Below are 109,255 nucleotides of genomic sequence, written 5' to 3'. Positions count from 1 at the left end.
GGCCAGCGCCTGCAGTTCGGGATTGGTCGATTCCGTGCCCTTGGCCTGTGGCGCGCCGCCGACGAAGCCGGCCAGGTCGTCGAAGTCCAGCCGCCTGGACAGCAGGTTCGCGCGCAGGAACGGACGCGCGCCGCCGGTGGCCACGCTGGCCGAGCCGGACAGATCGCTGTCGCCGACCTTGCCGGTGAAACCCTCGTACTTCCACAGCTTCTTCTCGTGGCGCAGCCGTCCGTCGAGCGCATAGGGCGGCGTGGGCGGAATGGCCACGCCGATCAGCGGATACAGATCGGCCAGGTTCTTGCCCGAGAGCGCGAAGCGCAGGTCGAAGCCCTCCAGCTGGAACGGGTTGATCAGCTTGCCGCGCGCCTGCGCGCGGGTGGCGCCGGCGGCCGCGTGCAGGTTGATCGAATAGGGCTGGTCGGTGTTCTGCAGTTCCAGCGGCGATTCGGCGCGACCGCTGAGGGTGAAGCGGTTGTTGCTCCACTTGCCGCCGCCCTCCACCGCGATGGGCGGGGCCGCCTGCTTCGCGGCAGCCGGATCGCGGCGCGGCTGGACGCTGGCGATCTTGATGTCGATGTCGGTCTTGCGCCCCGGATCGAGGTAGCGCAGCTGGCCGTCATCGATCCAGATGCGCTTGAGGCGCGGCGTCTGGCCGTCGCCGCTGCCGGGGAAGGTCCAGTTGTTCGCGCCCTTGGCGCCGGATTCGAGCACCACGCGCGGCCGCACCAGGCGGATCTCGGGGATGCGCACCTCGCGGCGGCTGATCAGCGGCCAGGGCTCGATGCGCAGCTCCAGCCGGTCGAGCGTGGCCATGTCCGGCTGCTTCGACCAGGGCACGTTGGCCAGGCGCAGGCGGTCGGCGCGGATGGTGGTGACGCGGCCCAGGTCCACGTCGAGATCGCCGCCGATGGCGAAGGCGCGCCCGGTGGCGGCCTGCACGCGCCGCTCGACCGGGCCCTTGAACCAGTTCCAGTCCCACAGCAGCAGCAACGCGGCGATGGCGCACAGCAGCAGGCCGAAGGCCGTCCACCACGGATGCCGGGCGATGACGTGGCGCTGCGGCGATGGTGATGGCGTGGACATGCGGCTCCCTGCAGTGTTCAGGGACACCATCCCCGGCGCCGGGTAAACCTGAGGTGAAGCGCGTTGCCGGCGGTTCAGTCGGACAGCACCTGCGCCATCACCGCGATGTAGTGGCAGACGCTGCCGGCGATGCAGAACAGGTGCCACACCGCGTGCGAGTAGGGCAGCGATTCGCGGTGGTAGAACACGGTGCCCAGCGTGTAGAACACGCCGCCGGCGAGCAGCCAGCCGAACGTCCAGGCATCGAGCGCGGCGATCACCGGCTTGATCGCCAGCAGCACCAGCCAGCCCATGGCCACGTAGATCAGCGTCGACAGCCGCTTGAAGCGGCCGGTGAAGAACAGCTTGAACACCACGCCGGCCAGTGCCAGGGCCCAGATCGCCGCGAACAGGCTCCAGCCGATCGTGCCGCGCAGGCCGATCAGGGTGAAGGGCGTGTAGGTGCCGGCGATCAGCAGGTAGATCGCGCAGTGGTCGAAGACCTTCAGCCGCGCTTTCGCGGTCGGGAAGGGCGTGGCGTGATAGAGGGTGGAGGCCACGTAGAGCAGCAGCAGCGACACGCTGAAGACGATCGCCGCCGAGAGCTGCCAGGCATTGCCCTCGCGCGCAGCCAGGGTGATCAGCACCGCGCCCGCGCCCAGGGCCAGGGTGGCGCCGACGCCGTGCGTCAGCGCGCTGGCGAATTCCTCGCGGGAGAATTCTCCGCGAGCGGGGGGCGAAGCCGCGGTGCGCATACCGGTACCATGCCGTGCCATTTTCGAGTAAATACTCGATTCCGGCGCGCGGCGACGCGAAAGCGGCGCTGCTCGCCTCAGTCGGCCACCGACTGCGCGTGCTCGCGGGTGGCGTTGAACTGCACGCCGGGCGCGCGCTCCTGCGCCAGCTGCAGGTTGACGCGGGTGGGCGCCAGGTAGACCAGCTCGCCGGCCGCGTCGATGGCCAGGTTCAGCGCGTTCTTGTCGCGGAACTCCTCCAGCTTCCTGGCGTCGTCGCAGCGGATCCAGCGCGCGGTGGCGACCGAGACCTGCTCGAAGCTGGCGTCCACGCCGTATTCGTCCTTGAGCCGGTAGGCGACGACGTCGAACTGCAGCACGCCCACCGCGCCCAGGATCAGGTCGTTGCTCATCAGCGGGCGGAAGAACTGGGTGGCGCCTTCCTCGGACAGCTGCGCCAGGCCCTTCTGCAGCTGCTTGAGCTTGAGCGGATCGCGCAGCCGTGCGCGGCGGAACAGCTCGGGCGCGAAGTTGGGAATGCCGGTGAAGGCCAGCGCCTCGCCCTCGGTGAAGGTGTCGCCGATGGAGATCGTGCCGTGGTTGTGGATGCCGATCACGTCGCCCGGCCAGGCCTCGGCGGCGATCTCGCGGTCGCTGGCCATGAAGGTGAGCGCATTGGCGAGCTTGGTCTCCTTGCCGCTGCGCACGTGGAAGGCCTTCATGCCGGCGCTGAAGCGGCCCGAGCACACGCGCATGAAGGCGACGCGGTCGCGGTGCTGCGGGTCCATGTTGGCCTGGATCTTGAAGACGAAGCCGGAGAGCTTGTCCTCGTCCGGGCGCACGTCGCGCGAGGTGGTCTCGCGCGGGCGCGGCGGCGGCGCGTGCCGCACGAAGAAATCCAGCAGCGGCTGCACGCCGAAGTTGTTCACCGCCGAGCCGAAGAACACCGGCGTCTGCATGCCGGCGAGGTAGGCCTCGGCGTCGAAGGGATGCGAGGCGCCCTGCACCAGTTCCAGCTCGTCGCGCAGGTCGCGCAGCATGTCGGCGCCGATGCGCGCCTCCAGCTGCGGATCGTCGATCGAGCCGAAGATGGTGGAGTCCTGGCGGGTGAAGTTGCGGCCCGGCTCGTACAGGTGCACCTCGCCGCTGACCAGGTGGACGACGCCCTTCAGGCGCTGGCCCATGCCGATCGGCCAGGTCACCGGGGCGCACTGGATGCCGAGCACGCGCTCCACTTCGTCGAGCAGCTCGATCGGCTCGCGGCCCTCGCGGTCGAGCTTGTTGATGAAGGTCATGATCGGCGTGTCGCGCATGCGGCACACCTCCATCAGCTTGATGGTGCGCTCCTCCACGCCCTTGGCGACGTCGATGACCATCAGTGCGGAATCGACCGCGGTGAGCACGCGGTAGGTGTCCTCGCCGAAGTCGGCGTGGCCGGGCGTATCGAGCAGGTTGACGATGCGGCCCTCGTAGGGGAACTGCATCACCGAGCTGGTCACCGAGATGCCGCGCTCCTTCTCCAGCGCCATCCAGTCGGAGGTGGCGTGGCGCGCGGCCTTGCGCCCCTTGACGCTGCCGGCCATCTGGATGGCGCCGCCGAACAGCAGCAGCTTCTCGGTCAGCGTGGTCTTGCCGGCGTCCGGGTGCGAGATGATCGCGAAGGTGCGGCGGCGCAGGGCCTCGAGGGAAACGTCAGACATGGCGAGGAGCGCCGTGCTGGCGCGATTCGATGGCGGGAAGGAGGCGGATTATACGCGCAGCGCGTCGGCTAACGGCCCACGGGGCGGGCCGGCGGCGCCGGCGCCCGGCCGGTCTCGGCGGAGGGCCGCGGCGGCGCCTCGCCGGGGCGCGCTTCCCCAAGACGTGCCTCGCCGGGACGCGCTTCGCCGGGACGTGCCTCGCTGGGACGTGCTTCGCTAAAGCGCAGGATGCCGCCCGGCCCGAACATGCGGAAGGGGATCGACTCCAGGCGCATGCCGCGGTTGACCTGGACCACGAAGTGCAGGTGCGGCCCGGTGCTGAAGCCGGTGTTGCCGGACAGGCCGATGGGCTGGCCGCGCCGCACGCGCTGGCCCAGGCGCACCAGCACGCCGTCGGTGGCCAGGTGCGCATAGACCGCCATCGTGCCGTCGTCGTGCAGGATGCGCACGAAGTTGGCGCGCCCGCCGAAGCGCTCGGCGTCGAGGCTGGCCTTGTCGAAGTCCGAGGCGATCTGCATCACCGTGCCTTCGCGCGCGGCCAGCACGGTGGTGCCGGTGTCGGCGGCCAGATCGACCGCGTAGTGGTTCTCCGCGCTCTGGTGGCTGAAGCCGCCGCCGTAGCCCTGGCCCACGCGCACCGAGGCGCTTTGCAGCGGGTAGGCGTATTCGTAGTCCTGCGGCCGCGCGTTGGGCGTGCCGGGCACGGCCGCCAGGCGCAAGCGGGCGTTGCCGCCGCGGCCGGTGGAGTGCAGCCGCGCCACGAGCGTGCCGGCGCGCGCGGGCACGCTGGCGCGCGCCGGCAGGGCGGGCTCGCCGACCACGGCGTCGCCGTCGGCATGCAGCATCACTTCGATCGGACCGGCCAGGGTGTTGTCGACGTAGGCGAGATAGACGCCGTCGCCCTGTTCGAGCCGCAGGCGGGCGATGGCCTCGGGCTCGGCGAGGAACGGCAGCGCGGTGACGTCCCCGTCCGCCGCCGCAGGGCGGTCGCCGTCGTAGTGCACGATGCCCTTGCTGTCGGTCCAGCGATACACCTGTCCGGCGACGGCCGGCAGGGCCAACGCGGCGGCCGCCAGGCTCGCGGCCGCGAGCCATGCCGCGCGCACGGCGCTCATTGCGTGCACGCCGGATCGAGCTGCAGCGCGCGCACGACGTCGCCCAGGTCGAAGGCCGCCACCGATCCGTCGCCATGCAGGGCGAACAGGGCGCCGAACGGGAACTGCGCGGTGCCCGGCGCATACACGGCGATGGCCCGGCTGCCGTCGACGGTCGCGCCGCGGAAGGCGCCGCGCGGCGCCAGAGCGCGGTCGAACACCTGGAAGCGCGTGGGCGCGGTGCCGGAGTCGATCGCCACCCAGTAGCCGGCATCGGTGCCGCAGGACCACCAGGCGATGCCGGTAGCGGTGTCGTGATAGCTGTCGGGCGGCAGGCCATCGCCGGTATCGGGTTCGCCCAGATGCTCGAAGGGCGTTTCCGCCTGCGCGCGCAGGCGGCCTTCCTCGTCGAATTCGACGCGGTAGCGGTAGCCGCCGGCCTTGCCGCGGGAGGCGTCGGCGACGTAGACCGCCAGCTCCTCGGGACCGCGTTCGCGGATCCACAAGCCGCCGGGCGCGCGCAGCTCGCCGGCGCCGAACGCGCCGAGGCGGGCGAAGTCCGGCAACGACAGCACTTCCACGCGATTGGCGCCGGCCTCGGCGACGAACAGGCGGTCGCCGAACACCGCGAGCGCGGTCGGCTCGAGCATCGGGCCGGGTGTCGCGGTGCGGCCGTCGATCTCGCGCACCTGCGCGCCGCTGTCGGCGTCGAACACCGTCAGCGCATGCCCGGCGGCCGATCCGGCGATCAGCCAGGCGCCGCCGCTTTCGGTCGGCCAGGTGGCGAGGGCGTTGAAGCGGATGCCGGCGGGGCCGGCGGCCAGGTAGCGCTCGGGGACCACGGGGCCGGAGGCGGCCGGCAGCAAGGGCGGCAGCGGCCGCGTCACCTCGACCGTGGTGCAGCCCGCGAGCGTGGCCGTGGCCAGCAGCCAGGCCAGGCGCCGCGCGCCGTTTCCCGGCCGCGGCGCGGCCGCAGCGCGGCGGAGTCCGGCGGCGGCGCGCCAGGCGGGGCGTGGGAGTCGAAGCGGCATGGCGCGGATTATGCGGGAGTCGTGGGGAATTCGCGTGTACGGGCCGGATCGCGGCGAGGCGATGCCGGATTGGCCGGAACCCATTGAAACTCAACGGATTGGCAGGCCGGTTCCCGACATCGCGGATGGCTGCCGGGCGGCGCCGGGCGGGTGGTTTCACGAGAAATCGTATCGCTTCATGCCGATGAAGCGATTGACAGTGCTCGAAAGCGCTGGCAACCTATGCGGCATCCATCGAGACCGGCTGAGGGACAGGCCCGAAGACGCCGGGGCAACCTGATGGGGAAGCAAGACGTTCGACTGCGCCGTTCGGGCCTGTCGACCGCCTGCCGCCCCGTCGCGGTGCCAAGTCCTGCGGGGACCTGAGCGTCCACCGGAAGATGGTTGCGCGACCGCCACGACAGGCGCGGTCGCCGCATCCGCCGACGCCCGCCGTCGGCTTCTTCCGGTATCCCCATGGGCATCGATGGCGTTGCGGATGTTTCCGCAAGGCCCGCACGCCTCACCGCGCCGACGGCGCGGTTCGATGCGCGGACTTTCCAACAAGCATCGGGAAAGAAGTCCATGAGTTTCGTCGACGTCGCCGCCTCCGCCGCCTCCGCCGCCTCCTTCGATTCGCCGTCGCTGCCGCTGCACGCGATCTCCTACGCCGCCGGCATCGGCGCGCAGGCCGTGCGCGGCCACGTCGAGGTGGAGCTGGCGATGCGTCACGCCGGCACGCGTCGCCTGCGGCTGTCCTACGAACTGGTCGGCGCCGCGGGCGCGCCGGTGGTGTTCGTCGCCGGCGGCATTTCCGCGCACAAGCACGTCTCGGCCAACGCGGTCTTCGCCGAGAAGGGCTGGGCCGAGGGCCTGGTGGGCGCGGAGCGCGCGCTCGATCCGTCGCGCACGCGCATCCTCGCCTTCGACTACGTCGGCGCCGACGGCCGCCTCGACGCGCCGATCGACTGCGCCGACCAGGCCGACGCGATCGCGGCGCTGCTCGACGCGCTCGGCATCGACACGCTGCGCGCCTTCGTCGGCTATTCGTACGGCGCGCTGGTCGGCCTGCAGCTGGCCGTGCGCCACGCCCGGCGGCTGCGCAAGCTGGTGGCGGTGAGCGGCGCGCACCGCGCCCATCCCTATGCGGCCGCCTGGCGCGCGCTGCAGCGCAAGGCGGTGGCGCTGGGCCAGCTGCAGTGCGCCGACTCGCAGGGGCTGTCGCTGGCGCGCCAGTTCGCGATGCTCAGCTACCGCACGCCCGAGGAATTCTCCGAGCGCTTCGACGCGCCGCCCGCCGTGGTCAACGGCCGCGTGCGCGTGGCCGCCGAGGACTACCTCGACGCGGCCGGCGCGCAGTACGTGGCGCGCACGCCGGTGACGGCGTGGCTGCGGCTGTCGGAGTCGATCGATCTGCACCGCGTCGATCCGGCGGCCGTGCGCGTGCCCACCACCGTGGTGGCCGTCGAGGGCGACCGTCTGGTCCCGCTGAGCGACTCCGTCGCCCTGGTCGAGGGCCTGGGCACCCGCGGGCAGCTGCGCGTGCTGCGCTCGCCCTACGGCCACGACGCCTTCCTCAAAGAAACCGACCGCATCGACGCCATCCTGGCCGCTGCGCTGCGCAACCAGAACCAAGGAGAAGCGGCATGACCCACCCCCACCACAGCGGCGCCGGCATCGACGGCTGTCCCGGCGACGGCTTCGCCTCCGCCACCCGTGCCGTGCGCGCCGGAATCGACCGCGACACCGCCTTCGGCGCGGTCACCCCGCCGCTGGTGCTGTCGTCCAACTTCAGCTTCACCGGCTTCAACCAGAAGCGCCAGTACGACTACACGCGCAGCGGCAATCCCACGCGCGACCTGCTGGGCGAGGCGCTGGCCGAACTGGAAGGCGGCGCCGGCGGCGTGGTCACCGCGACCGGCATGGGCGCGATCACGCTGGTGCTGCACGCGCTGCTCAAGCCGGGCGACCGCCTGGTGGTGCCGCACGACGCCTACGGCGGCAGCTGGCGGCTGTTCAACGCATTGGCGAAGAAGGGGCATTTCGAGCTGATTACCGCCGACCTCACCGATCCGCGCTCGCTGGCCGAGGCGCTGGCGCAGTCGCCGACGCTGGTGCTGATCGAGACGCCGTCCAACCCCCTGCTGCGCATCACCGACCTGCGCTTCGTGATCGACGCCGCGCACAAGGCCGGCGCGCAGGCCGTGGTCGACAACACCTTCCTGTCGCCGGCGCTGCAGCGGCCGATCGCCGATTTCGGCGCCGACGTGGTGGTGCACTCGACCACCAAGTACATCAACGGCCACAGCGACGTGGTCGGTGGCGCGGTGGTGGCGAAGGACCCGGCGGTGCACGAGCAGTTCGTGTGGTGGGCCAATGCGCTCGGCATCACCGGCTCGCCGTTCGACAGCTTCCTCACCCTGCGCGGGCTGCGCACGCTCGACGCCCGCCTGCGCGTGCACCAGGAGAACGCGGCCGCGATCGCCGCGCAGCTCGATGCGCATCCGGCGGTGGCCCGCGTCTATTTCCCCGGCCTGGCCGACCATCAGGGCCATGCGCTGGCCGCGCGCCAGCAGAAGGGCTTCGGCGCGATGCTGTCGGTGGAGCTGGACGGCGACGAGGCGACGGTATGCGCCTTCCTCGAAGGCCTGCAGTGCTTCACCCTGGCCGAATCGCTGGGCGGCGTGGAGAGCCTGATCGCGCATCCTGCGACCATGACGCATGCCGCGATGTCGCCGGAGGCGCGTGCGCAGGCGGGCATTTCCGACGGCCTGCTGCGCCTGTCGGTGGGCATCGAGGCGCTGGACGACCTGCAGGCGGACCTGGCTGCCGCGCTGGAGCGCGCGCAGGCGGTGATCGAGGCCAAGCAGCGCAAACGAGTGGACGCATGAGCACGCTCGGCGCGCGCAGCGAATCCGGCGCGGCCACCGCCGCGCCGCTGCCCAGCCTGACGCTGATCGGCACCGGCACGGTCGGCGCGGCCTTCGTCTCGCGCTGGCAGCGCCTGGCCGAACGCGGCCTGGCCTTGCCGCGGCTGGCGCTGCTGGCCAATTCGCGCGGTGCGTTCGCATGCAATGGGGATCCCGGCCATGCCCTGCGCCAGGCCGGCGACGCCGCCGAGGCCGGCCGCGATCCGCAGACCGTGCGCGATGCGCACCTGCTGCGCGGCGACGTGGTGGTCGACGCCACCGCCAGCGAGGCGGTCGCCGCCCGCCATGCCGAATGGGTCGCGCACGGCGTGCACGTGGTCACCGCCAACAAGCTCGGCAACGGCGCCGACCTGCTGCGCGCGCAGGCGATCGTGCGCGCGGCGCGCGCGGGCGCCGCCCGCTACGGCGATGCCGCCACCGTGGGCGCCGGGCTGCCGCTGCTGCGCTCGATCCGCGAACTGGTCGCCGGCGGCGACCGCATCCACGCCGTGGAAGGCGTACTGTCGGGTTCGCTGGCCTGGCTGTTCGACCGCTACGACGGCGATCGCCCGTTCTCGGCGCTGGTGCGCGAGGCGCGCGATGCCGGCTATACCGAACCCGATCCGCGCCAGGACCTGTCCGGCGAGGATGTGCGCCGCAAGCTGCTGATCCTGGCGCGCGCGGCCGGCTTCGCGCTGGAGGGGCACGAGGTGCGCGTGGATTCGCTGGTGCCGGCCTTGCTGGCGCAGGCCGCCGCGGATGGCGTGGACGCGAATCTGCAGGCGCTGGACGATCCGCTGCAGCGCCGCCTGCTCGAGGCGCGGCGCGCGGGCGCGAAGCTGCGCTTCGTCGGCCGCTTCGACGCGGACGGGGCCGAGGTCGGCCTGCAGGCATTGCCGGCCGATCATCCGCTGTGCGCCGGCAGCGGCACCGACAACCGCGTGGCGATCCGCAGCGACCGCTACCGGGAACAGCCGCTGGTGATCCAGGGGCCGGGCGCCGGCGCCGAGGTCACCGCGGCGGCGCTGATCGACGATGTGTTGCGGATTCTTTCCTGACCCCGCGCCCCGTCATTCCTGCTTTCGCAGGAATGATCGGTCGAAGGAACGCCGGCGACGGCGAATGAAATGAAGACGCCGGCGCGAGGCCGGCGTCCCTGGTGCGCAAGCGATCGCATCGATGCCTACTTCAGGCCGTTGCTCACCGCCGAGGTCAGGCTGCCCTGGGCGTCGTCGCCGCTGAACTCCCAGACGAAGGCGCCGCCCAGGCCCTGCGCCTTCACGTAGGCCATCTTCTCGGCGATCATCTCCGGCGTGTCGTAGCTCCAGAAGGTGCTGCCGTTGTACTTCCAGGTGGCCCGCGCATTGGCATCGGTGTAGATCGTGCCGGCCACGTTCTTGAGCACCTTGTAGTCCTCGATGCCCGCCTCGTAGGTGCCCGGCGCCGCGCTGCCGTTCTGGTACAGGCCGTTGTTGGCGCTGCTGACGTTGGCCCAGCCCCGTCCGTAGTAGCCGATGCCGAGGTTGAGCTTGGCCGCCGGCACGCCGCGCGCGATGAAGGCCTCGATGGCATCGTTGGAGTTGTACTGGCGCTGGTCGCCGGTGGAGGGGTCGCTCGGCGAATCGAACAGCGCCGAATGGTGGTTGGTCTGCGGATCCCAGGCGCCGTGGAAGTCGTAGGTCATCACGTTGATGTAGTCGAGCGAGGTCTGGTACGCCGCCGGATCGGTGACGCGGATCTTGTCGATGCCGGCGCCGACCGCCACGGTGAGCAGCAGGCCGGGCCGTACCGCGTCGAGCTGGCGGCGGAACTCGGCGAGCAGGGCGGTGTAGTTGGTGTTGTCCTCGGGCGTGCCGCAGCTCAGGCCGCAGGCGGCCGGATACTCCCAGTCGATGTCGATGCCGTCGAACACGCCGGCCGCCGCGCCCGTGCCGCCGGCGCCGTCGGTGACGGGCAGGTTGCCGCGGATGTAGGCGTCGACACAGGAGGCCACGAAGGCCTGGCGGTTCTCCGGGCGCGCCGCGCTGGAGAAGCCGCGCGACCAGGTCCAGCCGCCCAGCGAGATCAGCACCTTCAGGCCCGGGTACTTGGCCTTGAGCTGCTTGAGCTGGTTCCAGTTGCCGCGCAGCGGCTGGTCCCAGGTGTCGGCCGCGCCGCTGACGCTTTCGCCGGCCTGGAAGGCCTTGCTGTAGTCGGCGAAAGCGTCGCCGCCGGCGCCGGTATTGGGATCGGAGGGTTGCGTCACGCCGACCTCGCAGCGGTTGTTGCGCACGTTGCCGAAGGCGTAGTTGATGTGCGTGAGCTTCGCCGCAGAGCCGCTCGTGTCGATGTTCTTCACCCGGTAGTTGCGGCCGTAGATGCCCCACTGGGTGAAGTAGCCGATCACGCGCTTGCCGCCGCCACCGCCGCCGCTCTTCGTGCTGGCGCTGATCTGCGCGCTCTGCGCGGAGGCGTTGCCGGCGTTGTCGCGCGCACGCACGCGGTAGCTGTAGCTGGTGCTCGCGGCCAGTCCCGAGTCCGTGTAGCTGGTGGAGCCGGGCGAGCCGACCAGGCTGCCGTTGCGGTACACGTCGTAGCCGGCCATGCCGCTGCCGCCGGCGTTGTCGGCGGAAGCGCTCCAGCTCAGGCTGATGCTGCTGGTGGTCTGCGAGGGCGAGGCCAGGCCCGCGGGCACGCCGGGCGCGGTGGTGTCGTTGGACGGCGCGTTGACGGTGATGCTCACCGCGGCCGAGGTCGCGGTCGCGCCCTGGTTGTCGGTAGCCACGGCGGTCAAGCTGTGGCCGCCGGCGGCGGCGTTGTTCCAGGTGACGGCGTAGGGCGCGCTGGTGTCGACGCCGAGCGAAACGCCGTCGCGGAAGAATTCCACGCGGCTGATGCTGCCGTCGCTGTCGGCGGCATTGGCGCTGACGGCGATGTTGCTGCCGGAGGCATGCGTGGAGCCGTTGGCCGGCGCGGTCAGCGAGACGGTCGGCGGCTGGTTGCCGCCCGTGCCGCAGGCGCCGAGGTCCAGGTACCAGCCGCAGGTCGTGCAATAGGTCGGCGCGGCGTTCCAGATCTGGACCTTGGCCTCGTACAGGCGGTTCTCGTAGACCAGCCGGTCGCCCGGGTTGTAGACGGTCGAGGCGTTCCAGGCCGGCACGCCGCTGCAGGACGCGGCCTGCGCCTGCGCGATGGGGATGGCGGCGAGCAGGCCGAGGATGCCGATCCTGGACAACAGCGACGTGCGGCGAAATGCGTACTTCATGAGCTTTCCTCCCGTGCAAGTTCACGAACGCGTGGGTGTCGATCGGGGAGCGATGGCTTCGTCGGTGGCGAATGCATCCCCGCGAAGTGCGCGGCGGCATGCACGCTCGCGCGTGACAACGTTGTCAGATCATCTGCACGAGAATTGCGATAGTCCGCTCAAATTCGCGATGACAACGATACTTCACGATGAATGCGGACATGGCCGGCGCCGCGGCTCGAATGCGTGATGCCGGCGTGACGAAACGGCGTGGATGCGCCGTCCGTCATTCGCGGACGGCGATGGCTGTCGCGGTTTGCGCGACGCGAGGCGGTGTGTCCTCGCGGCTGTCCCTAGCGTTGTCCGTCGTTGTCCTGGCGCAGGCGCGCGACCGCCGCTTCCTCGACCGCCGCTTGTCCGCCGTAGCGCTGGCGCAGCCAGCTCGCGAGCACGGCGATGTCGGCATCGTCCAGTTCCGCGGAGAAGCCGGGCATGTCCTGCATCCGCTGCAGGCCGACGAAGCGATGCGCGGGCAGGCCATCGAGGATGGCGACGACCAGGTTGTGCGGGTCGCGATCGCGCAGGCCGCTGTTGCCGCGCATCGCCGGTGCGACGTGCGGCACGCCCTGGCCGTCGCCGCCGTGGCAGCCCGCGCACAGGTTCAGGTAGTGCCTGCGCCCGGGTTCCAGCGCGGCCGGCGTCGCGGCCGGAGAGGGCGGGGCGAGCGGCGCAGGCGGGTGATCGCCGAGCAGGTAGGTCGTCATCGCCGCCAGGTCCGCCTCGTTCAACCGGCTGGTGGAGAGCGTGACCACGCGCAGCATCTCGTCCGAGGCCACCGCGTGATCGGCGACGCCGGTGCGCAGGTAAGCGCGCAGTTGCGCCGAGTCCCAGCCCCGGGAGGCCAGGCCCTGCGGCGTGATGTCCGGGCTGGCGAAGCGGCCGAGCTTGTCGTTGCCGGCCAGCGGGCGCGCGACGTCCACTTGTCCCAGCCAGCCGCGCGGGCTGTGGCATTCGCCGCAGTGCCCGAGCGCCTCGCTCAGATAGCGTCCGCGCTGCCATGCCGACGAAGCGCCCTGTGAGGTGGCGGGCGCTTGGCGGTTGGCGAACAGCAGGTTCCAGGCATGGATGCCGGGACGGATGTTGAAGGGGAAGGCGAGGTCGTTGTCGCTGTTGGGCCGCGCCACCGGTGGCTGTTGCATCAGGTAGGCGTAGATGGCGTCGCTGTCGGCGCGCGCGATCTGGCGATAGGAGGCGTAGGGCATGGCCGGATACAGCTGATGGCCGTCGCGCGCCTCGCCTTCGGCCAGGGCACGATAGAAATCTTCGGCGGTGTAGCGGCCGATGCCGTGTTCGGGATCGGGCGTGATGTTGGTGGCGTAGATGGTGCCGAAGGGCGAGGCCAGCGGCAGGCCGCCGGCGAACGGCGCGCCGCCGGGCGCGGTATGGCAGGCGGCGCAGTCGGCGGCATCGGCCAGGTAGCGGCCGTGCGCGATCTGCGCCGGCGTCGCGCTCACCCGTTGCACCGGTCCGCGCGCGGCGAAGAAACGCATCGACGCCAGCACCAGCAGCCACAGCAGCACGATGAGCAGCAGCCAGGCCAGTCGTCTGCCCCAGCGCGGGCGTGCGCGGCGCGTCATGGCGCGTCCTCCTCGACCAGGCCCGGCGTCGCCAGCGCCAGGGCCTTGACCGCCTGGTAGTAGCGCACGTAGCCGGTGCAACGGCACAGGTGCGGATCGAGCGCGGCGGTGATCGTGTCCTCGAGCCTGGCACGCGCCACCGGCGCCTTCTTGAGTCGCTCCAGCAGGACCGTGGCCGCGTTGACGAAACCCGGCGTGCAGTAGCCGCACTGGAAGCTGAAGTGGTCGAGGAAGGCCTGCTGCACCGGCGAGAGCGCGACGATGGCGCCGGCGTCGTCGCGGCGGGCGTGCCCCTCGACGGTGCGGATGGGCTTGCCCTGGAAGTAGTGCGCGCCGGTGATGCAGCTGCGCATTTCGCGCGGGCCGCGCGCGTCGTCGACGATCACAGTGCAGGCGCGGCACTCGCCCTGGCCGCAGCCGAAGCGCGTGCCGGTCAGGCCGAGGTATTCGTGCAGCACGTCGATCAGCATCATCTCCTCGGGCACCTCGAGCGGCCCGTAGTCGCGGCCGTTGATGCGCAAGGTGAGCGGGCGGGACGCGCTCATGCCGCCTGCTCCTTGCCCGCCGCCTGCTGCAGCGCGGCGAGGACCTTGTCGGGCGTCAGCGGCAGCTCGCGCAGGCGCAGGCCGGTGGCGTGGGCGACGGCGTTGGCGATCGCGGGCACCACTGCGATCATCACCACCTCGGCCATGCCCTTGGGCGGATCGGTCTGCGACAGCGCCGGCAGCACTTGCGCGCTTTGCGTCCAGACCGCGACATCGCGCGCGCGCGGCAGCGTGTAGCGATTGAAGTTCCAGGTGCCGTCGCCCGGGCCGTCCTCGTACAGCGGCAGGTATTCGTGCAGCGCATGCCCGATGCCCATGGCCAGGCCGCCCTGCAGCTGTCCGGAGACCAGTTCCGGCACGATCTGGTTGCCGCATTCCAGCAGCGAATGGTGGTCGAGCAGCGCGACCTCGCCGGTGGCGGTATCCACCGCCACCTCGGCCAGCGTGCCGATGGCGCTGTAGTAGACCACGCCGGCGTTGTTGCGCTGGGTCGGCGGATAGTAGGCGCGGCTGCGCGCGATCATGCGATAGCCGTTGGCGGTGGCCGCGCCCGCGCCGGCATCGCCGCCGTCGCCCCAGCGCAGCGCGATGCCGTCGAGCGGCAGGCGCTCGCTGCCCGCGCGCAGCGGAAAATCGGCCTCGGCCCACTGCCAGCGGTTGAAGCTGTGCACGACCGCGCCGGTCGCAAGACGCAGCGCATAGGCTTTCTCGGCCAGCTGCTCCAGCGTCAATGGCGCCAGTCCGCCGGCGGTCAGCCTGCCTTCCACCCAGCGCGCGTCCTCGCGCCGCACCGCCAGCGGCGACAGCTGGCCGCCGCCGAAGCCCTGTCCCCACAACGCCAGCGCCGCCGGCCACAAGCCTTCGGTGAACAGCAGCCGCGCCGCCTCGCGCGTGGCGTGGCCGAAGAAATAGGCGGAATTGCTGGCGCTGGTGGGAATGGCCAGGTTCGGCGTCCAGCGCGGGTCGCCCTGCTGGCGGTCCTGCTCGGCCTGCTGCATCAGCCAGGGATCGCCGGTGGCGACCATCGGCAGCTCGGGCCAGTCGATCTGCGCGGTGCGCACCTCGTCGGCCGGCCGTCCCAGCCATTGCACGCACAGGGCCGCCTGGCTGGTGGCCATGCCCGTGCCGATCTCGACCGCGGTCTGCCGCAGCACGATGCGCCCCTGCGGCGAAAGCGAGACCTCGGCGAACGCGGCCTCCGCGCCGGTGCCGAAGTCCTTCTGCACGCAGCCGAAGCCGACGCCGTAGCGCTTGCTCGGATGGGTGGCCTCGTACTCGCGCTTGCGCCGCGCGCGTTCGCGCCAGAGCGGATGCGCGCGCGCCTCGGCGAGGATCTCCTCGGCGCGCTGCGCGCCGCCCGGGATGGCGCCTTGGGTGTTCTTCATGCCGCTGCGCAACACGTTGCGCTGCCGCAACTCGATCGCGTCCAGCCCCAGCTCCGCGGCGACCTCGTCGATCAGCATCTCGGTCGCGCCCATGCTCTGCAGCGTGCCGTAGCCGCGCGCGGAGCCGGCGTCGAGCGCGCGCGAGGCGGTCACGGTGCTGGCGATGTCGCTGCGCGGGAAGTAGTAGATCGACTGCGCCGCGGTCGCCGCGACCAGGCACACCGACGGCGAGAAGTTGCAGCGGCCGCCGCCGTCGCCGAGCAGCTCGCCCTGGAAGATCTCGAACTTGCCGCTGTCGCGATCCACCGCGATCCGGTATGTCATGCGGAAGCTGTGGCGCTTGAGCGAGGACTGGAACTGCTCGTAGCGGTCGTTGGCCAGCCGCACCGGCAGGCCGTCCCCGTACAGGCTGGCGGCCAGCGCGTAGTAGGGGAAGGGCGCGTGGTCCTTGGAGCCGTAGCCGACGGTGTAGCAGGGATGCAGCACCAGCCGCTTCACCCCCAGCGTGCTGGCGGCCAGCAGCCGGGCGCCGTCGCCGGCGATTTCCTGCGGCGATTGCGAGGCTACGACCAGATGCAGCGTCGCCTCGGCGGCGTCGTACCAGCCATTGCCGTTGTCGGGTTCGAGCGCGGCGGTGTCGATGGACTGCGAGAAGTAATCGCGTTCGAGCACCAGCTTGCCGCCGCCGCTGCCGCTTTCGCGGCTGCGCTCGAGCGCGGCGGCGATCGCCTCCGCATGCGCCATGCCCTGCGCGTCCAGCGCGCCGGTCGCGTTCGCCTGCGGCCACTGCGGCACCTGCTTGCGGTAGCCTGCGGGAAACAGCGGGGTGTCTTTCAGGCTGGAATAGACGTCGTCGTCGAACGGCGTGGCGCCGCCCACGCGCACGTAGCGGAAGCTGCCCCAGGGCGGCCGCTCGGGCGCGCCGCCGGCCGCGCCCCAGCGGATGACGTCGTCGCGGAATTTCAGCCGCGTCTTGGCGGCGCGAAAGCGCGCGAAGTCGTGCCAGATCAGGATGGCCACGGCCTGGCCGAGATAGGCCGGCGTGGCGCCCTCGGGCAGCAGCAGGTCGGCGCCGTAGAAGGGCGGAAAGGCGACGCCGTCGCGCTGCAGGTCGGCGGCGGTGACCACGCGGTCGGGCCGCAGCTCGGCGCCGAGCGCGGCGAGATCGAAGCCGGCATACGCGCGGTCGGCCCGGGTGACGCGCAGCAGCATGGCGTGCGCCTGCCGCTCGGGCCAACCCGGCAGGTCGCGGGCGCGCATGTCGAAGGCGAACACCTTTTCGCCGGTGACCTTGGCGGTGGCGTCGTTGCGATAGCGGATCCTGCCGCTGCGCGCGTCCCAGGGCAGCGGGCGCTGCCGTTCGCGCTCGAACAGGGCCGCCAGCGCGGCACTGCCCGGCTCGGCGACATAGACCGCGATGCCGGCGATGACGCTGCATTTGAGGAATGCGCGGCGATTGAGGCTGGCGGTCATGGCGACATGCTCCGGCTGGCTCGCCGGAATAGTACGCCGGTGTCCCGTGAACGCGGAATGCGGGCGCCGCCGCGCGGCTAGGGTGTCCCGCGCAGGCGTTCCAGCAAGGCCGCGTCGAAGCGCGCGGGCGCCTCGACCTGCGGCGAATGGCCGAGATCGTCGAATTCGACCAGCCGCGCGCCGGGAATCGCCGCGGCGGCGCGCTTGCCCAGCGCCGGATAGTCGCCGAGGCTGGCGCGCAGTTCCGGCGGCGCCAGATCCTTGCCGATCGCGGTGCGGTCGCGCTGTCCGATGAACAGCGTGGTCGGCACCGCCAGCTTGGGCAGTTCGTAGACGACCGGTTGGTTGAAGACCATGTCCGAGGTCAGCGCCTGGTTCCAGGCCACGCGTTCGCGGCCGGGACCGGCGTAGAGGCCGGCGAGCATGCGCACCCAGCGGTCGTAGTCCGTTTTCCAGCGGCCGCCGTAGTAGGTGTCGCGCTGATAGGCCCGGATGCTGTCGGCATCGGTCTTCAGCTCGCGCGCGTACCAGGCGTCGACGTCGCGCCAGGGCACGCCGAGCGTCTTCCAGTCTTCCAGGCCGATCGGGTTGACCAGCAGCAGCTGCTCCACCGCCTGCGGATAGAGCAGGGCATAGCGGATCGCCAGCATGCCGCCCATGGAATGGCCGAGCACGGCCGCGCGCTCGATGCCCAGCGAGGCCAGCAGCGCATGCGTGTTCTGCGCCAGCTGCGCCAGCGAGAACTGGTAGCGCTCGGGCTTGCTCGACTTGCAGAAGCCGACCTGGTCGGGCGCGATCACGCGGTAGCCGGCGCCGGCGAGCGCCTGGATGTTCGCCTCCCAGGTGGCGGCGCAGAAGTTCTTGCCGTGCAGCAGCACCACCACGCGCCCGTTGGGTTCGCGCGGTGCGACGTCCAGGTAGGCCATCGACAGCGGCTGGCGCTGCGACTGGAAGGCGTAGCGCTTCACCTGGTAGGGATAGTCGAAGCCTTCCAGCTGCGGGCCATAGCGTGGCGTGGTGTCGGCGGCGTTGGCGCCGCAGGACAGGGCGAGCAGCGCGGCGAGCGCAAGACGCGAAAGAGCGGCCATCGCGGGCTCCGTGCGGAAGGGAGCCTGATGTTAACCAAGAGCGATGTTAACCAAGAGCGAGGTCAACCAGGGCGAGCAATCCGGAGCGCGGTCAACCGGAGGCGCATTCGCCCTGTGCGAGCGTGTCGCATGCCTTGGCCGCCGCGCGGGTTTCGCGGCGTTCCAGGTACATCGACAGCAGCAGCGCCATCAATGCAAGCGCCGCGACCGCGGCGCCGAGCAGCGGCAGGCGCGTGAGCGAGACGCCGGCGCCGATCATCAGGCCGCCGAGCCAGGCGCCGGTGGCGTTGCCGAGGTTGAACGCGCCCTGGTTGATGGTCGAGGCCACGTTCGGCGCCTCGCGCGCGGTGTCGATCACCCGCGTCTGCGTGCCCGGCCCGACCGAGAAGGTCGCCACGCCCCAGACGAACAGCGTGATCAGCGTGGGGATGGCCATACGGCTGGTCCAGGCGAACAGGACCAGCACCACGATCACCGCGGCCAGCGAGAGGCCGATCGCCGGCAGCAGGCGCCAGTCGGCCAGGCGGCCGCCGAGCAGGCCGCCGACGGTGATGCCGACGCCGAAGATCAGCAGGATCCAGCTGTGGTCGCCGGTCGGCCAGCCGCTGACGTCGCGCAGGATGTAGGCGATGTAGGTGAAGACGCTGAACAGGCTCACCGAGCACAGCGTGCTGATCAGCAGCGCCAGCTGCACCTGCGGCCGCGCCAGGCTGCGGAACTCGCGCACCAGTCCGCCGGAGGCGGTCATCGGGATCGTGCGCGGCAGCCAGTGCCACAACGCGGTGAGCGCGGCCAGGCCGATCAGCACCACCGCCCAGAACGTCGCGCGCCAGCCCAGCCACTGCCCGAGCGCGGTGCCGAACGGCACGCCGAGCACGTTGGCCAGGGTCAGGCCGGTGAACATGATCGCCACCGCCTGCGCGCGCCGGTTGGGCGGCACCAGCTGCGCGGCGACCACCGCGCCGATGCCGAAGAAGGCGGCATGGCAGAAGGCGGTGATCACCCGCGCCACCATCAGTGTGTTGTAGCCCGGCGCCAGCGCGCAGAGGATGTTGCCGAGGGTGAACAGCGAGATCAGCGCCAGCAGCGCGGCGCGGCGCGGCCAGCGTGCGGTGAGGATGGCCAGGATCGGCGCGCCCACCGCCACGCCCAGGGCGTAGCCGGACACCAGCATGCCGGCCTGCTGCGCGCTCACGTGCAGGTCGGTGGCCACGTCCGGCAGCAGGCCCATGATCACGAACTCGGTCGTGCCGATGCCGAAGGCGGCGGCCGAGAGCGAGAGCAGGGGACGTTGCAGGAGCGGGTTTTGCTGCATTGCAACATGTTACCTGGAAAACGCTTCCATGCACGGCGAATACGTATGCGCCGGCGCGATGCAGATTTCCGTCGATGGCGGTGGTCCTTCACGGCGCCGGCACGCGCGGACGCGCTGCGGCCGGATGTCGCGGCCTTGTCGTGCGGCTGTCGTGGCCGCCGCCCTCGCATGGACTTAGGGTCGCAGCCTTCTTACCATCGAAGCGGAGCCATCACCTTGATCCAGGACATGAACGTCGATACCGCGCTGATCAAGCGCCTGCGCGAGGAACGCGCCTGGTCGCAGGAGCACCTGGCCATGGTCTCGGGACTGAGCGCGCGCACCATCCAGCGGCTGGAGGCCGAGGGCAAGGCCTCGCACGAATCGCGGCTGGCGCTGGCGGCCGCCTTCGGCATCGAGCCGGCGCGCCTGGTCGCGGAGGCGCGGGGCGAGGCTGCTTCGCCCCCGGCCGCGACCGCGACAGTCGCCGCCTTGCCCGCCGCGCAGCGGCCCGGCCTGGACAGCTCGAAGCTCCTGCTGGTGCTGTGCGTGCTCGCGGCGGTCTGCGTCACCTATGGTGCCGGGCACGAAATCGGCAAGCTGCTCTATTACCTGACGCATTGAGGAGCGGGCGCGGCGGCGAATCCCGCAGCAGCGCGCCGCTGTCGTCCATGTCCGGCAGGATCAGTGCGCGGATGGCCCGATCGGGGTTGCCGTTGGATGGCATGGAGTGCAGGCGATCGTGCAAGGCGTGCACGCCGCCTCAGCACTCGATGACGTTCACCGCCAGGCCGCCGCGGCTGGTTTCCTTGTACTTGTCCTGCATGTCGCGGCCGGTGTCGCGCATGGTCTTGATGACCTTGTCCAGGCTGACCTTGTGCTTGCCGTCGCCGCGCAGCGCCATGCGCGAGGCGTTGATCGCCTTCACCGCGCCCATCGCGTTGCGCTCGATGCAGGGGATCTGCACCAGGCCGCCGATCGGATCGCAGGTCAGGCCGAGGTTGTGTTCCATGCCGATCTCGGCGGCGTTCTCGATCTGGCTCGACGTGCCGCCCAGCGCGGCGGTGAGGCCGGCGGCGGCCATCGAGCAGGCCACGCCCACCTCGCCCTGGCAGCCGACCTCGGCGCCGCTGATCGAGGCGTTCTCCTTGTAGAGGATGCCCACCGCGGCGGCGGTGAGCAGGAAGTCGAACACGCCCTTCTCGCTGGCGCCCGGGCAGAAGCGGTCGTAGTAGTGCAGCACCGCGGGCAGGATGCCGGCCGCGCCGTTGGTGGGCGCGGTGACGACGCGGCCGCCGGCGGCGTTCTCCTCGTTCACCGCCAGGGCGTAGAGGTTGACCCAGTCGAGCACGGTGAGCGGATCGCGCATCGCCGCTTCCGGGCGCGCCGACAGCTCGGCGTGCAGCGTCGGGGCGCGCCGCGAGACGTGCAGGCCGCCGGGCAGGGTGCCGGTCTGGCGGGTGCCGCGCGCCACGCAGCTCTGCATCGCCGCCCACAGCTCGCGCAGGCCGGCCACGATCTCGGCTTCCGAGCGCCAGGACTTCTCGTTCTCGAACATCATTTGCGCGATGCCCAGACCGCTCTCGCGCGCCTGCCTGAGCAGTTCCTCGCCGGTGGAGAAGGGATGCGGCAGCGGCGTGGTGTCGGCGACGATGCGGTCCTCGGCCGCCTCGTCCTGGTTGACGACGAAGCCGCCGCCGACGGAGTAGTAGTCGCGCGTGGCGATCAGCTCGTCGTTGGCGTCGAAGGCGGAGAAGCGCATGCCGTTGGTGTGGTAGGGCAGCTTCTGGCGCTTGTTCATCACCAGGTCGCGCTTCTCGTCGAAGGCCACCGCATGCGTGCCGGCGAGCTGGATGCGCTTCTGGCCGCGGATGCGCTCGAGCGCGTCGGGGATGATGTCCGGGTCGATCTCGTTCGGCAGGTGGCCTTCCAGGCCCATCAGCACCGCCTTGTCGGTGCCGTGGCCGCGGCCGGTGAGGGCGAGCGAGCCGAAGACCTCGGCGCGCACGCGGGTGACGTCCTGCAGGCGGCCCGGCTCGGCCAGCCAGCGCTCGACGAAGCGCGCGGCGGCGCGCATCGGCCCGACGGTGTGCGAGGAACTCGGCCCGATGCCGATCTTGTAGAGGTCGAAGGTGCTGACGGCCATGGCATATTCTAATCCGACGCGTCCGGCGCGCGGCGTTCCATCGCGCCGAGCCGCATCTTTCCTCCGCCACCGAACATACGCATGCCCCTGGTCCTGTATCAGCGCGACGACTGCCACCTGTGCGACCTGGCGCTGGAGGTGCTGGCCGGCGCGCGGGCGCCGGAGTTCGAGAGCGTGTTCATCGACGGCGACGCCGGGCTGGAGGCGCGCTACGGGACGCGCGTGCCGGTGCTGCGGGAAACGGACGGCGACCGGGAGCTGGACTGGCCGTTCGACGCTGGCCGGCTGCGCGAGTTCCTCGCCGCCGCCGGCTGAGCGCGGACGGAGCGGCCGGCGCTCCGTCCCGCGCGCCGGTTCACTTGGCCGGCGTGAACAGCACCTTGGTGCTGATCGCCACCTCGTTGGGAATGGTGGCGGTATCGGCCCAGTCGCCGCCGCCCACGCCGAAGTCCAGGCGCTTGACCACGGCCTTGCCGCTGAGCGCGGGCTTGTCGCCGGGCGTCCAGGTGAAGGTGAGGGTGACCGGCTTGCTCACGCCGCGCAGGTTCAAGGTGCCGTCGGCGGCGTACTGGTTGCCGCCGAGGCTGCGGAACTTGCTGGCGCTGTAGCGGGCCTGCGCGAACTTGGCGACGTTGAAGAAGTCGGCGCCCTGCAGGGTGCTGTCGCGGTCGTTGTTGCCGGACTTGGCGCCGGCCAGGGGAATGGTCACGTCGAGCTTGGCCGCGGCCAGGTTGGCCGGGTCGAAGCTGAGCTTGGTGGCGAAGCCGGGGAAGGTGCCGCTGAACACCTCGCCGTCGTACTTGCTGGCGAAGGCGAGCGTGGAGCCGGGCGCCTGCACGTAGTCGGCCGCGCGCGCCGGCGCGGACATCATCGCGACCAGGGTGGTGGCCACGGCCAGGGGCGTCTGGAAGTTACGGGACATGATCGGGTTCCTGGGGAAGGGGTTGCGGGGAGGGCTTGAGCAGGCCGCGCGGCAGCATCCGCGCCAGGGTGTCGTCTCTCTGGAACAGGTGGTGGTAGAAGGCCGCGCCCGCGTGCAGGGCGACCAGCGCGACCAGCACCCAGAACAGCCAGGCGTGCGCATCGTGAGACAGCGCGCGCAGCGATTCGTTCGGCGGCGACAGCTTGGGCATGGTGACCAGCCCGAACAGCTTGAACGGCCGCAGTCCGCTGGAGGAGTCGTACAGCCAGCCGGAGATCGGCATGGCCAGGATCAGCGCGTACAGGACCCAGTGGGCGAGCGAGGCGACGCGCGCCTGCCACGGCGGCGTGCCGGCGACCGGCCGCGGCGCGCCGGCGTACAGACGCCAGGCCAGGCGCGCCAGCACCAGCGCCAGCACGGTGATGCCGAGCGACTTGTGCAGCGTGAACACCCAGAAGTACTTGGGCGTCTTCGGCAGGTCGCCCATGGTCAGGCCGACGACGGCCAGGGCGAGGATCAGCAGCACGATCAGCCAGTGCAGCGCCTGGCTGACCGGGCCCCAGCGGTCGGGAGGATTCTTGAGCGTCATGGTGTCGGTTCCGGCGGCGTGTCGCTGTCCTGCATCGGTGGCGGGTCGGTGCGTTCGGTGGGGGAGGCGCCGTCGGGCGCGCTGTCAGGCGCATCGTCGGCGGCGCCGGCGTCGTCGGTGGCATCGATCGCGCCCAGCCGCGCGCCGCGGCTGCGCGTAGCCTCGGCCTCGATCCGCAGCTCGACCGTGTCGCCGATCACGTTCGGCCAGGCGTCGATGCCGAACGCCTTGCGGCTGAGCGTCGCCGTCGCCGAGAAGCCGACGGTACGGCGGAACGGCGGCAGCGGGTGCCGCTTCAGGGCGTTGAGCTTCACGTCCAGACAGACCTCCCGGGTGACGCCGCGCAACTGCAGGTTGCCACAGACAGAGGCGGCATCGGCGGCTTTCGGTTCGATCCGGGTGGAGACGAACGTCGCCCGCGGATGCGCCCTGGCGTCCAGCAGGTTCGAGGCAAGGGCTGCACGGTTCCATTTTTCGTCGCCCAGATCGACCCGGTCCAATGGAACGCTGACTTCGAGTTTTGCGCCGCGCCAGTCGTCCGGGTCGAAGGCCAGGGTGCCGCTGCTGCCCGAGACGGTGCCGATCGCATTGGAGAAACCGGCATGGGAAATGGCGAACATGACGCGGGTATGCACGGGATCCAGGCGGTAATGCGGGGCCTGGGCCTCCGCCGCGCCGGCCGCGCGCAGGCCGCCGAGCGCCAGCAGGACGAGCAGGCAGTGCGTGCCGGGCAGGCGTCGGCGCATGGTGAATGCCTGATGAAGTGGACGAGCGTCCGAGTCTAGTGCGTGCGGCATGAACGCGCCGGCGCCGGTGGGCGCGGGTGGCGATGGACGGTTGCGCCGGCAGCGCCGTGTTGCGAGCATGTGGCGCGGATGGCCGTTTCGACAGGATGCCGGATCCGGGGATGCCGGATTCGGAACAGGGACGCCGCGCAGCGCGCAGGGCCGACGGCCGGACAGGCCTCCGTTCCGGATCCGGCATGATCCCGGCCAGGCGAGGGGAACGAATGAAGTTGCGCGTTGCGACCGGTGTGCTGCTGCTCGTCCTGGCGACGATCGGGCAGGTGTGGGCGGCGATGCCCGAGACGCCGCGCTTCCGCCGCTTCGGGCCCGAGCAGGGCCTGCCCTGGCCGACCTGGAGCATCGCCCTGGATCGCCAGGGCTATCTGTGGATCGCCACCGGCGACGGCCTGGCCCGCTACGACGGCGTCAACTTCAAGCTGTGGCGGCACCGCATCAGCCAGACCGGCTCGCTGCCGGAGAACGGCACGGTGACGGTGACGGTGGACGGTTTCGACCGGGTCTGGGTGGCGACCTGCAACAGCCTGAGCTGGCTGGGGCGCGACCGCGAGACCTTCATGCGCACCAGCCTGTCCTTCACCGACAGCGCCTGCGCCATCAAGGGCATGCCGATGGCCGCCACGCCCGACGGCGCGATGTGGATCGGCACCACCAACGGGGACCTGCAGCGCGTCGACGTGTCCGGCGCCGTGCAGCGCATCCGCACCGGACAGGGCGTGGGCGCGCGCCTGCCGGGAGGCGCGATCACCGCCTTGCTGGTGGACGGGAAGGGCCGCCTGCTGGTCGGCACCAGCAAGGGCCTGGCGCGCTACGAGAACGGCAGCTTCAGGCGCGTCGGCGCCGACCTGCTGGCGGGCGTGCGCGTGGGCGCGCTGTCGAAGGAAGCCAACGGCACGGTCTGGATCGGCAGCGATCGCGGCCTGTACCGGTTGGGCGGCGGCGACGAGGTGCGGCCGTCGCCGTGGACGCTGCCGCCTGGCGCGACCGATGCGCAGGTGCTGCGCGACCGCAACGGCGGCTACTGGATCGGCACCGACGAGGGCCTGTACCGCGTCGACGGCACGGGGCGCACGCAACTGCTGTCCGGCGATCTCGGCGACGGCATCTGGGACCGTGCCAGCAGCGTGCTGGAAATGCGCCAGGACATCGAGGGCGGCATCTGGTTCACCACCTCCTCGCAGGGGCTGATCTATTTGCCGCCGGGCTGGAACCGCTTCGCCTCGATCACCTTCGCCGGCGGCGTTCCGCTGGAGAAGCTCGACGTGCGCGACCTCGCCCCCGACGGCGAAGGCGGTTTCTGGGTGGCCTCGATCTACGACCTCTACCGCCTGGAACGCGGCAGCCGGGAGCTGCGCCACGTCGCCAGCCGGCGCGAGCTCGGCGTGGACGTCATCAACTCGATCTATCACCGCAAGGACGGCAAGCTGTGGGTCTGCCACACGCGCGGCCTGTCGGTGTACGACCCGGACAGGCGATCGGTCGCGTCCTGGCCCGCCGCCGGCCCGAGACCGGACGGCTCGCTGTGGTATCTGTTCCAGGAGGCGGACGGCACGCTCTGGCTGTCGTTCTCCGATGGCACCACCCGGCGCTATTCGCCCGACGGCAAGCCGATCCCCTCCGGGGAGCTGGAGCAGCGCATCGGCAGCCAGGGCGTGATCGAGACGAGCTTCGCCCAGACCTCGGACGGCGCGCTGTGGTTCGCCGATTCCAGCGGCATCTATCGCCGCGAGAACGGCCGTTTCGTGCCGGTGCAGGGCGGCAATCTGCCCGGCATCCGCGTGTTCCGCTTCGGCGCGCCCGACCGCATGTGGGTGGTGCGTACCGGCGCGGTGGAGAATTTCCGCGTACGCGAGGGCAAGCTCCAGCTCGAGCATCGCTTCAGCCATGCCGACGGACTGCCGGATGCGGAAGTCGGCGATCTGCTGGTCAGCGACAGGGGCACCGCCTGGCTGGCCAGCGCGCGAGGCCTGTGGCTGTATTCGCCCGAGCACGCCAGCATGCGCGCGTTCGGGACCGAGAGCGGCCTGTCGGATCCCAACCTGATGCTGACCATCATGCAGCCCGGCGCGGATTCGACCGCGGCCGTGCTCGCCAACAACGGCCTCGCGCTGTTCGACACCCGCATGCCGATGCCCAAGACCGACCCGCCGCGGCTGTCGCTGGAAAGCGTGAGCGTGCGCCGCGAGGAGGACGAGTGGCCGCTGGATCCGGCCTCCAGCCTGATCGAGCTGCTGCCCGACGACCGCGACCTGCGCATCGTGGCGCGCCTGCTGTCGTTCGTCGATCCGCGTTCCCACGTCTACCGCTTCAAGCTGGACGGCTACGATCCGGACTGGATCCTGCAGCCGGGCAACGGCGAGCGCGTGTTCTCGCACCTGGAGCCCGGGCAGTACCGCCTGCTGGTGCAGGCGGCGGGGGCGGACGGCATCTGGTCGCGCCCGCGCAGCTTCGCCCTCGACGTGCCCTATCCGTGGTGGCGCACCTCGTGGGCCTACCTGGCCTACGGCCTCGCGCTGCTGCTCGCGTTCTGGATCCTCGCGCGGCTGTACCAGCGGCGGCTGCGGCGCAGGAGCGACTGGCAGCTGCACCAGAAGAAGCGCGAGCTGGCCGAGCAGGCCTCCGAGGCCAAGACGCGCTTCCTGGCCACGCTCGGGCACGAGGTGCGCACGCCGATGACCGGCGTGCTCGGCATGAGCGAACTGCTGCTGGCCACCGACCTGGACGCGCGCCAGCGCGGCTATACCGAATCGATCCGCCGCGCCGGCGACCACCTCATGCGCCTGGTCAACGACGCGCTCGACCTGGCGCGCATCGAGGCCGGCAGGCTCGATCTGGATCCGCAGCCGGTCGAGCTGCGCGCGATGCTGGAGGACGTGATCGGGCTGATGGCGCCGATGGCGCGCCAGCGCGGACTCGCTTTCCACACCGCCATCGCGCCGGACGTGCCGGCCTGGGTGCGGGGCGACTCGGGCAGGCTGCGGCAGATCCTGCTCAACCTGCTCGGCAACGCGATCAAGTTCACCGAGCGCGGCGAGGTCGCCCTGCGCGCGGAAACCACCGCGCAGGGCGTGCGCTTCGTGGTCAGCGACACCGGGCCTGGCATGAGCGAGGAACAGCGCGGCCGCCTGTTCCGCCGCTTCGAGCAGGCCGAGGGCGTGCGCACCGCCTCGCGCTACGGCGGCAGCGGCCTGGGGCTGGCGATCTGCCAGGAACTCGCGGCGGCGATGGGCGGCGGGATCGAGGTGGAGAGCACGCTCGGGCAGGGCACGCGCTTCGCCGTCGAGCTGCCGCTGGCGGCGGTGGCCGCGCCGGCCGCGCCCAGCGGGCAGGCGCCGGCGGGCGAGGGCGAGCGCACCTGCGAGCGCTGCGACCTGCTGCTGGTGGAGGACGATCCGACCATCGCCCAGGTGATGGCCGAGCTGCTGCGCGCACAGGGGCACCGCGTGGTGCATGTCGCGCACGGCCTGGCGGCGCTGACCGAGGTCGCCAGCCGGCGTTTCGATCTGGCCCTGCTCGATCTGGACCTGCCGGGCATCGATGGCCTGGCGCTGGCGCAGCAACTGCGCGCGCAGGGCTTCGCGCAGCCGATGATCGCGGTGACCGCGCGCGCCGACGCCGACGCCGAGCCGGCGGCGCGCGCGGCCGGCTTCGACGATTTCCTGCGCAAGCCGGTGACCGGCGGCATGCTGGCCGAGGCGATCGACGCCGCGCTGTCGCGGCCGCGCGGCTGAGGCCCGATCACCTCGCGCGATCGCCCGCGCGCGCTCAACGCGCGCTGTAGGCGTGCACTTCCTCCACCAGCACGGCGACGTGCCCGGGATCCATGTCCGGCGACATGCCGTGGCCGAGATTGAAGACGTGTCCCTCGCGCGAGCCGCCGTTGCCCGCGGCGTAGCTGTCGAGCGCGGCGCGCGCCTGCGCGCGGATCGCCGCGGGCGTGCCGTAGAGCACGGCCGGATCGAGATTGCCCTGCAGCGCGACCTTGCCCTGCGTGCGGCGCGCGGCCTCGGAGAGTTCCACCAGCCAGTCCACGCCGATCGCGTCCGCGCCGCTGCCGGCGAGTTCCTCGAGGTAGGGCGCGTTGCCCTTGCCGAAGACGATCAGCGGCGTGCGCGCCTCGCCTTCGCCGCCTTGGCGAGGCGGCTCGATGCCGCGCGGCAGTTCGCGGGCGATGCGCGCGAGATAGGGCAGCGAGAATTCGCGGTACATCGCCGGACTCAGCGCGCCGCCCCAGGTGTCGAACACCTGCAGCGCCTGCGCGCCGGCCGCGCGCTGCGCGGCGAGATAGGCGATCACCGCGTCGGTGTTCACCGCCAGCAGCGCGTGCAGCGCCGCCGGATCGTTCAAGGCCATCGCCTTGATGCGCGCGAAGTTGTCGCTGCCGCCGCCCTCGACCATGTAGCAGGCCAGGGTCCACGGGCTGCCGGAGAAGCCGATCAGCGGGACGCCGCGACCGTCGGGCATGTTGTCGAGCTCGCGGCGGATCAGGCGCACCGCGTCCATCACGTAGCGCAGCTCGGTCTCCATGTCCGGCACCGACAGCCGCGCGATGGCGGCGGCATCGCGCACCGGCGAGCGGAACTTCGGCCCCTCGCCCTCGACGAAATACAGGCCCAGGCCCATGGCGTCGGGCACGGTGAGGATGTCGGAGAACAGGATCGCCGCGTCGAGGTCGAAGCGGGCCAGCGGCTGCAGCGTGACCTCGCAGGCGATCTCCGGATTCTTGGCCATCGCCAGGAAGCTGCCGGCGCGCTGGCGGGTGGCGCGGTACTCGGGCAGGTAGCGCCCGGCCTGCCGCATCAGCCAGACCGGCGTGCGGTCGACGGGCTCGCGCCGCAGCGCGCGCAGGAAACGATCGTTCTTCAAGGTCATGGATGTTCCGGAGAAAAGCCGACAATGCCGGGAAGGAGCGAGGTCGCCATCCATGGCGGGAAGCCATCGGCTTCGGATTGTCCGGCCCGGCCATCCCTGGCCGGGCGCTCGGCGGCGCATGAGTTGCCGATAGGGCAACTCATGGGCGCGCCGCTTCGCCCTTGGCGAACATCAGCTGGAAGCCGCGTTTGATCAGCTGGTCGCGGGCCTGCTCGAGCGCGGCGACCGCGGCGGCCTGGTCGAGATGCTGTTCGCGGCGGACCTGGCTGCGGCCGCCGATCTGGCCGGACTCGCGCAGCAGCGTCCATCCGCCCAGCAGGTCGGGCTGCAGCATCAGTTGCACGAAGCGAGGCGCTTCGCGGCCGTCGGGCCGTTGTTGCAGGAGCAGGCGCATGGCGGCGATTTTACGCGAGCCGGCGCGCGGTTCGCCGGGGGCGGGCCGTCCCGTGGCCCGCCCCGGGCGATCGTTGCTAGGCTTGGCGGCATCCCATCCCGCGGCCGCCGATGCGCAATCTCGATTTCAGTTCCTGGAACGGCCTGCTCACCACGCTGCTGGGGCTGGTGGCGGTCTCGCTGGTGGCGGTGGGCATCCGCCTGGTCTTCATGCAGACCCTGCAGCGTCGGCGCGAGCGCGAGAACCGCCAGATCAACGAGCGCCTGAAGACGCTGATCGCGGCCTACAAGGTGCTGGGCGGCTCGTTCACCGGCGAACTGGCGGTGGATCCCGCGCACCTGCGCGATCTGCGCCGCGCCGTGCCGCCGCCCGCGGCGGACCCGGATGCCGCGAGCGCGGAGGACGCCGCCGGCGGCAGCGACCGCCGGCGGCGGATCCGCGACGCCGTGGAGGCCGCCCTGTCCGACGTGATCCTGCTCGGCACCGAGGAGCAGGTGCGCCTGGCAGCCCAGGCCGCCGCCGACATGGCCGAAGGCCGCGCGATCCGCACCGCCGCGCTGGTGGTCTCGCTGCGCACCTTCATCCGCCAGGCCCTGGACCTGGAGCCGGTCCCCGCCGGTCTGGCGATTCCCGACCAGGGGCCGCTGCGCACCGGCGGCGGCGCGGGAGGCGGCAAGCGCGCCGGCAACGAAGGCGGCGGCGGACGCGGGGGTGGAGGCGGCGGAGGTGGTGGTGCCGGCGGTCTCGGCGCCGGCCTCGGTGGCGGCGTGGCCGTCGGCGCCGGCGCGCACCTCGGCGGCGAGGAATCGCACGACGCCCAGTCCGTCGGTGGCAACGCGCCCTAGTCCGGCGTCGTCACGCGCCGGCCGGCATGGCGATCGGCGCGCGGATCAGCCCGCGCGGAATTCGCGCCGATAGACCGACGGCGAGGTCTTCAGCGCCGCGGCGAAGCGCTGGCGCAAGGTCGCCGCCGAGCCGAAGCCGGCCTGGGCGGCGATCTCCTCCAGCGGCAGCCGCGAGGTTTCCAGCAGGCGCTGCGCGCGCGTCAGCCGCTGCCCCGACAGCCATTGCCCGACCGTGGTGCCGGTGGCCTGGCGGAAGCGGCGGGTGAAGGTGCGCCGGCTCATCAGCGCGCGCGCGGCCAGGCTGTCGAGATCGTGCGGCTGATCCAGGTGCGCCAGCGCCCAGGCCAGCGTCGCGTCGAGGCGTTCGTCGCCGGGCGAGGCCGGCAGCGGCTGGTCGATGTACTGCGCCTGGTTGCCGCGCCGGTGCGGCGCGACCACCAGGCTGCGCGCGATGCGGTTGGCGACGTCGGCGCCGTGGTCGCGGCGCATCAGGTGCAGGCAGCAGTCGAGCGCGGCGGCGGTGCCGGCCGAGGTGACCACCTCGCCGTCGTCGACGTAGAGCACGTCGCGCTGCAGGCGGACGCGCGGATAGCGCGCGGCGAAATGCGCGCTCCAGTACCAGTGCGTGGTGGCGGGACGCTCGTCGAGCAGGCCAGCCTCGGCCAGCACGTAGCTGCCCAGGCACAGGCCGACGATGCGCGCGCCGCGCTGATGCGCGCGGCGCAGCGCACGCAGCAGCGGCTCAGGCGGCCGCTCGTCGGCATCGCGCCAGGACGGCACGATGATCGTGTCGGCCGTGCGCAGCCCGGCCAGGCCGTGACGGGCCTGGATGCTGAAGCCGGCCTCGGTGCGCTGCGGTCCCGGCTCGGCCGCGCACACGCGCAGGTCGAAGCGCGGCAGGTCCGCGCCGCCCCGGTTCTCGAACACCAGGCAGGGCACGGACAGGTGGAAGGGACTGATGCGGTCGAAGGCGACCACGGCGATGCGCGGAGCGGCGCGCGATGCGGCGGGAGGGCGGATGCGGTCGGGGGCGAGGGCAGGCATGGCCCGATTCTAGCGAGTATTGGCATCCGGGCCACTGTCGGGGCGGGCGGCGACGGCCAACAATGGCGCCACCCCACACTTCCAGGAGCAGGACATGGCCCGCAAGCGCGCCCTCGTCGTCATCGATGTGCAGAACGAATACTTCGGCGGCGGCCTGCCGATCGAATACCCGCCGGTGGAGCAGACCCTGCCCAACATCGCCCGCGCCATGGACGCGGCGCGCGCGGCCGGAGTGCCGGTGGTGGTGGTGCAGCACACCGCGCCGCCGCAGGCGCCGATCTTCCTGCGCGACACGCCGAACTGGGCGCTGCACCCGGAGATCGCCTCGCGGCCGCGCGACCACTACATCGAGAAGCATATGGCCAGCGTCTTCGCCGGCACCGACTTCGCCGACTGGATCGCGCGCAACGGCATCGACACGCTCGCCATCGCCGGCTACATGACCCACAACTGCGACGCCTCCACGGTCTATCACGCCGCCCACGCCGGCCTGCATGTCGAGTTCCTCGGCGATGCCACCGGCGCGCTGCCGTACGAGAACGCCGCCGGCGCCGCCAGCGCCGAGGAGATCCACCGCGTCTTCAGCGTGGTGTTCCACAGCGCGTTCGCGGTGGTGATGGGCACGGACGAATGGATCGATGCGCTCGCCTCCGGCGCCGAGTCCGGTCCGGAGGGACCGTACGCTTCCAACCAGCGCGCGCTGGCTCGGCGCCGTCAGGCCGCCTGAGGCCGCGATGAGGATCGTCCGCGGCCGCGAGTTCGTCGCCGACCGCGCCTGGGGCGCGCTGCCGATCGCGCGCATGCGCGGCATCACCACGCGGCTGCACTGGACCGACCGGCCCTACCGCTGGCACGTCAACGACGGCGAGGAAGTGTTCGTGGTCCTCGACGGGGTGGTGGAGATGCGCTACCGCGAGGACGGCCGCGAGCACGCTGCCGTCCTGCATGCCGGCGACATCTTCCACGCCGGCGTCGGCACCGAGCATGCCGCGCATCCGCGCGGCGCGGCGCGGGTGCTGGTGATCGAGACCGAGGGCAGCGTCTAGCGCCGGGCCGGCGTCAGGCCGCGCGCAGCGCCGCCAGCACCGCGTCCTCGGCCACGTCCGCGACCACGCGCGCGCGGCCGATGCCGTCCCAGAGCACGAAGCGCAGGCCGCTGGCCTGCGCCTTCTTGTCCAGGCGCATGTGCGCGAGCAGGGCCTGCGCGTCGAGCGACGGCGGCAGCGAGACCGGCAGGCCGAAGCGCTGCAGCAGCGCGCGCAGGATTTCCACGTCGGTGTCCGAGGCCAGGCCGAGCGCCTTCGACAGGCGCGCGGCCAGCACCATGCCGATCGCGACCGCCTCGCCATGGTTGAAGCTGTCGTTGTCGGGCGCGCTGTAGCCGCCGCTGTTGGCGGCCTGCTCCGTTTCGATGGCGTGGCCGAAGGTATGGCCGAGGTTGAGCAGGGCGCGATCGCCGTGCTCGTAGGGGTCGCGCTCCACGATCGACGCCTTGTGCGCGCAGCTGCGCGCGATCGCCTCGGACAGCGCGGCGTCGTCGCCGGACAGCAGGGCGTCGGCGTTGGCGTCCAGCCAGTCCAGGAACGGCGCGTCGGCGATCGCGCCGTACTTGATCACCTCGGCGAAACCGGCGCGCAGCTCGCGCGCCGGCAACGTGCGCAGGGCAGTCGTGTCGGCGAGCACCGCGCGCGGCGGGTGGAAGGCGCCGACCAGGTTCTTGCCCTGCGGCAGGTCGACCGCGGTCTTGCCGCCGACGGAGGAGTCCACCATCGCCAGCAGCGTCGTGGGCAACTGCACGCAATCGATGCCGCGCATCCAGCAGGCGGCGGCGAATCCGGCCAGGTCGCCGACCACGCCGCCGCCGAGCGCGTACACGCAGGCGTCGCGCGTGGCGCCGAGCGCGGCGAGGGCATCGACGGCGCCGGCGAAGTGCGCCAGCGTTTTCGCCGCCTCGCCCGGCGGGATGACGTGCAGGGCCACGCACGCCTCCGGGCGGGCGCGCCGCAGCGCGTCCTGCACGCGCTGCGCGTACAGCGGCGCGACGTGGCCGTCGCTGACCAGCAGCGCGTGCCGTCCGCGCAGCGGCGCGGCGACGGCGTCGCTGGACAACAGGTCCGGCGCGATCGAGATCGCATAGGGCTGCGCGCCGCCGACTGCCACGGTGCGCAGATCGGTGGAGGAAGCGTCGGTGGAGGAAGCGTTGGTCATGCCGGTGTCTCGTGCGGCGCCGGGCCCTGGCCGGGAGCCTGGCGCCAGCGGATGTCCAGAAGGGATCCGAGCCTGGCGGCGGCCTCGGCGGTGGTCAGCGCGTCGGTGTCGAAGCGCAGGTGCGAGGCCTCCACGTACAGCGGTTCGCGCGCGACCGCCAGGCGCCGCAGCACGGCCTCGCGGTCCGGGCCGGCCAGCAGCGGTCGGGTGCGGTCGCGCGCCAGCCGCGCCAGCTGCTGCTCGACGCTCACGTGCAGGTGCACGACGAACCCGCGCGCGTGCAGCAGCGCGCGCGTGGCGGCATCGAGCACGGCGCCGCCGCCGGTGGCGATCACGGTGGTGCGGCCGCCGTCGAACAGCTCGGCCAGGGTGGCGCGCTCGCGCGCGCGAAAGCCGGCCTCGCCCTCGCACTCGAAGATGGTGTTGATGCTGGCGCCGGTGCGCGCCTCGATCTCGCGGTCGACGTCGACGAAGGCCAGGCCGAAGCGGTCGGCCAGGCGTCGGCCGATCGAGGTCTTGCCCGATCCCATCGGACCGACCAGCACCAGATTGGGCGAGGTCGCGCGCCCGGCGGCTGCCGGGTGGGCGGCCTCGCGCTCGAAGTCGAGGTCGGGATCGGTCTCGGGGCACATGCCCCGCATGCTACTAGCAGCCCACAGCGGCGGCGAGCGTTCTTTTAACGCATGCCGGCTTAGGGTAGGCGTCCCCGGCATCGTGCCGTCCAGACAGGAGACTCCCCATGTCCGTCGCCAAGGTCATCGAACTCAACGCATCCTCCGCCACCAGCATCGAAGACGCGGTCAGGCACGGCCTGAAGAAGGCATCGGAAACCGTCAAGGGCATCAAGGGCGTGTGGGTGAACGAGATCAAGGCGGTCACCGACGATGTCGGCAACATCACCGAATGGCGCGTCAACCTGCGCATCACCTTCATCGTGCAGTGATCGACCGTGCGGTGAGCGAACCGCGTGCCGTGGGCGCCTGCGCGCTCACGGCACGATCCGGCGCCCGCCGTCGAGGCGCAGCACCCGGTCCGCGATCTCCGGCAGCGCGCGCAGCGCCTGGCGGCTGGTGCGCTCGAAGAACTGCACGAACCGTTCCACCTGCGCGCGCGACATCGCCGCGCGCTCGGGCCGCGCGGCCTGCAGTGCCTGTTCCTGCTGCCAGCGCCACTCCGGCACCACCTCGAACCCCGGCCCCTGCAGGAACAGCAGGCGGTCGATGCGCGCCCACAGCGGCGGATAGTCGCGGCCGAGGACCCGGTTGCAGTACCGCCGCCAGCGTCCGTCGCGGTCCTCCTCGCGTTCGAGGGCGTTGAGCGGAGCCGCCAGTTCGGCCTCGGCCTGCGGCGGCGTCTTCAGGAACCAGCCTTCGAAGAGGACCAGGTCCGCGCCTTCGGCGCGCGGCCATTGCGAAGCCGGCAGGCGGCGGTCGGCGAGCTTGTCGAACTGCGGCAGCGGCGCGGGCCGGCCCGCGCGCAGGGCGTCCAGGGTGTCCAGGGCCAGGGCGAGATCGTGCGTGCCAGGCGGGCCGCGCGTGGCCAGCAACGGGTGGACCTCGCGCCCCAGCCGCTCGCGCGCGTCGCGGTCGAGGTAGACATCGTCCACCGACAGCACGGCCGCGCGCCGGCCGCGGGCGCGGGCCAGGGCCGCGACCTGCGCGGCCAGCGTCGACTTGCCGCTGCCCTGCAGGCCGACGATGCCGTAAACGGCGCCGGGCGGAAGCGTCAAGATGTCGTCAAGAACGCCGGAAACGACGTGTTCCGGATAGCCGTCGGGATGCACGGGGGCCTGCATCGGGCCACAATAGCGCAATGACAGACCCCGATCTCCACGCCGAAGCCCTGGCCACGTTCGACCGTCTGTTCGACGAGGCGCAGGCCGCCGGCGAACCCGACCGCACCGCCATGTCGCTGGCCACCGCCACCCTGGGCGGCGTGCCGTCGCTGCGCACGGTGCTGCTCAAGGCGCACGACGAGCGCGGCTTCGTGTTCTACACGCACCTGGACGGCCGCAAGGGCTGCGAGCTGCAGGCCAATCCCTTCGCCGCGCTGCTGTTCCACTGGCCGCGCGTGCGCGGCGGCGTGCAGGTGCGCATCGAGGGCCGCGTGCATACCGTGCCCGACGAGGAAGCCGACGCCTACTTCGCCACGCGCGCCCGCGAGAGCCAGCTCGGCGCATGGGCGTCGCGGCAGTCCGAGACGCTGGAGAGCCGCGGGCTGTTCGAGCAGCGCATCGAGCAGGCGCGGCGCGAATTCGAGGGGCGCGACGTGCCGCGCCCGGTGGGCTGGACCGGCTTCCGCGTGCGCCCGCGCCGGATCGAGTTCTGGTACGCGGCGGCCCACCGCCTGCACGAGCGCTGGCTGTACGAGCGCGACCAGGCCGGCGCCTGGCGCAAGCGGATGCTGTATCCGTGAGCCGCGCGAGGGCGCGCGGCCGCCGCGCGGCGGCGTGAGGCGATGGGGCCGCGCCGCATCGTCTGCCTGACCGAGGAACCGACCGAGACGCTCTACGCGCTCGGCGAGCAGGACCGCATCGTCGGCATCAGCGGCTTCACCGTGCGGCCGGCGGTGGCGCGCAAGGACAAGCCCAAGGTCAGCGCCTTCACCAGCGCCAAGATCGAGGAGATCCTCAAGCTGCGCCCGGATTTCGCGATCGGCTTCTCCGACATCCAGGCCGACATCGCCGCCGAGCTGGTTCGGCGCGGCGTCGAGGTGTGGATCAGCAACCATCGCAGCGTCGAGGGCATCCTCGACTACATCCGCCGCCTCGGCGCCCTGGTCGGCGCGTCGGAGCGTGCCGGCGCCTATGCCGACGAGTTGCGCCGCGGGCTCGACGCGATCGCCGCCGAGGCGGCGACGCTCGCGCGCCGTCCGCGCGTGTACTTCGAGGAATGGGACGACCCGCTCATCACCGGCATCGAATGGGTGGCCGAGCTGGTGCGCATCGCCGGCGGCGACGACGTCTTCCCCGAGCGCGCCGCCGAGCCGCTGGCCAGGCAGCGCATCCTCGCCGACGCGGGCGAGGTGATCGCGCGCGCGCCGGACATCATCCTCGGCTCCTGGTGCGGCAAGAAGTTCCGCCCGGAAAAAGTCGCCGCCCGCGAAGGCTGGGAAGCGATCCCGGCCGTGCGCGAGGGCGAGCTGCACGAGATCAAGTCGCCCGTGATCCTGCAGCCCGGCCCGGCCGCGCTGACGGACGGGGTGCGGGAGATCGCCGCCGTCATCCGGGCGTGGGCCGGCCGACGCGGCGGATAGGGAAGCGCTGCGCCAAGCCGCGGTCCGGCCCCGCTGTCCCGGCGCTGGCGGAACGACGGGGCGCACGCATGGCGCCCGGAGGCCGCCGCCGGGGCTACCTGCCGGCGCCGGAGGTCCGTCCTTCCGAGAACGCGGGCCAGGGCGTCTTGTTGTCGAGCCAGGACTTGTTCTGCACGCCCATCGCCAGGCACTCGTCCGACGCCCCCCACAGCCGCTCGAAGGTCAGGTAGGAATCCTCGCGCAACGATTTGGCGAGCGCCACGTAGTCCGGTTTTGTGGTGGTGCAGCTCAGGGTCTGCCCGTTGGCGTCCGACGCCTCGCAGATCGCCGAGGTGGCCGAGCCCGGCCTGGCGATGATCGTGCAGCCGATGTACGGCTTTCGGTCGGCGCTGTTGCTGGCGGTGCCGAGCGAGCCGGAGGCGTTGGCGATTTGCTGCGCGCCGCCGATGTAGACGCTGACCGGGACGGGGCTGCGCAGGCCCGCCGATGCCGGCGATGCGGCCACGGTCAGGGCGCAGACGGCGACGAATTGTCCGATGGGTGATGTCATGTCGTTCTCCTGGATGGGGGCGGTGGGTCAGCTGTCCGGCAGCTCGCTGGCCGGCAGGGTTTCCTGCGGCGGCAGCGTGCGCTTGGGTTCGGTATTGGAGGACTTGCGCACCAGCAGCCGCGAGCAGTTGCGGTTGGCGTCCCACTCGAACTGGACGAAGGACCCGGCGTCGATGTGCATGGCCAGGTCGAAGATCTGCGGGTCGCCCCAGCCGTTGCAGAACGCGAAGTTGCCGCTGGCGTCGTAGGCGGTGCAGAGCACCAGCTTGTTCTCGTCGCCGTCGCCCAGGATCTCGGCGTTGCAGCCGATGCTTTCGTAGCGGCTGCTGCTGTTGTGCGCGGTGCCGAGCGAGCCGGATGCCGTCATCGACTTGTTGTCGACGACGACGGTGCGCGAGGTGCGCAGGCCGGCCTGCGCCGTCGCCGCGCACAGGGCCGCGCAGAGCAGGGCGGTGCGTGGAATCCAGGGGGTCATGGGAATCGTCTCCGGTGCGCCGGACTCGGGATGAGTGCCGATACGGACCTGGAACACGCAATCCGTGTCCGGACCGGCTCACGGCGCCCGCGGGGCTGCCGGAGGGCCGGCGCTGCCCCCGGTCGCGCATATCTGCGATCATGCCTCCTACCTTTTCCCGAGCCCGCGCATGAACGCCTCAGCCCAACAGGACATCGGCAAATTCCTCCTGCGCGTCGCCCTGGGTGCGCTGATCCTGCTGCACGGCATCGCCAAGCTCAGGTACGGCCTGGACCCCATTGAGGGCATGCTGCGCGCGCACGGCCTGCCGCACTTCCTGGCCTACGGCGCGCTGGTCGGCGAGGTGGTGGCGCCGGTGCTGCTGTTGCTGGGCTGGTACGCGCGCATCGGCGGCGTGCTGGTGGCGGTCAACATGCTGTTCGCCCTGGCGCTGGCCCATACCGGGCAGCTCGGCCAGCTCAACGAGCAGGGCGGCTGGGCGCTGGAACTGCAGGGCATGTTCCTGTTCACGGCGCTCGCCGTGGCCTTGCTCGGGCCGGGCGGCTACGCGCTCAACCAGCGCTGAGCCGATCGGCGCCGGGCGCGCTCAGCGCGGAAAGAAGTCGCGGTTGAACTGCAGCCGCGCGCGGCGCCCGTCGCCCGCGTCCACGGCGATGTCGAAGCGCAGGGTGTCGGGCGCGATGACGGTGGCGACGCCGACGTAGTCGAGATAGGTGGAGCCCCCGTCGCTCTGACGGGGCGACTCGCTGCCGGTGCGCGTCTCGCGCAGGCCGCTGCGCACCTCGCGCAGGGCGATCTCCTGGCGCTTGCCGAGCAGGTCGCTGGCGCTGGCCGTCACCCGCGCCGGCAGCGCGGTCTCCTGGTCGCCGGCGACGCGGCGCACGACCACCAGCAGCATCACCGCATTGTCCGCGCGGGCGATGCCGTACTCCCTGGCCACCGCCTCGCCCAGCAGGCTCGTGGGGATGGCGTTGGCACGCACCAGGACGTCGCCGGCGCGGACCACGGCTTCCTCGCGCGCCTGCGCATCGGCCTGCTCGCGTGCCTGCTCGGGCCGCTGGCCGCCGCCGCAGGCGCCGAGCAGCGCGCAGAACAGCGGCAGGACGCGGGCAAACCGCGGGATCGCGCCGCGCCAGGCCGGATCAGGCGTCGGCATCGTTGGCGGCCGACAGTTGCCCGCCGCGTTCGGCGGCGTTGCGGATCGCGCGCGCCACCAGGGCGCGCAGGCCGCCGGCCTCGAAGGTCTCCACCGCGGCCTGGGTGGTGCCGCCGGGCGAGGTGACGCGGCGGCGCAGCGCCGCAGGCGCTTCCCCGGATTCGGTGAGCATGCGCGCGGCGCCGAGCACGGTCTGCAGCACCAGCGTGCGCGCCGCTTCGTCCGGCAGGCCTTCCTCGCGCGCCGCCGCCTCCATCGCCTCGGCCAGCAGGAACACGTAGGCCGGGCCGCTGCCCGACACGGCGGTGACCGCGTCCATGCGCGTCTCCTCGTCGATCCAGACGGTGGCGCCGGCGGCCGCGAGCAGGCCTTCGGCGTCGGCGCGCCCGGCCGCGTCGACCCCGGCGTTGGCGTACAGCCCGGTCACGCCGGCGCCGAGCAGGGCGGGGGTGTTGGGCATGCAGCGCACCACCGCGGCGTCGCCGCCGAGCCAGCGCGAGAGCTGCGCGGTGGTGATGCCGGCGGCGATGGACACCACCAGCGGGCGCGCGGTGCGCGCGGCGGCCGCCAGCGCCTCGCAGACCTGGCGCATCACCTGCGGCTTCACCGCCAGCACCCAGACCTGCGCGCCGTCCACGGCCTGCGCGTTGTCGGCGAACACCGACACGCCGAAATCCGCGGCCAGCGCCTCGCGGGCAGCGGCCACGGGCTCGGCGACGCGAATCGCCTCGGCGGGCGTGCCGCGCGCGATCAGCCCGCCGATCAGGCTGCGCGCCATGTTGCCGCCGCCGACGAAGGCGACGGTGGCGGTGTCGGAAGCGGGAGAGCGGGAATCGGAAGACACGGCGGGATTCGTCGAAAGGGGGACAGGCAAGATAGCAAAGGCGGCCGCGCGGCCGGAGGCGCAGGGCCGTGCCTCATCCGGCGCCGGGTTTCGCGCGGGCGCCGAACAGCGCCGTGCCCACGCGCACCACGGTGGCGCCCTCGGCCACGGCGAGCTCGATGTCGTCGCTCATGCCCATCGACAGGGTGTCGATGCCGGGATGCGCGGCGGCCAGCGCCTCGAACAGGCCGCGCATGCGCGCGAAGGCGTGGCGGCGCGCGGCCGCGTCGGGCGAGGGCGCCGGAATCGCCATCAGTCCGCGCAGGCGCAGGCGCGGCGCGGCGGCGACGGCGGCGGCCAGCGCCGGCACGTCCCGCGGCGCGCAGCCGTGCTTGCTGGCCTCCCCGTCGATGTTGACCTGGATCAGCACGTTGAGCGCCGGCCGCTCGGCGGGGCGGTGGCGGGCGAGGGCATCGACCAGCTTGGCGCGGTCCACGGTCTGCACCCAGTCGAAGGCGGCGGCGGCCTCGCGCGCCTTGTTCGATTGCAGGTGGCCGATCAGATGCCATTCCAGCGGCAGCGCGCGCAGTTCGGCCTGCTTGGCCAGGGCCTCCTGCACGTAGTTCTCGCCGAACGCGCGCTGGCCCGCGGCCGCGAGCTCGGCCACCGCGGCGGCCGGCTGCGTCTTGGAGACGGCGAGCAGGCGCGGCGCCGGCCGGCCGGCCGCGCGCGCGGCATCGGCGAGCCGTTGCGTGACGCTGTGCAGGGCTTGGGCAAGCAAAGCCGGCTATCCTCCATAAGATTGTGCGGCTGGATACCGCCCCTGGGACGGGGGCTATACTGCCGCCGGGGACCCATCCATTCCAGTGGGCTGTGCCAGGGGAGCACGCGTGGATATTGCCGAACTGTTGGCGTTTTCCGTCAAGAACAAGGCGTCCGACCTGCATTTGTCGGCCGGGCTGCCGCCGATGATCCGCGTCGACGGCGACGTGCGCCGGATCAATATTCCGGCGCTGGACCACAAGCAGGTGCACGCGCTGGTCTACGACATCATGTCGGACAAGCAGCGCCGCGACTACGAGGAGTTCCTCGAGGTCGACTTCTCCTTCGAGATCCCGGGCCTGGCGCGCTTCCGCGTCAACGCCTTCAACCAGAACCGCGGTGCCGGCGCGGTGTTCCGCACCGTGCCCTCGGAGGTGCTCTCGCTCGAGGACCTCGGCTGCCCGCCCATATTCCGCGACCTGATCGACCAGCCGCAGGGCCTGATCCTGGTCACCGGGCCGACCGGCTCGGGCAAGTCGACCACGCTGGCGGCGATGGTCGACCACATCAACAAGAACGAGTACGGGCACATCCTCACCATCGAGGACCCGATCGAGTTCGTGCACACCGCGCAGAAGTGCCTGGTCAACCAGCGCGAGGTGCACCGCGACACGCACGGCTTCAACGAGGCGCTGCGCTCGGCGCTGCGCGAGGACCCGGACTACATCCTGGTCGGCGAGTTGCGCGACCTGGAAACCATCCGCCTGGCGCTGACCGCGGCCGAGACCGGCCACCTGGTGTTCGGCACCCTGCACACCTCCAGCGCCGCCAAGACCATCGACCGCATCATCGACGTGTTCCCCGCCGGCGAGAAGCCGATGGTGCGCTCGATGCTGTCGGAGTCGCTGCGCGCGGTGATCTCGCAGGCGCTGCTGAAGAAGGTCGGCGGCGGACGCACCGCGGCCTGGGAAATCATGGTCGGCATCCCCGCCATCCGCAACCTGATCCGCGAGGACAAGGTCGCGCAGATGTACTCCTCGATCCAGACCGGCCAGCAGCACGGCATGATGACGCTCGACCAGCACCTGCAGGACCTGGTCAAGCGCGGTCTGGTGACACGCGCGCAGGCGAAGGAATACGCCAAGGACAAGCGCTTGTTCGAGTAAGCCGGAGAGGGGAGGCGCGGGGCACCGCCTGGTGCCGCGTCCGCCTCTTCCCGTCCCCCGTCTCCAGGAGTTTTCCCATGAGCAGCAGCATCGACTTCACCTCGTTCCTCAAGCTGATGGCCCACCAGAAGGCCTCGGACCTGTTCATCACCGCCGGCATGCCGCCGTCGATGAAGGTCAACGGCAAGATCGCGCCCATCTCGCAGACGCCGCTGACGCCGCAGCAGAGCCGCGACCTGGTGCTCAACGTGATGTCGCCGCCGCAGCGCGAGGAGTTCGAGCGCACCCACGAGTGCAACTTCGCCATCGGCGTGTCCGGCGTGGGCCGCTTTCGCGTCAGCTGCTTCTACCAGCGCAACCAGGTGGGCATGGTGCTGCGCCGGATCGAGACCCGCATCCCGACGGTGGAGGAGCTGAGCCTGCCGCCGATCGTCAAGACGCTGGCGATGACCAAGCGCGGCATCATCGTCTTCGTCGGCGCCACCGGCACCGGCAAGTCGACCTCGCTCGCGGCGATGATCGGCTACCGCAACCAGAACTCGACCGGCCACATCATCACCATCGAGGATCCGATCGAGTTCGTGCACAAGCACGAGGGCTGCATCATCACCCAGCGCGAGGTCGGCATCGACACCGACAGCTGGGAGGCGGCGCTGAAGAACACCCTGCGCCAGGCGCCGGACGTGATCATGATCGGCGAGGTGCGCACCCGCGAGGGCATGGACCACGCGATCGCCTTCGCCGAGACAGGCCACCTGGTGCTGTGCACCCTGCACGCCAACAACGCCAACCAGGCGATGGACCGCATCATCAACTTCTTCCCCGAGGACCGCCGCAAGCAGCTGCTGATGGACCTCTCGCTCAACCTCAAGGGCGTGGTCGCGCAGCAGCTGATCCCCACGCCCGACGGCAAGGGGCGGCGCGTGGCGATGGAGATCCTGCTCGGCACGCCGCTGGTGCAGGACTACATCCGCGAGGGCGAGGTGCACAAGCTCAAGGAAGTGATGAAGGAATCCACCAACCTGGGCATGAAGACCTTCGACCAGAGCCTGTTCGAGCTGTACCAGTCCGGCGACATCAGCTACGAGGACGCGCTGCGCTACGCCGACTCGGCCAACGAGGTACGCCTGTCGATCAAGCTCGCCCAGGGCGGCGACGCGCACACGCTGGCCAAGGGCCTGGACGGGGTGGAAGTGGCGGAAGTGCGCTGAGGGCGCATCCGGCTGGTCAGGCGGCGCGGCCGCTGGCATCGTGGCCGGCATGACCGCCCCCGCCTCCGGCGCCTACGCGCGCCGCCTCGGTCCCTGGGACGCCGCGATGATCGTCATCGGCGGCGTGATCGGGGCCGGCATCTTCCGCACGCCGGCGACCGTGGCCGAGCGCACCGACGCGGGCTGGCAGATCCTGCTGCTGTGGACGGTCGGCGGCCTGCTTACCCTGGCCGGCGCGCTCAGCTACGCCGAGCTCGGCGCCCGCCGCCCGCAGGCCGGCGGCACCTACATCTACCTGCGCGAGGCCTTCGGCCAGCTGCCGGCGTTCCTGTTCGGCTGGACGATGGCGCTGATCAACTATCCGGGCAGCATCGCGGCGGTGGCCACCACCTTCGCCGACTACCTGTGCACGGCGCTGGCGCTGCCGCCCTACTGGATCAAGCCGGTGGCGGCGGGCGCGATCGCCTTCCTGGTCGGCGTCAACCTGTTCGGCATCCGCGCCGGCGCCTGGGTGCAGAACCTGTTCACCCTGCTCAAGCTGGGCGTGGTGGTGATGCTGGTGGTGGTCGGGCTGGTGCTGGCGCGCGGCCATCTGGGCGGGATCCTGGAGACCGATGCCATGCATCCGGTCTCGGCGGGCACCTTCGTCAGCGCGATCGTGCCGGTGCTGTTCACCTATGGCGGCTTCCACTATCTCAACGACCTGGCCGGCGAGGTGCGCGACCCGCACCGCACCCTGCCGCGCGCGCTGGCGATGGGCATGGTCGGCGTGGTGCTGTGCTACGTGCTGGTCAACGTCGCCTATCTCGCCGGGCTCGGCCACGCCGGCCTGGCCGGCAGCCGGGCGCCCGCGGCCGACCTGATGAGCCGGCTGTTCGGCGCCGGCGGCGCGACGCTGGTGGCGGTCGGCATCGCCTGCTCGACGTTCGGCTACTGCAACATCGCCATCGCCGGCGGTGCCCGCGTGCTGCAGACCATGGGCGCGGACGGCATGTTCTTCCGCGCGGTGGGGCGCGTGGAGCCGCGCACGCGCGCGCCGCAGGTCGCGCTGCTGGCGCTGGGCGCGTGGGCGATCGCGCTGGCGCTGTCCGGCAGCTTCGGCCAGCTGCTCAACTACACCACGGTCGGCGAATGGCTCTCGCATGCCTTCGGCATCGCCACGCTGTTCTGGTATCGCCGCGTCCTGGCCGACGAGCCGCCGCCCTATCGCGTGCCGGGGTACCCGTGGGTGCCGCTGCTGTTCGTGCTCACCGTGCCGGGCGTGCTGCTGGCCACGGCGCTGGACAACCCGCACGACGTCGGCATGAGCCTGGTGGTGATCGCGCTCGGCGTGCCGGTGTACGCCGCCTGGCGGGCATGGCTGCGCCGCACGGAGCGATAGGCGCCGCGGATCGCGGCGATCGCCCCGGTCATGCGGCGGTCATGCGCGGCGAAAACGCCGGCGTAGGGGCTGCAACAGTCTGTTGTCGGCTCTCCGGGCTTGGGAAAAGCCCCCGCGATCCCCTTATCCTTATCGCGACCTTTACTTGACCTGGCGGACAATACCGCCTTTCCCGAACAGGAGAACGCACGTGGCCCACACCCTCCCCGAACTGCCGTACGCCTACGACGCGCTCGAGCCGAACATCGACGCGAAGACGATGGAGATCCACTACACCAAGCACCACCAGGCCTACATCAACAACCTCAACAAGGCGCTGGAAGGCAGCGACCTGGCCGACAAGCCGGTCGAGGCGCTGATCGTCGACCTGGAGGCGGTGCCGGAGAAGATCCGCGGTGCGGTGCGCAACAACGGCGGCGGCCACGCCAACCACAGCCTGTTCTGGACGGTGATGTCGCCCAAGGGCGGCGGCAAGCCGGTGGGCAAGGTGGCCGAGCGCATCGACGGCGACCTGGGCGGTTTCGACAAGTTCAAGGAAGCCTTCACCCAGGCGGCGGTAAGCCGGTTCGGCAGCGGCTGGGCCTGGCTGAGCACCGACAAGAGCGGCAAGCTGCTGGTGGAAAGCAGCGCCAACCAGGACAGCCCGCTGATGAAGGGCATCGGCTCCGGCAACACGCCGATCCTCGGCCTGGACGTGTGGGAGCACGCCTACTACCTGAAGTACCAGAACCGCCGTCCGGAATACATCGAGGCGTTCTACAACGTGGTCGACTGGAACGAGGTCGAGCGCCGCTACCAGGCCGCGATCGGCTAAGACCCGGTGCGTCTCGCGGGCCCTTCGCAACGAAGGGCCCGCTGCGGCAACGCGCGACACCTCGCTCCCGGCCCCCCGCAGCGGATTCCCGTCAGGAAGCCCGCATCCAGCTCGGCGGCGGCCGCAGCTTCTCGATCCTGCGCTGCACCGGGCAATCCGCGCGGTGCGCCCCGGGCAGGTAGCCCAGGCTCATCAGGAACTCGCCGGTGATCTCGCCGCCGGTGAACTTGAACGTCTGCTTGAACAGCTTGACCCATGCCGCCTTGTCGCGCGTCCGGCCCTGCGGCCGCGCATGGGCGTCGAGCCAAGCGGCGAAGCCGCCGTGGGAGGCGCGCAGGCCGCGCACGATTCCGGCATTGTGGATGGCGGCATCGACCTTGAGGCGATTGCGGATGATGCCCGGATCGGCCAGCAGCCGTTCGCGGTCGCGCTGCCCGTAATCGGCGATCGTGTCGACGTCGAAGCCGTCGTAGGCGCGGCGGAACGCCTCGCGCTTGCGCAGGACGGTTTCCCAGCTCAGGCCGGCCTGGTTGATCTCCAGCAGCAGACGCTCGAACAGCGCGGCTTCCTCGCGCTGCGGGAACCCGTACTCGCGCTCGTGGTAGGGGCCGTGCAGCGGATGGCCGGGCGCGATATCGCAATAGCTGGACATGCGCGCAGGATAGCGGATGCCGGCCGCGCCGGCGCCGCGCGCGGCCGCGCGGACCGGACCGCCAGGGTTGCGGGGGATGCGCGCTCGGGCGACCATGGGGGGACCGCCACCGGAAAGCGCCCCATGGAAATCGCCGATCATCGCGTCGCCACCGTCCATTTCACGCTCACCGACGAACAGGGCCAGCAGATCACCACCACGCGCGGACACGATCCGCTGGTGTATCTGCACGGCACGGGCAGGATCGTCCCCGCCCTGGAGGAGGCGCTGAACGGCAAGCAGCCGGGCGAGCGCTTCACGGTCACGGTCACGCCCGAGCAGGGCTTCGGGCCGCGCCACGAGGAACTGGTGCAGACGCTGCCGCTGAGCATGCTGGGCGAGAACGCCGCGGTGCCCAAGATCGGCGCCAAGCTGCGCGCGCAAACCGGTCGCGGGCCGCTGGACGTGGTCGTGACCGCGGTGGCGGGCGACCAGATCACCGTGGACGGCAACAATCCGCTCGCCGGGCGCACCTTCCAGGCGGATGTGGAAGTGCTCGACGTCCGCCTGGCCACGCCGCAGGAAATCCAGACGGGGCTCTGAATCCGCGGAGCGCGGCCGTCGCAGGAGCGCCGGAGCGGGCGCCGATGCGGTGTAGGCGTTGTTTTCGCGTGACGGCGGCCGCGCCGCCGCGCCATCGGCCGCTACCGCCCGCGCGCGGACGCGCGCTTCGTTTTAGAATGCGCGCATGTCCAGCATGTCGCTCCCGCTCGCCAATCAGCTGCTGATCGCGCTGCCCTCGCTCGAGGATCCGAATTTCTCGCGCTCGGTCGCCCTGATCTGCCAGCACGACGGCGATGGCGCCATGGGCGTGGTGGTCAACCGCGCCTCCGAATACACCCTGGGCGACGTGCTGCAGCAGATGGGCATCGCCAGCGACGACCTCGCGCTGCGCGGCCAGGCCGTGCTGGCCGGCGGGCCGGTGCATCCCGAGCGCGGCTTCGTGATCCACGACGGCGAGCGGGCCTGGGATTCCAGCCTGGCGATCGCCGAGGGGCTGTACGTGACCACCTCGCGCGACGTGCTGGAAGCCATCGCCCGCGGCGAGGGGCCCGAGCGCGTCGCGGTGGCGCTGGGCTGCGCCGGCTGGGGCGCCGGACAGCTGGAATACGAGCTCACCGAGAACAGCTGGCTGACCGCGCCGGCCGATGCCGAGCTGCTGTTCGCCACGCCGCTGGAGGCGCGCTGGCAGGCCGCCGCCGGGCGCATCGGCGTCGACATGACGCGCATGGCCGATTACGCCGGCCACGCCTGACCCCGCCCCGTGGATCCCCAGGCCGCCGACGCGATCAAGCCCGACGGCACCGTGCTCGGCTTCGACGTCGGCGCGCGCCGCATCGGCGTCGCCGTGGGCAGCGCCTTCGGCCACGGGGCGCGCGCGCTGGCGGTGATCGACGTGCACGGCGAGCACGTGGACTGGAACGCCATCGACCGCCTGCAGCGCGAGTGGCGGCCGGACGGCTTCGTGGTCGGCGATCCGATGACGCTCGACGGCGGCGACCAGCCGATCCGCCGGCGCGCGCACGATTTCGCCCGCGAGCTGCAGGCGCGCTACGCCAAGCCGGTGGTGCTGATGGACGAGCGCGCCAGCTCGATCGAGGCCGCGCAGCGCTTCGCCGTCGATCGCGCCGAGGGCCGCAGGCGGCGCCGCGACGCGGCGGCGCTGGACGCGGTCGCGGCGGCGGTGATCGTCGAGCGCTGGCTGGCCGCGCCGCAGGATGCGATCGCCTTGCCCTGACTTCGATCCTCCGATTCGCATAGTTCGATCCCCGCCTCGCTCCCGCGCGGAGACGGCGCCACCCAGTCCCGGATTCCTCCGCATGTCCCCACAATTCGATGAACGCGGCCGCCTGATCCACCTGCTCACCCTGGAAGGCCTGCCGCGCACGGCGCTGCTGGCGCTGCTCGATCGCGCCCAGGCCATCGCCGAAGGCAGCGCCGACCGCAAGGCGCTCGAGGGCGTGGGCGTGTGCACGCTGTTCTTCGAGCCGTCCACGCGCACGCGCCTGAGCTTCCAGCGCGCGGCGCAGCGGCTGGGCGCGGACGTGCTCAATTTCGACGCCGCCACCTCGTCCACCACCAAGGGCGAGACCGCGCTGGACACGCTGAAGAACATCGAGGCGATGGGCGTGCGCGGTTTCGTGGTGCGCCATTCCGGCGACGGCGCGGTGGCGGCGCTGGCCGGGGCCGCCGGCCCGGGCACGTCGTTGCTCAACGCCGGCGACGGCCGCAGCGCGCATCCCACCCAGGGCCTGCTCGACATGCTGACGCTGCGCCAGGCCAAGGGCGCGGATTTCGCCGGCCTGCGCGTGCTGATCGTCGGCGACGTCAAGCATTCGCGCGTGGCGCGCTCGGACCTGCACGCCCTGCGCACGCTCGGCGCCGGCGACATCCGCGTCTGCGCGCCGCGATCGCTGCTGCCCGAGGACGGTACGCTCGAAGGATGCACGGTGACGCAGGACTTCGATGCGGCGCTGGAGGGCGTCGATGCGGTGATGATGCTGCGCCTGCAGCGCGAGCGCATGGAGGAAGGACTGGTCGCCTCGCTCGAGGACTATCACCGCGACTACGGGCTCAGTGCCGCGCGCCTGGCGCGGGCCGACGCCGACGCCGTGGTGTTGCACCCGGGGCCGATGAACCGCGGCGTGGAGATCGACAGCGACGTCGCCGACGGGCCGCGCTCGCTGATCCTGCGCCAGGTCGCCAATGGCGTGGCGGTGCGGATGGCGGTATTGGAGGCGTTGCTGGGGTGAGGGCGCGCGTGCCTGGCGGACGCCCTCAAGGCGTCTGCTGCGTGCCCGAACGCCCGGCCATGGATGGCCGGGCAGGGGCGTCCGGAAGTTAAAGGTGTTGAGCCAGGGATGGCATCGATCGTGATTCGTCTGAAACGTTGTCGCCATTCATGGCGCGACATTGCCGACTTCGGATCGTCCGGCCTATCGCCGCGCTGACGGCGCGGCTCTAAATCCATGGCCGGGCCATCGCTGCGCTGCCCGCGCAGCTCGATGTCGCCACAGTCGATGCCGATAGGGCATCGACTAAGCGTGGCTCCTCACCCAAACACCACCATCGTTTGGCGGCTCAGGGCCACCGGCACGCCGCCCGGACCCCAGAGCGTCAGGCCCTGGTTGGTGTAGCCCTCGCGCGCGGCGATCAGTTCGGCGTCCACGCGCCAGCCGCTCGCGCCGAGATCGTCGTAGCGGTCGCGCAGCAGTTCGATCATCCAGGTCAGCGAGCTGCCGGCTACGGGCGCGGCCAGCATGTTCAGCGCGATCGGCGGGATGTAGTCGGCCAGTGCCAGCACATGCGTCTCGTCGAGCATGGCGCCGTCCTCGTCCAGCAGGTCGAGCTCCAGCACCTGGCGGGTCTCGGCGCTGCCCGACAGCGGCAGGCTGCCCTGCAGCCAGCGCGCGGCGAAGTGCTGGGTGAAGCTGGGCATCAGCCCGGGCACGTAGGGCAGGCCGAACGGGGCGGGCATGCTGCGCGGCATGTCCGGGGGCGTGATGCCGGGCAGGTGCGGCAGCGCGATCTGCGCGCCTTCGGCGACCGGCGGTTGCCGCGGCATCACCTCGACCTGCGAGGCGCGGGCGGCGCCGTACACGCCGATCGCCAGGCACAGCGTCTGTTCGCCGGAGACGATGCGCGCCTCCAGCTGCTGCACGTTCTTGCCGGTGCGCAGCACCTGGGCGCGCAGCTCGACCGGGCCGGCCGGCACCGGGGCCAGGAAGGCGGTCTGCAGGCTGCGCAGCGGCAAGCCGGGCGGGAGCAGGTCGCGCATCGCGCGCGCCGCGAGCGCGGCCTGCAGGCCGCCGAACAGGCTGCGGCCCTGCTGCCAGTCCTCGGAGACCTCCGCGCGCCAGAGTTCGCCCTGGCGGCGCATGCCGCGCATCAGTTCGGAAAAGCGCATCGCCGGGTCTCCTGCGGCCGGGGGTGGCCTGCGCGGAGCTTACCATACGGATAGGTATGGAGTTAGCGGCGCTGCGCGAACAGCCAGTCCCAGAGCGCCGGGGTCGCGTAGGCCGGGTCCCAGGCGTTGTGGCCCACGCCGGGCAGTTCGGTATGCCGCGCGTCGCGGGCCCGGGCGGCGCGAAAGGCGGCGATCAGCTTGCGGTCGTCCTCGGGCGGCACGACGTCGTCGGCGCCGCCGTGGAAGATCCAGACCGGGATCTGGCGCAGGCGTCCGGCGACGGTGGCGAACGGATCCGGGTCGTCGGCCACCTGGGTGACGAACAGGGCGCGGGCGTCGTGCACGCGCGTGATGCCGCCGCAGATCGGGACCAGCGCGGCGAAGCGTCCCGGCGCGCGCAGCGCGAGTTCCCAGGTGCCGTAGCCGCCCATCGACAGGCCGGTGAGGTAGGTGCGGTCGCGGTCGCCGCCGAATTCAACGCTCGCCGCGTCGAGCGCGGCCAGGGCGACGGCCGCGCTGCCGCCGTACCACTCCTCGTCCTCGGGCACCTGCGGGAACACCACGATCGCGGGGAAGGCGTCGGCATGCGCGCGCACGTAGGGGCCGAGGCCCGACTGCGTCTGCCTGAGCCCGTCGTCGCCGCGTTCGCCCGAGCCGTGCAGGAACAGGATGACCGGCGGCTGCGCGCCGCCGGCGCGCCGCGACGGCACGAACACCTGGTAGCGGCGGGTCGCGCCGTTCACGGTGACCTCGCGCACAAGGAATCGGCCTTCCGCGGCCTGGTCCCGGTCAGTCCGCATGGTGCCGTGACGGCAAGCGCCGAGCAGAAGGGCGAGCAGGACGAGTGACAGCAGGGACGCGATGGCGCGCGCACGGGCGCTTGGGAATTGCATGGCATGCCTCATCGGTGCGGCGGGGGAGGTCCATCAGGGGGTGATCCGCGAGATTCAGCGCAGCAGGATCAGCGTCGCCAGGCCCAGGAAGCTCAGGAAGCCCATCACGTCGGTGATGGTGGTGAGGATCACGCCGCCGGCCAGCGCCGGGTCGAAGCCCATGCGCTTGAGCGTGATCGGCACCAGCACGCCGCCCAGCGCGGCCGAGCACAGGTTGATGGTCAGCGCGCTGGCGATCACCAGCGACAGCGAGAAGTCGCGGTACCAGAGGAAGACGATGCTCCCCAGCAGCACGCCGAGGGTGATGCCGTTGATCAGGGCGACGCGGATCTCCTTCCAGAGCAGGGTGGTGGCGTTGGAGCGGCCGATCTGCCCGAGCGCGAGGCCGCGCACCATCAGCGCCAGCACCTGGGTGCCGGCGTTGCCGCCCATGCCGGCGACGATCGGCATCAGCACGGCCAGCGCCACGATCTTCTCGATGGTGTGCTCGAAGCGCCCGACCACGCTGGCGGCCAGGAACGCGGTGCCGAGATTCACGCCGAGCCAGATCAGGCGGCGGCGAAAGGCCCGGCGCACCGGGCTGAACATGTCCTCGTCCTCGTCCAGGCCGGCGGCGGAGAACGCCTGGTGCTCGGCCTGTTCGCGGATGATGTCGACCACGTCGTCGATGGTGATGCGGCCGAGCAGGATGTTGTTCTCGTCCACCACCGGGGCGCTGATCCAGTCGTGGTCGGAGAACTGCCGGGCCACTTCCTCGGCCGATTCGCCGACGTCGATGGCCGGCTGCTCGTCGTCGACCAGGGTGTTGATCGGCGTGTTGCTCTCGTGGGTGAGCAGCGACTGCAGCGCGATGCGCCCCAGGTACTGGTGGCGGCGGCTGACCACGTACAGGTGGTCGGTATGCTCGGGCAGCTCGCCGCGCAGGCGCAGGTAGCGCAGCACGACGTCCACGGTGGTGTCGGCGCGCACCGTCACCACGTCCGGGTTCATCAGGCGGCCGGCGGTGTCCTCCTCGTAGGACAGCACCTGTTCCAGGCGCTCGCGGTTCTCGCGGTCCATCGACTTGAGCACCTCGTCGATGACCGTGTCCGGCAGGTCCTCGACCAGGTCGGCGAGGTCGTCGATGTCCAGGTCCTCGACCGCGGCGACGATCTCGTCCGGGTCCATGTCCGCGATCAGGCTTTCGCGCACCTCGTCGCCGACGTGCACCAGCACCTCGCCGTCGTCCTCCGGATCGACCAGGCCCCAGACGATCTCGCGCTTGCCGGGGGGCAGGGATTCGAGGAGGTTGCCGATTTCCGCCGGGGCCAGGGTATTGACCAGCCGCCGCACCGGGCCGAGGCGGCCGCTGTCGAGCGCATCCGAGAGCAGGCGCAGCTGGCGCGCGGTTTTGTCGTGGCGGACGGCTTCGGCCATTCGATACTTCCGTGGCGGCGTCGCGGCACGCGGGCGCGACAGGTTCAGGCGTTCATGGCCGCATTATCGCCCGCGCGCCGCGCGATGCCTACCCTGGGCGCCGGCTCAGCGCGGCGGCGCGCCGCCGCCGCCGGTATTGGCCGCGCGCAGCCAGTCCTCGATCGCGTCCCGGTCGCGCGCCCGCAGCAGCGCCCGCGCGCCCGCGCGCAGGCCGGCGAGGTCGTAGGCGCGGATCGCGCGGCGCACTTCCAGCAGCGTGCCCGGGTGCAGGCTGAACTCCTCCAGCCCCAGCGCCAGCAGCAGCGGCGTGAACAGCGGATCGCCGGCCATTTCGCCGCACACGGCCACGGGCTTGCCGCGCCGCCTGGCGATGCGGATCACGTCGGAGAGCAGGCGCAGCACCGCCGGGTGCATGGGCGTGTGCAGTTCGGCCAGCGCCTCGTTGCCGCGGTCGGTGGCGAGCAGGTACTGCACCAGGTCGTTGGTGCCGATCGAGATGAAATCGACGGTGCCGATGAGCGAGGGCAGGGCGATCGCGGCCGCCGGCACCTCGATCATGGCGCCGAGCGGGACGCGTTCGGCGATCTCGTGGCCTTCCCGGCGCAGCTGCTCGCCCGCGCGCTGGATCAGCCGCTTCACCGCCAGCATCTCCTCGCGGGTGGTGACCATCGGCACCAGGATGCGCACCGCGCCGTAGCCGGAGGCGCGCAGGATCGCGCGCAGCTGGGTCTCGAACACGTCGCGCCGCGCCAGCGACAGGCGCACGCCGCGCACGCCGAGCGCGGGGTTGGGCTCGTTGGTCAGCGCCAGGCCGGTCCGGTCGGCCTTGTCGGCGCCGACATCGAGGGTGCGGATGGTGACGGCGCGCCCGGTCATGCCGATCGCGACGTCGCGGTAGGCGCGGAACTGCTCCTCCTCGTCCGGCAGCTCGCTGCGCTGCAGGAACAGGAACTCGGTGCGGTACAGGCCCACGCCGGCGGCGCCGAGCGCATGCGCCTCGGCCACGTCCTCGCGCGATTCGGCGTTGGCGTAGAGCTTGATGTCGGCGCCGTCCAGCGTGCGCGAGGGCTCGCGCCGCAGCCGGTACAGCTGCTTGCGCTCGCGCTTCTCCTCGCGCAGGCGCTGGCGGTGCGCGCGCAGGTCGTCGGCGCCGGGTTCGACCACCAGCTGGCCGCTGCCGCCGTCGACCACCAGCACGTCGCCGTCGTTGACCGTCTGCAGCGCCTGCGCCGCGCCCACCACCAGCGGCAGGTGCAGGCTGCGCGCCAGGATCGCGCTGTGCGAGAGCGTGCTGCCGGCGGCGGTAACGATCGCCAGCACGCCCTGGGCCTGCAACTGCACCAGTTCCGACGGCGCGACGTTGTCGGTGACCAGGATCTCGCCGGCGACGCCCTGCAAGTCGGCGTCGCGGCGATGCAGCGCGGCGTGCAGCCGGCCGATGACGTGGTCGATGTCGTCGATGCGGCTGCGCAGGTAGGCATCGTCCATGGCCTCGAACACGCTGGCCAGGCGGTCGCGCTGCAGGCGCAGGGCGTAGTCGGCGCTGTAGCGCCCCTGGCGGATCAGGGTGTCCAGGCCCTGCAGCAGCTCGGGGTCGTCGAGCAGCAGGGCGTGCATGTCGAGGAACTCGCCGACCTCGTGGGCGAGCGCGCCGTGCAGGCGCTGCCGGGTGGCCTGCATTTCCGCCTGCACCACCACGATGGCTTCGTGCAGCCGCTCGATCTCGGCCTCGACGGCATCGGCGGCGATGTGCTCCTCGGCCACCTCCAGCGCGTGCGGAAGCCGCACGCGCGCCCGGCCCAGGGCATTGCCTCGCGACGCGCCGTGGCCGAGGAGGACTTGCCGCATTCAGAGCCTGCCCATGGCGCTCGCATGGCCTGCGCCGCGGTCGTGCGCGTGCGGGACAAGGAAGAGTGAGGGAGTGGATGCCGATCCACGAGCGAGTGATGACGCAGCCCCGCGCGCGCACGGCCGCGGCCCATCGGGTTGTCCCGGAATGGCCGCCGTGCGGCGCCTCTGGGCCTGGCCTTGCGGGCAGCAGGACACTGCGCCGCGCGGCACGATCTGGCGGCCATTCCGGGACAACGCGGGCGATGCGAGCGCCATGGCAGGTTCTAACCCTCCTCGTCGAAACGCCTGTCGAACAGCGCCGCCACCGCGTCCACCGCGGCGGCCTCGTCCTCGCCCTCCACGCGCAGCACCACCGGCGTGCCGAAGCCGGCCGCCAGCAGCATCACGCCCATGATGCTCTTGGCGTTCACCTCGCGGCCCTTGGCCGTGAGCGTGGCGCTGCAGCGGTGGCCGGACAGCACCTGCACCAGCTTGGCGGTGGCGCGGGCGTGCAGGCCGAGCTTGTTGGACACGATCAGTTCGCGTTCGATCATCTCAGTGCCTGTCTCTCGTGTGGCGTGGCGTGGCGCGGCATCGTGTACGCATCCTTGTGCTAGGCATCGTCATGGACCACGCCGTTGCGGGCGCCGGCGGCGGCGACCGCGGGCAGTTCGTCGAGCGGAAGCTCGGGGTAGTTCAGCACGCGCAGCAGCATCGGCAGGTTCAACGCCGAGACCCGCCGCACCGGCGTGCCCAGGCGCGCCAGCTTCGCGGCCAGGTTGCTGGGCGTGGCGCCGTACAGGTCGGTCAGCACCAGCACCCCGTCGCCGCCGTCGGCGCGCCGCAGCGCGGCGCTGGCCTGGGGCAGCAGCGCGTCGGGATCCCCGTCGAAGGGCACCTCGAACGCCTCGACCTTCAGCGGCAGGTTGCGCAGCAGCGCCGTCGCCACCGCCAGCAGCGCGGTGCCGATGCCCTGATGGGTGACGAGGAGGATGCCGACGGCCATGGGATCAACTTAACAGACATGCATGGCAGGCCGGTAGCCGGTGCGCCGATCCGGCTCACGCGCCGTTTCGGGCGATGCGCCAGAGAACGCCGGACGGGTCGGTCAGCCTGAAATCCCGCATGCCCCACGGCCGTTGCTCGATCTCCGAGACGGCCACGCCGTACCTCGCCGGGATGTCCGCGTGCAGGATCCTGCCGTGCCATGCGTCGGCGTTTTCGACCAGCAGATGCATGACCAGGTTGCGGCGAAGGCTTCGCCGTAGAAGTCCTGCAGCAGGAAGCCGACTTCGCCGAGCCGGAAATGGACGAGATCGCCGGCATCGACTCCGGGGACGAAGCCGAGGTCGGCATAGAAGGCCTCCGACGCGGCGAAGTCCCTGGCCGGAACGAAGGCCTTGAGCGCCAGGGCGCGCAGGTTCTGCATGATGTCGGTCCCGGGCGGAACCGCGCGCTCACTCGAGTTCGCGGTGGTAGGTGGACACGTCGGCCCAGCCGGCCGCGCGCGCGTGCTCGGCCAGCTTCTCGGCCAGGTAGACCGAGCGGTGGCGACCGCCGGTGCAGCCGAAGGCGACGGTGACGTAGCTGCGGGTGCTGGAGTGCATGCGCGGCAGCCAGGTGTCGAGCAGGCCGGTGATCTGGGCGATGTACTCGTTGACCTCCGGCTGCGTCTCCAGGTACTCGCGCACGCCGGCGTCGCGCCCGGACAGCGGCCGCAGCCGCGCGTCCCAGTGCGGGTTGGGCAGCATGCGCGCGTCGAACAGGAAGTCCGCGTCCGGCGGCACGCCGCGGCGGTAGGCGAAGGACTCGAACAGCAGCGACAGCGGCAGATCGCGCTCCAGGTCGAGCTCGTAGCGCATGCGCCGGCGCAGCTGGTGCACGTTGAGGTCGCTGGTGTCGATGATGACGTCGGCCAGGGCGCGCAGCGGCTTGAGGATCTGCCGCTCCAGCGCGATCGCATCGCCCAGCGCCAGGCCGCGCTGGCTCAGCGGATGGCGGCGACGGGTGTCGGCGTAGCGCTTGAGCAGCACCTCGTCGCGGGTGTCGAAGAACACCAGCTTCGGGTCGAGGCCGAGCGCGCCCACCGCGGACAGCCACTGTGGAATGTTGTCCAGGTTGCTCTGGCGGTTGCGCACGTCGATGCCGACCGCCATGCGCTGCGGAGCGCCGTGGTCGCGCGCGACGCGCTCGATGAAATCCGGCAGCAGCTCCGGCGGCAGGTTGTCGGCGCAGTAGAAATCCAGGTCCTCGAGGGTGTGCAGCGCCACCGACTTGCCGCTGCCGGACATGCCGCTGACGATGAGGAGCACGGGAGGGGGCGAGATGTCCATGAAGCGGCTGGAGGCGCCGGTTGCGCGCCCGTTTTCCGGGGATGGCCTGGCGGGCCGTGCGTGCAAGGATGCCGCAATGCTTCCGCCGAGTTCAAGTCAGCCAGATGACCCGGGCCCGCATGGCGCGATGGCGCAGAACCCCGGCTCGCGGCGGACCTCGATGCGTTCGACGCAGGCGCGGCCGCCGCTGCCGGGAGCATGCGCCTGCGGCCGCGGCAGGAGCTTCACCAGCACGTCCTTGCGCGCGTAATAGGCGTATTGCGGCGGATAGCCGTTCTCGACGGCATAGGACGCCGGCATCCGCGCGAAGCCGCCGCGCCGCAAGCCGTCGACATAGGCGTCGAAATCCGGCTCGCAGACCGGCCCCATGTCGGCATGGGCGTCGCGGTTGTCGAATTCGTAGGCGACCGAGCGGTCGGCGGCCAGCGGATTGGGACTGCCGGGATCGTCGGAGAACTGGATCGAGTAGTACCAGCCCGAGTCCGGCAGCAGCATGACGAAGCTGCCGATGCCGGACGAGGAGGAGGCGAAGGGCGGCAGGCGCATCGCGGCGGCCACTCGCGATGACGACAGGTCGTTGAACCATTCCAGGCCGTCGATCAATTGCAGGAAGCGCCGGCCCATTTCCGCCGGCGCGAGTTCCGGGTAGCCGTCCGGGGTCGGGGTATGCGGCCGTCCGTCCTGGTCCGCGGGCGCGCGCGCGACGGGCGGGCCCGCGGCCGGCGTTCGCGCGGCGTCCAGGGATTGCGGGCAGGCCGACAGCAGCAGCGCGGCGGCAATCGCCGCCGCCAGCGCGCCGAACGCGTGCGGCGGCGCGATGCCGAATCCGGGGCGATCGGCGTCCCGCGGCGTCACGAGCCGTCGCGGTCGCCGCGCTCGAGGAAGTGCGAATGCCGCGCCATGAACGCCGCGGCCGGATCCACGCCCTTGGCGCGCAGGATGTGGGTGCGCGTGGCCGCCTCGGTCAGCACGGCGAGGTTGCGGCCGGGCATCACCGGCAGGGTGATCATGGGCACGTCGAGGTCGAGCACCTGGCGCACGCCGAGATCGCCGGTGAGCCGGTGCATGCCGTCGCTCTCGGTGCCGGGCTCGGTGTTGGGCCGGCTCAGGTGCACGATCAGGCGCAGGTACTTGTTCCGCTTCACGGCGGTGTCGCCGAACATCTGGCGGATGTTGAGCACGCCCAGCCCGCGCAGCTCCAGCAGGTCCTGCAGCAGCTCCGGGCAGGTGCCGTCGAGCACGTCGGGCGCGATCTGGGTGAATTCGGGCGCGTCGTCGGCGACCAGGCGATGCCCGCGCGTGACCAGTTCCAGCGCCAGCTCGCTCTTGCCCGAGCCCGACTCGCCGGTGATCAGCACGCCGATGGAATAGATCTCCATGAACACGCCGTGCAGGGTCACGCGCGGCGCCAGTTCGCGGGCCAGGTAGTACTGGATGTGGTTGAGCAGCTCGTGGCCGCGCTTGGGCGAGGTCCACAGCGGCGTGTCGGACTCCTCGGCGGCGCGGCGCAGGTCCTCCGGACAGATCTGGTCCTTGCTGATCACCAGCGCCAGCGGCCGGTACTGCATGAGCTTTTCGATCGTCTCCCAGCGCAGGCGCGAGTCCAGGCCGTCGAGCCAGGCCAGCTCCTCGGTGCCCAGGATCTGCACCTTGTTGGGATAGATGATGTTGAGATAGCCGGCCAGCGACGGGCGCCGGGCCACCGTCTCCACCGCTTCGAGCACGCGCGAGTCGCCGCGCTGCCCGGCCAGCTGGCGCAGGCCGAGGCGATCGCGGAGCTGGTCGAACAGGTCGCGTGCACTGAGGCTGGCGTTCATCGCTGTGCCGGGAAGGAGGTCATGGGGACTGCGCGTCTCCGAGCAGGAGCCCGCACAGGGCGGGGCGGTCGCGCGCCTCGCGCAGGGCCTGCCGGAAGCGCGCATCGGAAAAATGATCGGCCAGTTCCGACAGCGCCTGCAAGTGCAGCTCCGGCGAATGCTCGGGCACGCCGAGCGCGAACACCAGGTCGACCGGCGACGCGCCGTTGCCGAAATCCACGGCGTGGCCGAGCCGCAGGAAGGCGCCGCGCGGCGCGTCGAAGGCGTCGCCGCGCGCATGCGGGATGGCGACGCCGCAGCCGATCGCGGTGCAGCACTGCCGTTCGCGCTCGCGCAGCGCGCGGGCGATGCCCGGGGCGAGCGCCGGCGAGGCGTCGGACAGCAGGCGCGCGGCGGCGTCGAGGACGCTGTCGCGGTCGCACGGATCGGCGAGCAGGGCAATGCGCTCGGGCGCGAGCAGGGCGGTGAGCGGCATCGGGATGCGGTCTGCGGAGTGGGGCGGTGAGGCGCGATGGCCGTGCCTGCGCGGCGTGCCCGGCTCCGGGCCGCCTTGCGCCCGCGGAAGCCGGCGTCCGGGGCCGCGGCCGATGCCCGCGGGCGCCGGCTGGGCGCGGCCCCTTGCGGTCAGGCGAAGTCGCCGTTGCGCGCGGCGTTCTCGCCGCGGTGATGGTCGACGATCTTGCTCTTGTGCTTCATCAGCAGGCGGTCGAGCTTGTCGGCGAGCAGGTCGATCGCCGCATACATGTCGACGGCGTTGGCGTCGGCGTGCAGGGTCTTGCCGGCCAGGTTGACGGTGGCTTCGGCGCAGTGGTTCGGCTTGTCGAGGCTGAGCTGGGTCCGGACGTCGAAGGGCTGGTCGAAGTGGCGGGAGAGGCGCTGCAGCTTGGTCTCGACGTAATCGCGCAATGCGGGAGTGACTTCGATTTGCTGACCGTGGGTCTCGATACGCATCCGCTTCTCCTTCTCGACTGGGACGGCTGCCAGCATCGCGCCATCTGCGGCGGCGGTGGCTAAAAGCAGGTTAACGCAGCCCGCGAAAGGGGGGAAGGGTCGCTCGTGCCGGCTCCGCGGCGCGCGGCCGGACAGGTGTCCGTCATGTTCGCAGGCGCCCGGCGCGCCGATCCGGACGCTAGTCCAGGCGCACCCGTTCGTGGGAGGAGGGGATGTGCAGCGCCTCCCGGTACTTGGCCACCGTGCGCCGCGCCACCGGCACGCCGGCCGCCTTGAGCATCTCGGCCAGGCGGGCGTCGGAATGCGGTTTGCCCGGATTCTCGGCCTCGATCAGGCGCTTGATCATGTCCTGGATGGCGATGCTGGAGGTCTCGCCGCCGCCGCCGGTGTCGATGCCCGAGGCGAAGAAGGCGCGCAGCGGCAGGGTGCCGCGCGGCGTGCGCACGTACTTGCGCGCCACCGCGCGCGACACGGTGGATTCGTGCAGGCCGATCTCGGCCGCCACCTCGCGCAGGGTCAGCGGGCGCAGGGCCTGCGGCCCGAATTCCAGGAAGCCCGACTGCTGGCGCACCAGGCACTGCACGACCTTGAGCAGGGTCTCGCCGCGCTGGTGCAGGTTCTTCAGCAGCCAGCGCGCCTCCTGCAGGCGGCCGCGCAGGTAGCCGGCATCGCTGGCGCCGGCGTGGCGGATCATCTGCTCGTAGCCCTGGTGGATGGTCAGCCGCGGCTGGCGCTCGTCGGCCAGACCGACCCGCCAGATGCCCTGGTGGCGGTGGATGACGCAGTCCGGGGTGACGTAGGTGTCGTTGGGCAGGGCGCCGACCTGGGCGCCGGGCCGCGGATCGAGGGTGCGCAGCAGCTGCAGGGCCAGGGCGGCCTGCTCCGGGTCGCAGTCGAGCTCGGCGGCGACGCCGGCCAGGCCGATGCGGGGCAGGCGGTCGATCGGGCCGACGGCCAGGCGCCGCGCCAGGGCCTTGCCCGGGGTGTCGTCGGGCAGCAGGGCGAGCTGCAGCGACAGGCACTCGCCCAGGTCGCGCGCGCCCACGCCGGAGGGGTCGAAGCGCTGGATCTGGTGCAGCACCACGAGGATCTCGTCCTCGCTGCAGACCATGTCCGGGCGCAGCGTCTCGGCGATGGCCGAGAGCGGTTCGCGCAGATAGCCGTCGTCGTCGATGGCGTCGATCAGGGCCAGGCCGATGCCGACGTCGCGGGCCGAGAGCTGGGTCAGGCGCAGCTGCCAGGCCAGGTGGTCGCGCAGGTCGTCGGTCTGCACGATGCGTTCGGCGGGATTGTCGTCCTCGCGCCCCGCCCATTGCCCGTCAGGCTGTTCCTGCCAGTTGTGGTTCTGCCAGCCGTGCTCCTGCCAGTCCTCGTGCTCCTGTTCCCAGCGCTGCGCGTCGGCGCCGGCCGCGCCCTCGTCGTTGCCCGCGGGCCGGGCGGCGGCGTCCGGGGCGGCGGCCACCTGCAGCGGCTCGGGCTCCTCCCAGTCCAGCAGCGGATTGCTTTCCACCGCCGAATTGATCTCGGCCTCCAGCTCGAGGGCGGACAGTTGCAGCAGATGCAGGGCCTGGCGCAGTTGCGGCGTCAGGACGAGCTGTTGGCTGAGCGATGTCTGGAGGCGAGGCTTCATCGGGGTCCCACGTTGCGTTGCCCGTGGTCCCGCCGTCCGGCCGTTGCGCGCATGCCCATCCCTGGCGCGAGCCGACCTGCGTTCGGAGCCACGGCCGGTCCTTCCGTGACCGGGCGTTCGGAGGGCGCGGCAGTTGCCGGGACGGCATCCGCCGATCGCGCTCCCCGTCTACAGGCGGAACGATTCCCCCAAGTAGACCCGGCGCACATCGGGATTGGCCAGCAGCGCGTCCGGAGCCCCCTGCGCGAGCACGCCGCCTTCGCTGAGGATATACGCACGGTCGCAAATGCCCAAGGTCTCGCGCACGTTGTGGTCGGTGATCAGCACGCCGATGCCGCGGTGCTTGAGGTGCTCGACGATGCGCTGGATCTCGCCCACCGAGATCGGATCGACGCCGGCGAAGGGCTCGTCGAGCAGCATCAGCCGCGGATTGGCGGCCAGGGCGCGCGCGATCTCGACGCGGCGGCGCTCGCCGCCGGAGAGGCTGGCGCCGATCTGGTCGGCGACGTGGCCGATCTGCAGCTCGTCCAGCAGTTTCTCCAGCTCCTGCTGGCGGTCGCGCGCGGCCAGGTCCTCGCGCAGCTCCAGCACCAGACGGATGTTGTCGGCCACGGTGAGCTTGCGGAAGACCGAGGGTTCCTGCGGCAGATAGCCCACGCCCAGGCGGGCGCGGGTGTACATCGGCTCGGCGGTGATGTCGCGGCCGTCGAGCACGATCTCGCCGGCGTCGGCGGGCACCAGCCCGACGATCATGTAGAAGCAGGTGGTCTTGCCGGCGCCGTTGGGGCCGAGCAGACCGACCACCTCGCCGGCCTCCAGGGTCAGGCCGAAGTCGCGGACCACCTCGCGGGCGCGGTAGCGCTTGCGCAGTCCCTTCGCGACCAGCATTACTTGCCGTCCTGCTTCGGCGCGGGAGAGGGGGTCTTGCCGCTCGCCGCGGGCGCGGACTTCTTCTTCGGCTCGAAGGTCATGCTGACCGGCTTGTTGTCGCCGGCGGCCGAGCCGCTCTGCACCTGGCCGGTCTTGGTGTTGTAGACGATGCGGCCACCGGTCATCGTGCCCCGGCCCGGCTGGTCAACATGGGCATCGCCGCTGAAGACCACGGTGTCGTTGGGCAGGTCGTAGTCGACCTGGGCGGCGGTAGCGTTCATCCAGCTGCCGTCATCGTTCTGCTGCTTCAGCTTCACCGGCGAGCCGTTGAGCTTCACGCTCTTGATGTCGCCGTCGGCACGGCGCAGGTCGGCCTTGGCCGACTGGATGTCCAGCGTGCCCTGCACGATGTGAACGTTGCCGCTCAGGATGCAGGGGCCGTCGCCGGTCGAGCAGTCGCTGCTGCTCGCGGTCACGTTCATTTTCTGCTCGCGATCGGAGCTTTTCGCCCAGGCCGGACCGGCCAGCAGCAGGGCAACCACGATCGCGGGAAGGAGACTAGCGGCGCTTCGGGTCATCGGTCATCTGTACCTTGGAAAGGAGGCGGATGCGCTTGTCGGCCAGGTCGGCCCACATCCCCACGCCCTGCATTGTAGAGCCCGGGGCGGTGACCGAGACCAGGACCTGGGAGGTGGCCTCGTTCTTGTCCGGGAAAACGTTCAGTTGCTCGGTTTTCAGCGTCGAGGGCTTCTGCGCGCCGGGCGGGCTGTTGGCCACGACGTCGCCGCGCAGGCGCACCTCGCTGTTGTCGGCGGCCACCCAGGCGGTTTTCGAGCGCACTTCCCAGCGCTGGCCGTCCTTGTCGGGCAGCAGGAACAGCGGCGTCTGGATCGACATGGTCCTGTCGTCGGCGTTCTGCGCCAGTTTCGGCGCGCGCAGGGTCATGGACTCCTTGCCCTCGCCGTCGAGCGCGACCACCTCGAAATCGTGCAGCAGGTAGCTTGGCCGCGTGCTCGCGGTCACGGTCGCGGTCGGTTCGGCGCGCTGCTGCCAGACCGACCAGCCGGTGATCACGGCCGCCACCAGCAGCACCAGGGTGAGCGTGCCGCGCCAGGTCATGCCGGCACCCCGGCGTCCCGGCGCCGCGCGGCCAGCAGCAGATCGCACAGCTCGCGCGCCGCGCCTTCGCCGCCGCGCGCGGCCGTGCACCAGTGCGCAACCGCCAGCGCGCTGGCGTGCGCGTTGGCCGGCGCCACCGCCAGGCCGGCGGCCTGCATGGGAACGCGGTCGGGCAGGTCGTCGCCCATGAAGCAGACCTGATCGGAGGACAGGCCGAGGCGGGCGCGGATCTCCTCCACGCAGGCCTGTTTGTCCTGCACGCCGACATGGGCCTCGGCGCCGAGTTCGGCGGCGCGCCGTTCCGCAGCCGCGCCGCGCCGCGCGGTGACGAAGGCCACGGCGACGCCGGCCTTGCGCAGCAGCACCAGCCCCTGGCCGTCCTGCACGTGGAAGGCCTTCAGTTCGCGGCCCTCGCCGTCGTAGTAGAGGCGCCCGTCGGTCAGGGTGCCGTCGACGTCGAAACAGGCCAGGCGAATCCTCGCGGCGCGCGCGAGCAGGTCGTCGGAGTAGGGCGGATGGCTGGGCACGAAGGGGTCGATGGCGGAGTCGTCGGTGAGGGCGGTCGGTGGGCGGTCGCAGCGGCTCTTACACCACGCGCGCCCGCAACAGGTCGTGAATGTTGAGGGCGCCGACCACGCGCCGGGCGTCGTCGAGGACGAGCAGCATGGTGATCTTACGGGTTTCCATCAGCCGCGCGGCCTCGCTGGCCAGCGCGTCGGCGCCGATGGTGACTGGCGCGCGCGTCATCACGTCGGCGATGCGCGCGCCGCGCACGTCGATGCCGGGATCGGCCAGCGTGCGGCGCAGGTCGCCGTCGGTGTACAGGCCGAGCAGGCGGTCCTCGCCGTCGACCACCGCGGTCATGCCCAGGCGCTTGCGGCTCATCTCCATCAGCGCTTCGGCCAGGGTGGCTTCGCCGCGCACGCGCGGAACCTCGTCGCCGGTGTGCATCACGTCGCGGATGTGCAGCAGCAGGCGCCGCCCGAGCGCGCCGGCCGGATGCGAGCGCGCGAAATCGTCGGCGGTGAAGGCGCGCGCGTCGAGCAGCGCCACGGCCAGCGCGTCGCCCAGCGCCATCGAGGCGGTGGTGCTGGCGGTGGGCGCCAGATCGAGCGGGCAAGCCTCCGCGGGGACGCTGACGTCCAGATGCACGTCGGCCTCGCGCGCCAGCGACGAGGCGGGGCGGCCGGTCATCGCGATCAGCACGTTGCCCTGGCGCTTGAGCACGGGCAGCAGCGTCAGGATCTCGTCGGACTCGCCGGAATAGGACAGCGCCAGCACCACGTCGGCGTCGGTGATCATGCCCAGATCGCCATGGCCGGCCTCGCCCGGATGCACGTAGAAGGCCGGCGTGCCGGTGGAGGCCAGCGTGGCGGCGATCTTGCGCGCGACATGGCCCGACTTGCCCATGCCCAGGCAGACCACGCGCCCGCTGCAGGCCAGCATCCGGCGGCAGGCGGCCGAGAACGCGCCGTCGATGCGTGCGCCGACGGCGGCGAGGCCTTGCTGCTCGATCTCGAAGACGCGGCGGCCGCTGGCGGCAAGCGCGGCATCCTCGATGGGCTGTGTTCCGTTGGCGGGCATACCGGAGTGCGGCCCTTTCCGTTAGGCTAATCCCCCATTTTAAGGGATTCGCTCCCGCAAACCCGAGGTTGCCGGATCCGCGGTAGGGTCCCGATTCAACAACCCCGGGCCTGAAAACCCCGAGAACCCCCGGCCGGCCTCGGCAAACGGCCGCCAGCACTGGATTTTCCGAGTTTGGACGCCAATACCATCCGCAATCTGATCGAACAGGGCCTGCCGGGCGCGCGCGCGGCCGTGCAGGGCGAGGACGGGGTGCATTTCGAGGCGACCGTGGTCGCCGAGGCCTTCCGCGGCAAGCTGCCGCTGGCCCGGCATCGCATGGTCTATGCCACGCTGGGCGAGTTGATGGGCGGCGCGATCCATGCGCTGGCCCTGCGCACGCTCACGCCCGAGGAAGAAGGCGCCTGATCGCGCCCGGTACGAGCGCAAAGACGAACACGAAACGGGCAGGCGCGCTCCCGCTTCGCAGGGCAGACCGTGCCGAAGGCGCCGGCTGCGCACTCTCCACACCGGCGCCGGGCACCCGGCGGTCCGCATCCAGATACGGCAGGACATGCAGAAAATCGTAGTTACCGGCGGAAAGCCGCTCCACGGCGAAGTCGCCATCTCCGGCGCCAAGAACGCCGTCCTGCCGATCCTGTGCGCGGCGCTGCTGGCCGACGCGCCGGTGGCGCTGGACAACGTGCCGCAGCTGCACGACGTCAGGACCACGCTGCGCCTGCTCGGCGAGCTCGGCGCCGGCGTCGAGACCGACGGCGGCGCTGCGCTGCGCATCGATCCGCGCAGCGTGCACAGCCACGTCGCGCCCTACGAGCTGGTCAAGACCATGCGCGCCTCGGTGCTGGTGCTGGGGCCGCTGCTGGCCAAGCACGGCGCCGCCGAGGTCTCGCTGCCGGGCGGCTGCGCGATCGGATCGCGTCCGGTGGATCTGCACATCCGCGCGCTGGAGGCGCTGGGCGCGGAGATCGTGCTCGAGCACGGCTTCATCAAGGCCCGCGCCAGGCGCCTGAAGGGCGCGCGCATCGTCTTCGACATCGTCAGCGTCGGCGCCACCGAGAACGCGCTGATGGCGGCCACGCTCGCCCAGGGCGAGACGGTCATCGAGAACGCGGCGCGCGAGCCGGAAATCGTCGACCTCGCCGCCTGCCTGGTGGCGCTGGGCGCGCGCATCGAGGGCGCGGGCAGCGACCGCATCACGGTGCAGGGCGTCGAGCGCCTGGGCGGCGGCGCGCATCGCGTGGTCGCCGACCGCATCGAGACCGGCACGTTCCTGGTGGCCGCGGCCATGACCGGCGGCCGCGTGACCGCCACGCACGCCGATCCCGATTCGCTGGAAGCGGTGCTCGCCAAGCTCGCCGAGGCCGGCGCCGACATCGCCGTGCAGGACGAGCGCATCACCGTCGACATGCAGGGGCGGCGGCCGAAGGCGGTGGACATCGTCACCCAGCCGCATCCGGGCTTCCCCACCGACATGCAGGCGCAGTTCATGGCCCTGAACTGCATCGCCGAAGGCACCGGCGTGATCGACGAGACGATCTTCGAGAACCGTTTCATGCACGTCAACGAGCTGCTGCGCCTGGGCGCCGACATCCACATCGAAGGCCATCGCGCCACCGTGCACGGCGTGCCGCGGCTGAGCGGCGCGCCGGTGATGGCGACCGACCTGCGCGCGTCGGCCTCGCTGATCCTGGCCGGACTGGTGGCCGAGGGCGAGACGACCATCGACCGCATCTACCATCTCGATCGCGGCTACGAGCGCATCGAGGACAAGCTGTCGGCGCTTGGCGCGCAGATCCGCCGGATCGACTGATTCGGGCCGATCCGACCTTTCGCCACGCAGACCGAGGACATCCCATGCCGATCGATCCACGCTCGAGACTGGGCAGGCGCCGCAAGTTCTGGTTCGCCGCGTGCGGAGTGCTGCTCGCCTACGCCGCCTGGGCCTGGTACGCCGGCCTGGCCTTCAGCGCGGGGACGCGCGTGGAGGAGATGGACTGGAACGGCGACGGCGCCGTGAGCACCGAGGAAATGCTGCAGTCGGCCTACGCCGTGGGCGTGCGCACCATGCAGCAGGGCGCGCGCACCTGCCGCAGCTTCTACTGGATCGGCAAGGGCGAGAAGCAGCCCTTCCGCGTCTCCTGCCGCACCGAGGTCGGCGACGGGAAAAAGCCCAAGGATTGAGCGGGCGGGCGGCGCGGCGGCATCACGCCGTCACGCCGAAATCCTTCGCATAGGGCTGCTGGTCCCAGTCCAGGCGCGAGCGGTCCAGGCCGCTGACGTCGAAGGTGGCGCGCTGCGTGCCCTTGCCGCGCGCCGGGAAATCCACCGTCAGCAATTGCGCGTCGCGCAAGGCGTACCAGAGCTGGCGCGGCTCGCGCAGCGAGAGCACCGGCGCCGAGGCTTCCGGACGCGAGGCCAGCACGGTGCGCTGCGGCCCGCCGTCGACGGCGATCTCGACGCTGCAGCCGGTCGGGCAGTCGAAATCGCCGCTTTCCAGCGCCAGATGCGCGTCGTAGCCCCAGACCGGATCGTCGCGGAACACCAGGCGCACGAATTTCGCGCCGCTCTCGTCCAGGTAGACGCGCAGCATGCTGGTGACCGCGGCGCTGACGCGCGTGCCGCCGTCCACCGGCGTGCTCTCGTAGCTCCAGGCGCCCATGGTCACTTCCAGCCCGGCAGCTTGCCGGCATCGGCGCCGGCGACGTCGAATTCGACCTTGCCCGTGCCGGACTTGGACGGATACTCGATCGACAGCGTCCCGGCGCCCGCGATCGATTGCCAGAGCTCGAGCGGCTCGCGCAGCGCCAGGCGCGGCTGCGGCGTTTCCGGGCGCGAGGCCGACACGGTTTTGGCCGCGCCGCCGTCGATGCTCAGCTGCGCCTTGCAGCCGGTCGGGCAGTTGATGTCGTCCTGGGCGAATTCGACGTAGGCGCCGCGGCCCCAGACCGGGTCGTCGCTGAAAACCAACTGCGCGCCGCCGGCGCGTCCGGCGATGCTGGCGGTGCGCTTGCCGCCTTCTTCCGCGTAGGTCCAGGTGCCCGCAGCCTCGCCCGGCGGCGGGGGCACGGGCGCGGCTGCCGCCGCGGGCGCGCCGGCGGCCGTGTCGGCCGGCATCGCGGCGTCCGCCGCCATCGGCGAGGCGTCGGCGGCTTCGGCCTCGATATCGTTCTTGCATGCCGTGCAGGCGAGCACGGCGGCGGCAAGCAGGGTCAGCGATTGGAGTTTCATCCTGTTCTCCGGGGTCAGATGGCTGCGTTATTGAAGGCTATACTGAGAATCCAAAAGTAATGGGGGCGTTATGAGCGATCAGATCGTGATCATCCTCGACAACCCGCCGCTGGACGCGGATGCCTGGGCCGACGACGTCTTCGCCCAGGCCGGATACCACCCGGTGAGCAACGAGGAAATCTCCAAGGCGATGGCGCGGGACAAGGACACGCTCGATGCCCTGCTGCGCAACGCCGGCCACGTCCTCGGTCCGGTGGACGAACTCGCCGGCTACTACCGCCTGACGCTGCAGCGGCTGCACGGCGACAAGCCGCGCCTGGGCCTGTACGGCACGGCCTGGCTCAGCTACGCCGACCACGTCGACGCCTGCGTGGTGGACTGGTCGGAAGTGGAGAAGCGCGCCACCGCGCCGCGCGTGTCCGAGGCCGACGGCCACATGTTCCGCACCGAAGCCAAGCGCTTCATCCACGAACGCACCCGACAATACCTCGCGCCCGGACGCCTGCTCGAACTCGAGGCGGGAGCGCCGCTGGGCGAGCGCGTCGCCGACACGCTGGCGTTCCTGCGCGGCCTGGGCCTGGCCTGATCGATCCCGGCGGATCGGCCCGGGCAGGGTGGTCCGGGCAAACGCTCCAGACGCATTGATCGCCATGGCGCCCGGGGGCGGCATGGCGAGCGGCGCGTCGATGCATGCCGTGCATGCGAACACCCTCTCCCGCGGGCGGGAGAGGGAGGACAGGGCGGGCAGGGTCACATTCCGGTGAATTGCTGACCGAAGTCCTGCATGCCGTTGACGAACTCGACGGTGGCGTTGACGCCCTTGGCCACGCCGAGCAGGGTCTTCAGCGGCGTCAGCACCGCCTGCGCCGGCGGGAAGAAGCTGGCGGCGTTGATGGCCAGGTCCGCGGCGTTCAAGGCGATGGTCAGGCCGCTCTCGCCGTTGGAGATGCTGCTGATCAGGTCGCTGCCGGCGTCGACCACGCCGATCACCGGACCGACCACCGGGATCGACTTCAGGCCGGTGCTGGCGACGGCTTCGCCCGCCTTCTCCTTGAGGAAGTTCTTGACCTTGTCCGGCATCGCCTCGACGAACTGCGTGACCAGGCGGCCGATCAGGTCGATCGAGTCCTTGCCGAAGGGCAGGTCGTAGGGGCCGAAGTCCTTGCTCAGCGGGCCGATGCCGACGCTGAAGGGACCGATCTGCGCCGGATCGCCGTAGCTGATCAGCTTGCCGATGGCGTCGCCGAGCGAGCCGATGGCGCCGCCGATGTCGCCGTCGGCGACCTTGGTCACCGCGTCGAAGAAGCTCGACAGCGCACCGGACTTGACGATGCCCTCGTTGAGCTTGGGATCGGAGAAGAACTCGCCGACCGGGCCGGGCAGCTTGCTGAGCGCGTTGAGGAAGGTGACCGCCAGGTCCGGCGTCTTCTCGGCGATGATCTTGCCGGCGTTGCCGAGCGCCTTGATGAACTCGCCCGGATTGCCGCTGGCGAAGGCCTTGACCGCATCGCCGATCGCCTGCGCCACTTCCGGCGTGGTCGCCGCCTCGAGCACGCCCGAGAGCAGCTGCTTCATCTCCGGCTTGAGCTTGAACTTGTCGACGACGGTGTCGATCAGCTGCTGCTTGATGCCGTCGGGCAGTTCCTTGGCGAAGGTGGCGAAGGCCTTGATCGTGTCGCCGACGTTTCCGCTCTTGATGGCGTCGGCCATCTCGATGATGTTGGCGACCGACGGGCCGAGCTGCTTGAGGTCGTCGACGGTCTTGATGCCCAGCGGCTCGAGCCGCGCCATCAGCGCCTTGTCCTTGGACAGCACGTCGGCCAGGGCGCCCATCACCTGCTCGTTGTCGCCCACGCCCTTCAGGCCGCCGGCGATGTCGCCGTCGAGCATCTGCTTGAGCGAGCCGTGCAGCGACTTGTCGCTGACCAGGGTCTTGATCAGGTTCTCGTCGGTGAGGATCGAGCGCAGCAGCTGGGTTTCCGGCTTGTCCGGAATCTTGGCGCCGAGCGCGTTGATCGCCTTGGTGACCAGGCCCGGCGCGGCGTCGACCGCCTGGCCGATCGCCTGCAGCGCACCCTGCCAGTCGGGACCGTCCGGGTTGCCGAGCGCCTTCACCGCGTCGACGAAATGCGGCAGCGCGGCGCCGGCCTCGAGCAGGTCCTCGCGGGTGATGTTCAGCTCGCCGAACTTGTCCTTGATCGGCTGCGGCAGCGCGTCGTAGATCTTGCCGGCGACCTTGCCGAGCAGGTCGGGCGCGGCGTCCTGCACCTTGCCCAGCGCGTCGAGCGCCTCGGGCCATTTGCCCTGGGAGAGCGCCACGCCGGCGTCGAGCAGGTGCGGCGCCGCGGCGCCGGCCTGCTTGAGGTCCTCCGCCGTCAGGCCGACCTTTTCCAGCGCGCCGGCAACGGCGGGATCCTTGCCGACGACCTCGAGCACGGCGTCGCGGATGCCGTCGTTGTGCAGCAGCTCGCTGGCGCCCTCCAGCGTCTTGCCGTCGAGCAGTTTGTCGATGGCATCGTGCAGGGCGGTGTCGCTGGCCAGGCCCGAGGCGACCTTGTCGTCGGCGAGCAGCTTCTTGACCAGGTCGAATTTGCCTTCCGGGATCTGCTGGCCGAGTTTCTGCAGCGCTTCCTTGCCGACGGTGGGCGCGGCCTCGCCGGCGTTGAGGATCTCGCTGATCGCGGTCTTCCAGTCGCCCTTGACCATCGCCTCGCCGGCCTTGACCAGCGAGGGCAGGGCCTTGGCGACCTCGCCGATGTTCTCCATGCCGTAGCCCAGTTCCTTGAGCTTCTGCTGGGTGCCTTCGGGGAGCTTCTCGTAGATCGCCTTGGCGACCTTGGGCAGCAGGTCGGGCGCGGCGTCGCCGACCTTCTGGAACTCGGCCAGCGCCTCGCTGACCTTGCCCTCGGCGGCGTACTTGACGGCGTTGAACAGCGGACCGGCGGCGTCGCCGGCCTGCTTAAGGTCGTTGGCGGTCAGGCCGTACTTCTCGAGCAGCGGCTTGACCTTGGGGTCGGTGACGGCGGCGTCGATCACCGCGTCGCGCAGCGGCTTGTTGCCGCCCACCGCGCTGAGCGCGGCGGCGGCATCGCCGTTGAGCATGGCCTTGATCGCCTCGGGGCTGGCCTTGGCCAGTTCCTTGGCGACGGCGGGGTCGGTGAGGACGGTCTTGGCCAGGCCCTCGGGCAGCTTGCCGGCCAGCGCCTCGATGCCCTTGGCGACCACGTCCGGCGCCTTGCCGGCCGCATCGGCCAGCGCCAGGCCGACGTTCTTCCAGTCTTCCGGCGTCTGCGCCTTGGCGGCGAGGTCGACCGCCTTCATCACGTCCGGCAGGCCGTCGCCGGCCTGCTTGAGGTCGTCGGCGGTGAGGCCGAGCTTGTCGACCTTCTTGCTGAAATCGGAGTTCTTGTCCTTGAGCGCGGCGTCGATCACCGCGTCGCGCAACTCCTTGTCCTGCGCCAAGTGCTGCAGCGCGCCGCTGGGATCGCCGTTGACCAGCGCCTTGAGCGCCTCGGGGCTGGCCTTGGCCAGCTGCTCGGAGACCTTGGCGTCGCCGATGATCGACTTGGCCGGCTCGGGCAGGTGCGAGGCGATCTTCTCGATGCCCTTGGCCGCGACTTCCGGCGCATGGCTGGTGGCGTCGATCAGCGACAGCGCCGCTTCCTTCCATTCGCCCTTGGCGGCGTGCTCGATCGCCTTCATCGCGTCCGGCACGCCGTCGCCGATCTTCTTCAGATCGTCGGCGGACAGGCCGAGCTTGTCGACCTGCTTGCTGAAATCGGAGTCCTTGTCCTTCAGTGCGGCGTCGATCACCGCATCGCGCAGTTCCTTGTTCCCGCCCAGGCCCTTGAGCGCCTCGACCGGCTTGCCCTCGACCAGCGCCTTGAGCACGTCGGGGCTGGCCTTGGCCAGCTGCTCGGAGACCTTGTCGTCGCCGAGGATCGACTTGGCCGGCTCGGGCAGTTTCTCGGCGATGCGCTTGATGCCTTCGGCGGCGAGTTCGGGCGCCTTCTCGGCGGCGCTGGCCAGCGCCGCGCCGGCCTCGGGCCACTCGCCCTTGGCGGCGTGCTGCGCGGCCTGCACCAGCGAGGGCGCGGCGTCGCCGGCCTCCTTCAGCTTGGCCGCGTCCAGGCCGAGGTTCTTCACCGCCTTGCTGAAGTCGGAATCGGGATTCTTCAGCGCGGCGTCGATCACCGCGTCGCGCAGCGGCTTGTTGTCGCCGACCGCGCCGATCGCGCCCGGGATGTCGCCCTGCAGCAGCTTGTCGACCACGCCGGGCGCGGCGTTGATCAGCTCCTTGACCGCGGCGCCGTCGCTGAGGATGTCGCGCACCGGCTCGGGCAGGTTCTCGATCTGCTTGGCCACGCCGGCGAAGGCTTTTTCCGCCAGCGCCTGCTGGCCGTCGCTGGCGAGCTGCTTCAGCTCGCCGAAGGCCTTGCCGTATTCCTTCTGGTCGACGTATTCGGCGGCCTTGGTCAGCGCGGTGAGCGTCTTGGCCGAGGCGTTGTCGATCTCCTGCTGGTCGAAGCCGAGCTTGGTCAGCGTGCCCTTGATGGCGGGATCGTTGGCGATGACTTCCTTGGGGTAGTCGGCCTTGACCTGCGCGTTGCCGAAATTGTCGACCGCCTGGTCGACGGCGTTCTTGCCGCTGTCGGCCTCGCTGAAGGCCGGCCGCAGCTTCGCCAGCTGCTTGGCGTCGAGATCCTTGGCCAGGCTGTTGGCGACGTCCTGCTGCTCGCTCTTGGGAAGCTTGTCGACTTCGGTCTTGTAGTCCTTGACCTGCTGATCGGTCATGCCGTCGACGATCTGCTTCTTTTCCTCCGGCGGCTTCTTGGCCAGCTCCGGCGGCGGGGGCGGCGGCGGGGGAGGCGGCGGCGGAGGCGGCGGCGGTGGCGGTACGTAGACGTCTTCGCGCGGAATCATCGCGGTCTCCCTGGCAAGGTGGCGCCGATCATCGGATGCCGCCATGCTCGCCAAACCGGGACGCCCATCCAAGCTAGGGCTGACCCTAAATCACACCCTGGGGTTTTCCCCAGGGGAGGGCGCAAAAAAACGGGGCCCGGGCATCCCGGGCCCCGTGCGGGGAGCGTGCGCGGCGGCCGCGCCTCAGTGCACCGTCTTCACCTGCAGGTCGATGTCGTCCTTGCCGTTCTTGCGCTGCAGGATGCGCGCCGGGACCGGCATGCCGTCGACGATCCAGGCGGTGATCTGCTTGCCCTCGGTATTGGCCTGCACCACCTTGGTGGCCTGCTTGGACTGGCCGTCGATGGTGATCGACTCCTTGCCGGCGACCTTGTAGCTGATTTGCTTGACGCGGCCCTCGTCGACCAGGCGGTAGTTGAGCGGCTTGCCGGCGGCGACGTCGCGGGCCAGGGCGAGGTTGAGCAGCAGGCTGTCGACGTCGCCCGTCTCCAGCTTCACCGGGCCGGAGCGGTCCGGCTTGACGTCGCCGCCCCAGGTGGCCACGCCCTTGTTCCAGTCGTAGTTGGCGGTCTTGTCGGTCTTCTTGATCAGCAGCAGGGCCGAGTCCTTGCCCGACAGCGGCCGCCACTGTCCGTTCTTGTCCTCGAACACGGTGCTCTGGTTGAGCTGGATGCCGCCGCTGCCGATGGAGAGCGTGTATTTCCACTTGTCGCCGCCCTGCGATTCCAGCGTCATCTTGCCGGCGCCGGCGATGCCCATGTAGTTGGCCTGGTAGTCGGCGGAGAAGGGCTTGATCGCCAGCGCGGGGGCGCTGACGAAGGCGAGCGCCAAGGCGGCGGCGAGGGAGGCTTTCGCGGGGGAGATGCGGGTGGGGGACATCAGTTCACTCCTTGGTATTCGGTCAGGCGCAGATCGATGCCGTCCTGGCCGTTCTCGCGCTGCAGGATGCGTACCGGCGTGGGCACGCCGTCGGCGACCCAGAAGATGGTCTCATCGTTGCCGCCGTTCACGCGTGAAACGCGCAGGGCGGCATAGCTCAGCTCGCCGACCTGCACGTTCTCGGACTCGTTCGCCACCTCGTAGATGTGGTCGCGGGCGCGGCCGAGCTCGACGAAGCGGTACTGCAGGCGCTTGCCGGGCACCGCGTCGCGGATGATGGCCAGGTCGATCAGCAGGCCGTTCATGTCGCCGTCCTGCAGCGCGATGGGTTTCAGGCGCTCCTTCTTCAGGTCGCCCTTCCACTGCGCGCTGCGCGCGTTCCAGTCGTACACGCCGAGCACCTTCTTGCCCAGGAACAGGCCCTTGCGCACGGTGCTCTGGCTCAGCGGCCGGTATTGCTCGCCGACATCGTCGAACACCGTGCTCTGCTGGATGTTGAGGCCGAGGATGCCGGCGAAGCCGCGGCTGCCCTCGATGCCCAGGTCGGCGCGCCACTGCGCGCCGCCGTTGTGCACCACGCGCATGGTGGCGTGGCCGGCCAGCTTGCCTTCGTTGTAGGCCTGGTAGCTGGCCACGAACGGCTGCAGGGCGGGAGGGGCGGCCGCGTCGGGCGCGGGCGCGGCATCCTGGGCGTGGCCGCTGGGCAGCCACGCCGCGAGCGCGAAAGCCGCGGTCAGCAGAAGGCGTTTCATGATGCCGGCCATCATGCAAAGCGCTGGTTGGATGCCAGCTGAAGCGGCGCATGCGGCACGCCGTCGACATGAATGGGCGCTTCAGGCGCGGCGTCGGCGGGCAGGGCGATACGGCCGGCGGCCAGCCAGCGCACGGTTTCCACCAGCAGCGGGTGCTCGTGCTCCAGCACGCGCCCGGCCAGGGTCTCGGCGTCGTCGCCGGGCAGCACCGGCACGCGTGCCTGGGCGATCACCGGGCCGCCGTCCAGGTCGGCCGTGACGTAGTGGACGCTGGCGCCGTGCTCGCACGCGCCGGCGGCGAGCGCCTGCGCGTGCGTGCGCAGGCCCTTGAAGGCCGGCAGCAGCGAAGGATGGATGTTGATGATGCGCCCGCGCCGGAACTCCACCTCGCGCGGATCGATCAGGCGCATGTAGCCGGCGCAGACGATCAGGTCCGGCGTCTCGGCGTCGATGCGCGCGAACAGGGCGGCATCGTACTCGGCGCGCGAAGGGTATTGCCTGGGCGCCAGCGCATGCGCCGGAATGCCGGCCTCGCGCGCCCGCTGCAGGGCGCCGGCGTCCCGCCTGTCGGAGTACACCGCGACGATGCGCGCGGCCAGCGTGCCTGCGGCGATCGCGTCGATCAGCGCTTGCAGGTTGCTGCCGCGGCCGGAGGCCAGGACGACGAGGCGCGGACGGTCGGACATGGGGCCAGCGGCGGAAAGGGGGAGGCATCATAGGCCAGGACGCGCCGCGGATCGGGAGGGTGTCGCCGCCGCGACCGTGCGCATTCAGCAATCTGGGCCCCGATCGCGTACGGGCTCCTGGTCACGGAATGCGGGTGACCGAATGGCGAGGACGCGCGTGGAGCGCGTCCCCGTTCCCGAAAAGAGAGGGGCCCGCCTGCCTGGCCGTGTCGGTTCGCCCCTCTCTTTGGCGAGGTCTGTAGTGGAACTCCGGAGCGATGGCCGGTGCAGGCCATGCCGTGACGAACCAAGGGACGGGTTGGATGAAAACGTGGCGATGGGGGGCGCCGGGCATGCCGGTCGCGTCCGTGCAGGAGCGATGGCGTCCGCGCGCGGCGACGGCGTTTCCGATCGGCGTGACCGTGCTGGAGATCGATGCGGTGCCGAACGCGAGGAACGCCACGGCGCCGCTTCCGGACGGCGCGATGGACGCGTGCGGGCCTTTCCGCTACGCGCTGGTCGAGCTGATGCTCACGGTGGTCGAGGCCTGGGAGCGCAGCACCGGCCGGCCGCGGCTGGAGCTGGCGGAAAGCAGCCGCCTCTGGCACATCACCGTCGACGATGGCCGCCTGCGCGCCCGCGCGATGGAGCGCTACCTCAGCCTGTCGCGGCTGCCGCGCCATCCGCGCTGGCGCGAGGTGGTGCGTTCGGCCTACTACGTGCTCAACGAATGCGCGCTGGAGCCGTGCGTGCGCGTCGAACTGCAATCGCGCGTGGACGCGGTGCTGGCGCATCGCTGGCGACAGGCGCTGGGCAGGAGCTGAGCGCGCCGCCGCGGCGCCATCGCGGCTCGCTCGCAGGCTTGCGTCGCCGCACGCATCCGGCGCTGCCGGATGCGTGCGATGCCGATTGCCCGCGATCCGGCCTCCGTGCCGGATCGCGGAGCGGTGGCTAGCGTTCGCGCCCGTCGACGCCGTACATGAAGGTCACCGGCTCGCCGGTGGCGGCGCCGTAGGTGCCGGTCGGGCCGCCGCCCGGGCCGAACGGGCCGCCGCTCCAGTTGCTCTGGCCGAGCGAATAGATGTTCGCGCCGACCAGGCTGAGCGCGTTGAGCGCCGCTTCTTCCTTGGGCGCCGCGCCGTAGTAGGTGATCAGCGTGCGCGACTGCCCGGCGTTCAGCGTGCCGGCGAGGCGGAAGTCGAAATGCGCGCCGAGGTCCCTGGGACCCCAGTCGAGCAGATTGCCCACGCCGCCGAAGTTGCTGTTGGGGGACAGCGGATTGACCGAATTGAAGCCGTTGTCGTTGGCCTCGATGACCATCGGCGATCCCGCGCCGCTGATGGTGATGTACTCGGAGAAGGCATTGGGCGCCACGTCGTAGTCGATGCCGCGCGTGTAGCGCAGATCGTTGATGGCCTTCTTGCCGAGGTTCTGGAACGTCACCTCCACCCGGTAGAGATACGGCGTGACCGGCGTCGGCACGTAGCGGTGGGTGACCCGCAGCAGCGGTGCGCCGGCCGCGTCGAGGATGCGCACGACCGAGGTGGCGTCGCTGCTGGAGTAGGTGAACGAGTCGAGCAGCAGGTTGCTGCTGGTGCCCTCCCACAGCGAGGTCTGCGCGCTCACGCCCAGGTCGGCCGCGGCCACGCCCCAGCCTTCGCAGGGACAGCCGGGCGAGGCGGCGTCGGCCTCGTCCGCTCCCGACGGCGGCGCGAGCATGTAGCGCAGGCCCACGCGCTTGGTGCCGGCGCGGCCGATCGAGGTCTTCGCCTCGGGGCAGTCGACGTTGAGGTGGCCGGTCGGCGCGACGCCGAGCTTCACCGTGCCGTTGTCGATCACCGAGCAGTCCTTGGTCGGGTCGCAGGCGATGCCGGCATCGAAGGCTTCGCCCTGCGGCGTGCCGGTTTCCTTGCGCTCCTGGATCCTCTCCACGCGTGGCGCGAAGCTTCTCGGCTTGGGCGTGGTGCGCGCGGATTGCGGCTTCCACGCGTCGGTGCAGCCCGTCCACATGCCCGAGTCGGTCTGCACCAGGAAATAGTCCTGCGCGTCGCCGACGTTCTCCGGATCGCTGAAGGTGCTGCCGGCGATCAGCACATCCTCGTCGCGCCGGTCGATGGCCAGCAGCGTCTCGGCGTGCTTGAGCAGCTTGCCGTACAGGCGCGGTTGCGCGCCGGCCAGCAGCAGGTCGGCGATGTTGGCCACGAACAGGTAGCCGCGGGTGCCGGCAGAGGCGTTGTTCATGGTGCCGACCACCGCCAGCGCGCTGCCGCTCTCGCCCAGATCCGGGGTCTCCACCAGGTCGTAGGCGAATACGCTGCCGACGTCGGAGACGACGCTCTGCACGCGCGGCGTGCAGCTGCCGCGGGGGTAGCGGGCCAGGTAGGCGCTGGCCGGCGCCGCCTGGTCCCTGCCGGCGATGATGCCCACGGCCACGGTTTCGCCGGCGTAGTTGGCGGTGCGCAGCGCCGTGAGGCCGAGGAAGTCGCGCTGGTCCTGCCCGTCGCCGAGCATGGAATTGCACACCGGCGCGCCGCCGCCGTCGGTGCGGAACATCAGCGCGCGGCGGATGGCGGTCTTGTCGACGGCCGTGCCGGCGACGACGAGGTCGGTGGGCGCGCCGCTGCTGGCGATGTTCTCGGCCACCGCGCGGAAGCGCAGGCCAAGCCCGGCCTCGGGGCCGTCGTAGCCCTGGTCCCAGAGCACGCCGCCGCCCAGGTCCAGGCGCGCGATGCGGCCGCGGCCCGGGCCGCCGCCGCTGTCCAGCTCGTCGCCGACCACCACGATGTCGCCGGCCGGCGCGGCCTGCTTGCCGAAGCCGCCGGCCTGCAGGAGGTCGTAGCCGGTGGCGGTGTTCTTGCCGCTGCGGTTGCCAAGCAGGGTGGTCCAGCCCGGCTTGCCGTCGCAGCCGATCTGCAGGACGAAAATCTGCGAGCCGTCGCCGGTGTTCACCGATCCGGTCAGCGCGAAGCCGCGGCCCTCGCGCAGTTCGATGATGCCGTAGGCGCTGGAGGCGTGCGAATCGGCGATGCGATACGTCCATTGCGTGGGCGTGAGCACCGCGCCGCCGTTGTCGGCGCGCACCACAAGGACCTCGCTGCTGCCGTCGGGCAGCCGCCGCGTGCCGGCGGTCACCGAACCGCCACCCTCGCAGTAGCGCACCGTCTTGACGTCTTCGCCGCCGTCGCGCCATTCCTTTTCGCCGTAGTAGCTCTCGAAGCTCGCCGCTTGCGCCAGCGAGGACGCCAGCAGCAGGCCGCCGGCCGCGGTCAGGGCGAGTGACCGCCGCAGCCGCGAAACGCCATCTCCCTTGCCTTGCATGTGAACCCCCTTCCTGTCCGAGGAATCTTCCGGCGACGCGCCGGGCATAGCGACGCTAGCCAGACCGCGCCGTCGGGGACAGGAGCGAGCGGGGACGGAACCGGGACACGGCGGGAAGATTTCGCGTCGCGATAGCCGGTGAGAACGGGGGCGCCGGCTCGGCCGGGTCGCCTTGGCTCGGGGACGAGGCGTTTCGGCCGGCGCATGCACCGGCCGGGAGGCGGGCCGTCGGACGCATGCCGCGTCGGGCGTGCTCCTGCCGCCGCCTCAGGCGATGCGCACGCGCTCCTTGCCCCGTGCCGCGACCACCTCGCCGATGCGCCAATGCGCCAGGCCCAGGCGGTCGAGGTCGCCTTCCAGCGCCGCGGCGCCGTCGGCGGAGGCGATCAGCACGAAACCGATGCCGCAGTTGAAGGTGCGCCACATCTCCTGGGACGGCACCGCGCCCTCGCGCTGCAGCCAGTCGAACACCGGCGGCAGCGTCCAGGCCGAGGCGGCGATGTCCAGGCCGAGTCCCTCCGGCACCACGCGGATGATGTTCTCGGTGAGGCCGCCGCCGGTGATATGGGCCATGGCGTGTATCGGAGAATCCGCACAGGGATGTGCGGGCTTTTGCGAGGGACTCGCATCGCCGCCGCTGTCGCCGCGCAGCAGCGCGAGCACCGGCTTCACGTACAGCGCGGTCGGCGCCATCAGCGCATCGACCAGCGGCGTGCCGCCGAGGTCGAGCCCGGCCGGACGCCCGGCGCGGTCGTAGATGCGGCGGATCAGCGAATAGCCGTTGGAATGCGGACCGCTGGAGGCGATGCCGATCAGCACGTCGCCGGCGCGCACCTGGCCGCCGTCGAGCAGTTGCGACTTCTCCACCGCGCCGACCGTGAAGCCGGCCAGGTCGTATTCGCCCGGCGGATACATGTCGGGCATCTCCGCGGTCTCGCCGCCGATCAGCGCGCAGCCGGCCTCCTCGCAGCCGCGGGCGATGCCGCCGACCACCGCCACGGTGGTGTCGACATCGAGCTTGCCGGTGGCGAAGTAGTCCAGGAAGAACAGCGGCTCGGCGCCCTGCACCAGCACGTCGTTGACGCACATGGCCACCAGGTCGATGCCGATGGTGTCGTGGCGGTTCAGCTGCTGGGCCAGCTTCAGCTTGGTGCCCACCCCGTCGGTGCCCGAGACCAGCACCGGCTCGCGGTACTTGCCGGAGAGGTCGAACAGGGCGCCGAAACCGCCCAGGCCGCCCATCACCTCCGGGCGGAAACTGCGCCTGACCAGCGGCTTGATGCGTTCGACGACTTCGTTGCCGGCGTCGATGTCGACGCCCGCGTCACGGTAGGTGAGGGGGGTAGGGGTGGTCACGGGTGGCCGGGCCGGGGGCGAGTCAACAGCGGCCATTTTAACAGCGCCGCCCCATCGCAGGCGCCGAAATCGCGGCCGGCGAGGCGCCTGCGCTACCATTCGGTCCGAATTCTCGGTTGGAAGGACGAATGATGCGTCTGGGATTGCGGTGGGCGGGACATGGCAGGCGGTTCTGTGCGGCTCCTTCCGCGAGAGCCCGCGCCTGCCTGTGCGGACTTTCCCTGCTGCTGGGCCTGCTGTGCCTGGCCGGGACCGCCCAGGCGCAGCGCGTGGAAGGCGACCGCGCCGCGGCCCAGGGCATCTACGAGGCCGAGGTGCCGGTGAAGGACCAGACCGACGCCGCCCGCCACGGCGCCTTCGCCCGCGCCCTGGCCCAGGTGCTGAGCAAGCTGTCCGGCGACCGCGGCGCGCCCTCGCGCCCCGGCGTGGGCAAGGAGCTGCGCCGCGCCAAGGATTTCGTCGACACCTACGACTATCGCCAGGACGAGGGCACCAGCGCCAACGGCACCCCGACCTACCGCACCACGCTGGTGGTGCGCTTCAAGCAGGACGATGTCGACGGCATCGCCTCGGCCCTGGGCCTGCCGATCTGGCCGGAGCCGCGGCCCAAGCCGGTGCTGTGGCTGGGCATCGACGACGGCACCGGCCCGCGCTTGGTGGCGCTGGCGCAGAACAACGTCGCCCGCTCGGTGCTGCAGCGCGCGATCGAGCGCGGCTACCGCCTGGGCCTGCCGTCGGGCAGCGCCGCCGAGCAGGCCGCCGTGGGCGCGATCTGGCGCGGCGACAGCGCCGCCATCGCGCGCCTGTCGGCGCGCTACAGCCCGCCGATGCAGCTGATCGGCAAGCTCTACCGCGACAAGGGCGGCTGGACCTCGGACTGGATCTTCGTCGACAACGGCCGCGTGCTGTCGAAGTGGAGCGACAACGAGGGCGACGCGCGCCAGGCCATGGCGGCCGGCGCCGACGGCGCCGCCGACGCGCTGATGAAGAAGTACGCCAAGCGCGGCGCGTCCGGTCCGGCCGGCAAGTACCGGGTGATCTTCACCGGCCTGCGCAGCGCCGACGACTACATCCGCCTGTCCAGCACATTGCAGGGCATGTCGGTGGTGCGCGGGATGACGCCGATCCGCGCCACGCCCGAGGAGCTGGAGGTCGACCTCGACCTGCTCACCGGACTGGCCGGCTTCCGCCGCATGGCCGACGGCACCGCCCTGGTCGAGGTGACCAGCCAGGACGAGGCGACCGGTCCGGTCGTCGCGCCGGTCGTCTTCACGCTGCGCTGAGGCGGCCGATCGCATGACTCCCGACGCGCTGGACGATATCGCGCTGTTCCTGAAGCGGCTGCAGCGGGCGCTGGTGGCGCTGGCCGCCGGCTGGCTGGTCTGGCTGCTGGGGCCGGTGCTCACGCCGTTCGTGGTGGCCGCGCTGCTGGGCTGGCTCGGCGATCCGCTGGTCGACTGGCTCGAGCGCCGCGGCCGCTCGCGCAACACTGCCGTGATCCTGGTGTTCACGCTGATGGCGCTGCTCCTGGCGCTGCTCCTGGTGATCCTGGTGCCGACCATCCAGGCGCAGATCCTCACTCTGGTGGAGTCGCTGCCCACCTATCGCGACTGGTTCATCTTCACCGCGGTGCCGTGGGTCGAGCACCGCACCGGGCTGGAGATCGCCACCTGGCTCGATCCGGAATACCTGATCGAACAGCTGCGCACCCACTGGGAGCGCGCCGGCGGCATCGCCACCACCGCGCTCGGCTACCTGTCGCGCTCGGGGTTCGCGCTGTTCGCGTGGATGGCCAACATCGTGCTGGTGCCGGTGCTGACGTTCTTCTTCCTGCGCGACTGGGACGTGTTCATCGAACGCGTGGCGTCGCTGATCCCGCGCGCGCACCTGCCCACCGTCTCGCGGCTGGCGGCCGAGTCCAGCAGCATGCTCGGCGGCTTCCTGCGCGGGCAGTTCACGGTGATGCTGATCCTGGGCGCGATGTACGGCTTCGGCCTGTGGGCCGTGGGCCTGGACCTCGGCCTGCTGATCGGCATCGTCGCCGGGCTGCTGACCTTCGTGCCCTATCTGGGCCCGGTCAGCGGCGTGGTGTTCGGCGTGATCGCCGCGCTGGTGCAGTACGGCGACTGGAAGCACGTCGCCGGCGTGCTGGCGGTGTTCGGCATCGGCCAGGTGATCGAGAGCTATTGGCTGACGCCGAAGCTGGTGGGCGATCGCATCGGCCTGCATCCGGTGGCGGTGATCTTCGCCGTGCTCGCCGGCGGCCAGCTGTTCGGCTTCCTCGGCATGCTGCTGGCCCTGCCGGTGGCGGCGGTGGCCAACGTGCTGCTGCGCTACGCGCACGAGCGCTACACGCACAGCCGCCTGTACGCCGGCGACGCGCCGGCGATCGTGATGCCGGAGGCCGGCGGCACCGCCGAGAGCGGCATCATCCTGCCGCGCGACGACAAGGACGGCGACCAGGCGTGAGCCGCCCGGGGGCAGGCGCGGGCGGCATGGCCGGAGCGGCCGCGGGACAGGGCGGGCAGTTGCCGCTGGCGCTGCGCTATCCGCCCGACCAGCGCCTGGACACCTTCGTGGCCGCGCCGCAGGGCGCGCTGGCGCAGTTGCGGGCCATCGCCACGGGCGAGGGCGGCGACGGTGCGCCCGACCGGCCGGTGCTCGACTGGCTCTACCTGGCCGGCGCCGCCGGGACCGGCAAGACCCATCTGGCGCTGGCCGCCTGCGCGGAGGCCGACGCCGCGCACCGACGCAGCGCCTATGTGCCGCTGGCCGCGGCCGCCGGTCGCCTGCGCGAGGCGCTGGCGGCGCTGCACGACTACGACCTGATCGCCCTCGACGGCCTGGACGCGGTCGTGGGCGAGCGCGACGACGAGATCGCGCTGTTCGATTTCCACAACCGCGCCTTCGACGCCGGCAAGGCCGTGCTGTACACGGCGCGCCAGGCGCCGGACGCGCTCGGCCTGGTGCTGCCGGACCTGCGCTCGCGGCTGTCGCAATGCGCGCGCATCAACCTCTCCGCGCTCGACGACGAGGGCCGCCGCGAGATGCTGCGCCTGCGCGCGCAGCGCCGCGGCCTGGTGCTGGAGGACGCGGCGATCGACTGGCTGCTCAGGCGCGTGGGGCGCGACCTGGCCGGCCTGGCCGCGCTGCTCGATACGCTCGACCGCGCCTCGCTGGCCGCGCAGCGGCGCATCACCGTGCCGTTCCTGCGCCAGACGCTGGACGCGGCGAAGGCCGAATAGGCAGGGTGTCGCGCGCGCTCAGGCGCCGGCGAGCATGGCGTCGAGCTGCGCCAACCGTTCCGGCGTGCCGACGTCGGTCCATGCTCCGCGATAGCGTTCGCCGCTGATCCGGTCGCCGCGCATCGCCGCGCGCAGCAGCGGCGCGAGCTTGAAGCGGGGCGGCGCCGCGTCGGCGCCCGGCGCTTCGCCGATGACCGCGCGCCAGCCGGCGAGCAATTCGGGGCGATACACGCCGATGCCGGAATAGGTGAGCTTGCGCGCGCCGTCCGAGCGCACCAGGCCGTCGGCGTCGAGGGCGAAATCGCCCTGCGCGGCGTAGCCGGGCGCGTCCACCAGGACCAGATGCGCCAGTCCGGCGGGCGCGGCCGGCAGCGCGGCGAAATCGTAGTCGGTGCAGATGTCGCCGTTCACCAGCACGAAGGGATCGTCGCCGAGCAATGGCAGCGCATGCAGCATGCCGCCGCCGGTTTCCAGCGGCGTCGGGCCCTCGTAGGAATAGGTGATGCGCAGGCCCCATCGCCCGCCGTCGCCCAGCGCGCGCGGGAACTGCTCCGCCAGCCACGAAGTGTTGACCACGACTTCGCGGATCCCGCAGGCGGCGAGCTTTTCCAGGTGCCGGACGATCAGCGGCTTGCCGCCGGCTTCGAGCAGCGGCTTGGGCGTGGTCTCGGTGAGCGGGCGCATGCGCTCGCCGAACCCGGCCGCGAAGATCAGCGCCTTCATGCCGCGGTCTCCGAACGCATGGCGGGCCTGATGCGGGTTTCCAGCAGTTCGGCCAGCGGCTGCAGCTGCGGATGGCGCGGCAGCACCTCGTCGAGGTAGGCGATGAAGCGCGGTGCGTCGGCGATGTAGCGCGACTTGCCGTCGCGGTGGTGCAGCCGCGCGAAGATGCCGAGGATCTTCAGGTGCCGCTGCACGCCGAGCCAGTCGGCATCGCGCAGGAAGGTCTGCAGATCCGGCACCGGCAACCCTGCCGCCGCGGCGCGGGCGTGATAGCGGGCGAGCCAGCCGTCCACGCGCGCCAGCGGCCAGCTGAGGAAGGCGTCCTTGAACAGGCTCACCGCGTCGTAGGCGACCGGCCCGGTCACCAGGTCCTGGAAATCCAGCACCGCCGGGCCGTCGGCCACCGGCATCAGATTGCGCGGCATGTAGTCGCGGTGGGTGAGCACGCGCTTCTGCCCGAGCGCGTTGTCCATCAGGCGGCGCTGCACCAGCGCCAGGCGATCGCTGTCGCCGCAGTCCAGGCGCAGGCCGAGATGCCGGCCCAGGAACCATTCCTCGAACAGGCCGGCGTCGCGCTGCAGCAGCGCCTCGCCGAAGCTGCCCAGCTCCGGCGGCGGCGTAATCGCCTGCAGCCGCAGCAGCTGCCCGATGGCGGCGTCGAAGTGCGCGTCGGCGTTGTCGGCGGTCATGCTCTGGGCCAGCGTCGGTCCGCCGAGGTCCTCCAGCAGCAGGAAGCCCTGCTCGGCGTCCTGCGCCAGGACCTCGGGCACGCGCACGCCGCCGCCCGCGAGCAGTGCGCGCATGCGCAGCCAGGGGCGCACGTCCTCCTGGCCGGGCGGGGAGTCCATGACGATCCAGGTGCGGCCGTCGGCGGCGCCGGCGCGCCAGTAGCTGCGGAAGCCGGCATCGACCGAAGCGCGCTGCAGTTCCAGCGCATCATGGCCGGCGGCGGCGCGCGCCCAGTGGAGGCGTTGCTGGTCGCGCGGGAGGACGGGAAGGGACAAGGGCGGGCTCCGGTTTGCGCGCACAGGGTAAACTCCCGCCATGCAATCGGGCGAGACGGCAATGACTCCAGCCATTCCACGCGTGCAACCGGTCCTGCTCTCGGGAGGCTCCGGCACGCGGCTGTGGCCGCTCTCGCGCGAGGCCTATCCCAAGCAGTTCCTCGCCCTCGTCGGCGAGCGGACGATGCTGCAGGACACCTGGGAGCGCGTCGCGCCGCTGGCCGCCGCCGCGCCGATCGTGGTGGCCAACGAGGAGCACCGCTTCCTCGCCGCCGAGCAGCTGCGCCTGGTCGGGGTGGAGCAGGCGGCCATCGTGCTCGAGCCGGCCGGACGCAACACCGCGCCGGCGATCGCCGCCGCCGCGCTGCAGGCGATGGCCGGGGGCGAGGACCCGCTGCTGCTGGTGCTGCCGTCCGATCACGTGGTGCGCGATGCCGCGGCGTTCCGGCGCGCGGTCGAGACCGCCGCCGCCGTCGCCGGCGCGCCGGGGTCGGATGCGCTGATCACCTTCGGCATCGTGCCGCAGGCGCCCGAGACCGGCTTCGGCTACATCCAGGGTGAGGAGACGCGCTCTGCGAGCATCGCTCGCAGCGTCTCCGAACGCCCGGCCATGGATGGCCGGACCGGAGCATCCGGCGCCGACACCGTTTCGCCAGGGACGGCAGCATCAGAGTCAAAAGGTATTCTCCGCGTGCTGCGCTTCGTCGAGAAGCCCGACGCGGCCACCGCGCAGGGCTACCTCGACGCCGGCGGCTACTACTGGAACAGCGGCATGTTCCTGTTCCGCGCCTCGCGCTACCTGGCCGAACTGGAGCGTTTCCGCCCGGACATCCTCGCCGCGGTGCGGCAGGCTTTCGCGGCGGCCAAGCGCGACGGCGATTTCATCCGCCTCGACAAGGACGCCTTCGCCGCCAGCCCGTCGGATTCCATCGACTACGCGGTGATGGAGAAAACCGATCACGCCATGGTGCTGCCGGTGGACATCGGCTGGAACGACGTCGGCTCCTGGTCGGCGCTATGGGACGTCAGCGAGCAGGACGGCGAGGGCAACGCCCACCACGGCGACGTGATCGCGGTGGACACGCGCAACAGCTATGCCTACGCGCGGCGCCTGGTGGCCCTGGTCGGCGTCGACGACCTGGTGGTGGTGGAGACCGACGATGCCGTGCTGGTGGCGCGCAAGGACCGCGTGCAGCAGGTCAAGGACGTGGTGGCCCGGCTCAAGGCCGACCAGCGCAGCCACGCGGTGCTGCATCGCGAAGTGCAGCGTCCGTGGGGCAGCTACGACTCCATCGACGCCGACGACGGGTTCCAGGTCAAGCGCATCAAGGTCAAGCCGGGCGCGCGGCTGTCGCTGCAGTCGCACAGGCATCGCGCCGAGCACTGGATCGTGGTGCGCGGCACCGCGCGCATCACCCGCGACAACGACGTCTTCGACCTGCACCCGAACCAGTCCACCTACATCCCGCTGGGCGCGCGCCACCGGCTGGAGAATCCCGGCACGGAGATACTGGAGGTGATCGAGGTGCAGTCGGGCGGCTATCTCGGCGAGGACGACATCGTCCGCTACGAGGACGTCTACGGCCGGTCGTAGGCGCGTCGGTCAGGTCAACGGGCGTCCTGGGCCCCGTCCGCGGAGAAGATGCGAAAGCGCAACGGACGCACGCCGATGTCGCTGCCGGGCGCCGGCACCTCCACGCCGGGCGCGGCGACCAGGTCCAGCTCGAGCGCGCGCGCGCGGCCGGGCAGCGCCAGTTCCACGCCGATGCGGTCGGCCAGGCGGTGGATCGCCGTCACGTGCGCGCGCAGGCCTTCGTCGGCGGGCGCGATGGCCAGGTCGTGCGGACGCGCGTACAGCGTCGCCGCGCCGTCGGCCATGCCGTCGGCCGGGGCCTGCCAGGCCTGGCCTTCCAGCGAGAAGCGTCCGCCGCCGACGCGGCCCTCCAGCACGTTGGCGCGGCCGATGAACTCGAAGACGTAAGCCGAGGCGGGCGATGCGTAGATCTCCTCCGGCGTGCCCACCTGCTCGATGCGGCCGTCGCGCAGCACCACAACGCGGTCGGCCAGCTCCAGCGCCTCGTCCTGGTCGTGGGTGACGAAGACCGTGGTCTGGCCGGTCTGCTCGTGCAGCTTGCGCAGCCAGCGCCGCAGCTCCACGCGCACCTTGGCGTCGAGCGCGCCGAAGGGCTCGTCGAGCAGCAGCACCGTGGGATCGATCGCCAGCGCGCGCGCCAGCGCCACGCGCTGCTTCTGTCCGCCCGACAGCTGCTCCGGATAGCGTTCGCCGTGTTCGGGCAGCTGGATCAGCGCGAGCAGCTCCCGCACGCGCTGCGCGATCGCCGCGCGCTTGGGGCGCTTGCGCCAGGGACGGCTGCGCAGGCCGAAGGCGATGTTCTCGGCGACGGTCATGTGCTTGAACAGCGCGTAATGCTGGAACACGAAGCCGACGTTGCGCTCGCGCAGGCGCAGGCGCGTGGCGTCGACGTCGCCGAACAGCAGGCGGCCGGCCTCGGGCTGCAGCAGGCCGGCGATCACCCGCAGCAGCGTGGTCTTGCCGGAACCCGAGGGGCCGAGCAGCGCGACCAGCTCGCCCGAAGCGATGTCCAGGCTGACGTCGTCGAGCGCGGCGACGCTGGCGTAGCGCTTGCCGATGCCCTGCAGGTGCAGCGCGACGCCGTGCTTGGGGGAGTCCGTCATGGGGGCATCATGAACGATCGCGCCATGCGACGCATCCGGCTGCGGTTCGGATCGCGGTTCGAGCGGAATGAGGTTGACCAGAGCCATGCGGACGCCTGCGATCAATGTCGACGATGGGATTGCGCCAGGGCGTCGCCGTGGCGCGCCTCCAGCCAGAACTTCAGCACCAGCGTGACCAGCGCCAGGCCGGCCAGCAGCGAGGCCACCGCGAACGCGGCGGTGCCGTTGAACTCGTTGTAGAGGATCTCGATGTGCAGCGGCAGCGTGTTGGTGAGGCCGCGGATGTGCCCGGACACCACCGAGACCGCGCCGAACTCGCCCATCGCGCGCGCGCCGCACAGCAGCACGCCGTACAGCAGGCCCCACTTGATGTTGGGCAGGGTGACGCGGAAGAACATGGTCCAGGCGCCGGCGCCCAGCGAGCGCGCGGCGATTTCCTCGTCGCCGCCCTGCTGCTGCATCAGCGGGATGAGCTCGCGCACCACGAACGGGAAGGTGATGAACAGCGTCGCCAGCACGATGCCGGGGCGCGCGAACAGGATCTTGTAGCCGTGCGCGTTGAGCCAGTCGCCGAACCAGCCGTGGCTGGTGCTGAACAGCAGCACCAGGCACAGGCCGGCCACCACCGGCGAGACCGCGAAGGGCAGGTCGATCAGCGCCATCAGCACGCGCTTGCCGGCGAACTCGAAGCGCGTCACCGCCCAGGCGGTGAACACGCCGAACACCGCATTGAGCGGGATGACGATCGCGGCGGTGAACAGGGTCAGCTTCAGCGCGGCGACCGCGTCCGGCTCGCGCAGCGCCGCGAACCAGACGTCCATGCCCTTGGCGAAGGCGGCCGCCAGCACCATCACCAGCGGCAGCACCAGCAGCAGCGCCATGATCAGCACCGCCAGGCCGATCAGCGTCCAGCGCATCCAGGCCGGCCCCTGCAGGTGGTCGCGTTCAGCCATCGCGGCGTCCCTTGCGCTCGTGCGCGAACAGGCTGGGGATGGCGTTGATCGCCAGCAGGCAGACGAACGAGGCCGCCAGCAGCAGCGCGGCGATGGCGATGGCGCCGTTGTAGTCGTATTCCTCCAGGCGGATGGTGATCAGCAGCGGCGCGATTTCCGTCTGGTAGGGCTTGTTGCCGGCGATGAAGATCACCGAGCCGTACTCGCCCAGCCCGCGCGCGAAGGCGAGCGAGAAGCCGGTGAGCAGCGCGGGCAGCAGTTCGGGCAGGATCACCCGGCGCAGCGTGGTGAAGCGCGAGGCGCCGAGCGAGGCGGCGGCCTCCTCCTGCTCGTGTCCCAGCGTCTCCAGCACCGGCTGCGCCGTGCGCACCGCGAACGGCAGGCCGATGAAGACCAGGGCAATGACTATCCCGGTGGACGTGTAGGCGACGCGGAAGTCGGCCGGAAACAGGTCGAAGTCGCCGATCCAGGCGCCCAGGCCCCAGGGCAGCAGATGCACCAGCGCATTGAGCCCGTTCTCCAGCCACTGCAGGGCCGCGCCGAAGTGCCGGTTGAAACCGTCCTGCAGCGGTTGCAGCCAGCGTCCCACCCAGCCGTTGGGCGCGTACAGCGCGGTCAGCGCGATGCCGGCCACGGCCGTGGGCAGGGCGAAGGGCAGGTCGACGATGGCGTCGAACAGCCGCCGTCCCGGGAAGCGATAGCGCACCAGCACCCAGGCGATCAGCGTGCCGGCCAGCGAAGCCAGCAGCGCCGCGACCAGGGCAGTACCGAAGCTCAGCTTCAACGCCGCCTGCACGCGCTCGTCGTGGATCGCGCGCAGCCAGCCCTCGGTGCCGAGGCCGGCGGCGCGGAACGCGAGCGCCGCCAGCGGCAGCATCACGATCACGCCGAGCCAGGCCAGGCCCAGGCCCAGGCTCAGGCCGAAGCCCGGCAGCGGCCGGCGCCAGCGCGCGGGGGCGAGGGAGGAGAGGGAGAGTGCGGAAGCGCTCATGGATCAGCTGGAGAAGGATCGAACCCTTGCAACGGTGGGCGGCGAAGTCTTGCCGTGTCGCGATTGCGAACGAACCCTGCTCCCCGAACGGAAGAAGGGTCGTCGATGCCTGCCTCGGGAGCGGCTACTTCGAGGGCTTGTAGATGCGGTCGAAGAAGCCGCCGTCGGCGAAGTGCGCCTTCTGCGCGTTCTTCCAGCCACCGAAGGCATTGTCGATGGTGACCTGTTTGACGTCGGGAAACTTCGCCAGTTCCGCCTTGTCGACCTTGTCCGGCTCGGCGGGACGGTAGCCGTGCCTGGCCACCAGCTTCTGGCCCTCCGGCGAGTACAGCCACTGCAGGTAGGCCTCGGCCTGCTTGCGCGTGCCGTGGCGCTCGACGTTCTTGTCCACCCAGGCCACCGGCGGCTCGGCCTTGATGCTCAGGCTGGGCACGACGATCTCGAACTTCTCGCGCGTGTCGGGATCGGCCAGCGTCAGCAGCGCCTCGTTCTCCCAGGCGATCAGCACGTCGCCGATGCCGCGCTCGACGAAGGTGGTGGTCGAGCCGCGCGCGCCGGTGTCCAGCACCGGCACGTTCTTGAACAGCCGGGTGAGATAGTCGAGCACCTTGTCGCCCTCGCGGTACTCCTTCGAGGCCCAGGCCCAGGCGGCCAGGTAGTTCCAGCGCGCGCCGCCGGAGGTCTTCGGGTTGGGCGTGATCACGCCCACGCCCGGCTTCGCCAGGTCGGCCCAGTCCTTGATCTGCTTGGGATTGCCCTTGCGCACCAGGAACACGATGGTGGAGGTGTAGGGCGCGCTGTTGTGCGGCAGGCGCGTCTGCCAGTTCGCCGGCAGCAGCCTGCCGTTGTCGACCAGCGCATCGATGTCGGCGGCGAGCGCGAGCGTGACCACGTCGGCCTCGAGGCCGTCGATGACCGCGCGCGCCTGCTTGCCGGAGCCGCCGTGCGAGGCGCGGATGTCGAGCGTCTCGCCGGTCTGCTGCTTCCAGTGCGCGGCGAAGGCCTTGTCGTAGTCCGCGTACAGCTCGCGGGTCGGGTCGTAGGAGACGTTGAGCAGGTCCTTGGCCTGCACGGCGCCGGCCGACAGGGCGAGCGCGAGGCCGAAGACGAGGGAACGCAGTGGGGTGTTCATGGCGTGTCCTGGAGGAAGTGCGGCTGGAGGAAATTAAGCAGGAGGAAGGTCAGAAGGAAACCTGTGCGCGGGTGAAGAACGTCTTCTCGTCTTCGCGGTCGCCCTGGGCCGCGCCGCCGTCGAAGCGGGTCTGCGTGTAGTTGGCGACCAGCTTCAGATTGGCGGTGAGGTACCAGTTCAATCCCAGTCCCCACGAGGCCGCCCGGCGGGCGGCGAGCGCCGGATCGGCGAACAGCGGGAACGCGTCATCGTCGATCGACAGTCTCCCGTAGCGCGCGGTGAGTTCGAATGCGCCCCAGCCTGCACCGCCGGGCGTAAAAGGATGGTTAGGCCGCGTCACGCCCCTGTAGCCGGCATCCTCGCCGGTGAGCACGTAGCTGCCGACCACCTGCCATGCGCGATTGTCGAGGTCGGCGCGCGCGCCGCTGGCCGGCAGCACGACTTCCTGCTTCGAGCTCACGTACTCGCCGAGCAGGCCGAGCGCATTGCGGTAGAACCAGGCCTGCGGCGACCAGCGCACGTGGTTGCCGTCGGCGGCGACCGCGCCGCGATAGTTGAAGAAGGAGACTTGCCCCGGCGTGCGGTAGCGCGGCAGGAAGTTGTTGCCGGTGCCGCGCTTGTCGCCGCTGGTGGCGGCGATGCCGAAGCCCAGGCCGGACAGCGCGCTGTCGCTGTTCTTCCAGGGTTCGGCGAACAGGCGGGCGGCCAGTTCCAGCTCGTTGTCCGGATTGGAGGACAGGGCCTCGCGTCCGTCGACGGTGCCGTTGAACACGCCCACGGCGTAGTTGAGCCTGCCCTTGGCGACCTCGCCCTGCAGTTGCACGCCGATGTCGCGATTGGGCACCAGCTCGGTGGGGAAACCATTCTCGATCAGCGCGGTGGCGCCGGAGGACTGCAGGCGCTCCAGGCCCACCGGCGGGGTGAACTTGCCGATGCGCAGCGTCGCGCGCGGATCGAACTTCAGGTCGAGGTAGGCGTCGGGCACGGTGACGGCGTCGCCGGCGAAATCCGGAGTGATGCGGAAGGCCACCCACTTGCCCCAGGTGCCCTCGATGGTCGGGCGCACGCGGCGCAGCAGGAAGGTGTCGTTCTGCGGCTGCGCGTCGTCGCCGACGAAGAAGCGGCCGTCGGCCTGCAGCAGGCCGCGGAAGCGGATTTCGTTCGCGCCGTCGGCGGACTTGATCGACAGCCCCTTGTCCGGCGCCACGGCCACCGTCGGCAGCGACGCGGCCTTGGCCGCGGCCGCCTCTTCCTGCAGCTCCAGCTTGCGTTCGAGGATGCGCAGGCGCTGATCGAGGTCGGCGACGGTGCCGGCCTCGGCGTCGTTGGCCGGCGCGGCGCCGTAGCGCTGTTCGAGCGCGCGCAGGCGGCGCTCCAGTTCCTCGACGGTGGGCTGCCGCGACGGCGGTTCGACGGCGAACAAAGGGAACACCGCCGTGGCGAGCGCGATGGCGAGGGTCAGGCGGGCAAAACTGTGGCGTGCAAGCGGCGCGGGCATGCGCGTCTCCTTCGGGGGCTGAAAGGCGCCTCCGGGCCTCGCAGGAGAGCGGCCGGCCGGCGCAGCGGAACTAGCTTGGTGAATGCGAAAAGCTCAGTGGTCGCGGCGACAACAGCGGTCGCGGTGACATTTCCGACTGCGCGGACTGCACGAAGACTGGCGCGCGTGCATGACGATCAGGCCGCTTCCGCGTTCGCGTCGAGCGAGGCCAGCCACTCCTCGTCGGAGCCTTCGTTGACGCCCTCGAACAGGAAGGTCGACAGATAGCGCTCGCCGGTATCCGGCAGCGTCGCCAGCACGACCGAGCCTTCCGGCGCGCGCTCGGCCACCTGCAGCGCGGCGGCGACGGTGGCGCCGGCGGAGATGCCGACGAACAGGCCTTCCTCGGCGGCCAGGCGGCGCGCGGTGTCGCGCGCGAGCACGTCGTCGATCGGCAGGATGTCCTCGGCGACCTCGCGATCGAGCACGGCCGGCACGAAATCCGGCGTCCAGCCCTGGATCTTGTGCGGCTGCCATTCCTTGCCGGCCAGCAGCGAGGCGCCGGCCGGTTCGGCGGCGATGATGCGCACCTCCGGGCGTGCGGCCTTGAGCACCTGGCCGACGCCGGTGAGCGTGCCGCCGGTCCCCCAGCCGCTGACGAAATAATCCAGGCGCCTGCCGGCGAAGTCGCGCAGGATTTCCGCGGCGGTGGTCTGGCGGTGGTAGGCGGGGTTGGCCGGATTTTCGAACTGCCGCGCCAGGAACCAGCCGTGCCGCTTGGCCAGTTCCTCGGCGCGGCGCACCATGCCGCTGCCGCGTTCGGCGGCGGGCGTGAGGATCACCTTGGCGCCGTAGGCGCGCATCAGCTTGCGGCGCTCGACGGAGAAGGTTTCCGTCATCGTGGCCACGAACTTGTAGCCGCGCGCGGCGGCCACCAGCGCCAGCGCCACGCCGGTGTTGCCGGAGGTGGCCTCCACGATGGTGTCGCCGGGCTTGAGCAGACCCTTGGCCTCGGCGTCGAGCACGATCGCCAGCGCCAGGCGGTCCTTGACCGAGCCGCCGGGATTGAACGACTCGACCTTGGCGTAGAGGGACACGTGCCTGGGCGGCAGTCGGTGCAGTTTGACGATCGGCGTGTGGCCGATGGTGTCGAGGATGCTGTCGTGGAGGGCCATGGATGCGGTCCGTGATGGGAGGTCGGAAGAAACGGCGTATCGACAATGCGCCAGGGGGTGACCCGCGCGCGGATGACCCTTCCGTCACCCCCGCGCGGGCCTTGGTCCACTGCGACGTCGTTTCGCCGGCGAGGGGATGCCGGGAGCGAACGCCCAATGGGCCAAGGTCCGCGCGGGGATGGCGGAAGGGAGTGGAGACGGTGGCGAGGAAGCGAAGGCGGTCACGCGGCCGCCTCCAGCGCGGGACGCGGCATGTCCAGCGGCGGGGCGCCGTACCAGTGCAGGCGGTCGGCGAAGGCCGCGACTTCGCCGACCACCAGCAGCGCGGGCGCGCGCGCGCCGTGCGCCTGCGCGCGTTCGGCCAATTGCGACAAGGGACCGGTCACCACGCGCTGGTCGGGGCGCGAGCCGTTCTCGATCAGCGCGAACGGCGTGTCCGCGGCGCGGCCGTGCGCGAGCAGGCGCGCCTGCAGCGTATCGAGCATCGCCACGCCCATGTACACGGCCAGGGTTTCGCGCGCCTGCGCCAGCGCCGCCCAATCCAATGCGTCGAGCGAGGACTGGCATTGCGCGGTCACCAAGCGCAGCGACTGCGCCACGCCGCGATGGGTGAGGGGAATACCGGCATAGGCGGCGCAGGCGGTGGCGGCGGTGATGCCCGGCACCACCTCGAAGGGAACGCCCGCGTCCCGCAGCGCTTCGAGTTCCTCGCCGCCGCGCCCGAACACGAACGGGTCGCCGCCCTTCAGGCGCACCACGCGGCGTCCGGCGCGCGCGTGCTCGATCAGCAGCGCGTGGATGCGTTCCTGCGTGGCATGGTGGTGCTGCGTGCCGTCGCCGGCGCGCTTGCCGACTTCGATGCGCTCGGCGTCGCGGCGCGCGAGCTGGAGGATCCCGGGATCGACCAGGCGGTCGTGGAGAATCACGTCGGCCTCGTTGAGCAGGCGCAGCGCGCGCAAGGTCAGCAGCCCGGGATCGCCCGGGCCGGCGCCGACCAGCGCCACCGAACCGAGCGTCGCTGCGGCGGTTTCCTGCGCGGCATCGGCGCCGAGCAGCTTGTCGAAGGCATGTTCGGCGGCGATGTGCTGGCGCTTGCGCAGCAGCGACTGCAGCGGCCCGGCCAGCAGCCGCGCGAAGCCGCGGCGGCGCTCCGCCAGGTCGTGTCCGTCCTGCGCCGGCCAGCGCGCGCGGATGCGTTCGCGATGCCGGGTGAGCAGTTGCGCCAGCGCGCCGTAGGACTCGTCGAACTGCGCTTCCAGCCGCTCGCGGATCAGCCGCGCCAGCATCGGCGCGCCGCCGCCGCTGGAGATGGCGATCTGCAGCGGGCCGCGCTCCACGCGCGCCGGCACCTGGAAGCGCGAGAGCTCGACGTCGTCGACGACGTTCACCCAGACGTAGCGCCGTTCGGCGGCGTCGGCGATGGCGTGATTGGCGGCGGCATCGTCGGTGGCGGCGATCGCCAGCCAGGCCTCGTCCAGCCACTCGGGCACGAACTCGCCGGCGCAGTGCTCGATGCGGCGCTGCGCCGCCCACTCGGCCAGGGCCGGGTCCAGCCGCGGGGCGCCGACCACGACCCGGGCGCCGGCCTCGAGCAGGGCCTCGACCTTGCGCCGGGCCACGGCGCCGCCGCCCACCACCAGCACGGTGCGTCCGCGCAGGTCGGCGAAGAGGGGGTATAGGCGATATGGGCGGATATCGCCGGTGGCAGGTGTCGGCATGGCGGAGCCCCAGGGTGGGGAATCGACGCTAGCGAGGCCCGCCCCGGCGAGGAAATGGCGCCCCTTCCTGCGCTTATGCCATTTCGGCATAAGCTGGACGCCGCTCGCGCTGGACAGGATTCGGGGCTGACGATATGTTAATGAATCCTTTCATCATGATAAAAAGATATATTTCCGGCGGCCCCGCCTCCGGAGCGCCCGCAGGCCAGGCACCGCGATGACCCTCACCCAACTCCGCTACCTCGTCGCCATCGTCGACGCCGGGCTCAACATCACCCTGGCGGCCGAGCGCGTGCACGCCACCCAGCCCGGCCTGTCCAAGCAGCTCAAGCAGCTGGAGGACGAGCTGGGCTTCCAGCTGTTCGTGCGCAAGGGCCGCAGCCTGGAAGGCATAGCCCCGGCCGGGGAGCGCGTGCTCGACCATGCCCGGCGCATCCTCGAAGAAGCCGCCAACATCCGCAGCTACGCCGCCAACGAGCGCGGCGAGCATGCCGGCCGCCTGCTGCTGGCCACCACGCACACCCAGGCGCGCTACGTGCTGCCGCCGGCGATCGCGTCGATCAAGCGCCGCTTCCCGCAGGTGAGCGTGGACCTGCAGGCCGCGGGCGACGCCGAGGTGCTGCAGAAGCTGGCGCAGGACGGCGCCGACCTGGCGCTGATCAGCAGCGCCGGCGGCGTGCCGCAGGGCGGGCTGGCGGTGCCGCTGTACCGCTGGCGCCGCGTGCTGCTGCTGCCGCGCTCGCATCCGCTCGCCGACCTGGGACGCGCGCCGACGCTGGCGGAGCTGGCGCAGCATCCGCTGATCAGCTACGAATCCTCGATCCGCGCCGACTCCTCGCTGCAGCGCGCCTTCGCCGCCGAGGGCGTCGAGCCGCAGGTGGCGATGACCGCGCGCGACGCCAACCTGATCAAGACCTACGTGCGCGCCGGGCTCGGCGCCGGCCTGCTGGCGGAAATGGCGATCGGCGCGCGCGAGGACGGCGACCTGCGCATCCTGCCGGCGCCCACCGCGCTGCCCGAGTGCGTCACCTGGGCGGTGATCCCGCGCGGCCGCGTGCTGCGCGACTACGCGCTGGCGCTGCTGCACCATCTCGCGCCGCAACTTGATCCGCGCGACCTGCGCCGCGTGCTCGAAGGCAATCTCGAGCCGCATTGGCCGACGCCGCCCGCGTGGGTGGAACTGAGCCAGCCGATCACGGTATAGGCGAGGTTGCGTCCGGCGATCCGCCGCCCAGGCATGTTGCTCCGTCGCGCCACGCGCGGGATGATGGCCGCAGCGCGCCCGGATGCGCGAGGATCGATGCGAACGCCGTGACGGAAACAAAGAGGCCTCCGATCCTGCCCCTGGCGGCGGCTTGCGTGCTGCTCGCGGCGCTCGCCATGGGCTGGGCGCTGTGGTGGAAGCTCGTCGCACCGGCCGCTTCCGGCGAACGCGCCGCGCTCGCGTTGCCGGCTCCCGCGCGACAGCCGGTTTCGTCCCCGGCGCCGGTCGCGAAAGAGAATCCGGTGCCGCTGCAGTCCATGGAGGTGCCGTCCCTGCCCGAGGATGGGCCGTGGCGGGACATTCCGGGCGGCGGCTCGGAATCGAGCCGCGATCTCGGTTTCGGCTTCCGGCAGGTGAAGCGGCAGACGCCGAATCCGCCCGGACACTGGGAGGGGATCTATCACTCGCAGCATCTCTACTACCGGGACCGGGAGCTGTGCTCCTGCGCGTCCTACGAATATTCGATCTCGCCCTCGGGAAGCTTCGCGCTGTATGCGGGCGGCGTGCGCGGAGAACGGATGGAACTGATGCTCTTCGCGCCGGCGACCGGCATCGCGCGGGTGCTGGGGCTGGCGCCGATCAGCCCGTTCGCCGGAGTGGCCTGGGAACAGGGCGAAACCCGGGTGCGCATCGAGTTCCTGGAGCCGGCGTTGCCGGACGGCAAGCGGATACCGCCGCCGCTGCGCCTGCGCGTGCGCTAGCGCTCGCGCCTGGGCCGGCGCGGCGGGCCCGCGTATGCTGTCGCCGTGCAACGACGAGCCGGCGCGCCGCCGGCGGAGACCGCAAGCCATGGCCGCCGGCGACGACCGCATCCGCATCGCATCGGGCGCCCCGGGCATCGAGCGCCTGGAAGCGCACCTGCACGGGCAGGCGTTTTCCCCGCACCGCCACGACACCTACGCCATCGGCATCACGCTCTCGGGCGTGCAGACCTTCCGCTTCCGCGGCAGGCGCTGGCATTGCCTGCCGGGCCAGTGCCACGTGCTCCATCCCGACGAACTGCACGACGGCGGCGCCGGCGACGAGGCGGGTTTCGGCTACCGGATGGTCTATCTCGATCCGGCGCTGATCCAGGAGGCCCTGCAGACGGCGGCGCTGCCGTTCGTCGCCGAGCCGGTGCTGGAGACGCTGCGTCTGCCGCCGGACACGATCGCCGAGATCTGGGACATCGACGGCGAGCTCGACGCGGTGGCGCGCATCGGCCTGGTGAGCGCCGTCGCGGGCCTGCTCGCCGGCGCCGCACCGGGCACGCGTCGGCGCGCGCCGGACCGCATCGCCTTCGACCGCCTGTCGCAGGTGCGCGAGCTGATCGCGTCGGCGCCCGCCGTGCGCCGCTCGATGGACGAGCTGGAACGCGCCAGCGGCCTGGACCGCTGGGCGCTGGCGCGCCAGTTCCGCGCCGCCTTCGGCACCAGCCCCAGCCGCTTCCGCACGCTGCGCCAGCTCGATCAGGTGCGGCGGCTGCTCGAGCGCGGCGCGCGCCTGGTGGAGGCCGCGACCGAGGCCGGCTTCGCCGACCAGAGCCACATGACGCGGCAGTTCAAGATGGCCTACGGATTGACGCCGGCGCGCTGGGCGGCGTCGGTGCGCGCCTCGATGGCGCGCACCACCGCGGCCATGTCGAGCGCGCCATGGCCCAGCGCCACCGCCTCGCCGAACAGCGCGTAGCTGGCATCGAGCATCGGCGAGGCCAATGCGCCGGCGCGCGCGGCCTCGGCAATCNGCGGCCCCCCACCACCGCGGCCATGTCGAGCGCGCCATGGCCCAGCGCCACCGCCTCGCCGAACAGCGCGTAGCTGGCATCGAGCATCGGCGAGGCCAATGCGCCGGCGCGCGCGGCCTCGGCAATCAGCCGGTTGTTCTTGAGCACGTCGACGAGCCCGGCCTGCACGCCGAAATCGCGCTCCACCAGCTTCTGCGTTTTCGCGCGCGAGACCGCGCTGGCCATCGGGCCGGCATCGAGCACCGCCCGGAACTGGCGCATGTCCAGGCCATGCCGCTCGGCGAAGTGCGCCGCTTCGGCCAGGCCCGCGACCATGGTGACCAGGAACAGGTTCACCGAGAGTTTCATCAGCGAGGCGTTCGGCACCTGGCCGCAGACGATCGTGTCGCGGCAGACGGGGCGCAGCAGGGCGCGGACGGCCTCGACGGCTTCGCTCTCGCCGGCGAGCATGCCGATCAGCTGTCCGGTCTCGGCGGGCACGCGCGATCCCGAGACCGGCGCCTCGACATAGCGTCCGCCCGCCGCGCGAATGTCGGTTTCGAGCCGGCGCGAATAGTCGGCGGCGGTCGTGCCCATGTGGACGATCGTCCGATCCGCGACATGCCCCGCGAACGCCGCCGTGCCGCGGCCGAGGACGGCGTCGATCGCGCGCTCGTCGGCGAGCATGAGCACGACCGCGTCCGCCTGCCGGAACACGTCGGGGGCGCTGTCGGCCACGCGCGCGCCGGCTTCGCGCAGGGCGTCGTATCTGCCCGGGGAGCGGTTCCAGGCCACCAGCGGGATGCCCGCGCGGGCCATGTTGAGCGCCATGGGCAGGCCCATCACGCCCAGACCGATGAAGCCCGTCGCATTCATGGCGTCTCCCTGCCCGGGTGGCCGGATGTTCCCGGGTCGCCGCCAGGCTACGCCGCCCGGCGCCGGGCGCCTTGAACGATTGTGCGCGCGCCGCGCTAGGCCGCGACCGGGGCGCCGTCGTCGAAGTGCAGCCCGCACTCGCGCTTGAGGCCGAAGAAGCGCGTGTCCTCCTCGCGCATGCCCGGTTCCAGCGGCCGGGTGGTGTGGATGTCGCCGATGGAGACGTAGCCCTGGTGCCAGAGCGGGTGGTAGGGCAGGTCGTGCTTGCGCAGATAGTCCCACACGTCGCGGTCGCTCCAGTCGGCGATCGGATGCAGTTTCCAGCGGCCCTCGCGCAGTTCCAGGAAGTCGAGGCTTTCGCGCGTGCTCGACTGCGCGCGGCGCAGGCCGGCGATCCAGGTGCGCACGCCCAGTTCGCGCAGCGCGCGCTGCATCGGCTCGACCTTGCGCAGGCGATTGTAGCGGGTGATGCCGTCGACGCCTTCCTCCCACAGCCGGCCCAGCCGCGCCTCCATCCAGGCGACGCCGATCTGCGGCCGGTAGACCTTGAGGTTGAGCGACAGCCGCTCGCTCAGCTGGTCGATGAAGCGGTAGGTTTCCGGAAACAGGTAGCCGGTGTCGACCACGATCACCGGGATGTCCGGCTTGTGCCGCGTCGCCAGGTGCAGCGACACCGCCGCCTGCGCGCCGAAGCTGGAGGAGAGCGCGTGTTCGCCCGCGGTGTTCTCCAGCGCCCAGGCCACGCGCTCCTCGGCACTGCGCCCGCCCAGCCAGCGGTTGAGTTCCGCCAGTGCCTGGGTCGATTCGGCGGCGGAGACGGGATCGGGCGGGCTCATGCGACAACCTCGACGGGAATGGACTTGCGGATGTCTTTTTCGGGAATGGAGACGACGGCGCGGCGCACCAGGAAGTCGCCGAAGCCTTCCTCGAAGCGCTTCTCGCGCGCGTAGTCGGCGAACAGCGGGTCGAGCGCGCCGAGGATGGCGGCCTCGTCGACGTTCTCGCGGTACAGGGTGTTCAGGCGCTGGCCGCGGTGGTCGGCGCCGAGCATCAGGTTGTAGCGGCCCGGCGCCTTGCCGACCAGCGCGATCTCGCCGAGGTAGGGGCGCGAACAGCCGTTGGGGCAGCCGCTCAGGCGCAGGTGGATGGGCGCGCCGGGGATGCCGTGGCGCGCCAGCAGCTCCTCGACCTTGGCGACGAATTCCGGCAGGTAGCGTTCGGCCTCGGCCATCGCCAGGCCGCAGGTGGGCAGGGCCACGCAGGCCAGGGCGTTGCGGCGCAGCGGATTGGCGCGGCGCCAGCCGTCGAGTCCGTATTCGGCGGTCAGCGCGTCGATGCGCTCGCGCAGCGCGGCCGGGATGTTGGCGATGACCAGGTTCTGGTTCGGGGTGAGGCGCAACTCGGCGCTGCGTCCGTCGTCGGGAGCGGCGGCCTGCGCCAGCAGGCGCGCGATCTCGCGCAGGCCGCTCAGGTGCCGCACCGCCTCGCCGCGGCCGTCGAGGGCGCCGTCGACGATGCGGCCGGCCGGGATGCGCAGGGTCAGGTGGCCGCGTCCGTCCTCGCCGCCGGTCCAGCCGAAACGGTCGCCGTTGTGGGCGAAGCCGAACGGACGTGCCGGAAGGAGAGGGAAACCGGCACGCCGTTCGACTTCGGATCGGAACCAGTCGAGACCGCGGTCGTCGATGGTGTATTTCAGGCGGGCGCGCTTGCGCACTTCGCGGTTGCCGAAGTCGCGCTGCGCGGTGACCACGGCGGTGGCCGTGGCGACGAGCCGTTCGGGGGCGATGAAGCCGACCACGCTGCCCAGGCGCGGATAGGTGTCCGGATCGCCGTGGGTGGCGCCCATGCCGCCGCCGACGCTGACGTTGTAGCCGGTCAGCGCGCCGGCCGCGTCGAGGATCGCGATGAAGCCCAGGTCCTGGGCCAGCACGTCGACGTCGTTGAAGGGCGGAATGGCGAATCCGATCTTGAACTTGCGCGGCAGGTAGCGCTCGCCATAGACCGGCTCGTCCTCGCTGCCGCTGCCGGCCACGCGCTGCTCGTCGAGCCAGATCTCGTAGTAGGCGCGCGTGTTCGGCAGCAGGTGCTCCGACAGCGCCGCCGCCTGCGCATGCACCGCCGCGTGCGCGGCCGACAGGTGCGGGTTGGCGGCGACCGCGACGTTGCGGTTGACGTCCCCGCAGGCGGCCAGGGTGTCGATCAGCGCGGCGTTGATCGCCTGCATCGTCGCCTTGAGCTCGGTCTTGATCACGCCGTGGAACTGGAAGGCCTGGCGCGTGGTGATGCGCAGGCCGCGCTCGGCGAAGCCGGTGGCGACGGCGTCGAGCTTGAGCCACTGCGCCGGGGTGACCACGCCGCCCGGGGTGCGGGTGCGGATCATGAAGCTGTAGGCGGGTTCGAGCTTGGCCAGGCGGCGCTCCTCGCGGATGTCGCGGTCGTCCTGCTGGTAGCTGCCGTGGTACTTGATCAGCGTCTGGTCGTCCTCGCGCAGGCTGCCGGTGACCGGGTCGGCCAGGCTCTGCAGCAGCGAGCCGCGCAGGCGCGCGCTGTCGCGCTTGATGTCCTCGACCGAGTGCGCGCTCATCGGACGGCCCCGCTCGTCGGGATCACGTTCATCAGTGCACGTCCATCAGTACACGTCCCGGGCGTAGCGGCCCTCGCGCTGCAGCGCGTCGAGATATTCCACGGCCGCCTCGCGGTCGCCGCCCTTGCGCGCGCTCACCGCATCCAGCAGCGCGCCGTGCACGTCCTTGCCCATGGCGATCGCGCCGCAGACGTAGAGATGGGCGCCGTTCTCCAGCCAGTCGTAGAGTTCGGCGCCGCGCTCGCGGATGCGGTCTTGGACATAGATCTTCTTGTGCGAGTCCCCCGCAAGAGCCCGGCCATCCCAGGCCGGACTTCTCGATGCGTCGCGCGAGAAGGCGAGGTCGATGCGATCGAGTTCGCCCGACTTGAGCGCGCGCTGCCATTCCAGCTGGTAGAGGAAGTCGCTGCGGAAATGCGGATTGCCGAAGAACAGCCAGTTGCGGCCGGGGGCGCCCGCCCGCGTCGGGCGCGTCGCGGCCCGTTCCTGCACGAAGGCGCGGAACGGCGCCACCCCGGTGCCCGGGCCGATCATGATCACGTCGCGCGCGGCATCGGCCGGCAGGCGGAAACGTTCGTTGGCCTCCACGTAGACCGGCAGGCGTTCGCCCTCGGCGCGCGTGGCCAGGTAATGCGAAGCCGCGCCCCAGCGCGTGTCCGCATCGGCGCCATATTCGACATGGGCGACGGTGAGGTGCACTTCCTCGCCCACCGCCTTGCGGCTGGAGGCGATCGAATACAGGCGCGGCGTCAGCGGGCGCAGCGCGGCGACCAGCGCGTCGGCGCTCCAGTCGGCGGGATGGCGCTGCAACAGGTCGATGACCTGGCGGTTGGCGAGCCAGTCGGCCAGCAGCGGATGGCCGGGCTGCACGATCGCCTGCAGCTCGGCATCGCCCGCGCGCTCGGCGTGCGCGGCCAGGAACGGGCGGGCCAGCCGGGTCAGTTCGCGCCTGGCGGTCAGCCATTCGCGCAGTGGCAGCGCGGTCTCGCCCTGGGCGACTTCGCGCTCGCCGTCGAGCTTGAGCGTGGACAGGATCGCCTCGACCAGGGGCTCGGGATTGCGCGGCCACAGGCCGAGCGCGTCGCCCGGCTCGTAGTGCAGCCCCGAGTCCTCGAGCGAGAGCTCGATGTGGCGGATGTCCTTGGGCGAGGCGCCGCGCCCGCGCGCCAGCGTGATGCGCTGGTTGGCCAGCAGTTCGGCGGCGAAGGGATGGTCGCGGCCGTGCGCGGCGGCCTGCGGGCGCAGCGGCGTGACCGTGGCCAGCGGTTTCCTCGACGCGTCCGCCGCGCCGTGGGCGGCATCCTGCGCGGCCGGCGCCAAGGCCTCGCGGGCCGCGGCCAGGGCCTGCGCGCGCCAGGGGGCGGCGACGGTATCGACGTCGAGATCGGCGTCGCCGCGCGGCAGCAGGCGCTGCGCGCCGAGCTCGGCCAGGCGCGCGTCCAGGCGCTGGCCGATCGCGCAGAACTGCGGGTAGCTGGAATCGCCCAGGCCGAGCACGGCGTAGCGCAACTGCTCCAGGCGCGGGGCGCGCTTGCCGGCCAGGAATTCCACCAGTTCGCGCGCGTCGTCCGGCGGATCGCCGTCGCCCTGCGTGCTGATGACCAGGTACAGGTGCCGCTCGGTCTTCAGCTCGCGCACCGGGTAGGCATCGGCGCGCAGCACGCGCACCGCCACGCCGGTGCCCTCGACCTCCTGGGCGAGCTGTTCGGCCGTGCGCTTGGCGTTGCCGGTCTGGCTGCCGTAGACGATGGTCAGCCGCCCTGCCGTCGCGGCATCGGGGCGCACGGCAACGGCAGGAGCGGACTGGGCGGGTGCCGCCCGCGAGGTCGCCAGCCCCGCGGCATAGCCCGACAGCCACCACAGCCCCGGCGCGTCGAGTGCGCGGGTGAGCTGGACGACGGCATCGGCCTGTTCGTCGGAGAGGGGCGGCGCGGGCAGGGCGTTGGGCGAGGGCATCGCGGACGGCCGGAGTTGCGGAGACGGGGACGACCCTCACCCTAGGCGCGGCGGCGACCGGGCGGAAAGGAAGCTCGGTTATGCGCACATGCCGCGCAGTCATTTACGGGCGCGGCGCGGGGGCTGGCTACAATGCCGGCCCGGGCGTCGGGGCGGGTGGAGCCACCGCGACCAGCCCCGCCAGCCCGACCGAACGAGCCGATGACCGTTTCTTCCGCAACCGACGACCGCGACGAGCTCGACCGCCTGGAGGCCGAAAGCCTGCACATCCTGCGCGAGGTCGCCGCCGAGAGCCGCAACCCCGTCCTGCTGTATTCCATCGGCAAGGACAGCTCGGTGCTGCTGCACCTGCTGCTGAAGGCGTTCGCCCCGGCGCCAAATCCGCCCATTCCGCTGCTGCACGTGGACACCACCTGGAAGTTCCGCGAGATGATCGCCTTCCGCGATCGCCGCGCCGCGGAGACCGGCGTGGACCTGCGCGTGCACATCAACCCCGACGGCGTGCGCGATGGCGTCGGCCCGCAGAGCCATGGCGCCAGCGTGCACACCGAGATCATGAAGACGCAGGCGCTGAAGCAGGCGCTGGAGCGTGGCGGCTACGACGCGGCGATCGGCGGGGCCCGTCGCGACGAGGAGAAATCGCGCGCCAAGGAACGCGTGTTCTCCTTCCGCGACGCGCAGCACCGCTGGGACCCGCGCCGCCAGCGGCCCGAGCTGTGGCAGCTGTACAACGGCCGCGTCGGCAAGGGCGAGAGCGTGCGCGTGTTCCCGCTTTCGAACTGGACCGAACTCGACGTGTGGCGCTACATCCGCCGCGAATCGATCCCGGTGGTGCCGCTGTACTTCGCCGCCGAGCGGCCGACGGTGCGCCGCGACGGCGCGCTGATCGTGGTCGACGACGCGCGCTTCCGTCTGGAACCGGGCGAGACGCCGCAGTTGCGGCGCGTGCGTTTCCGTACCCTGGGCTGCTATCCGCTGACCGGCGCGGTGGAGTCCGACGCCGCCGACCTGGACGCGGTGATCGCCGAGATGGAGCGCAGCGCCCAGTCCGAGCGCGCCGGGCGCCTGATCGACCACGCCGAGGGCGACAGCATGGAAAAGAAGAAGCGGGAAGGGTATTTCTAGGCTTCATGTCCCCTTTCCCGGGCGCGGGAAAGGGGAAGCGAGCGAGGGTGAGGGCCTTTCGTGAACGGAGCCCTCGCCGCCACCTCTCTTGCAGGAGAGGGATCCAAACACACGAAGAGATCGATGACGGCAACCTCCGCACAATCCGGGCATTCCGACTTCCTGCGCATCGTCGCCTGCGGCAGCGTCGACGACGGCAAGAGCACCCTGATCGGCCGCCTGCTGGCCGAGGCCGGCCGCCTGTCCGAGGACGAGCAGGCGGCGCTGGCGCGCGCCAGCGCCAGCCACGGCACGCGCAACGGCGAGCTGGACTACGCCCTGCTGCTGGACGGGCTGGAGGCCGAGCGCGAGCAGGGCATCACCATCGACGTCGCCTGGCGGCATCTGCGCACCGCGCGGCGCCGCTATCTGATCGCCGACTGCCCCGGGCACGTGCAGTACACCCGCAACATGGCCACCGGCGCGTCGGTCGCCGATCTGGCGATCGTGCTGGTCGACGCCGGCAAGGGCCTGCTGCCGCAGACCTTCCAGCACACGGCCATCGCCGCGCTGTTCGGCGTGCGCCACGTCCTGCTGGCGGTGAACAAGCTCGACCGCGAGGGCTACGATCGCGAACGCTTCGAGGCGATCGCCGAGGCCTATCGCGCCCATGCCGCGCAGCTGGGCATCGAGGCGGTGGTCGCCATTCCGCTGGCCGCGGCCACCGGCGAGAACGTGACCACGCGCTCGGCGAATTTTTCCTGGTACGCCGGGCCGACGCTGCTCGAACATCTCGACGGCGTGCGCATCGAGCGCCGCGACGAGCAGCTGCCGGCGCGCCTGCCCGTGCAGTCGGTGCTGCGCGCCGACGGCGGCGCGCGCTGGCTGGCCGGCACCCTGGTCTCGGGCGTGCTGCGCGTGGGCGATGCGCTGCGCGTGGAGCCGGCGGGCGCGAACGCCACGGTCGCCGAGCTCGCGCGTTCGGGCACGCCGGCGCAGGCCGCGCGTGCCGGCGACGCGGTGGCCGTGCGGCTGGCCGAGGACGTCGACGCCGGGCGCGGCGACGTGCTGGCGCCGGCGCAGGCGCCGCTGTCGGCCAGCGACCAGTTCGCCGCCGACGTGCTGTGGTTCGACCAGGCCGCGCTGCTGCCCGGCCGGCGCTACCAGCTCAAGCTCGGCGCGCGCAGCGTCGGCGCGCGCGTGAGCGAGATCAAGCACAAGCTGGAGCCGCAGAGCCTGCAGCCTCTGGCCGCCAAGCGCCTGGAGTTCAACGACATCGGCCAGATCACGCTGTCGCTGGACGCGCCGATCGCCTTCGCCACCTACGCACGGGAACCGGCGCTGGGCGGCTTCATCCTGATCGACCCGGCCAGCCTCGCCACGGTCGGCTGCGGGATGATCCGCCACGGCCTGCGCCGCGCCGACAACATCCATTGGCAGGCGCTCAGCGTCGACCGGCGCGCGCGCGCCGCGCTGAAGGGACAGCAGCCGCGCTGCGTCTGGTTCACCGGACTGTCCGGCGCCGGCAAGTCGACCATCGCCAACCTGGTCGAGGCCGGGCTCGCGGCGCGCGGCTTGCACACCTACCTGCTCGACGGCGACAACGTGCGCCACGGCCTGAACCGCGATCTCGGCTTCACCGACGAGGACCGCGTGGAAAACCTGCGCCGCGTCTCGGAGGTCGCCAGGCTGATGACCGACGCGGGCCTGATCGTGCTGGTGAGCTTCATCTCGCCGTTCCGCGCCGAGCGCGGGTCCGCGCGCGCGCTGTTCGCCGAGGGCGATTTCATCGAGGTCTTTGTCGACACGCCGCTGGCCGAGGCCGAGCGGCGCGACGTCAAGGGCCTGTACGCCAAGGCGCGCCGCGGCGAGCTGCCGAACTTCACCGGCATCGATTCGCCCTACGAGCCGCCGGAATCCCCGGAGCTGACGCTCGATACGCTGTCGCACTCCTCCGAGGAATTGGCGCGGCAGGTGATCGCGCGGCTGCTGGACTGAAGCCGCCGCGGCCAGGCGGCGCTGCGCTACAGCAACGCCTCGCCGCGCAGCACCGGCACGCAGCGGCCGGCGACGTCCGCGCGGATGCCGTCGATCGTGCGCGTCGCCGAGGCATGCAGCAGGCTGGGACGGCCCATCTCCACGCCCTGCAGCACGTCGTAGCGGCGCGCGCGCTCGCCCGACAGCGAGAGCAGCAGCGCGGCCAGCGCCGTGTTCGCGCTGCCGGTGGCGGCGTCCTCGATGGTGCCGGCCTCGGGCGCGAACATGCGCGCTCGCAGTCGCACGAGCGAGTCGTCGGCCCCTTCGTGCGCGTACAGGTGCAGCGAGAAGCGCCCCTCCAGTTCGGGCCGCCCGACGCAGACCCGGTGGAACGCCTCCAGGCTGGGCGCCGCGCGCGACAGGGCCTCGGGCGAGACTTCCGCGATCACGTACCAGGTGCCCACCGAGGCATGGATCGGACGGTGCGCCGCGACGCGGATGTCGGCGGCCGCGATGCCGGCGCAGGCGGCGATGGTCTCGACCGGAAACTCGGCGCCGGTGGCCAGCGGGCGCGGCGCGCCGATCCGGCTGCCGAGCACCTCACCGTCGCCGTCGCGCTCGATCTCGACGCGCACCACGCCGGCCGGCACCTCGAACGACAGGGCATCGCCCCGCGCCAGCCCCTCGCGCGCGAGCACATAGCCGGTGCCCACCATCGGATGGCCGGCGAAGGGCATCTCCGCCGTGCGATGGAAGATGCGCACGCGCGCCGTGTGCGCCGGATCCTGCGGCGGCAGCACGAAGGTGGTCTCGCTGAGGTTGACTCCGCCGCCAGCGATTGCATCTGCGCGTCCGTCAGGCCGCGGGCGTCGGTGAACACGGCCAGCGGATTGCCGCCGAAACGCCGCTCGGTGAAGACGTCCACGGTCACGAAGCGATAGTCGGGCATGGCGATCCGCGCGAGAGGGGGCGGCGATATCTTATTCCAGGCCGATTCCGGGCCGGCCACGCGGCGGGAAGCGCGAGAATGGCGCCGCCAAAAGAAAAAGCCGCGCTGAGGCGCGGCTTTTTGGGATGTGGCCGGACGCAGGCGTCGCGGTCAGCGCTTCTTGCGGATCATCTCGAATACGAACAGCAGCGCGATGGAAGCCAGGATCGCGACCGCCCAGGTCCAGATGCCGTGGCCCGCGTACAGGTAGCCGGCGATCGCGGCGCCGGCGATGCCCAGCAGGATGGTCATGATCCAGCCCATCGGGTCGGCGCCGGGCTTGAACAGCCGCGCCAGGATGCCGATGACCGCACCGCCGATGATGTAGCCGAAGAAGCCGTTTAACATTTCGACGCGCTCCAAGGTGGAATGGCGGCCGCACTGTAGCAGACCCGCCCCGGTCCGCGACGGGCGTCGCGTCCGGGGCGGTCGGCAAGGCGGGCTCAGCAGCAGCCGTGGTCGCCGTGGCGGTCGCCGCTGTCGGCGGCCACCGCCGAGCCGGTGGTCTGGCCGCGCACGCTCGCCGCGTGGTGGGCGGCGATCACCTTGGCCACGCTGGCGGTGACGCGCTTGCCCATCGGGATGTGCAGGAATTCGTTCGGGCCGTGTGCGTTGGAATGCGGGCCGAGCACGCCGGTGATCATGAACTGCGCGCCCGGAAACTTCTCGCCGAGCATGCCCATGAACGGGATCGAGCCGCCTTCGCCCATGTACATCGCCGGCTTGCCGTAGAAGGCCTGGCTGGCGTCGTCGATGGCCTGCTCCAGCCAGCCCGCCATCGCCGGCGCGTTCCAGCCGGTGGCGGCCTTCTCCAGATCGAGCGTGACCTGGGCGCCGTTGGGCGGATCGCGCAGCAGCGCCTGCTGCAGCAGCTCGCCGGCACGCTTGCCGTCGACGGTGGGCGGCAGGCGCAGCGACAGCTTCACCGAGGTATGCGGACGCAGCACGTTGCCGGCCGAGGCCAGCGGCGGGATGCCGTCCGCGCCGGTGATCGACAGCGCCGGTCGCCAGGTGCGGTTGAGCACCAGTTCGGTCAACTGGTCCGCGGCGCCCTCCTTGAACATCGGCGTCATGCCGGGCAGGAAGGGGAACTTGTCGTAGACCGCGCTGCCCAGCACCTCGGCGCAGCGTTCGGCCTGCTTCAGGCGCTCGGCGGGAATCTCGGCGAACAGGCCCTCGATCAGGATGCGGCCGGTGTTCTCGTCCTCGATGCGCGACAGCAGCTGCCGCAGCAGGCGGAAACTGGAAGGCACCACGCCCGAGGCGTCGCCCGAATGCACGCCCTCGGAGAGCACCTTCACCGCGAGGTTGCCGCCGGCCAGGCCGCGCAGCGAGGTGGTGCACCAGAGCTGGTCGTAGTTGCCACAGCCCGAATCCAGGCAGACCACCAGCGAGGGCTTGCCGATGCGCTCGGCCAGGTGGTCGACGTAGGCCGGCAGGTCGTAGCTGCCCGATTCCTCGCAGGCCTCGATCAGCACCACGCAGCGCGCGTGCGGCGCCCCCTGGTCCTTGAGCGCCTGGATCGCCGCGAGCGAGCCGAAGATCGCGTAGCCGTCGTCGGCGCCACCGCGGCCGAACAGCTTGTCGCCCTTGAGCACGGGCTTCCACGGGCCGAGGTCGTCGTCCCAGCCGGTCATCTCCGGCTGCTTGTCCAGGTGGCCGTAGAGCAGCACGCAGTCCTCGCCGGTCTCCGGGCCGCTGGCCGGGATGTCCAGGAAGATCAGCGGCGTGCGGCCTTCCAGGCGCACCACCTCCACCGTCATGCCGGGCACCGACTGCGCCCTGGCCCAGGACTCCATCAGCTTGACCGCATCGTCCATGTAGCCGTGCTCGACCCAGTCGCTGTCGAACATCGGCGACTTGTTGGGGATGCGGATGTACTCCACCAGCTGCGGCACGATGTCGTCGTCCCATTTCTCCGAGACGAAGCGTTCGGCGCGGGCGGGTTCGAATTGGCTGTCGTCCATGGGGATGACCTCGCTGGGGGAAGAAGCCGCAATTCTACCGCCGGGGTAGGAATTTCCCTACAACGAGACGCGGCGTCCCCCGGCTGCGGCATGGCCGGGGCGGCGATACGCTGTGTCCATGGAGTCGAGGACACTGTCTCCACTGGCGGAGGAAACCGCCAGGGATGGATCCCATACCAAATCAAGGAGCACCACCATGTCGTTCTTCAACACCCGATTGCTCAAGATCCGCTTCACCACGCTGCTGCTGTCGCTGTTGCTGGCCGGAACCGCGCTGGCGACCGACAAGGTCAACATCAATACCGCCAACGCCACGGAACTCGATCGCGTCCTGCTGAACGTGGGGCCGACCAAGGCCGAGGCGATCGTCGCCTACCGCAAGCAGAACGGCGCGTTCCGCAGCCCGGAACAGCTGGCGATGGTCAAGGGGATCGGACTGAAGACGGTGGAGAAGAACCGCGACCGCATCCTGGTCGGCGCTTCGCCCGTGCATGCGGCGCTGCCGGCCAAGCCGGCGCAGCGCATGGCCACGAAGCGTTGAAGGGCAGGCAGGTCGAAGACGGGAATCACCAATCGCGGGCGTGACCCAGGTCGCGCATCGCCAAGGACACCTCAGGCACGCGAGTGCTTGTGATGGGGCCGAAGTTCGAGCAAGGGGCGAAAACTTCGGCGTGTCCGGGACCGGTCCCACGGGGGCCGGCCTCGGATATCCCGGCGGTCGCTACCGCCCATGCCAGGACGAGCAGGGCGGTTGGCGGAAGCGGGAAGCTTCAAATGGAATGGCAGGGACTGCCAACAGGGACGTACCGCCGCCCGTGTCGCGCACAAGGTCGTGTGCGGCCGGGCGGCTCTTTTCTGCGTGTGCGGGCCGCCGGATGCCGGCGCCGCGTACACTGGGCCGATGACGACCATCGACCAGCCCTCGAGCGGCTCGCGCGTGATTCCGGCCTCCGCCTACCGCCGCGAGCGCTGGCGCAACGGCCTGGGATGG

General features: G+C 71.3%; 104 protein-coding genes, 2 pseudogenes and 1 riboswitch (2 of these 107 running past the window's edge). Of the genes and pseudogenes, 37 read left to right on the top strand and 69 right to left on the bottom strand.

Annotated elements, in window-relative coordinates; genetic code table 11:
* From MD221_RS09835 to MD221_RS09815, 5 genes are all read right to left on the bottom strand, one after another.
* Positions 1-1,083, bottom strand: partial view of an AsmA family protein gene (locus tag MD221_RS09835; RefSeq protein WP_242111386.1) — the 5' portion only. Its footprint begins 879 nt before the window's first position; 1,083 of the gene's 1,962 nt are visible here — the first part of the coding sequence; it begins with the start codon at positions 1,081-1,083; its stop codon lies beyond the left edge, outside the window.
* A 74-nt stretch (positions 1,084-1,157) separates the two neighbouring features.
* Positions 1,158-1,817, bottom strand: coding sequence for a PAQR family membrane homeostasis protein TrhA (gene trhA / locus MD221_RS09830; protein WP_242111382.1), 660 nt, complete (start codon positions 1,815-1,817; stop codon positions 1,158-1,160).
* 77 nt (positions 1,818-1,894) lie between these two features.
* On the bottom strand, positions 1,895-3,496 hold the full coding sequence (locus MD221_RS09825) for a peptide chain release factor 3 (RefSeq protein WP_242111378.1): 1,602 nt from the start codon (positions 3,494-3,496) through the stop codon (positions 1,895-1,897).
* Between the two features lie 68 nt (positions 3,497-3,564).
* Complete coding sequence (locus MD221_RS09820; RefSeq protein ID WP_242111376.1) at positions 3,565-4,611, bottom strand: M23 family metallopeptidase; 1,047 nt, start codon at positions 4,609-4,611, stop codon at positions 3,565-3,567.
* Positions 4,608-5,621, bottom strand: coding sequence for an NHL repeat-containing protein (locus tag MD221_RS09815; protein ID WP_242111371.1), 1,014 nt, complete (start codon positions 5,619-5,621; stop codon positions 4,608-4,610). Before MD221_RS09815 ends, MD221_RS09820 begins: the two co-directional genes overlap by 4 nt.
* A 228-nt stretch (positions 5,622-5,849) precedes the next feature.
* Positions 5,850-6,008: riboswitch (SAM riboswitch) on the top strand.
* Positions 6,009-6,185: 177 nt separating this feature from the next.
* On the opposite strand from MD221_RS09815, the gene metX reads away from it, so the two are divergent.
* Genes metX through MD221_RS09800 form a run of 3 tightly spaced genes read left to right on the top strand, consistent with a single transcriptional unit; the run spans position 6,186 to position 9,567 of the window.
* On the top strand, positions 6,186-7,250 hold the full coding sequence (gene metX, locus MD221_RS09810; RefSeq protein WP_242111361.1) for a homoserine O-succinyltransferase MetX: 1,065 nt from the start codon (positions 6,186-6,188) through the stop codon (positions 7,248-7,250).
* Positions 7,247-8,491 (top strand): O-succinylhomoserine (thiol)-lyase, encoded by a 1,245-nt coding sequence (locus MD221_RS09805; RefSeq protein WP_242111358.1) that lies wholly within the window; start codon positions 7,247-7,249, stop codon positions 8,489-8,491. The genes metX and MD221_RS09805 overlap by 4 nt, the downstream gene beginning before the upstream one ends.
* Positions 8,488-9,567: a homoserine dehydrogenase family protein gene (locus MD221_RS09800; RefSeq protein ID WP_242111355.1), complete on the top strand. Its 1,080-nt coding sequence runs from the start codon at positions 8,488-8,490 to the stop codon at positions 9,565-9,567. Before MD221_RS09805 ends, MD221_RS09800 begins: the two co-directional genes overlap by 4 nt.
* Positions 9,568-9,692: 125 nt before the next feature.
* Here the strand turns inward: MD221_RS09800 and MD221_RS17570 are convergent, their stop codons facing one another.
* From MD221_RS17570 to MD221_RS09765, 6 genes are all read right to left on the bottom strand, one after another.
* The gene (locus MD221_RS17570) at positions 9,693-11,753 is read right to left on the bottom strand and encodes a glycosyl hydrolase family 18 protein (protein WP_339328421.1); all 2,061 of its coding nucleotides are present in this window, start codon (positions 11,751-11,753) and stop codon (positions 9,693-9,695) included.
* A 332-nt stretch (positions 11,754-12,085) separates the two neighbouring features.
* Positions 12,086-13,369, bottom strand: a complete 1,284-nt coding sequence (locus MD221_RS09785; protein ID WP_242111353.1) for a c-type cytochrome — start codon at positions 13,367-13,369, stop codon at positions 12,086-12,088.
* Entirely contained in the window at positions 13,366-13,914 is a 549-nt protein-coding gene (locus tag MD221_RS09780; RefSeq protein WP_242111344.1) for a (2Fe-2S)-binding protein, read from the bottom strand. The genes MD221_RS09785 and MD221_RS09780 overlap by 4 nt, the downstream gene beginning before the upstream one ends.
* A complete protein-coding gene (locus tag MD221_RS09775) occupies positions 13,911-16,772 on the bottom strand; it encodes a xanthine dehydrogenase family protein molybdopterin-binding subunit (protein ID WP_242111336.1) in 2,862 nt (953 codons plus the stop codon). The genes MD221_RS09780 and MD221_RS09775 overlap by 4 nt, the downstream gene beginning before the upstream one ends.
* 77 nt (positions 16,773-16,849) lie before the next feature.
* Entirely contained in the window at positions 16,850-17,860 is a 1,011-nt protein-coding gene (locus MD221_RS09770; RefSeq protein WP_242111333.1) for an alpha/beta fold hydrolase, read from the bottom strand.
* A 91-nt stretch (positions 17,861-17,951) separates the two neighbouring features.
* Complete coding sequence (locus MD221_RS09765; protein WP_242111332.1) at positions 17,952-19,175, bottom strand: MFS transporter; 1,224 nt, start codon at positions 19,173-19,175, stop codon at positions 17,952-17,954.
* A 228-nt stretch (positions 19,176-19,403) separates the two neighbouring features.
* Here MD221_RS09765 and MD221_RS09760 point away from each other — a divergent pair, with 228 nt between their 5' ends.
* Positions 19,404-19,778: a helix-turn-helix domain-containing protein gene (locus tag MD221_RS09760; protein ID WP_242111331.1), complete on the top strand. Its 375-nt coding sequence runs from the start codon at positions 19,404-19,406 to the stop codon at positions 19,776-19,778.
* Positions 19,779-19,917: 139 nt separating this feature from the next.
* Here MD221_RS09760 and MD221_RS09755 read toward each other — a convergent pair whose 3' ends face one another.
* On the bottom strand, positions 19,918-21,300 hold the full coding sequence (locus MD221_RS09755; RefSeq protein WP_242111329.1) for an L-serine ammonia-lyase: 1,383 nt from the start codon (positions 21,298-21,300) through the stop codon (positions 19,918-19,920).
* 81 nt (positions 21,301-21,381) lie between these two features.
* Between MD221_RS09755 and MD221_RS09750 the strand changes: the two genes are divergently transcribed.
* On the top strand, positions 21,382-21,615 hold the full coding sequence (locus tag MD221_RS09750; RefSeq protein ID WP_242111326.1) for a glutaredoxin family protein: 234 nt from the start codon (positions 21,382-21,384) through the stop codon (positions 21,613-21,615).
* A gap of 40 nt (positions 21,616-21,655) precedes the next feature.
* On the opposite strand, the gene MD221_RS09745 is transcribed toward MD221_RS09750, so the two are convergent.
* From MD221_RS09745 to MD221_RS09735, 3 genes are read right to left on the bottom strand one after another with little or no spacing between them, the layout of a single operon-like run.
* On the bottom strand, positions 21,656-22,222 hold the full coding sequence (locus tag MD221_RS09745) for a YceI family protein (protein ID WP_425602248.1): 567 nt from the start codon (positions 22,220-22,222) through the stop codon (positions 21,656-21,658).
* Complete coding sequence (locus MD221_RS09740) at positions 22,212-22,811, bottom strand: cytochrome b (protein ID WP_242111324.1); 600 nt, start codon at positions 22,809-22,811, stop codon at positions 22,212-22,214. Before MD221_RS09740 ends, MD221_RS09745 begins: the two co-directional genes overlap by 11 nt.
* A complete protein-coding gene (locus tag MD221_RS09735) occupies positions 22,808-23,557 on the bottom strand; it encodes a YceI family protein (protein ID WP_425602247.1) in 750 nt (249 codons plus the stop codon). Before MD221_RS09735 ends, MD221_RS09740 begins: the two co-directional genes overlap by 4 nt.
* A gap of 263 nt (positions 23,558-23,820) precedes the next feature.
* Here MD221_RS09735 and MD221_RS09730 point away from each other — a divergent pair, with 263 nt between their 5' ends.
* On the top strand, positions 23,821-27,345 hold the full coding sequence (locus MD221_RS09730) for a hybrid sensor histidine kinase/response regulator (RefSeq protein WP_242111321.1): 3,525 nt from the start codon (positions 23,821-23,823) through the stop codon (positions 27,343-27,345).
* A 34-nt stretch (positions 27,346-27,379) separates the two neighbouring features.
* On the opposite strand, the gene hemE is transcribed toward MD221_RS09730, so the two are convergent.
* Complete coding sequence (gene hemE / locus MD221_RS09725) at positions 27,380-28,486, bottom strand: uroporphyrinogen decarboxylase (RefSeq protein WP_242111315.1); 1,107 nt, start codon at positions 28,484-28,486, stop codon at positions 27,380-27,382.
* A gap of 139 nt (positions 28,487-28,625) precedes the next feature.
* Positions 28,626-28,880, bottom strand: coding sequence for a WGR domain-containing protein (locus MD221_RS09720; protein WP_242111311.1), 255 nt, complete (start codon positions 28,878-28,880; stop codon positions 28,626-28,628).
* Positions 28,881-28,990: 110 nt separating this feature from the next.
* On the opposite strand from MD221_RS09720, the gene MD221_RS09715 reads away from it, so the two are divergent.
* On the top strand, positions 28,991-29,725 hold the full coding sequence (locus tag MD221_RS09715) for a hypothetical protein (RefSeq protein WP_242111303.1): 735 nt from the start codon (positions 28,991-28,993) through the stop codon (positions 29,723-29,725).
* 45 nt (positions 29,726-29,770) lie between these two features.
* Here the strand turns inward: MD221_RS09715 and MD221_RS09710 are convergent, their stop codons facing one another.
* Positions 29,771-30,769: a GlxA family transcriptional regulator gene (locus tag MD221_RS09710; protein ID WP_242111302.1), complete on the bottom strand. Its 999-nt coding sequence runs from the start codon at positions 30,767-30,769 to the stop codon at positions 29,771-29,773.
* A gap of 94 nt (positions 30,770-30,863) precedes the next feature.
* On the opposite strand from MD221_RS09710, the gene MD221_RS09705 reads away from it, so the two are divergent.
* Positions 30,864-31,496, top strand: coding sequence for a cysteine hydrolase family protein (locus MD221_RS09705; RefSeq protein ID WP_242111300.1), 633 nt, complete (start codon positions 30,864-30,866; stop codon positions 31,494-31,496).
* Positions 31,497-31,503: 7 nt separating this feature from the next.
* Positions 31,504-31,815, top strand: a complete 312-nt coding sequence (locus MD221_RS09700) for a cupin domain-containing protein (RefSeq protein ID WP_242111292.1) — start codon at positions 31,504-31,506, stop codon at positions 31,813-31,815.
* A 13-nt stretch (positions 31,816-31,828) separates the two neighbouring features.
* Here MD221_RS09700 and aroB read toward each other — a convergent pair whose 3' ends face one another.
* The gene (gene aroB / locus MD221_RS09695; RefSeq protein WP_242111284.1) at positions 31,829-32,977 is read right to left on the bottom strand and encodes a 3-dehydroquinate synthase; all 1,149 of its coding nucleotides are present in this window, start codon (positions 32,975-32,977) and stop codon (positions 31,829-31,831) included.
* The gene (locus MD221_RS09690) at positions 32,974-33,507 is read right to left on the bottom strand and encodes a shikimate kinase (RefSeq protein WP_242111638.1); all 534 of its coding nucleotides are present in this window, start codon (positions 33,505-33,507) and stop codon (positions 32,974-32,976) included. Before MD221_RS09690 ends, aroB begins: the two co-directional genes overlap by 4 nt.
* A gap of 209 nt (positions 33,508-33,716) precedes the next feature.
* Here MD221_RS09690 and MD221_RS09685 point away from each other — a divergent pair, with 209 nt between their 5' ends.
* Complete coding sequence (locus MD221_RS09685; protein ID WP_242111282.1) at positions 33,717-33,920, top strand: dodecin family protein; 204 nt, start codon at positions 33,717-33,719, stop codon at positions 33,918-33,920.
* Between the two features lie 45 nt (positions 33,921-33,965).
* Here the strand turns inward: MD221_RS09685 and MD221_RS09680 are convergent, their stop codons facing one another.
* Positions 33,966-34,772 carry a kinase gene (locus MD221_RS09680; RefSeq protein WP_242111278.1) on the bottom strand — a complete coding sequence of 269 codons (807 nt, stop codon included), beginning with the start codon at positions 34,770-34,772 and terminating at the stop codon, positions 33,966-33,968.
* A gap of 17 nt (positions 34,773-34,789) precedes the next feature.
* On the opposite strand from MD221_RS09680, the gene pdxH reads away from it, so the two are divergent.
* On the top strand, positions 34,790-35,392 hold the full coding sequence (gene pdxH, locus MD221_RS09675) for a pyridoxamine 5'-phosphate oxidase (protein ID WP_242111277.1): 603 nt from the start codon (positions 34,790-34,792) through the stop codon (positions 35,390-35,392).
* A gap of 42 nt (positions 35,393-35,434) precedes the next feature.
* On the top strand, positions 35,435-36,232 hold the full coding sequence (locus MD221_RS09670; RefSeq protein WP_242111274.1) for an ABC transporter substrate-binding protein: 798 nt from the start codon (positions 35,435-35,437) through the stop codon (positions 36,230-36,232).
* Positions 36,233-36,326: 94 nt separating this feature from the next.
* Here the strand turns inward: MD221_RS09670 and MD221_RS09665 are convergent, their stop codons facing one another.
* On the bottom strand, positions 36,327-36,782 hold the full coding sequence (locus tag MD221_RS09665) for a hypothetical protein (protein ID WP_242111271.1): 456 nt from the start codon (positions 36,780-36,782) through the stop codon (positions 36,327-36,329).
* 27 nt (positions 36,783-36,809) lie between these two features.
* A complete protein-coding gene (locus MD221_RS09660) occupies positions 36,810-37,256 on the bottom strand; it encodes a hypothetical protein (protein ID WP_242111270.1) in 447 nt (148 codons plus the stop codon).
* Between the two features lie 169 nt (positions 37,257-37,425).
* Between MD221_RS09660 and MD221_RS09655 the strand changes: the two genes are divergently transcribed.
* A complete protein-coding gene (locus tag MD221_RS09655) occupies positions 37,426-37,821 on the top strand; it encodes a DoxX family protein (RefSeq protein WP_242111268.1) in 396 nt (131 codons plus the stop codon).
* Between the two features lie 21 nt (positions 37,822-37,842).
* Here the strand turns inward: MD221_RS09655 and MD221_RS09650 are convergent, their stop codons facing one another.
* From MD221_RS09650 to MD221_RS09640, 3 genes are all read right to left on the bottom strand, one after another.
* Entirely contained in the window at positions 37,843-38,412 is a 570-nt protein-coding gene (locus tag MD221_RS09650; protein ID WP_242111267.1) for a DUF4426 domain-containing protein, read from the bottom strand.
* Complete coding sequence (proC, locus tag MD221_RS09645; protein WP_277928888.1) at positions 38,399-39,256, bottom strand: pyrroline-5-carboxylate reductase; 858 nt, start codon at positions 39,254-39,256, stop codon at positions 38,399-38,401. Before proC ends, MD221_RS09650 begins: the two co-directional genes overlap by 14 nt.
* A 73-nt stretch (positions 39,257-39,329) precedes the next feature.
* Positions 39,330-40,016, bottom strand: coding sequence for a YggS family pyridoxal phosphate-dependent enzyme (locus tag MD221_RS09640; protein WP_425602246.1), 687 nt, complete (start codon positions 40,014-40,016; stop codon positions 39,330-39,332).
* Positions 40,017-40,125: 109 nt separating this feature from the next.
* Here MD221_RS09640 and MD221_RS09635 point away from each other — a divergent pair, with 109 nt between their 5' ends.
* From MD221_RS09635 to MD221_RS09620, 4 genes are all read left to right on the top strand, one after another.
* A complete protein-coding gene (locus MD221_RS09635) occupies positions 40,126-41,163 on the top strand; it encodes a type IV pilus twitching motility protein PilT (protein WP_242111266.1) in 1,038 nt (345 codons plus the stop codon).
* 77 nt (positions 41,164-41,240) lie between these two features.
* Positions 41,241-42,374: a PilT/PilU family type 4a pilus ATPase gene (locus MD221_RS09630; protein WP_242111263.1), complete on the top strand. Its 1,134-nt coding sequence runs from the start codon at positions 41,241-41,243 to the stop codon at positions 42,372-42,374.
* Positions 42,375-42,423: 49 nt separating this feature from the next.
* Entirely contained in the window at positions 42,424-43,755 is a 1,332-nt protein-coding gene (locus tag MD221_RS09625) for an APC family permease (RefSeq protein WP_242111260.1), read from the top strand.
* Positions 43,756-43,945: 190 nt separating this feature from the next.
* A complete protein-coding gene (locus MD221_RS09620) occupies positions 43,946-44,569 on the top strand; it encodes a superoxide dismutase (protein ID WP_242111256.1) in 624 nt (207 codons plus the stop codon).
* Between the two features lie 91 nt (positions 44,570-44,660).
* On the opposite strand, the gene MD221_RS09615 is transcribed toward MD221_RS09620, so the two are convergent.
* Positions 44,661-45,221, bottom strand: a complete 561-nt coding sequence (locus MD221_RS09615; protein WP_242111253.1) for a DNA-3-methyladenine glycosylase I — start codon at positions 45,219-45,221, stop codon at positions 44,661-44,663.
* A 123-nt stretch (positions 45,222-45,344) separates the two neighbouring features.
* On the opposite strand from MD221_RS09615, the gene MD221_RS09610 reads away from it, so the two are divergent.
* The 4 genes from MD221_RS09610 (at position 45,345) to MD221_RS09595 (ending at position 48,013) form a co-directional block, all read left to right on the top strand.
* Positions 45,345-45,803, top strand: a complete 459-nt coding sequence (locus MD221_RS09610) for an FKBP-type peptidyl-prolyl cis-trans isomerase (protein WP_242111250.1) — start codon at positions 45,345-45,347, stop codon at positions 45,801-45,803.
* A gap of 145 nt (positions 45,804-45,948) precedes the next feature.
* Complete coding sequence (locus MD221_RS09605) at positions 45,949-46,515, top strand: YqgE/AlgH family protein (RefSeq protein ID WP_242111246.1); 567 nt, start codon at positions 45,949-45,951, stop codon at positions 46,513-46,515.
* A gap of 9 nt (positions 46,516-46,524) precedes the next feature.
* Positions 46,525-46,998 (top strand): Holliday junction resolvase RuvX, encoded by a 474-nt coding sequence (ruvX, locus tag MD221_RS09600; RefSeq protein ID WP_242111243.1) that lies wholly within the window; start codon positions 46,525-46,527, stop codon positions 46,996-46,998.
* Between the two features lie 82 nt (positions 46,999-47,080).
* Positions 47,081-48,013 carry an aspartate carbamoyltransferase catalytic subunit gene (locus MD221_RS09595; protein ID WP_242111240.1) on the top strand — a complete coding sequence of 311 codons (933 nt, stop codon included), beginning with the start codon at positions 47,081-47,083 and terminating at the stop codon, positions 48,011-48,013.
* Between the two features lie 299 nt (positions 48,014-48,312).
* Here the strand turns inward: MD221_RS09595 and MD221_RS09590 are convergent, their stop codons facing one another.
* The 18 genes from MD221_RS09590 to MD221_RS09505 form a co-directional block, all read right to left on the bottom strand.
* The gene (locus tag MD221_RS09590; protein WP_242111237.1) at positions 48,313-49,167 is read right to left on the bottom strand and encodes an acyl-CoA thioesterase; all 855 of its coding nucleotides are present in this window, start codon (positions 49,165-49,167) and stop codon (positions 48,313-48,315) included.
* Between the two features lie 62 nt (positions 49,168-49,229).
* Positions 49,230-50,060, bottom strand: a complete 831-nt coding sequence (locus MD221_RS09585) for a carboxylesterase family protein (protein ID WP_425602245.1) — start codon at positions 50,058-50,060, stop codon at positions 49,230-49,232.
* A 54-nt stretch (positions 50,061-50,114) separates the two neighbouring features.
* Positions 50,115-51,476 (bottom strand): magnesium transporter, encoded by a 1,362-nt coding sequence (gene mgtE, locus MD221_RS09580; RefSeq protein ID WP_242111232.1) that lies wholly within the window; start codon positions 51,474-51,476, stop codon positions 50,115-50,117.
* Between the two features lie 105 nt (positions 51,477-51,581).
* Complete coding sequence (ptsP, locus tag MD221_RS09575) at positions 51,582-53,324, bottom strand: phosphoenolpyruvate--protein phosphotransferase (RefSeq protein ID WP_242111228.1); 1,743 nt, start codon at positions 53,322-53,324, stop codon at positions 51,582-51,584.
* Positions 53,325-53,590: 266 nt separating this feature from the next.
* Entirely contained in the window at positions 53,591-53,860 is a 270-nt protein-coding gene (locus MD221_RS09570) for an HPr family phosphocarrier protein (protein WP_242111225.1), read from the bottom strand.
* A gap of 59 nt (positions 53,861-53,919) precedes the next feature.
* Complete coding sequence (locus MD221_RS09565; protein WP_242111220.1) at positions 53,920-54,312, bottom strand: PTS sugar transporter subunit IIA; 393 nt, start codon at positions 54,310-54,312, stop codon at positions 53,920-53,922.
* A 102-nt stretch (positions 54,313-54,414) separates the two neighbouring features.
* On the bottom strand, positions 54,415-54,735 hold the full coding sequence (locus MD221_RS09560) for a VOC family protein (RefSeq protein WP_339328420.1): 321 nt from the start codon (positions 54,733-54,735) through the stop codon (positions 54,415-54,417).
* A 28-nt stretch (positions 54,736-54,763) separates the two neighbouring features.
* Positions 54,764-55,639 carry an RNase adapter RapZ gene (gene rapZ / locus MD221_RS09555; protein ID WP_242111218.1) on the bottom strand — a complete coding sequence of 292 codons (876 nt, stop codon included), beginning with the start codon at positions 55,637-55,639 and terminating at the stop codon, positions 54,764-54,766.
* Between the two features lie 96 nt (positions 55,640-55,735).
* Positions 55,736-56,494 carry a hypothetical protein gene (locus tag MD221_RS09550; protein WP_242111200.1) on the bottom strand — a complete coding sequence of 253 codons (759 nt, stop codon included), beginning with the start codon at positions 56,492-56,494 and terminating at the stop codon, positions 55,736-55,738.
* Positions 56,491-57,456, bottom strand: coding sequence for an HPr(Ser) kinase/phosphatase (gene hprK / locus MD221_RS09545; protein WP_242111198.1), 966 nt, complete (start codon positions 57,454-57,456; stop codon positions 56,491-56,493). Before hprK ends, MD221_RS09550 begins: the two co-directional genes overlap by 4 nt.
* Positions 57,457-57,475: 19 nt before the next feature.
* Positions 57,476-57,931: a PTS sugar transporter subunit IIA gene (locus MD221_RS09540; RefSeq protein ID WP_242111190.1), complete on the bottom strand. Its 456-nt coding sequence runs from the start codon at positions 57,929-57,931 to the stop codon at positions 57,476-57,478.
* A 149-nt stretch (positions 57,932-58,080) separates the two neighbouring features.
* Positions 58,081-58,407 carry a ribosome hibernation-promoting factor, HPF/YfiA family gene (hpf, locus tag MD221_RS09535; protein WP_242111189.1) on the bottom strand — a complete coding sequence of 109 codons (327 nt, stop codon included), beginning with the start codon at positions 58,405-58,407 and terminating at the stop codon, positions 58,081-58,083.
* A gap of 178 nt (positions 58,408-58,585) precedes the next feature.
* Entirely contained in the window at positions 58,586-60,037 is a 1,452-nt protein-coding gene (locus MD221_RS09530) for an RNA polymerase factor sigma-54 (RefSeq protein WP_242111181.1), read from the bottom strand.
* 168 nt (positions 60,038-60,205) lie between these two features.
* On the bottom strand, positions 60,206-60,925 hold the full coding sequence (gene lptB / locus MD221_RS09525) for an LPS export ABC transporter ATP-binding protein (protein WP_242111171.1): 720 nt from the start codon (positions 60,923-60,925) through the stop codon (positions 60,206-60,208).
* Positions 60,925-61,485 (bottom strand): lipopolysaccharide transport periplasmic protein LptA, encoded by a 561-nt coding sequence (gene lptA / locus MD221_RS09520; RefSeq protein WP_242111058.1) that lies wholly within the window; start codon positions 61,483-61,485, stop codon positions 60,925-60,927. The genes lptB and lptA overlap by 1 nt, the downstream gene beginning before the upstream one ends.
* A complete protein-coding gene (lptC, locus tag MD221_RS09515; RefSeq protein WP_242111056.1) occupies positions 61,466-62,026 on the bottom strand; it encodes an LPS export ABC transporter periplasmic protein LptC in 561 nt (186 codons plus the stop codon). Before lptC ends, lptA begins: the two co-directional genes overlap by 20 nt.
* Positions 62,023-62,553, bottom strand: coding sequence for a KdsC family phosphatase (locus MD221_RS09510; RefSeq protein WP_242111048.1), 531 nt, complete (start codon positions 62,551-62,553; stop codon positions 62,023-62,025). Before MD221_RS09510 ends, lptC begins: the two co-directional genes overlap by 4 nt.
* Positions 62,554-62,611: 58 nt before the next feature.
* The gene (locus MD221_RS09505) at positions 62,612-63,610 is read right to left on the bottom strand and encodes a KpsF/GutQ family sugar-phosphate isomerase (protein ID WP_242111046.1); all 999 of its coding nucleotides are present in this window, start codon (positions 63,608-63,610) and stop codon (positions 62,612-62,614) included.
* Between the two features lie 174 nt (positions 63,611-63,784).
* Here MD221_RS09505 and MD221_RS09500 point away from each other — a divergent pair, with 174 nt between their 5' ends.
* The 3 genes from MD221_RS09500 (at position 63,785) to MD221_RS09490 (ending at position 65,791) form a co-directional block, all read left to right on the top strand.
* The gene (locus tag MD221_RS09500) at positions 63,785-64,018 is read left to right on the top strand and encodes a BolA family protein (protein WP_242111038.1); all 234 of its coding nucleotides are present in this window, start codon (positions 63,785-63,787) and stop codon (positions 64,016-64,018) included.
* 145 nt (positions 64,019-64,163) lie between these two features.
* Positions 64,164-65,420, top strand: a complete 1,257-nt coding sequence (gene murA, locus MD221_RS09495) for a UDP-N-acetylglucosamine 1-carboxyvinyltransferase (RefSeq protein ID WP_242111036.1) — start codon at positions 64,164-64,166, stop codon at positions 65,418-65,420.
* 44 nt (positions 65,421-65,464) lie between these two features.
* Positions 65,465-65,791 carry an EF-hand domain-containing protein gene (locus MD221_RS09490; RefSeq protein ID WP_242111027.1) on the top strand — a complete coding sequence of 109 codons (327 nt, stop codon included), beginning with the start codon at positions 65,465-65,467 and terminating at the stop codon, positions 65,789-65,791.
* Positions 65,792-65,813: 22 nt separating this feature from the next.
* On the opposite strand, the gene MD221_RS09485 is transcribed toward MD221_RS09490, so the two are convergent.
* Together MD221_RS09485 and MD221_RS09480 are read right to left on the bottom strand one after the other, a co-directional pair.
* On the bottom strand, positions 65,814-66,269 hold the full coding sequence (locus tag MD221_RS09485; RefSeq protein WP_242111017.1) for a hypothetical protein: 456 nt from the start codon (positions 66,267-66,269) through the stop codon (positions 65,814-65,816).
* 2 nt (positions 66,270-66,271) lie between these two features.
* Complete coding sequence (locus MD221_RS09480; RefSeq protein WP_242111015.1) at positions 66,272-66,838, bottom strand: hypothetical protein; 567 nt, start codon at positions 66,836-66,838, stop codon at positions 66,272-66,274.
* Between the two features lie 70 nt (positions 66,839-66,908).
* Here MD221_RS09480 and MD221_RS09475 point away from each other — a divergent pair, with 70 nt between their 5' ends.
* Positions 66,909-67,424 (top strand): hypothetical protein, encoded by a 516-nt coding sequence (locus MD221_RS09475; protein WP_242111013.1) that lies wholly within the window; start codon positions 66,909-66,911, stop codon positions 67,422-67,424.
* 164 nt (positions 67,425-67,588) lie between these two features.
* Here the strand turns inward: MD221_RS09475 and MD221_RS09470 are convergent, their stop codons facing one another.
* From MD221_RS09470 to purN, 4 genes are all read right to left on the bottom strand, one after another.
* Positions 67,589-71,761: a hypothetical protein gene (locus MD221_RS09470; protein WP_242111003.1), complete on the bottom strand. Its 4,173-nt coding sequence runs from the start codon at positions 71,759-71,761 to the stop codon at positions 67,589-67,591.
* Between the two features lie 183 nt (positions 71,762-71,944).
* Positions 71,945-72,640, bottom strand: a complete 696-nt coding sequence (locus MD221_RS09465) for a DUF3108 domain-containing protein (protein ID WP_242110978.1) — start codon at positions 72,638-72,640, stop codon at positions 71,945-71,947.
* Positions 72,640-73,392 (bottom strand): DUF3108 domain-containing protein, encoded by a 753-nt coding sequence (locus tag MD221_RS09460; protein ID WP_242110976.1) that lies wholly within the window; start codon positions 73,390-73,392, stop codon positions 72,640-72,642. Before MD221_RS09460 ends, MD221_RS09465 begins: the two co-directional genes overlap by 1 nt.
* Positions 73,393-73,403: 11 nt before the next feature.
* On the bottom strand, positions 73,404-74,078 hold the full coding sequence (gene purN, locus MD221_RS09455) for a phosphoribosylglycinamide formyltransferase (RefSeq protein ID WP_242110974.1): 675 nt from the start codon (positions 74,076-74,078) through the stop codon (positions 73,404-73,406).
* A 332-nt stretch (positions 74,079-74,410) separates the two neighbouring features.
* Between purN and MD221_RS09450 the strand changes: the two genes are divergently transcribed.
* On the top strand, positions 74,411-74,881 hold the full coding sequence (locus MD221_RS09450; RefSeq protein WP_242110971.1) for a hypothetical protein: 471 nt from the start codon (positions 74,411-74,413) through the stop codon (positions 74,879-74,881).
* Between the two features lie 127 nt (positions 74,882-75,008).
* Here MD221_RS09450 and MD221_RS09445 read toward each other — a convergent pair whose 3' ends face one another.
* Both MD221_RS09445 and purM read right to left on the bottom strand, forming a co-directional pair.
* Positions 75,009-77,375 carry a hypothetical protein gene (locus tag MD221_RS09445; RefSeq protein ID WP_242110969.1) on the bottom strand — a complete coding sequence of 789 codons (2,367 nt, stop codon included), beginning with the start codon at positions 77,373-77,375 and terminating at the stop codon, positions 75,009-75,011.
* Between the two features lie 267 nt (positions 77,376-77,642).
* Complete coding sequence (gene purM, locus MD221_RS09440; RefSeq protein ID WP_242110960.1) at positions 77,643-78,767, bottom strand: phosphoribosylformylglycinamidine cyclo-ligase; 1,125 nt, start codon at positions 78,765-78,767, stop codon at positions 77,643-77,645.
* A gap of 95 nt (positions 78,768-78,862) precedes the next feature.
* Between purM and MD221_RS09435 the strand changes: the two genes are divergently transcribed.
* Genes MD221_RS09435 through hda form a run of 3 tightly spaced genes read left to right on the top strand, consistent with a single transcriptional unit; the run spans position 78,863 to position 81,976 of the window.
* Entirely contained in the window at positions 78,863-80,014 is a 1,152-nt protein-coding gene (locus tag MD221_RS09435) for a DUF2066 domain-containing protein (RefSeq protein WP_425602251.1), read from the top strand.
* A 13-nt stretch (positions 80,015-80,027) separates the two neighbouring features.
* Complete coding sequence (locus tag MD221_RS09430; protein ID WP_242110958.1) at positions 80,028-81,200, top strand: AI-2E family transporter; 1,173 nt, start codon at positions 80,028-80,030, stop codon at positions 81,198-81,200.
* 26 nt (positions 81,201-81,226) lie between these two features.
* Positions 81,227-81,976, top strand: coding sequence for a DnaA regulatory inactivator Hda (hda, locus tag MD221_RS09425; protein WP_242110949.1), 750 nt, complete (start codon positions 81,227-81,229; stop codon positions 81,974-81,976).
* An 18-nt stretch (positions 81,977-81,994) separates the two neighbouring features.
* Here hda and murU read toward each other — a convergent pair whose 3' ends face one another.
* Both murU and MD221_RS09415 read right to left on the bottom strand, forming a co-directional pair.
* Positions 81,995-82,699 (bottom strand): N-acetylmuramate alpha-1-phosphate uridylyltransferase MurU, encoded by a 705-nt coding sequence (murU, locus tag MD221_RS09420; protein ID WP_242110947.1) that lies wholly within the window; start codon positions 82,697-82,699, stop codon positions 81,995-81,997.
* Positions 82,696-83,703: an aminoglycoside phosphotransferase family protein gene (locus MD221_RS09415; protein WP_486624458.1), complete on the bottom strand. Its 1,008-nt coding sequence runs from the start codon at positions 83,701-83,703 to the stop codon at positions 82,696-82,698. Before MD221_RS09415 ends, murU begins: the two co-directional genes overlap by 4 nt.
* 61 nt (positions 83,704-83,764) lie before the next feature.
* Between MD221_RS09415 and MD221_RS09410 the strand changes: the two genes are divergently transcribed.
* Positions 83,765-85,297 (top strand): mannose-1-phosphate guanylyltransferase/mannose-6-phosphate isomerase, encoded by a 1,533-nt coding sequence (locus MD221_RS09410; RefSeq protein WP_242110945.1) that lies wholly within the window; start codon positions 83,765-83,767, stop codon positions 85,295-85,297.
* A gap of 14 nt (positions 85,298-85,311) precedes the next feature.
* Here the strand turns inward: MD221_RS09410 and MD221_RS09405 are convergent, their stop codons facing one another.
* The 7 genes from MD221_RS09405 to cysG all read right to left on the bottom strand — a co-directional run bounded on the left by MD221_RS09405 (position 85,312) and on the right by cysG (position 93,846).
* Entirely contained in the window at positions 85,312-86,400 is a 1,089-nt protein-coding gene (locus MD221_RS09405; protein ID WP_242110931.1) for a sulfate/molybdate ABC transporter ATP-binding protein, read from the bottom strand.
* A 101-nt stretch (positions 86,401-86,501) separates the two neighbouring features.
* On the bottom strand, positions 86,502-87,353 hold the full coding sequence (gene cysW / locus MD221_RS09400) for a sulfate ABC transporter permease subunit CysW (RefSeq protein ID WP_242110929.1): 852 nt from the start codon (positions 87,351-87,353) through the stop codon (positions 86,502-86,504).
* On the bottom strand, positions 87,346-88,344 hold the full coding sequence (locus tag MD221_RS09395) for an ABC transporter permease (protein WP_242110920.1): 999 nt from the start codon (positions 88,342-88,344) through the stop codon (positions 87,346-87,348). Before MD221_RS09395 ends, cysW begins: the two co-directional genes overlap by 8 nt.
* Before the next feature lie 124 nt (positions 88,345-88,468).
* Complete coding sequence (locus tag MD221_RS09390; RefSeq protein WP_242110918.1) at positions 88,469-89,476, bottom strand: sulfate ABC transporter substrate-binding protein; 1,008 nt, start codon at positions 89,474-89,476, stop codon at positions 88,469-88,471.
* A 49-nt stretch (positions 89,477-89,525) separates the two neighbouring features.
* Entirely contained in the window at positions 89,526-90,974 is a 1,449-nt protein-coding gene (locus MD221_RS09385; protein WP_242110915.1) for an OprO/OprP family phosphate-selective porin, read from the bottom strand.
* A 176-nt stretch (positions 90,975-91,150) separates the two neighbouring features.
* Complete coding sequence (gene cysK, locus MD221_RS09380; RefSeq protein ID WP_242110913.1) at positions 91,151-92,128, bottom strand: cysteine synthase A; 978 nt, start codon at positions 92,126-92,128, stop codon at positions 91,151-91,153.
* 221 nt (positions 92,129-92,349) lie between these two features.
* A complete protein-coding gene (gene cysG, locus MD221_RS09375; RefSeq protein WP_242110911.1) occupies positions 92,350-93,846 on the bottom strand; it encodes a siroheme synthase CysG in 1,497 nt (498 codons plus the stop codon).
* 217 nt (positions 93,847-94,063) lie between these two features.
* On the opposite strand from cysG, the gene MD221_RS09370 reads away from it, so the two are divergent.
* The 3 genes from MD221_RS09370 (at position 94,064) to MD221_RS09360 (ending at position 96,778) form a co-directional block, all read left to right on the top strand.
* A complete protein-coding gene (locus MD221_RS09370; RefSeq protein WP_242110909.1) occupies positions 94,064-95,050 on the top strand; it encodes a LysR family transcriptional regulator in 987 nt (328 codons plus the stop codon).
* 155 nt (positions 95,051-95,205) lie between these two features.
* Positions 95,206-95,811: a hypothetical protein gene (locus MD221_RS09365; protein ID WP_242110907.1), complete on the top strand. Its 606-nt coding sequence runs from the start codon at positions 95,206-95,208 to the stop codon at positions 95,809-95,811.
* Positions 95,812-95,899: 88 nt separating this feature from the next.
* On the top strand, positions 95,900-96,778 hold the full coding sequence (locus MD221_RS09360; protein ID WP_425602243.1) for an AraC family transcriptional regulator: 879 nt from the start codon (positions 95,900-95,902) through the stop codon (positions 96,776-96,778).
* 76 nt (positions 96,779-96,854) lie between these two features.
* Here MD221_RS09360 and MD221_RS09355 read toward each other — a convergent pair.
* The 4 genes and pseudogenes from MD221_RS09355 to MD221_RS09340 form a co-directional block, all read right to left on the bottom strand.
* Positions 96,855-97,688, bottom strand: a pseudogene (locus MD221_RS09355) (NAD(P)-dependent oxidoreductase); the annotation flags it as partial.
* Between the two features lie 95 nt (positions 97,689-97,783).
* A complete protein-coding gene (locus tag MD221_RS09350) occupies positions 97,784-98,524 on the bottom strand; it encodes a phosphoadenylyl-sulfate reductase (RefSeq protein WP_242110896.1) in 741 nt (246 codons plus the stop codon).
* A complete protein-coding gene (gene cysI / locus MD221_RS09345) occupies positions 98,521-100,272 on the bottom strand; it encodes an assimilatory sulfite reductase (NADPH) hemoprotein subunit (protein WP_242110892.1) in 1,752 nt (583 codons plus the stop codon). The genes MD221_RS09350 and cysI overlap by 4 nt, the downstream gene beginning before the upstream one ends.
* Before the next feature lie 45 nt (positions 100,273-100,317).
* Positions 100,318-102,228, bottom strand: coding sequence for an assimilatory sulfite reductase (NADPH) flavoprotein subunit (locus tag MD221_RS09340; protein ID WP_242110890.1), 1,911 nt, complete (start codon positions 102,226-102,228; stop codon positions 100,318-100,320).
* A 132-nt stretch (positions 102,229-102,360) separates the two neighbouring features.
* On the opposite strand from MD221_RS09340, the gene cysD reads away from it, so the two are divergent.
* The gene (gene cysD / locus MD221_RS09335) at positions 102,361-103,353 is read left to right on the top strand and encodes a sulfate adenylyltransferase subunit CysD (RefSeq protein WP_277928887.1); all 993 of its coding nucleotides are present in this window, start codon (positions 102,361-102,363) and stop codon (positions 103,351-103,353) included.
* Positions 103,354-103,476: 123 nt separating this feature from the next.
* The gene (gene cysC, locus MD221_RS09330) at positions 103,477-105,330 is read left to right on the top strand and encodes an adenylyl-sulfate kinase (protein ID WP_242110864.1); all 1,854 of its coding nucleotides are present in this window, start codon (positions 103,477-103,479) and stop codon (positions 105,328-105,330) included.
* Between the two features lie 26 nt (positions 105,331-105,356).
* Here the strand turns inward: cysC and MD221_RS09325 are convergent.
* From MD221_RS09325 to MD221_RS09315, 3 genes and pseudogenes are all read right to left on the bottom strand, one after another.
* Positions 105,357-106,258: pseudogene (locus tag MD221_RS09325) on the bottom strand (PhzF family phenazine biosynthesis protein).
* Between the two features lie 150 nt (positions 106,259-106,408).
* Positions 106,409-106,645, bottom strand: coding sequence for a GlsB/YeaQ/YmgE family stress response membrane protein (locus MD221_RS09320; RefSeq protein ID WP_242110860.1), 237 nt, complete (start codon positions 106,643-106,645; stop codon positions 106,409-106,411).
* 95 nt (positions 106,646-106,740) lie between these two features.
* The gene (locus MD221_RS09315; RefSeq protein ID WP_242110858.1) at positions 106,741-108,264 is read right to left on the bottom strand and encodes a M20 family metallopeptidase; all 1,524 of its coding nucleotides are present in this window, start codon (positions 108,262-108,264) and stop codon (positions 106,741-106,743) included.
* Positions 108,265-108,382: 118 nt separating this feature from the next.
* Between MD221_RS09315 and MD221_RS09310 the strand changes: the two genes are divergently transcribed.
* Positions 108,383-108,805, top strand: coding sequence for a ComEA family DNA-binding protein (locus MD221_RS09310; RefSeq protein WP_425602242.1), 423 nt, complete (start codon positions 108,383-108,385; stop codon positions 108,803-108,805).
* Between the two features lie 360 nt (positions 108,806-109,165).
* On the top strand, positions 109,166-109,255 hold the beginning of the coding sequence (locus tag MD221_RS09305) for a HutD/Ves family protein (protein WP_242110846.1). 534 nt of this gene lie beyond the right edge of the window; the window shows 90 of its 624 coding nt (coding positions 1-90); it begins with the start codon at positions 109,166-109,168; the stop codon falls past the right edge of the window.

The organism is Luteimonas aquatica, from assembly GCF_022662575.1.
Taxonomy (GTDB): Bacteria; Pseudomonadota; Gammaproteobacteria; order Xanthomonadales; family Xanthomonadaceae; genus Luteimonas; species Luteimonas aquatica.
The sequence above is the reverse complement of the archived record's forward strand: the minus strand, read 5'-3'. Positions and strand labels throughout refer to the sequence as shown.

What these genes read in the sequence shown, in the direction of transcription:
- trhA (WP_242111382.1), bottom strand. Translation starts at nt 1,817, where the DNA reads ATGCGCACCGCGGCTTCGCCCCCCGCTCGCGGAGAATTCTCCCGCGAG.
- MD221_RS09825 (WP_242111378.1), bottom strand. Translation starts at nt 3,496, where the DNA reads ATGTCTGACGTTTCCCTCGAGGCCCTGCGCCGCCGCACCTTCGCGATC.
- MD221_RS09820 (WP_242111376.1), bottom strand. Translation starts at nt 4,611, where the DNA reads ATGAGCGCCGTGCGCGCGGCATGGCTCGCGGCCGCGAGCCTGGCGGCC.
- MD221_RS09815 (WP_242111371.1), bottom strand. Translation starts at nt 5,621, where the DNA reads ATGCCGCTTCGACTCCCACGCCCCGCCTGGCGCGCCGCCGCCGGACTC.
- metX (WP_242111361.1), top strand. Translation starts at nt 6,186, where the DNA reads ATGAGTTTCGTCGACGTCGCCGCCTCCGCCGCCTCCGCCGCCTCCTTC.
- MD221_RS09805 (WP_242111358.1), top strand. Translation starts at nt 7,247, where the DNA reads ATGACCCACCCCCACCACAGCGGCGCCGGCATCGACGGCTGTCCCGGC.
- MD221_RS09800 (WP_242111355.1), top strand. Translation starts at nt 8,488, where the DNA reads ATGAGCACGCTCGGCGCGCGCAGCGAATCCGGCGCGGCCACCGCCGCG.
- MD221_RS17570 (WP_339328421.1), bottom strand. Translation starts at nt 11,753, where the DNA reads ATGAAGTACGCATTTCGCCGCACGTCGCTGTTGTCCAGGATCGGCATC.
- MD221_RS09785 (WP_242111353.1), bottom strand. Translation starts at nt 13,369, where the DNA reads ATGACGCGCCGCGCACGCCCGCGCTGGGGCAGACGACTGGCCTGGCTG.
- MD221_RS09780 (WP_242111344.1), bottom strand. Translation starts at nt 13,914, where the DNA reads ATGAGCGCGTCCCGCCCGCTCACCTTGCGCATCAACGGCCGCGACTAC.
- MD221_RS09775 (WP_242111336.1), bottom strand. Translation starts at nt 16,772, where the DNA reads ATGACCGCCAGCCTCAATCGCCGCGCATTCCTCAAATGCAGCGTCATC.
- MD221_RS09770 (WP_242111333.1), bottom strand. Translation starts at nt 17,860, where the DNA reads ATGGCCGCTCTTTCGCGTCTTGCGCTCGCCGCGCTGCTCGCCCTGTCC.
- MD221_RS09765 (WP_242111332.1), bottom strand. Translation starts at nt 19,175, where the DNA reads ATGCAGCAAAACCCGCTCCTGCAACGTCCCCTGCTCTCGCTCTCGGCC.
- MD221_RS09760 (WP_242111331.1), top strand. Translation starts at nt 19,404, where the DNA reads ATGAACGTCGATACCGCGCTGATCAAGCGCCTGCGCGAGGAACGCGCC.
- MD221_RS09755 (WP_242111329.1), bottom strand. Translation starts at nt 21,300, where the DNA reads ATGGCCGTCAGCACCTTCGACCTCTACAAGATCGGCATCGGGCCGAGT.
- MD221_RS09750 (WP_242111326.1), top strand. Translation starts at nt 21,382, where the DNA reads ATGCCCCTGGTCCTGTATCAGCGCGACGACTGCCACCTGTGCGACCTG.
- MD221_RS09745 (WP_425602248.1), bottom strand. Translation starts at nt 22,222, where the DNA reads ATGTCCCGTAACTTCCAGACGCCCCTGGCCGTGGCCACCACCCTGGTC.
- MD221_RS09740 (WP_242111324.1), bottom strand. Translation starts at nt 22,811, where the DNA reads ATGACGCTCAAGAATCCTCCCGACCGCTGGGGCCCGGTCAGCCAGGCG.
- MD221_RS09735 (WP_425602247.1), bottom strand. Translation starts at nt 23,557, where the DNA reads ATGCGCCGACGCCTGCCCGGCACGCACTGCCTGCTCGTCCTGCTGGCG.
- MD221_RS09730 (WP_242111321.1), top strand. Translation starts at nt 23,821, where the DNA reads ATGAAGTTGCGCGTTGCGACCGGTGTGCTGCTGCTCGTCCTGGCGACG.
- hemE (WP_242111315.1), bottom strand. Translation starts at nt 28,486, where the DNA reads ATGACCTTGAAGAACGATCGTTTCCTGCGCGCGCTGCGGCGCGAGCCC.
- MD221_RS09720 (WP_242111311.1), bottom strand. Translation starts at nt 28,880, where the DNA reads ATGCGCCTGCTCCTGCAACAACGGCCCGACGGCCGCGAAGCGCCTCGC.
- MD221_RS09715 (WP_242111303.1), top strand. Translation starts at nt 28,991, where the DNA reads ATGCGCAATCTCGATTTCAGTTCCTGGAACGGCCTGCTCACCACGCTG.
- MD221_RS09710 (WP_242111302.1), bottom strand. Translation starts at nt 30,769, where the DNA reads ATGCCTGCCCTCGCCCCCGACCGCATCCGCCCTCCCGCCGCATCGCGC.
- MD221_RS09705 (WP_242111300.1), top strand. Translation starts at nt 30,864, where the DNA reads ATGGCCCGCAAGCGCGCCCTCGTCGTCATCGATGTGCAGAACGAATAC.
- MD221_RS09700 (WP_242111292.1), top strand. Translation starts at nt 31,504, where the DNA reads ATGAGGATCGTCCGCGGCCGCGAGTTCGTCGCCGACCGCGCCTGGGGC.
- aroB (WP_242111284.1), bottom strand. Translation starts at nt 32,977, where the DNA reads ATGACCAACGCTTCCTCCACCGACGCTTCCTCCACCGATCTGCGCACC.
- MD221_RS09690 (WP_242111638.1), bottom strand. Translation starts at nt 33,507, where the DNA reads ATGGGATCGGGCAAGACCTCGATCGGCCGACGCCTGGCCGACCGCTTC.
- MD221_RS09685 (WP_242111282.1), top strand. Translation starts at nt 33,717, where the DNA reads ATGTCCGTCGCCAAGGTCATCGAACTCAACGCATCCTCCGCCACCAGC.
- MD221_RS09680 (WP_242111278.1), bottom strand. Translation starts at nt 34,772, where the DNA reads ATGCAGGCCCCCGTGCATCCCGACGGCTATCCGGAACACGTCGTTTCC.
- pdxH (WP_242111277.1), top strand. Translation starts at nt 34,790, where the DNA reads ATGACAGACCCCGATCTCCACGCCGAAGCCCTGGCCACGTTCGACCGT.
- MD221_RS09670 (WP_242111274.1), top strand. Translation starts at nt 35,435, where the DNA reads ATGGGGCCGCGCCGCATCGTCTGCCTGACCGAGGAACCGACCGAGACG.
- MD221_RS09665 (WP_242111271.1), bottom strand. Translation starts at nt 36,782, where the DNA reads ATGACATCACCCATCGGACAATTCGTCGCCGTCTGCGCCCTGACCGTG.
- MD221_RS09660 (WP_242111270.1), bottom strand. Translation starts at nt 37,256, where the DNA reads ATGACCCCCTGGATTCCACGCACCGCCCTGCTCTGCGCGGCCCTGTGC.
- MD221_RS09655 (WP_242111268.1), top strand. Translation starts at nt 37,426, where the DNA reads ATGAACGCCTCAGCCCAACAGGACATCGGCAAATTCCTCCTGCGCGTC.
- MD221_RS09650 (WP_242111267.1), bottom strand. Translation starts at nt 38,412, where the DNA reads ATGCCGACGCCTGATCCGGCCTGGCGCGGCGCGATCCCGCGGTTTGCC.
- MD221_RS09630 (WP_242111263.1), top strand. Translation starts at nt 41,241, where the DNA reads ATGAGCAGCAGCATCGACTTCACCTCGTTCCTCAAGCTGATGGCCCAC.
- MD221_RS09625 (WP_242111260.1), top strand. Translation starts at nt 42,424, where the DNA reads ATGACCGCCCCCGCCTCCGGCGCCTACGCGCGCCGCCTCGGTCCCTGG.
- MD221_RS09615 (WP_242111253.1), bottom strand. Translation starts at nt 45,221, where the DNA reads ATGTCCAGCTATTGCGATATCGCGCCCGGCCATCCGCTGCACGGCCCC.
- MD221_RS09610 (WP_242111250.1), top strand. Translation starts at nt 45,345, where the DNA reads ATGGAAATCGCCGATCATCGCGTCGCCACCGTCCATTTCACGCTCACC.
- MD221_RS09605 (WP_242111246.1), top strand. Translation starts at nt 45,949, where the DNA reads ATGTCCAGCATGTCGCTCCCGCTCGCCAATCAGCTGCTGATCGCGCTG.
- MD221_RS09595 (WP_242111240.1), top strand. Translation starts at nt 47,081, where the DNA reads ATGTCCCCACAATTCGATGAACGCGGCCGCCTGATCCACCTGCTCACC.
- MD221_RS09590 (WP_242111237.1), bottom strand. Translation starts at nt 49,167, where the DNA reads ATGCGCTTTTCCGAACTGATGCGCGGCATGCGCCGCCAGGGCGAACTC.
- MD221_RS09585 (WP_425602245.1), bottom strand. Translation starts at nt 50,060, where the DNA reads ATGCAATTCCCAAGCGCCCGTGCGCGCGCCATCGCGTCCCTGCTGTCA.
- mgtE (WP_242111232.1), bottom strand. Translation starts at nt 51,476, where the DNA reads ATGGCCGAAGCCGTCCGCCACGACAAAACCGCGCGCCAGCTGCGCCTG.
- ptsP (WP_242111228.1), bottom strand. Translation starts at nt 53,324, where the DNA reads ATGCGGCAAGTCCTCCTCGGCCACGGCGCGTCGCGAGGCAATGCCCTG.
- MD221_RS09570 (WP_242111225.1), bottom strand. Translation starts at nt 53,860, where the DNA reads ATGATCGAACGCGAACTGATCGTGTCCAACAAGCTCGGCCTGCACGCC.
- MD221_RS09565 (WP_242111220.1), bottom strand. Translation starts at nt 54,312, where the DNA reads ATGGCCGTCGGCATCCTCCTCGTCACCCATCAGGGCATCGGCACCGCG.
- MD221_RS09560 (WP_339328420.1), bottom strand. Translation starts at nt 54,735, where the DNA reads ATGCAGAACCTGCGCGCCCTGGCGCTCAAGGCCTTCGTTCCGGCCAGG.
- rapZ (WP_242111218.1), bottom strand. Translation starts at nt 55,639, where the DNA reads ATGGACATCTCGCCCCCTCCCGTGCTCCTCATCGTCAGCGGCATGTCC.
- hprK (WP_242111198.1), bottom strand. Translation starts at nt 57,456, where the DNA reads ATGAACGCCAGCCTCAGTGCACGCGACCTGTTCGACCAGCTCCGCGAT.
- MD221_RS09540 (WP_242111190.1), bottom strand. Translation starts at nt 57,931, where the DNA reads ATGCCGCTCACCGCCCTGCTCGCGCCCGAGCGCATTGCCCTGCTCGCC.
- hpf (WP_242111189.1), bottom strand. Translation starts at nt 58,407, where the DNA reads ATGCGTATCGAGACCCACGGTCAGCAAATCGAAGTCACTCCCGCATTG.
- MD221_RS09530 (WP_242111181.1), bottom strand. Translation starts at nt 60,037, where the DNA reads ATGAAGCCTCGCCTCCAGACATCGCTCAGCCAACAGCTCGTCCTGACG.
- lptB (WP_242111171.1), bottom strand. Translation starts at nt 60,925, where the DNA reads ATGCTGGTCGCGAAGGGACTGCGCAAGCGCTACCGCGCCCGCGAGGTG.
- lptA (WP_242111058.1), bottom strand. Translation starts at nt 61,485, where the DNA reads ATGACCCGAAGCGCCGCTAGTCTCCTTCCCGCGATCGTGGTTGCCCTG.
- lptC (WP_242111056.1), bottom strand. Translation starts at nt 62,026, where the DNA reads ATGACCTGGCGCGGCACGCTCACCCTGGTGCTGCTGGTGGCGGCCGTG.
- MD221_RS09505 (WP_242111046.1), bottom strand. Translation starts at nt 63,610, where the DNA reads ATGCCCGCCAACGGAACACAGCCCATCGAGGATGCCGCGCTTGCCGCC.
- murA (WP_242111036.1), top strand. Translation starts at nt 64,164, where the DNA reads ATGCAGAAAATCGTAGTTACCGGCGGAAAGCCGCTCCACGGCGAAGTC.
- MD221_RS09490 (WP_242111027.1), top strand. Translation starts at nt 65,465, where the DNA reads ATGCCGATCGATCCACGCTCGAGACTGGGCAGGCGCCGCAAGTTCTGG.
- MD221_RS09485 (WP_242111017.1), bottom strand. Translation starts at nt 66,269, where the DNA reads ATGGGCGCCTGGAGCTACGAGAGCACGCCGGTGGACGGCGGCACGCGC.
- MD221_RS09480 (WP_242111015.1), bottom strand. Translation starts at nt 66,838, where the DNA reads ATGAAACTCCAATCGCTGACCCTGCTTGCCGCCGCCGTGCTCGCCTGC.
- MD221_RS09475 (WP_242111013.1), top strand. Translation starts at nt 66,909, where the DNA reads ATGAGCGATCAGATCGTGATCATCCTCGACAACCCGCCGCTGGACGCG.
- MD221_RS09470 (WP_242111003.1), bottom strand. Translation starts at nt 71,761, where the DNA reads ATGATTCCGCGCGAAGACGTCTACGTACCGCCACCGCCGCCGCCTCCG.
- MD221_RS09465 (WP_242110978.1), bottom strand. Translation starts at nt 72,640, where the DNA reads ATGTCCCCCACCCGCATCTCCCCCGCGAAAGCCTCCCTCGCCGCCGCC.
- MD221_RS09460 (WP_242110976.1), bottom strand. Translation starts at nt 73,392, where the DNA reads ATGAAACGCCTTCTGCTGACCGCGGCTTTCGCGCTCGCGGCGTGGCTG.
- purN (WP_242110974.1), bottom strand. Translation starts at nt 74,078, where the DNA reads ATGTCCGACCGTCCGCGCCTCGTCGTCCTGGCCTCCGGCCGCGGCAGC.
- MD221_RS09450 (WP_242110971.1), top strand. Translation starts at nt 74,411, where the DNA reads ATGCCGGTCGCGTCCGTGCAGGAGCGATGGCGTCCGCGCGCGGCGACG.
- MD221_RS09445 (WP_242110969.1), bottom strand. Translation starts at nt 77,375, where the DNA reads ATGCAAGGCAAGGGAGATGGCGTTTCGCGGCTGCGGCGGTCACTCGCC.
- purM (WP_242110960.1), bottom strand. Translation starts at nt 78,767, where the DNA reads ATGGCCGCTGTTGACTCGCCCCCGGCCCGGCCACCCGTGACCACCCCT.
- MD221_RS09435 (WP_425602251.1), top strand. Translation starts at nt 78,863, where the DNA reads ATGCGTCTGGGATTGCGGTGGGCGGGACATGGCAGGCGGTTCTGTGCG.
- MD221_RS09430 (WP_242110958.1), top strand. Translation starts at nt 80,028, where the DNA reads ATGACTCCCGACGCGCTGGACGATATCGCGCTGTTCCTGAAGCGGCTG.
- hda (WP_242110949.1), top strand. Translation starts at nt 81,227, where the DNA reads ATGGCCGGAGCGGCCGCGGGACAGGGCGGGCAGTTGCCGCTGGCGCTG.
- murU (WP_242110947.1), bottom strand. Translation starts at nt 82,699, where the DNA reads ATGAAGGCGCTGATCTTCGCGGCCGGGTTCGGCGAGCGCATGCGCCCG.
- MD221_RS09410 (WP_242110945.1), top strand. Translation starts at nt 83,765, where the DNA reads ATGACTCCAGCCATTCCACGCGTGCAACCGGTCCTGCTCTCGGGAGGC.
- MD221_RS09405 (WP_242110931.1), bottom strand. Translation starts at nt 86,400, where the DNA reads ATGACGGACTCCCCCAAGCACGGCGTCGCGCTGCACCTGCAGGGCATC.
- cysW (WP_242110929.1), bottom strand. Translation starts at nt 87,353, where the DNA reads ATGGCTGAACGCGACCACCTGCAGGGGCCGGCCTGGATGCGCTGGACG.
- MD221_RS09395 (WP_242110920.1), bottom strand. Translation starts at nt 88,344, where the DNA reads ATGAGCGCTTCCGCACTCTCCCTCTCCTCCCTCGCCCCCGCGCGCTGG.
- MD221_RS09390 (WP_242110918.1), bottom strand. Translation starts at nt 89,476, where the DNA reads ATGAACACCCCACTGCGTTCCCTCGTCTTCGGCCTCGCGCTCGCCCTG.
- MD221_RS09385 (WP_242110915.1), bottom strand. Translation starts at nt 90,974, where the DNA reads ATGCCCGCGCCGCTTGCACGCCACAGTTTTGCCCGCCTGACCCTCGCC.
- cysK (WP_242110913.1), bottom strand. Translation starts at nt 92,128, where the DNA reads ATGGCCCTCCACGACAGCATCCTCGACACCATCGGCCACACGCCGATC.
- cysG (WP_242110911.1), bottom strand. Translation starts at nt 93,846, where the DNA reads ATGCCGACACCTGCCACCGGCGATATCCGCCCATATCGCCTATACCCC.
- MD221_RS09370 (WP_242110909.1), top strand. Translation starts at nt 94,064, where the DNA reads ATGACCCTCACCCAACTCCGCTACCTCGTCGCCATCGTCGACGCCGGG.
- MD221_RS09360 (WP_425602243.1), top strand. Translation starts at nt 95,900, where the DNA reads ATGGCCGCCGGCGACGACCGCATCCGCATCGCATCGGGCGCCCCGGGC.
- MD221_RS09350 (WP_242110896.1), bottom strand. Translation starts at nt 98,524, where the DNA reads ATGAGCCCGCCCGATCCCGTCTCCGCCGCCGAATCGACCCAGGCACTG.
- cysI (WP_242110892.1), bottom strand. Translation starts at nt 100,272, where the DNA reads ATGAGCGCGCACTCGGTCGAGGACATCAAGCGCGACAGCGCGCGCCTG.
- MD221_RS09340 (WP_242110890.1), bottom strand. Translation starts at nt 102,228, where the DNA reads ATGCCCTCGCCCAACGCCCTGCCCGCGCCGCCCCTCTCCGACGAACAG.
- cysD (WP_277928887.1), top strand. Translation starts at nt 102,361, where the DNA reads ATGCCGGCCCGGGCGTCGGGGCGGGTGGAGCCACCGCGACCAGCCCCG.
- cysC (WP_242110864.1), top strand. Translation starts at nt 103,477, where the DNA reads ATGACGGCAACCTCCGCACAATCCGGGCATTCCGACTTCCTGCGCATC.
- MD221_RS09320 (WP_242110860.1), bottom strand. Translation starts at nt 106,645, where the DNA reads ATGTTAAACGGCTTCTTCGGCTACATCATCGGCGGTGCGGTCATCGGC.
- MD221_RS09315 (WP_242110858.1), bottom strand. Translation starts at nt 108,264, where the DNA reads ATGGACGACAGCCAATTCGAACCCGCCCGCGCCGAACGCTTCGTCTCG.
- MD221_RS09310 (WP_425602242.1), top strand. Translation starts at nt 108,383, where the DNA reads ATGGAGTCGAGGACACTGTCTCCACTGGCGGAGGAAACCGCCAGGGAT.